Origin of the sequence: Polynucleobacter necessarius, assembly GCF_900095175.1 — a bacterium.
Taxonomy (GTDB): domain Bacteria; phylum Pseudomonadota; class Gammaproteobacteria; order Burkholderiales; family Burkholderiaceae; genus Polynucleobacter; species Polynucleobacter necessarius_I.
On the sequence record NZ_LT606946.1, the window covers coordinates 1433117 to 1548459 of the forward strand.

Below are 115343 nucleotides of genomic sequence, written 5' to 3' on the forward strand. Positions count from 1 at the left end.
CACCGACAGCGAGAAAGTAAGTTGGCCACTAATGGTGCGCGCTGCGGCTCTGCGTTTTTGGATTTCTCGCTTGTGGGATTTTTACTTGCCGCGTAATGCTCAAATGCTGACCCCACATGACCCTCGTCATTTTGAAAATATTCTCTTAAGTCGCAAAGCAATATGAAACTAAATTCCGTCTCCCCAAAAGAAGGCTATACCTGGATCCGGCAAGGTATTTGGCTTTTTAAACAAAATCCATTGGGATTTTTAACTTTGATTTTTCTGTATGTCTTTGTGGCACAACTAGCAGTTCTCGTGCCGGTGATTGGTGTATTTGCCGTTTTATTACTCACACCGACTTTATCGGCTGGCTTTATGACCGCCTGTCGCCTAGCCATTCAAAAAGAACGTATTCGTCCAACAGTCTATGTGATTGCCCTGCAATCTACCCCCCTGATTCGCAAACGTATTCTTCAGTTAGGTTTGGTGTATGCAGCGCTCATTCTGATGTTGAGCTTTATCTTGGGGATGCTGGTAGATTTTGACGTGCTGATCTCGCTCATAACAAATGAAAAACCCATTACATCTGAAGTGCTCAGCCAGATTTATCTAATCCTCTTTTTGGGCAGTCTGCTCTATATACCAGTTGCGATGCTAATGTGGTTTTCTCCTGTACTTGTTGCTTGGGCTGACATGCCAGTAGCACAGGCGCTCTTTTCTAGTGCGATTGCATGCTGGACAAATCGCGGTGCATTCTTTTTATATATCGCAATTTGGGGCGCGATCCTGGTTGCCATCCCATTAACCATTGGCTCCATTCTGGATGCACTAGATTTCGGTCAAGCCGCATCATTCATCATCGCCCCCATTTCCATGGCGGGACTTACTGTGATGCATTGCTCTTTCTTTGCAACCTGGAAAGCATGCTTTGCTGAAAAAGAATCTGCAACCTTGATTGCGTAATAGCTGGCTTAGTTACTGATTTAGTCTATTGCAGCAAGCTTAGCAATACTGAGCTGTAGCCATTTCACGCCATGGCGCTTGAAGTTCACTTGAGCGTGTGCATCAGCATCATTACCCTCCAAGCCCGTCACCCTTCCCTCGCCAAACTTGGTATGGAAAACATTTTGACCAATCGTAAATGGGTAATTGCCACGAGGTGGTGAGGCCATTCTAGTCACTGAGGTTGAGGCGGAGCCTACGCGTCCAATTTGTCTTGCAGGTCTCTCACGCTCATTACCACTGTCAAAGAAATCATTCGATCCAAACTCGCGTTGACGCGTGTAGCCATCTTGCCAAGTTGATCCTGCACGACCACCATTTCCACTAGTAGTTCCACCCCAGCGAGCATCTTTTACTTTTGGAGTGAGCCACTTCAGCGAATCCGATGGCAGCTCCTCCAAGAAACGAGACGGCATGTTGTAACGCACCTGGCCATGCAGCATACGTGACTGCGTATGGGAGAGATAGAGACGTTCTTTAGCGCGGGTAATCGCGACATACATCAAGCGACGCTCTTCTTCCAAACCATTCTGCTCATTGATACTGTTCTCGTGCGGGAACAGTCCCTCTTCTAAACCTGTAATAAACACGGAGGTGAACTCAAGACCTTTTGCTGAATGCACTGTCATCAACTGAACAGCATCTTGACCTGCCTGAGCCTGATTGTCACCAGCCTCGAGAGAGGCGTGAGAGAGGAAAGCCGCCAAAGGAGATACCTCTACCGTGCCAGGCGCATTCTCACCCGGTAGCGTAGCAGCAGTAGCATCCTGACCATAACCCTCTTCGGCAATAAATGCAGTTACAGCGTTGATGAGTTCTTGTAAGTTTTCTACGCGGTCTTGGCCTTCACGCTCTGAGAGGTAATGCTGAATCAAGCCGCTATGCTGAATCACAAACTCTACGGTCTCCGGCAAGGTGTTATGACGAGTTGCTTCACGCATGTGGTCTACCAAACGCACAAAGCCACCTAAAGCTGCACCTGCCTTGCCATCTAATGTCGATGCTGCTAAGCACAAAGAACAATTTTGCGCACGAGCGGCATCTTGCACAGCTTCAATCGATCTTGCGCCAATACCACGCGTTGGGAAATTCACTACACGCGAGAAAGAGGTGTCATCGTTTGGATTTTCTAAAAGACGGAGATAAGCCAAAGCATGTTTAATTTCAGCGCGCTCGAAGAAGCGCAGTCCACCATACACACGATACGGAATTGCTGCGGAGAATAGAGCATGTTCGATGATGCGTGACTGAGCATTGCTGCGATAAAGCAAGGCAATTTCAGTACGCTTGATACCGCTATTTACTAAAGCCTTAATTTCATCTACGAGCCAAGCCGCTTCGGCATGATCGCTTGGTGCGTCGTAGATACGGGCCGGCTCACCATGACCAGCATCAGTGCGCAGGTTTTTGCCTAGACGATCCGTGTTGTTGGAAATAAGATAGTTGGCTGTATCTAAGATGTGGCCATGCGAGCGGTAGTTTTGCTCGAGCTTGACCATCATTGGGTGATACTGCTTTTCATACAGACGCATATTCTCTACATCTGCACCACGGAAGGCATAAATACTTTGATCATCATCGCCCACTGCAAAAACCGCACTACTTCCCATACCGCTCACATTTACACGGCTAGCGTCGTGACCAGAAAGTAATTTAAGCCAAGCGTATTGCAGTGCATTGGTATCTTGAAACTCATCAATCAAGATATGACGGAAGCGCTCTTGGTAATGCGTCTGAATCGCTTCGTTATGTTTAAGCAATTCATAACTGCGTAATAAGAGTTCAGCGAAGTCGACTACGCCCTCACGTTGACACTGCTCATCGTAGGCTGCGTATAACTGAGCCATCTTGGCCTGAAAGTCATCCCCTACGGATAACTCTTTGGCACGCTGACCACGCTCTTTGGCGTGTGCAATGAAATACTGCAACTGCTTAGGGGGGTATTTCTCATCATCGACCTTTAAGCCCTTCAAAAGACGCTTAATGGCGGAAAGCTGATCTTGGGCGTCCAAAATCTGAAAAGTGGACGGCAAACCCGCCTCTTTGTGATGGGCACGCAGTAAACGGTTGCAAAGACCGTGGAAAGTGCCAATCCACATACCCCGAGTATTAATTGGCAACATGGCGCTTAAGCGCAACATCATCTCCTTAGCGGCCTTATTGGTGAAGGTCACTGCGAGCACACCTATAGGTGATACCTGCCCTGTTTGGATCAACCAAGCTATACGGGTCGTGAGGACGCGGGTCTTTCCACTGCCGGCACCAGCCAAAATCAGGGCTGACTGGGCCTGGCCATTTGGATTGACAGGCGGGAGGGTCACTGCCTCGCGTTGTTCTGGATTAAGGTTTGCGAGCAAGTCTGAGTACATCGCCCCAATTATAATTTGCCTCTTATGCCAAATGCTTCGAATACCCCTAATTCTCCGGCCAGCTCCTTAGACGAGCTAGCCAAATCCTACGAACCCGCCCCAATTGAAGCTTATTGGGGCCCGGAATGGGAATGCCGAGGCATTGCCGACGCCACCTTGGATGAGGGCAAGGAAGATTTCTCGATTCAATTGCCGCCACCGAATGTGACGGGCACCCTACACATGGGTCATGCCTTCAATCAAACCATCATGGATGGCTTGGTACGTCATGCCCGCATGTCTGGCAAAAATACTTTATGGGTTCCAGGCACAGACCACGCTGGTATTGCTACACAAATCGTGGTTGAGCGCCAACTCGATGCGCAGAAAGTTTCTCGCCACGATTTAGGTCGTGAGAAATTCTTAGAAAAAGTGTGGGAGTGGAAAGAAACTTCTGGTAACACCATCATTCGCCAAACTCGTCGCCTAGGCGCCTCGATCGATTGGGGTAAAGAATATTTCACAATGGACAGCAAGATGTCCAAAGTGGTTGTTGAAGTGTTTGTTCGCTTGCATGAGCAAGGCTTAATTTATCGTGGCAAACGTTTAGTGAACTGGGATCCGGTTTTAGGAACAGCAGTTTCAGATTTAGAAGTAGTGAGCGAAGAAGAAGATGGCTCGATGTGGCACATCCGCTATCCATTAGCGGATGGATCCGGACGCCTGACCGTTGCCACCACTCGCCCAGAGACCTTATTAGGCGACGTGGCTGTGATGGTTAATCCAGAAGACGAACGCTACAAACACCTCATTGGCAAGTCAGTACAACTGCCACTATGCAATCGCGAGATCCCGATCATTGCGGATGACTATGTAGATTTAGCTTTTGGTACTGGCGTAGTAAAAGTAACCCCCGCTCACGACTTCAATGACTATGCGGTTGGACAACATCATCAATTACCACTCATTAATATTTTGACACTTGATGCAAAGATTAATGAGAATGCACCAGCGGTGTATCAAGGCCTTGAGCGTTTCGTCGCACGTAAACAAATTGTTGCTGATTTGGATGCGGCCGGTTTATTAGAAAAAGTACAGCCGCATAAATTGATGGTGCCACGTGGCGATCGCACTCAAACCATCATTGAGCCTATGCTCACTGACCAGTGGTTTGTGGCAATGTCTAAGCCAAGTCCAGACAATAAATATCAACAAGGTTCATCCATTGCTGGCGCAGCATTAGATGCAGTAACAAAGGGTGACATTAAGCTCGTCCCTGAAAACTGGATTAATACCTATACCCAGTGGCTAGAGAACATTCAAGACTGGTGCATCTCACGTCAACTCTGGTGGGGCCATCAAATCCCAGCCTGGTATGGCGATGATGGCCAGATCTTTGTCGCTCGCTCTGAAGAAGAAGCCAAAGCCAAAGCTGTTGCTGCAGGCTATACCGGCCAACTCAACCGCGACCCCGATGTCCTAGATACCTGGTTTAGCTCTGCACTTGTACCCTTTAGCTCATTAGGCTGGCCAGAAGAAACACCTGCTCTCAAACATTTCTTACCTTCATCTGTTTTGGTCACTGGTTTTGACATCATCTTCTTCTGGGTAGCCAGAATGGTCATGATGACTTGTCATTTCACCGGCAAGGTCCCATTTAATACCGTCTATGTTCATGGCTTGGTACGTGATGCCGAAGGTCAGAAGATGAGTAAGTCCAAAGGAAACACTTTGGACCCAATCGACCTCATTGACGGCATCAAGATTGAAGATTTGGTTGCTAAGCGCACCACTGGCTTAATGAATCCTAAGCAAGCGGAAAGTATTGGCAAGAAAACAAAGAAAGAATTTCCGGAAGGTATTCCCGCGTTTGGAACGGATGCTTTACGCTTTACATTCGCTTCACTCGCCTCACTTGGTCGCAACATTAACTTTGACCAAAAGCGCTGTGAAGGCTATCGCAACTTCTGCAACAAGCTTTGGAATGCGACTCGCTTTGTGCTCATGAATTGCCCCGGCAATGAACAAGAAAACGGTTTTGCTCCTTGTGATAACCAATGCGGTCCAGAAGGACAATTAGACTTCTCTCCAGCAGATCGCTGGATTGTTTCTTTACTACAAAGAACAGAAGTTGATATTGCTAAGGGCTTCCAGAACTATCGCTTTGACAATATTGCTAGCAGCATTTACCAGTTTGTTTGGGATGAGTATTGCGATTGGTACCTAGAGTTAGCAAAAGTTCAGCTGCAAACTGGTACGCCTGCGCAACAACGCGCGACTCGCCGTACCCTGCTGCGCGTTTTAGAAACTATCTTGCGCATGGCGCATCCACTCATTCCATTTATTACCGAAACCTTATGGCAAACCGTTGGGCCTAAAGTCGGCAAAGAGTTGGCGAAACAAGATAAGCAAACGATTGCGCTACAGCCCTACCCTGTTGCTCAGCTCGATAAGATTGATGAGCAAAGCGAAGCTTGGATAGCCCAGATTAAATCGATTGTGGATGCTTGCCGCAATTTACGTGGTGAGATGCAAGTCTCTCCTGCACTCAAGGTGCCTCTCTGGATTAGTGGGCCGCAAGACTTCCTGAAGAAGGCTAGCCCATACTTAACCGCGCTGGCTAAGTTATCCGAAGTCAAAATCTACGATGACGAGTCTGCTTTGGAGAAAGATGCTCCAGGCGCCCCAATGGCCTTAGTTGGCAATCTCAAGCTATTACTCAAAATTGAAGTAGATGTTGTGGCTGAGAGAATTCGCCTGAGTAAAGAAATTGAGCGCCTAGCAAATGAGATTACTAAAGCACGCAGCAAGCTTGGTAACGAAAGTTTCGTAGCTCGAGCCCCAGAAGAGGTGGTTGCCCAAGAAAAGCAACGTCTTGCCGGATTTGAGCAAAACCATGAGAAGCTTGTTGCACAATTAGATCGACTGAAATAAAGCAGCAATAAAACTGATCGGAATTTCTATGCCATTAAGCACTAAAGCTGTTACTAAAGCCGTCTTCCCTGTTGCGGGCCTTGGCACACGCTTCTTGCCAGCCACCAAAGCCAGCCCGAAAGAGATGCTGAATGTCGTGGATAAACCCCTGATTCAGTATGCGGTTGAAGAAGCGATTGCTGCTGGCATTACTGAAATGATTTTCGTTACTGGCCGCAGTAAGCGCGCCATAGAAGATCACTTTGATAAGGCTTATGAATTAGAAGCCGAACTCGAAGCCAAAAATAAGCAGGCACTCTTAGAGATTGTTCGTAGCGTTAAACCAAGTCATGTGGACTGCGTGTATGTTCGTCAACCTGAAGCACTAGGTTTGGGTCATGCCGTTCTGTGTGCAGAAAAGTTAGTTCGCGATGAACCCTTTGCCATCATTCTTGCGGATGACTTACTGGATGGCCAGCCGCCAGTTCTAAAGCAGATGCTCAAAGTGTTTGATGAGCAAAACGGCTCAGTCTTGGCGGTAGAAAAAATCGATCCCTCCAAAAGTAGCTCCTACGGCATTATTTCGGGAGTAGAAGTATGCAAGGGGATCTATCGTTTAAATGGGATTGTGGAGAAGCCGCAACCTCAGGATGCGCCATCCAACTTGGCGGTGGTGGGTCGCTATGTTCTGTCTTCAGACATCTTTAATCACATTCGTAATCTCACACCCGGTGCTGGTGGTGAAATCCAACTCACCGATGCGATTGCCTCCCTACTTAAAGAAGAGCCAGTCTTCGCTTATGAATACGATGGCGTGCGTTATGACTGCGGTAGCAAGCTAGGCTACCTTAAGGCTTCTGTGGAATTTGCATTACGCCACCCAGAAGTAAGCACTGAGTTTGCGGCGTATTTAAAAGGCCGTTCTTTAACTTAGACTCAAGTTCAATCTTCGACAGATTTAAATTCTGTGGGATCAAAGCAAAAAAGGCAGAAATCACTTTCTGCCTTTTTTATTGGTGCTGAGAGTATCAGCCGTTTAGAGTGCCCTATCTTCTTTTAAGAAAGAAAACCAATACATCGCCCTCGGTAGTGCTGGAAAGTAGTTCATTGCCAGTCTGTTTTGCAAAGGCAGGAAAATCAGTCGCTGCACCCGAGTCGGTAGCCTTGACCTTTAGGATTTGGCCAGATTGCATTGTGGCTAAAGCCTTCTTAGTACGTAAGATCGGCAAAGGGCAATTCATGCCGATGGCATCGACTTCGAGATCAAATTCAATGGAATTGCTCACTTAGAGGCCACCCAATCTTTCACACCAGCTAATGCCGCGCCCAACTTGCTTGGGTCAGTACCGCCAGCCATCGCCATCTCTGGTTTGCCGCCACCCTTGCCACCAACCTGTTGAGCCACAAAGTTCACCAAGTCACCAGCTTTAACTTTGGCAATCGAATCTGCAGTCACGCCAGCAATGAGGCTGACCTTATCACCCTGCACAGAAGCCAAGACAATTGCGGCTGTCTTCAATTTCGCCTTTAAGGCGTCCATGGTTTCGCGAAGTACTTGAGCATCTGCACCATCTAAGCGTGCTGCCAAGACCTTGATGCCGTTGACATCAATTGCTTGTGTGGCCAATTCGTCACCTTGGCTTGCAGCAAGTTTGGAATTTACTTTATCTAACTCACGCTCGGCTTGACGCAGGCTTTCTTGGAGCTGCGTAACACGATTTACTAGATCACCCGGGTGGATTTTCAGAATCGTTGCAGCTGCATTAATTTTGCCTTCCAAGCCTTGCAAGAAGTTCAAGGCGTTTCTGCCAGTGACCGCCTCAACACGGCGAATACCAGCAGCAACACCGCCCTCAGAAATAATCTTCAAACTACCGATGTCCCCAGTACGGCCTACGTGGGTGCCACCGCAGAGCTCTTTAGAACTTCCGATTTCTAGAACGCGAACTTCGTCGCCATACTTCTCGCCAAAGAACATCATCGCGCCAGTCTTTTGAGCGTCATCCAAAGACATTACTTTTCCAGAAGTCGCAGTATTAGCCAAGATCTCCGCATTCACAATATCTTCTATGCGACGAATTTCTTGTGTAGTAATTGGTGCGTTATGAGTAAAGTCAAAACGGGTTTTACTGGCATCCACCAAAGAACCCTTTTGCTGCACATGATCACCCAAGACTTCACGCAATGCTTTATGCAGGATATGCGTTGCACTGTGGTTGCGCATCGTTTCAGTTCTTTTCTCAACATCCACTAAGGCATTGATGACATCACCCACCTTAAGTTCGCCCTCTTGCACTTCACCTTGATGACCAAACACATCAGCCTGAATCTTGAAGGTATCTTCAACTGCGAAACGCACTGCCTCATTACGCAACTCACCCTTATCGCCAACCTGTCCACCAGATTCAGCATAGAAAGGGGTGTTATCTAGAACGATCACCGCGGCATCGCCAGCTTTGACAGACTGTACAGCCGAGCCGTCAACGTAGAGTGCTGTTACTTTAGCGCCCTCATGTTTCAGAGTGTCGTAGCCATGAAACTGCGTTGGTTTGCCGGAGTATTCCAGGCCTTGAGCCACTTTGAACTTGCCAGCTGCTCTTGCTTGATCGCGCTGCTTTTGCATGGCTAACTCAAAGCCTTCCGCATCAACCGTCACATCACGCTCACGGCAAACATCGGCAGTCAAATCCAATGGGAAGCCGAATGTATCGTGCAAACGGAAAGCAGTTTCACCATCAACTGTTTTAGCACCGCCTGCAAGCGCGCCTTCCAAAATCTCCATGCCGTTAGCAATTGTCTGAAAGAAGCGCTCTTCTTCCTGCTTAATCACATCACTGACTTTATCTTTTGCAGCTTGCAGCTCTGGATAAGAAAGGCCCATCTCCTTGACGAGGGCGGGGACAAGTTGATAGAAAAACGGTTTGCGTGCACCCAACTTGTAGCCATGACGAATTGCACGGCGCGTAATACGGCGCAGGACATAGCCGCGCCCAGCATTACCCGGAATCACACCATCCACCACAATAAAACTACATGCACGAATATGGTCGGCAATTACTTTAAGTGAAGGGCTGTCAATATCGCAGTCTCCGCCGCCAGCCGCATCAACCGCTTCTTTAGCAGCCTTGAGCAAATTCACAAAGAGATCAATCTCATAGTTGGAATGCACATGCTGCAATACTGCTGCGATACGTTCCAAGCCCATACCAGTATCGATGCTAGGCTTAGGTAAGGGATGCATGTTGCCCGCTTCGTCGCGGTTGAACTGCATGAACACGTTATTCCAGATCTCAATATAGCGGTCGCCATCCTCATCAGGGCTTCCAGGAGGGCCACCAGCAATATGCGGGCCATGGTCATAGAAGATCTCGGTACAAGGGCCACAGGGACCGGTGTCCCCCATCATCCAGAAATTATCTGAAGCGTAACGCGCTCCCTTGTTATCGCCGATGCGAATAATACGATCAACTGGCACACCAATTTGCTTGTTCCAAATCTCATAAGCTTCATCATCTTCCGCGTAAACGGTCACGAGCAGCTTTTCTTCTGGAAGCTTAAAAACCTCGGTAAGTAATTCCCAGGCAAATTGGATTGCATCCTTCTTAAAATAATCCCCAAAAGAGAAGTTGCCCAGCATTTCAAAGAAGGTGTGGTGACGCGCTGTATACCCAACGTTATCCAGGTCATTATGTTTGCCGCCCGCACGGATACATTTTTGAGCAGTGGTCGCACGGTTATAGGGGCGCTTATCAAAGCCCAAAAAGACGCCCTTAAACTGGTTCATCCCCGCATTCGTAAATAGCAAGGTTGGGTCATCCCCTGGCACTACCGGGCTGGAGGGGACAATTTGATGGCCTTTTTGGGCGAAGTAGTCCAGGTATGCCTGGCGAATTTGGGAGACTTTCATGGGAATAATTATCGCATTGGCACTAGTCGGGGGCAAACCCTAAGCAAAGCCCCCCAATCCTGCCTTACAATCCCCCTACATTAATAAATAAATCGACATTTAAGTCGATATAAGGAGCTCAACTTGAAAATTCGCAATCAACGGAATTTTGGCGCAGGAATCATGTACATGGTGATCGGCCTTTTCTTTGCAGGCATCGCTACCACCTATTCTTTGGGCACTGCAGCCAAGATGGGGCCTGGATACTTCCCACTCGCCCTCGGAATACTCATGTTTTTACTGGGTTTACTTGTACTCGTTATCTCATTGAGAGCTAGTGCACCCTTAGATCAAATCCCTCGATTCAACTGGCGAGTGATCGGCATTATTATTGGATCAATTTGTCTTTTTGGCATTTTGTTGCCAACTATGGGAGTTTTGGTGGCGATTTTCGCCCTGGTTTTTACATCCTCCACAGCCAGCAAGGAATTTAGCTGGAAAGCGGCAACCCTGAATTCCATTGTGTTGATGGTGTTTACTTATCTGGTGTTTATCGTTGGCCTCAAGCTCACGTTCCCAGTTTTACCGTTCTTTTTCGAATAATTACCGGGAACCAGAAAAATGGAATTATTTAATAATCTCGCTCTCGGCTTTGATACCGCGTTCACCCTTCAAAATTTGATGTATTGCTTTATTGGCTGCCTATTGGGCACGCTAATTGGCGTACTCCCTGGCCTAGGCCCTGTAGCTACTATTGCCATGTTGCTCCCAGCAACATACGCACTGCCCCCAATTGCAGCCTTGATCATGTTGGCTGGTATCTATTACGGCTCGCAGTACGGCGGGTCTACTACTGCGATTTTGCTCAATATCCCAGGGGAAACGTCCTCGGTGGTCACGGCAATTGATGGCTACCAAATGGCCAAAAATGGGCGTGGTGGTGTTGCTTTATTTACTGCCGGCATGGGTTCATTCTTTGCTGGTTGCGTAGCTACTTTAGTTTTGGCCGCTTTTGCCGCCCCTCTCTCCGAATTAGCCTTTAAGTTTGGTCCGGCTGAATACTTCTCTCTAATGGTTTTGGGATTAATTGGTGCAGTTGTGTTGGCTTCAGGATCCTTGATCAAAGCGATTGGCATGATCATCCTTGGCCTCTTGATGGGCTTAATCGGCACGGATGTGAACTCTGGAGTTGCTCGTTACTCCTTTGACATTCCACAATTAAGCGATGGCATTGGATTTGTCAGTGTGGCTATGGGCGTATTTGGCTTCGCTGAAATCATGGGGAACCTTGAAAAGACTGATGATGATGAAGGCTTTTTGAATAAAGTGACCTCCATGATCCCATCCAAGCAAGACTTGAAGCGCATGATCCCATCCATCCTACGCGGAACCACTATTGGATCCCTTTTAGGAATTTTGCCAGGCGGTGGTGCAGCTCTAGCTGCCTTTGGTGCGTACTCGGTTGAGAAGAAATCCTCAAAATACACCCACGAATTCGGTAAGGGTGCTATTGAGGGTGTAGCTGGTCCAGAAGCAGCCAATAATGCTGCAGCTCAAACCTCTTTCATTCCATTGCTCACTTTGGGTATTCCACCAAATGCAGTGATGGCTCTGATGGTTGGAGCGATGACTATTCATAACATTCAACCTGGTCCACAAGTGATGACTAGCAACCCAGCCCTGTTCTGGGGTCTGATTGCTTCCATGTGGATTGGTAACGTCATGTTGATTCTCTTGAACTTGCCTCTCATTGGTATCTGGGTAAAGCTCTTGAAGATCCCTTACCGCTTAATGTATCCAGCCATTCTGGTCTTCTGCTGTATCGGCGTTTACACCGTCAACAACTCCGTATTTGACGTTTATGTGACGGCTGGTTTCGGCATAATTGGTTACCTCTTCTTCAAACTCGGCTGCGAATCCGCTCCGTTGCTCCTCGGTTTCGTACTCGGACCAATGATGGAAGAGAACTTCCGTCGCGCCTTGTTGTTGTCACGTGGCGATTTCTCAACCTTCTTTACACGCCCACTATCTCTAGGCTTGCTCATCGCAGCAGCTCTCTTGGTGGTGATCGTAGCCCTCCCATCGGTTAAGAAAACCCGTGAAGAGGCTTTTGTAGAGGAATAATTCTCGAAAGCTTCCCAGAAACGAGCCCGCAGTAGTTTGCGGGCTTTTTTCTTTATTGGCAGGTCTTTTCTCTACAATGGGCGCATGTCCCAAGATAGCAAACCCCCTAAATCGACTACCAGCACTGTTGCTGAGCCTTCTAACTTTTTGCGCCAGATCATTGACCATGACTTGGCGAGTGGTGTCTACCAGAACCGAAGCGATCGCAATGGTCAAACTATCCCCTCCATCATCACGCGTTTTCCGCCAGAACCCAATGGCTACCTTCATATTGGTCACGCCAAAAGTATTTGCCTAAACTTTGGTTTAGCCGCTGATTACAACAATCAAGCAGGTGGCGCCCGTTGCAATATGCGCCTGGACGACACCAATCCAGTCAAAGAAGATGTTGAATACGCCGATAGTATTTTGGATGCAGTCAAATGGCTTGGTTTTGATTGGGGCACACACCTCTATTACGCAAGCGATTACTTTGACCAGCTCTATGAGTTTGCGGAAATTCTGATTCAGAATGGCAAAGCATATGTCGATAGTCAAAGCGCGGATGATATTCATACCAATCGCGGCAACTTTGGCCAAGCTGGAAAAAATAGCCCATACCGCGATCGCACGCCCGATGAGAACCTGGCTTTATTCCGCGAGATGCGTGATGGCAAACATAAAGACGGCGAACATGTTCTACGTCTAAAAATTGATATGGCGCATCCTAATATTGTGATGCGTGATCCTGTGGTCTATCGTATTCGTCATACCGATCACCACCGGACTGGCAGTAAGTGGTGTATCTACCCTTTATATGACTTCACCCACTGCATTTCGGATGCATTGGAAAATGTCTCACACTCCATCTGCACTTTGGAGTTTGAAAATAATCGCCCGCTCTACGATTGGATTGTGGCCTCACTAGCAGAGTTGGGGATCTTCAAAAATCCAGTGCCGCATCAGTATGAATTCGCCCGCCTCAACTTAACTTACACCATCACCAGCAAACGTAAGCTACTGCAATTGGTCGAAGAAAAACATGTTGATGGCTGGGATGATCCACGGATGCCAACTATCGTTGGTATTCGTCGCAGAGGCTATACACCGGAGAGTATTCGCTTGTTCTGCGAGCGCATCGGGGTTTCTAAGGCGGATAGCTGGATCGACATGAGCACGCTGGATCAAGCCTTGCGTGACGATCTTGAAGCCAAGGCGCCACGTGCCACAGCAGTTCTGAAGCCACTCAAACTCGTCATTGAAAATTTTGATGCCTCTGCAAGTGAACCTTGCTCAGCACCGCGCCATCCTCAGCACCCTGAATGGGGCAATCGTAAGTTTCATTTCACAAAAGAATTGTGGATTGAAGAGGACGACTTCATGAAAGAACCCATCAAGGGATTCTTCAGACTCTACCCACCAATCGGTGATCAGCCCGGTGGACGTGTCCGCTTGCGTCATGGCTTTGTCATTGAATGCACTGGCTTTGAAGTAGACGCTAATGGCAACGTGATACAAGTCAATGCAACCCACTTTCCAGATAGCAAGAGCGGCACTCCCGGCTCAAACAATTACAAGGTCAAAGGCAACATTCATTGGGTCAGCGCAGCTGAAGCTGTGCCTGCGCAAGTACGTCTTTATGACCACCTGTTTAATGACCCACATCCCGATAGTGGCGATAAAAACTTCCTGGATGCGATTAACCCAAGCTCAAAGCAAACGATTACTGCCTACTTAGAGCCCTGCATGAAAGAGGCTAAAGCAGACGATCGCTTCCAGTTTGAACGCCACGGCTACTTTGTTGCAGACCAAAGCGATTCCAAGCCGGGTCACCCTGTATTTAACCGTACGGTCGGACTTAAGGATTCTTGGAAATAGTTTTCAGAAACTCTGCGACGCTGGGATAGCGTAGCGGGGTTTTTAATTCTGCCAGTCGTGTATTCGTTACGCGCCGAGACTCCCGCATAAAAGACCACAGCATGGGAGATACGATCTTCTCCAACTGTTCAGCAGGCATTCTTGGTGGCCGATCCAAGCCAAAGGCATCAGCTACCTCATCAAAGTAATCGCCCATCTTAGTTTCACCGCCGTCACAGGCATTAATGACACGCTGTGGTTTACCGTGATAAACGGCAGCACAAACGAGTCTTGCTAAGTCATCACTCTGAATATGGTTTGAGTAGGCATCTTCATTTGCGATCAAGGCAGGTGTCCCCACTTGAATGCGCTCAACCGGCAATCGGTCAGCAGCATAAATTCCCGGCACACGCAAAATCGTCAGGGTTACACCGTGAGCTGGAGCCCAAAGGCGGAGGCAATTTTCTGCGTCCACTCTTCGCTTAGCCCTCTCACTTTGAGGGTTGACGGGGTCACCTCACTCACTTTGCTACCTGCGTGATCTCCATAAACACCGGTAGTGCTCACATAAATCAAGCGCCCAACAGTATCAGAGCCTTGGGATAAAATTCGGAGAAGGTTGCGAGTTCGGCAATCACGATGACCTGTATTTTGGGGTGGTGCCAGGTGGATCACGGTTTGCGCTAATCCACTTAAACGCCACAAGCTATCGGGCTTATCCAGATCCCCCAAAATCGGAATCGCGCCAACCGCTCTCAACTCCTGAAAACGGGTTTTCTGGGAAGTTAAGCCATATACCCGATGACTTCGGGCAAGCTGTTTGGCAACACGAAGGCCAATGTCGCCGCAGCCGACGATCAGGATTCGAGGTTTACCAAAAGATTACATAGGTCACATCGTAACGATTTATTGAAAGGAATGAGAGTGTCTTACCAAGTCACGCTCAAGGCGAGCGGCAAACAATTTACCGTCCAGAAGGATGAAACCCTACTTGAGGCAGCGCTACAACAGGGCATCCCCTTCCCTATGGCTGTAAAAACGGTGCTTGCGGGTCCTGTAAGGGCAAGGTTTTAGAAGATCAGGTAGAGCACGGTCAACATAGTGCTGCTGCTTTAAGCCCCACTGATGAAGCCGCTGGGGGAACCTTGTTTTGCTGCGCCCATCCCAAGTCAGATCTACTCATTGAAGCGCGCGAAGTTCAGGGTGCCGGCGATATCGCCATCAGAAAGGTACCTTGTCGTGTGAATGCGATTACCAAACCAAGTGCTGATGTGGCGATTCTGAAACTGCAATTGCCAGCTGCCGAGCGCTTCCAATTTCTGGCGGGTCAGTATTTAGAATTCCTCCTCAAAGATGGACAGCGCCGCGCCTACTCCATTGCCAATGCGCCCGATCAAGATGATCCTCTCGAGTTACATATTCGCCACTTGCCAGGCGGGCTCTTTACCGACTTCGTTTTTGGTGCAAAAGATCCCGCATTAAAAGAAAAGGATATCCTGCGCTTTGAGGGCCCATTGGGTAGCTTCTTCCTCAGAGAGGACTCCAAGAAGCCCATCATTTTTGTTGCGGCAGGCACTGGCTTTGCACCCATCAAATCCATTGTTGAGCAAATGCAGCTCAAAAAGATCCAGCGCCCGATTCATTTGTACTGGGGTGGACGGCGCCCCAGCGACCTCTATTTGAATGAGCTCTGTCAGTCATGGACAAGAGACATTCCTAATTTCAAGTACATCCCCGTCGTTTCCGATGCACTTCCAGAAGATCGATGGACTGGGCGCGCAGGCTTTGTGCATCAAGCTGTGATCGCTGACCATTCTGACCTCAGCCCTTACCAGGTCTATGCCTGCGGCGCCCCCGTCATGGTCAACGCAGCCCGCCAGGACTTTTCTTCTCAGTGCAGACTACCTGTGAGGAGGAATTCTTTGCAGACTCCTTTACCAGTGCAGCTGATCTTGCAACAAGCTAACCTGCTAAGCGTGATAATAGAAACCTCATTTGATCTCACTTCGCACACGATATGAATAAGCCAGCCCAATCCGTAGATGCCCACTCAGTGATGTTTATTACTCCACGACCAGAAGTGATGATGGTTGAGGGCAAAGGTTCATGGCTCACCGATAACAATGGCAAGCGCTACTTAGACTTCTTGCAAGGCTGGGCTGTGAACTGCCTAGGCCATAGCAACCCAGGAATGATTGAAGCGCTCAATGCTCAGGCAAAGAAACTGATTAACCCGAGTCCAGCGTTCTATAACGAACCAATGATTCGCTTATCCAATCTTCTGACAGAGAACAGCTGCTTCAACAAAGTATTTTTTGCCAATAGTGGCGCTGAAGCAAACGAAGGTGCTATCAAACTGGCTCGTAAATGGGGTCGGTTGAATAAATCAGGCGCCTTTGAAATCATTACCTTTGATCACAGCTTTCATGGTCGAACCTTAGCGACCATGAGTGCATCTGGTAAGCCGGGTTGGGACACCATGTTTGCCCCACAAGTTCCCGGCTTTCCAAAAGCAGACTTGAATGACTTGGACTCTGTCAAAAAACTAGTCACCGACAAAACGGTTGCAGTCATGCTCGAGCCAGTTCAAGGCGAAGGTGGCGTAATCCCAACTACCAAAGAATTTATGCAAAGCCTGCGTAAATTCACTAAAGAAAACAATATTCTGTTGATCGTGGATGAAGTACAAGCCGGCTGTGGGCGCACTGGAAAACTCTTCGCCTATCAACATTACGGCATCGAACCAGACATCATGACCTTAGGTAAAGGTATTGGTGGTGGCGTTCCCCTAGCCGCGCTGATGGCAACTGATGCAGTTGCTTGCTTCGTTCCAGGCGATCAAGGCGGCACCTATAACGGCAACCCACTCATGACCGCAGTAGGCATTAGTGTGATCGAGCAGCTATTAGCTCCAGGATTCTTGGATGCGGTCCGCGCGAAGGGTGAATTACTTAGCAAAGAGCTGCTCTCTATCTCTGCAGAATTTAATCTGAATGGTGAACGTGGTGAAGGCTTATTACGCGCCCTGATGCTGAGCAGTGATATTGGCGGTAAGTTGGTTGAACTTGCTCGCGATAGAGGTCCAGAAGGCTTGTTGATCAACTCACCAAGGCCCAATCTCCTTCGCTTTATGCCTGCACTCAATGTATCCGATGATGAAATCCGTCAGATGTGCAATATCTTGAGAGAGCTACTAAAGCAAGTTGCCTAAAAGCATCTAGACAGAATGCAATAAAGGAGCCTTAGGCTCCTTTATTGTTTATGGCTAGCCAACTAAATTTTTTGGTAGCGAGAAAGCAATGTCTTCTACTACGCCCTCGAGATTACGAATACTGCGTGGGCCAAATTCTTGAATCTTTTCCACAATTGAGAGTGCTAGACTCTCTGGCGCTGACGCACCTGCAGTAAGACCAACACGTTTCTTGCCTGCAAACCATTCAGCTTGAAGTTGTTCTGGTGCATCAACCATGTAAGCCGGTACGCCGAGTTTTTCAGCTAATTCACGCAAGCGATTCGAGTTCGAGCTTACCTTGCTTCCCACCACAATAACTACCTCAACCTGAGGCGCCATAAATTTCACAGCATCTTGGCGGTTCTGAGTGGCATAACAAATATCTTGTTTACGCGGCTGAACAATATTCGGAAATTTTTGAGTCAAGGCGTCAACGATTTCTTTCGTCTCATCTACGGAGAGTGTGGTTTGCGTTACAAAAGCAATTTTTTCATTCTCAGTAAAAGGCAGATTCGCGACATCCGCCACTTTTTCAATCAGATGAATGCCCTTGTCTACCTGCCCCATCGTGCCTTCAACTTCGGGGTGTCCTGTGTGACCAATCATCAGGACTGTAAAACCATCCTTACACATCTTGATAACCTCAAGATGCACCTTGGTAACCAATGGGCAGGTAGCGTCATATACCTGCAGTCCGCGCGCCTCGGCATCTTGGCGCACCTCTTGAGAAACACCATGGGCACTAAACACCACGATGCCGCCTTTAGGAACTTCATGCAATTCATCGACAAACACAGCACCTTTTTCACGCAGTCCGTTAACGACATAGGCGTTGTGAACAATTTCATGACGTACATATATTGGTGCGCCAAAACGAGTCAACGCTTCATTAACAATATTGATGGCACGATCCACGCCCGCGCAAAAGCCGCGAGGTTGCGCCATCAAAATTTCTGCTTGGACTTGATTACTCATCAGTTACAGAATCGCAACGATTTCAGCCTCGAAGGTAACAGGCCTTCCAGCAAGTGGATGATTGAAATCAAACCACGCACCCTCTTCATTGATGGATTGCAGTACACCAGCATATTGAGCGCCGCCAGGCGCATTAAATTCAATCACGTCGCCAGGATTAAATTCCACATCATCATCGCGGCCTTCTTTGAGCGCCCCCAAAGAAACCCACTGAATTAATTCTTCCTTACGCTCGCTAAAGCTTTCTTCAGGCGGCAGCAAGGCACTTCTCTTTTCACCTACAGCCAACCCGATCAACACCTTTTCAAAACAAGGCGCAAATTGTCCAGAACCCATCAACACCGTCGCAGAGCGATCAATAAAAGTATTGATGTAATCATCCCCGCTGGGCAAAGTCAGCCGATAGTTGAGGGTCAAGAAGGAATTGGGCAAAACCGTAAGCTTAGTCATAAGGTAATTGTATCTAGGCCCGACGCGAGCGTGCACTCGCCGATTACAGATTGGCCAAAAATGGAGCAGCCACGTGAAAAGCTGCGCACCTTTGGTGCAGCAGCCCTAAGTGATGCTGAATTACTTGCGATCTTTCTGCGTGTTGGCGTCAAAGGCAAAACCGCTGTGGCCCTGGCTGAAGATCTTCTCCACCATTTTGGCAATTTGCCACGCCTCCTATCCTGCGCTCCCAGATTCATGGCATGGGTATTTCCAAATGGTCTCAAATTCAGGCAGCGTACGAGCTCGTCAAGCGCAGCCTTGAGGAATCCCTTTCTCAGGAGTCAGTCTTCTCATCACCAAGCTATGTGAAAGAGTTCTTGCAAGCCCGATTTGGGCGTCTACCGCATGAAGTCTTCCTTTGTCTATACTTTTGACTCCCGCCTGCACCTCATTGAGTGTCAGGAGCTCTTTAGGGGCTCCTTGACCCACACGGCTGTATACCCCCGAGAAAAATCCTCAAGGAAGCCCTTGCCAGGAACGCTAGCGCCCTTATCGTGGCCCATAACCACCCTAGCGGCAACCCACTACCCAGCCTTGCCGACCAGGAAATTAACCAAGACGCTGTCTAAAGCCTTGCAGTTGGTGGATATTTCGCTCCTAGATCACTGCATAGTTAGTGATAGCGGATTTTTCTCATTTTCGGATTCAGGCCTTATGAAAAATGACTTTAATCATAAGTAATCACTAACTTTTTGGCTATTTTTGACCCATATTAGCGGCTAAACTGCTAAATCCTTAAAACTAAAGCGAATTAGGGCTAGATCAAAGTACTCGGAGACTGATACAATCTTCTTTTTTCGCAATTAATGGAGTTATGTCATGGCAAAAGTTTGCCAAGTCACTGGGAAGAAGCCGATGGTTGGCAACAATGTATCCCATGCAAACAATAAAACGAAGCGTCGCTTTTTGCCGAATTTGCAAAACCGTCGTTTCTGGGTTGAATCTGAAAACCGTTGGATTAGCTTGCGCTTAACCAATGCTGGTTTGCGCGTTATCGACAAGAACGGCATTGATGCTGTGTTGCCTGATCTCCGTGCACGTGGCGAAATTTAAGGAGCGCACAAATGGCTAAAGGCGGCAGAGAAAAAATCAAATTAGAGTCATCAGCTGGTACTGGTCACTTCTACACTACTTCAAAAAACAAGCGTACAAAGCCTGAGAAAATGGAGATCATGAAATTCGATCCAACCATTCGCAAGCACGTTGCTTACAAAGAAACAAAGCTCAAGTAATTTATCGATTCGATATTGATTTGCAGCAATAAAAAACCCGCTAGATCAGCGGGTTTTTTATTGTCTTGATTTTCACCAAGGTCAAAGTCATGCCATCACTTAAGCGTAACGACGTAATCTCAAAGAGAAGTCACGCAGACTAGATAAACCACTCTCCTCGGCACGCTGACACCATGCATGCAACTGAGAAACCAGCTGATCGCCTGTGGCGTTAGAGCGACTCCAGATGGCTTGTAAATCACGACGCATCTCAATCATCTTGCGAAGCTGCGCATTACTTGCCATCAACTCTTCTAGTTTGATTTTTTCTTCTGCAGTCAAACGGGATTCATCTTTACCTAACCAGGTACGCGCATCCTTCAAATGGGCAGCCAACACTTGCATGTGCTGAACTTCATTGCTGAAGAAAGTGCTCAGAGTCTTACTGTAACGGGCCATGATTTCATAACGATTTGCAATGATGGCTTCGAGCGTCCCTTGATCAGCGGGGCGTAAGTCACTGAGTACCGGCTTAGGAGATGTCTTCTTCACTTTGGCCAAGCCCACTGCACTCATCATCTGAATGTACATCCAACCGATATCAAACTCATACCACTTGCTAGAGAGCTTAGCGCTCGTGGCAAATGTGTGATGGTTGTTATGCAACTCTTCGCCGCCAATCAAAATACCCCAAGGGAAAATATTTCTGGAGGCATCTTCACAGTCGTAGTTGCGATAGCCCCAGTAGTGACCAATACCATTAATAATTCCGGCAGCAGTAATTGGAATCCACAGCATCTGCACTGCCCACACAGTTAAGCCAATAGCACCAAACAAGAACACATCGATGATCAACATCAAGGCAACACCTTGCCAAGAAAACTTGGAATAGACATTGTGCTCGAACCAATCATCTGGCGTGCCATGACCAAACTTATCTAGGGTCTCTTGATTGTGAGATTCTTTTTTATATAACTCCGCACCGCGAGAAAGCACAGTGTTGATACCGAGAACTTGTGGGCTATGTGGATCATCAACAGTCTCGCACTTGGCATGGTGTTTGCGATGAATAGCTGCCCATTCTTTAGTCACCATCCCGGTAGTTAGCCACAGCCAAAACCGGAAGAAGTGGGACATGATTGGATGCAGATCCAAAGCACGATGCGCTTGGCAACGATGCAAGAAAATCGTTACAGCGGCAATCGTAATGTGTGTTGCCACCAAGGTGAAAACCAGGATCTGCCACCATGACCAATCCAAATAGCCATTAGCAAGCCAACTGAGAAATACATCAAAACCTGAAACTGAATTCAAAAGGGTTTCCTTAATAGGAGGTGTAAACCCTTATTTTAGTTCTTTAGCGACTTTCTTGGTTTTGATCTTGATCTCTTTTTCTTCGCCTTTTACGTCACCCTGATCAATCTTCTCAATAGGAGCGGAAGCCTTCTTTTGGAAAACAGCCCCAAAGAAGCCATCGGTGCCGTGAATATGGGGCCAAAGCTGCCACCAAGGGTTGTCGGGGCTGCATCCCATAGGAATTTTATCCTTTGGAAACAATGGCTTAAGAACCTCGGCTGCTGGAACAACCTCAAAATTGGGGTGCTTTGCCAAGAAATCTTCAGCAATTTGCTGGTTTTCTTGAGGTAATAAGCTGCATGTGGCGTAAACCAAGCGGCCTCCTGGCTTGAGTAAGCGACTTGCAGAAGCCAATATATTCATTTGCTTTTGATTGAGCTCCAGAACCCCTTCTGGGGTCTGACGCCATTTCAGATCCGGATTGCGGCGCAAAGTACCCATACCACTGCAGGGTGCATCAACTAAAACGCGGTCAATCTTGCCGGCCAAGCGCTTGATCTTGGTGTCATTCTCGCTATCAATCCAAACGGGATGGACATTAGAAAGTCCACTACGAGCCTGACGTGGCTTCAAATTAGCCAAGCGACGCTCTGATGTGTCCAGTGCATACAAACGGCCTGTGGAGCGCATGATGGCTCCAATCGCCAAAGTCTTGCCGCCAGCACCCGCGCAAAAGTCCACCACCATCTCACCACGCTTAGGAGCAAGTAAATAAGCCAAGAGCTGACTGCCTTCATCTTGAACCTCAAACATCCCTGCTTTAAAGCCAACAGTATTTTGCAAAGCGGGCTTACCCATAATGCGCACACCATCAGGAGCATACGGAGTTGGGATTGCTTGATAGCGACCGCCAAGGGCATTCATCTCAGCAAGCAATTGCTCACGAGTTGTCTTCATGGTGTTTGCACGCAAATCCAAAAGAGCGGGATGCATGAGTGATTTAGCTAACTCTTCGCGAGATTCTTCACCAGGATATTTTCCAAAAGCATCCCATAACCATTCCGGCAAATTATTGCGAACCAAGGCATTCAGTGCTGATGGATCGACTGTCGCAAAACGCTGCAACCACTCGTACTCGCCCGTCTTGAGTACGTGAGCTAAGTCGGCAATCGCACTCTCAGCACGATTAGCGGAACCTAGGCCACCCTCAGACAGAGCGGACAGCAAACCCAATAGGGCTAAACGTCTAGCCTGGGAACCTTCACCGCTAGAGGCAAACTGAGAGAACTCATTTTTACGACGTAAGATGGCAAAAGCACTTTCAGCAATCAAAGCGCGATCGCGATTACCTAGCTGTGGTTCAGAGCGGAAATACCGACTCACTACACGATCAGCTGGTTGCTCAAAATTAAGTAGTTCTGGCAGGAAGCGTTCTAAATGAATCGCATGTTGTGGCAATGCTTTTGCATTGGAAAAGTTTTTTTGACCTTCGGGCGCAATGATATTTCCGCTCGCATTACGACGCTCTGGGCGACGCAATGGATCCTTAGATTTAGCGGCATAACTCTTTTGTGGGCCTAAGCGTGATCCAGATCTGGATCCAGACTTTGAGCCAGTACCGGCTCCGCGGGATGAACGTTCTTTACTCATAATTTTATTAATTGCGACTCCGGTGGTTGAACCTGAACTTGATTACCTTCTATTCGCAATCGTCCATCTAGGAACCATTTTACGGCCCGCGGGTAAATCTGATGCTCAGCAGCTAAAACCCGTGCCGCCAAACTATCTGCATCATCGTTTGGGAGCACGGGGACTGAGGCCTGGCAGATGATAGGGCCTTCATCGACACCCTCGGTAACAAAGTGCACGCTGGCACCATGTTCGGCTACGCCAGCCTCCAAAGCCCGCTCGTGGGTATGCAAACCCGGGAAGGCTGGTAGTAAGGCTGGGTGAATATTGATGAGTCGACCCTCAAAATGGCGGATAAAGTCCGGGGTCAGAATGCGCATAAAACCCGCAAGAACCACTAAATCCGCCCCCAATTCATCGATTTTCGCAATCAGGGCGGCATCAAAGGACTCGCGCGTAGCATGCCCTTTGTGCTCAATAGCAAAGGCAGGAATGCCCTGAGAGCGAGCAAAATCAAGGCCCTTAGCCGCAGAGTGATTAGCGATCACCCCTGCAAACGTGACGGGCCACTGCTCTTTTTGAGCTGTTTTGACGATAGCCTCGAAATTGGATCCGCGGCCTGAGATTAAGATAACGATAGATGGCATGCCCACAATATAATTGATGGTTACCCCGAAAGCGACCCTGAAAGCGATTTAGTGAACGTATTCCGTGGCCCCACCCAGTTTTCTGCAGGACCGGCTTGTGCCTTAACCATCGGTAATTTCGATGGCGTGCATAGGGGTCATCGCGCCCTGCTCAAACAACTGAAGGATGGCGCCCAAGAGCGTGGCTTGGTTAGCTGTGTGATGACTTTCGAACCACATCCGAAAGAATTCTTTTCCCCAGAGCAAGCGCCCCCTCGCATTTTAAATTTACGCGATAAGCTTGCCGCCTTTGCTGACATCGGCATCGATCGTGTAGTGGTAGAACATTTCAATACAGCTTTTGCTCGACTTACTCCAGAAGAGTTCGTTTCTGAGATCATCATCAAACAACTCAACGCCAAATGGATTTTGATTGGGGATGATTTTTGTTATGGCGCAAAACGCGCAGGGAACTTTGCAAGTCTCAAAGCTGCTGGTGAAAAATATGGTTTTGAAGTTTCTAGCATTCACACCGTCCTTGAGAATGGTGAGCGCATTTCTAGCTCAGCATTACGAAATGCTTTGGCTAATGGAGAGATGGATCAAGCCAGCAAACTATTAGGTCGCCCTTATGGCATTTCTGGTCATGTCATTCATGGACAAAAGCTAGGGCGCACTTTAGGCTTCCCCACACTCAATCTCGCTGTTGCCAACCACCTCCATCACCGTAAACCTGCCTGCTCTGGCATCTTTACTGCACAAGTAGTAGACCTTGGAGACAAGCCACTTCCTGCTGTAGCCAGCCTCGGGGTAAGGCCAACAGTCGAAGACGAAGGTCGCGTTCTCTTAGAGACACACATCTTTGATTACAACGCAGATGTTTACGGAAAAATTATTACCGTTGAACTCTTAGAAAAAATCCGTGACGAGGCCAAGTACTCTGACCTCGACACCCTTACCAAGGCGATTGCATCTGATGCAGCGCATGCCAGAAATTATTTCCAGAAAAAAGCTTATGTCTGAAAAAGAAAACTCTTATCCTGTTAATCTTCTAGAGACCTCATTCCCAATGCGGGGAGACCTACCAAAGCGTGAGCCTCAATGGGTTGCTCAATGGCAGAAAAATAAACTCTACGAAAAGATTCGTGCAGCACATGCCAATCAACCAAAATTTATTTTGCATGATGGTCCCCCATATGCAAACGGCGATATTCATATTGGTCATGCAGTAAATAAGATCCTCAAGGATATGATCGTGAAGTCCCGCTGGTTGATGGGCTTCGACTCTGCATACGTACCAGGCTGGGATTGCCACGGCATGCCGATTGAGATTCAGATTGAAAAAGAATTTGGCAAAAATTTACCTACTGCTGAAGTTCAATCAAAAGCCCGTGCCTACGCTAAGGTGCAGGTAGATAAGCAGAAAGAAGGTTTTGAGCGTTTGGGCGTGTTGGGCGACTGGAATAACCCTTACCTCACTATGAATTACCGCAATGAGGCCGATGAAATTCGTGCGCTCGGGAAAATCTGGGAAAAGGGTTATGTCTTCCGTGGCCTCAAGCCAGTGAACTGGTGCTTTGATTGCGGCTCTGCGCTAGCTGAAGCTGAAGTGGAATACCAAGATAAGACCGATCCAACGGTCGACGTTGGTTTTGCTTTTGATGATGCGCAGCGTCCACAATTAGCAAAAGCATTTGGCCTACCTGAGATTCCAGCCAAGCCCGGAATGATTGTGATTTGGACCACAACACCTTGGACTATTCCATCTAATCAGGCCTTGAATGTTCACCCAGAGCTCACTTACGCCTTAGTTGATACGGGTGACAAATTGCTCATCTTGGCAAAAGACCGAGTAGAGACTTGCCTCGAAGATTTTGGCCTTGAAGGTAAAGTCATTGCTACTTGTTTAGGCAGTCAATTAGCCAACATCTCATTCTGGCATCCGCTCGCTCCATTGCATGAGGGATACAAGCGCCTCTCACCAATCTACCCAGCTGAATACGTCACGCTCGACACTGGTACTGGTGTTGTGCACTCTGCACCAGCCTATGGTGAGGAAGACTTTAAGTCTTGCAAAGCAAATAAGTTAGCCGATAAAGATATCTTGAACCCAGTCATGGGTAATGGCGTCTACGCCTCTTGGTTGCCACTCTTTGCCAACGAATACATTTGGAAAGCCAACCCCAAGATTGTCGAAGCTATGCGTGAGGCAGGTAGCCTCTTGCGCGATAAGACTTATACCCACTCCTACATGCACTGCTGGCGTCACAAGTCGCCGATTATTTATCGTGCAACCTCACAGTGGTTTGCAAGCATGGATAAGAAACCATCTGATGGCAAAGCAAGTCTGCGCGAGGCAGCATTAACTGGCATTGAAAATACTGAGTTCTTCCCAGCCTGGGGTAAGCAGCGCCTAAAGAGCATGATTGCCAACCGTCCAGATTGGGCCTTGTCACGTCAACGTCAATGGGGTGTACCCATGGCCTTCTTTGTTCATAAGGAAAGCGGTGAACCACATCCTCGTACAGTGGAATTGCTCGAAGAGATTGCAAAACGAGTTGAAAAAGAAGGTATTGAAGCTTGGCAAAAACTTGAGGTGGCTGAACTGCTTGGTGAAGAAGCATCTCAATATGAGAAGAATCGCGACACCTTGGATGTGTGGTTTGATTCCGGTACTACGCACTGGCATGTTATTCGCGGCTCACACCGTGATGAGCTCTATCGTCCTGAGGCTGAGAATACAGATGGTCGATTAGCTGACTTGTATCTTGAGGGTTCAGACCAACATCGTGGTTGGCTCCACTCATCTCTGCTTACTGGCGCAATGCTCGATGGCAAGCCGCCATACAAAGCACTCCTAACGCATGGCTTTACCGTCGATGGTCAAGGCCACAAGATGAGCAAGTCTGTGGGTAATGTCATTGCACCTCAGCAGGTTGCCGACAAGCTGGGTGCAGAGATTATTCGTTTGTGGGTAGCGTCTACCGATTATTCCGGTGAGATGACCATTTCCGATGAGATTCTGAAGCGCGTGGCGGAAAGCTATCGTCGTATTCGCAATACTTTGCGTTTCTTGCTAGCCAACCTCTCCGACTTTGATCCATCAAAGCACAGCATGCCTGCAAGCGAATGGCTTGAGATTGATCGCTATGCTGTTGCTCTCGCCAATCAATTACAAAATGAAGTGCAAGCTCACTATAAGGCTTATGAGTTCCAGCCTGCTGTAGCGCGCATGCTCACCTTCTGCTCGGAAGATTTAGGTGGCTTTTACTTAGATATTCTGAAAGACCGCCTCTATACCAGCGCCCCAGACTCTAAAGAGCGTCGTGCCGCACAAAATGCACTGTTTCACATCACTCGCAATCTTTTAAAGTGGTTGGCTCCATTCCTATCCTTTACCGCAGAGGAAGCCTGGACATCACCCCCCCATGCGGCCAATGAAAAACTCAGTGAATCCATCTTCATGGAAGAGTTCGGCACCTTCCCAGAAATTGTCCAAGCCACTGAACTTCTAGCCAAATGGAATCGTGTACGAGAAATTCGTTCCGAGGTAACCAAGGCAATTGAGATTGAGCGTGAAGCTGGCAATGTAGGCTCATCTTTGCAAGCTGAACTCACCATTAAAGTGGGTGATGTCGATTTTGCAATTTTGCATTCTCTTGAAGATGACTTGCGCTTTGTCACCATTACCTCTAGTGCCAACATTGAATTGAGTAATGGCGGTCTAGAAGTCCTTGTGCGAGGCAGTCAATATAAGAAATGTGGTCGTTGCTGGCATCACACCGCCGATGTTGGCGCTAATGCTGAACATCCAGAGTTATGCGACCGCTGCATCAGCAATCTTTTTGGGGATGGTGAAGCACGTTTGTTTGCATAAACAATCAGCATTCATACCACTACATCGTGAGCGCAAACCTATCATTTCTTCGTTATCTAGCGATTGCAATCATTACGCTATTGCTAGACCAACTAAGTAAATGGTCTGCCTTAAGCAATCTTCAATTAGGTGTACCTGAGCCCGTCCTGCCACTTATGAACTGGTTGCTGTTATTTAACCCAGGAGCCGCGTTTTCTTTTTTAGCGCAGAGCTCGGGATGGCAGCGCTGGTTCTTCACACTCCTGGGCTTAGCAGCTTCGGCTTATATCCTTTGGCTGCTACGCAAGAGTCTGGCCGACAAAATGCTCTGCTGGGCTCTCAGTCTCATTCTGGGAGGCGCGCTAGGGAACGTCTTGGATCGAATCATGTATGGCACTGTAGTCGACTTTATAGATTTACATTACGCCAATTGGCATTGGCCTGCCTTCAATATTGCCGATAGCGCCATTTGTATTGGTGCTGGCCTCATTATTTGGAGCGAGCTTCGCAAGTCATTTGGCAAAACGCCTCAATCCCATTAAGCTGGCCCCATGCAATCACTTTTAAATAAGAAAATCGTTCTCGGCATTTCTGGTGGCATTGCGGCCTATAAGTCGGCTGAGCTAGCACGTCAGTTAATACAAGAAGGTGCCAGCGTTCAAGTGGTGATGACCCAAGCTGCTCAACAATTTGTGACACCAGTCACCATGCAAGCGCTCACAGGCAATCCGGTTTACACCAGCCAATGGGATAGCAGCATTGCCAATAATATGGCTCACATTGAACTATCTAGAGCTGCAGATGCAATTTTGATTGCGCCGGCAAGTGCAGATCTGATGGCTAAACTATCTCTTGGCCTGGGTGATGACTTACTCACCACACTTTGCCTGGCGAGAGATTGCCCCTTATTGCTTGCTCCTGCCATGAACAAACAAATGTGGGAGCATGCCGCAACCCAAAGAAGTGCTGAACGACTGATTAAAGACAATGTCAAATTACTTGGCCCTGCAAGTGGCTTTCAGGCGTGCGGCGAAGTTGGCTTTGGTCGCATGCTTGAACCCGCAGAAATTACCGAACAATTAATTGCCTTCTTCCAGAAGAAACCGTTGGTAGACAAGAGAGTTTTAATTACTGCCGGGCCTACCTTTGAAGCAATTGATCCCGTTCGCGGCATTACCAATCGCAGCTCTGGCAAGATGGGGTTTGCAATCGCTCGCGCCGCTGTAGAGGCTGGTGCAGAAGTTCACCTGATAGCCGGCCCTTGCGAGTTAGATACACCACTGGCTGCAACTGGAAAAATTACGCGCACTAATGTAGTTAGCGCCAAAGAAATGCACGCAGCCACCATGCAATCTGCAGACTGCGATATTTTCCTTGCGGTTTCTGCCGTTGCTGATTGGGGTATTGCAAAACCTGCCAAAGAGAAGATAAAGCGCCAAGGTAAGCAGGCTCCAAGCCTTGAATTTATTGCTAATCCAGACATTCTGGCGGATATTGCAAAGACAGTAAAAACGAAAGGTGGTAAGCCTCACCCTTTCTGCGTTGGCTTTGCTGCAGAATCCACAGATCTTCTGAAGCATGCACAAGAAAAACTGCAGCGCAAAGGTATTCCGATGATTGTGGGCAATATTGGCCCAGATACTTTTGGTAGCGATCTCAATGAATTACTCATTGTTGAAAAAAACACTAGCAAGAAAATTGCTAAAGCTGACAAGCTTCAGCTAGCACGTCAACTCATTGCGCTAGTTGCTAAGAAAATTTAATTCTCCAAACCAATACCCTGCTTTAGGAAATTGTATGCAAGAACTTCACGTCAAAATTCTCGATGAACGTATGCGAGACCAGTTGCCAAGCTATGGCACACCAGGTAGCGCCGGCTTGGATCTGCGCGCTTGCATTGATGAAGCCATTGAAATCGCTCCAGGACAAATAGTTCTCATCCCGACAGGTTTAGCGATTTATGTAGAAGATCCACGCTATGCAGCGTTCATCCTCCCGCGCTCCGGTTTGGGCCATAAACATGGCATCGTACTGGGCAATCTCGTGGGACTGATTGATTCAGACTACCAAGGCCAACTGATGGTGAGCACTTGGAATCGCGGATCTACAGCATTCAAACTCGAACCTATGGAGCGCCTAGCTCAGTTGGTAGTGATGCCAGTGCAACAAGTTCAACTCAAAGTAGTTGAAGAGTTCACTGAGAGTAGTCGCGGCGCAGGTGGTTTTGGAAGCACAGGAAGAGCTTAGTTACCTACTCAATATGGGATGTATTCGCGCATCACGAGTGTCAATGATTGTTTTGAATCCAGATATGGGATCAATAGTTTCGGTATAGCTAGCGCCTAAGTTTGAGATTACAGCAAACTGCTGAGGTATATCAAATGCGAGCGCTTCCGCTTTTTTCCGCAATTCATCCTTCTGCTCACGAAGCTTAATGCAGCTGGGTGCAGCTGCAGAATATTTGCTGGTGCATTTAATTGCTAAGGCATCTTCATACATACTAACCTGATCAAATGATCTTGCTGCCTCAAAGGTCATGCACTCTGTTGCCTCCCAGGATGGGCCAGCACTAAAACCAAACAAGACTGCAGAGCCCCCAATAGATGTGGACCCCATACAGGGAGCAGTGGGATGATTTGCCGGAGAAAATGCTGTAGCTACCGGAATCTTAGGGGCTTCATAGGAAGTTGAAATGGTGGTGTTTCCTGAAATATTTCCCTGTGAGCTGGAGGCGCCTGTAGAGCTGTTTCCTACCGATCCACCGAGCGATGTTGAGCTTGATGATCCAGTAGTAAGGTCTCCAACACTTGAACTCGACGGGCCGGCTATGACGTCACCGACAGTGGAAACAGAATTACTGAGAGGGCTACTGGTAATAGCACCACCTGTAGTAGTCGCTGATGTGTCGATATTAATTTGAGCATGGGGCATGCTACATACAAGCGCAATTAAACTTGCCGTTGCAAGTTTTTTAAACATATAAAAATTTTCTGAGAAGAATGAGGCCTACTCTAATTCGCTAGAGAGGACGACTGTTACGTGAGGTTGAGAAGCCCAAGGCTGTAACAGTTATAAGCCTTCGGATACCTTAAAGATACTCTCTAAGCGCAACAATAGATATAACTCATTGGCAAAGCCTATCTCAGCGCTTGAATGAGAGTTTATTTACAGGGTGAAGACTGATATTCAGCGGGGTGCCGCCACATTAAATACAAAAACCACCCGAAGGTGGCTTTTGAGTAACTTAGAGTTAAGGATAAAGTAAGTTAAATTTCTTCAACTGGCGCTACATCCGCCTTAGGTCGCTTACCCGGAATCACGGGGGCATCAAACTGAAGTTGGACTTTGCCATCAGCATCAATGTCAACGTCCACATGACCGCCCTGCGCTAGCTTGCCGAATAACAATTCATCGGCCAGCGCTTTACGAACCGTATCTTGAATGATGCGCTGCATTGGCCTTGCACCCATAAGTGGGTCAAAACCATGCTTAGCCAGATGTGCACGCAATGCTGGACTAAATGTTGCATCCACTTTCTTCTCATGCAATTGCTCTTCTAACTGCATTAAGAACTTATCCACAACACGCATGATGATAGTTTCATCAAGCGCCTTGAAGGAAACAATCGCATCTAGACGGTTACGGAACTCTGGTGTGAAGAACTTCTTGATATCCGCCATCTCATCACCAGACTCACGAGCATTGGTAAAGCCAATGGTGGACTTCTGCATCGCTTCTGCACCAGCATTAGTGGTCATGATGATGATGACATTACGGAAGTCGGTCTTACGGCCGTTGTTATCCGTGAGGGTGCCATGATCCATTACCTGCAAAAGGATATTGAAAATATCTGGGTGAGCTTTTTCAATTTCATCGAGCAAGAGTACGCAATGTGGCTTTTTATTTACGGCTTCAGTCAGCAAGCCGCCTTGATCAAAGCCAACATATCCTGGAGGAGCACCAATCAAGCGGCTGACAGCGTGACGCTCCATATACTCCGACATATCAAAACGCAAAAGCTCAATCCCGAGAATATAGGCAAGCTGTTTAGCAACTTCAGTCTTACCAACACCAGTTGGACCAGAGAACAAGAATGAGCCAATCGGTCTATCAATCTTGCCAAGGCCCGCGCGGGTCATCTTAATAGCGCTGGCCAATGCCTCAATTGCAGGGTCCTGACCAAACACCACACTCTTGATATCGCGATCCAGTGTTTGCAACTTGCTACGATCATCTACCGTCACAGACTGTGGCGGTATGCGAGCAATCTTCGCAACAATCTCTTCAATCTCTGGGCGACCAATCGTTTTCTTCTGCTTAGACTTTGGCAAAATGCGCTGTGCTGCACCTGCTTCATCAATTACATCAATCGCCTTATCAGGCAAATGGCGATCATTGATATAGCGTGAAGACAGTTCGGCCGCAGCCACCAAAGCGGCAGAGGCGTATTTAACACCGTGATGCTCTTCAAAACGAGACTTGAGGCCACGCAAGATTTGCACAGTCTGATCGACGGTTGGCTCCACCACATCTACCTTCTGGAATCGACGTGATAGCGCCGCATCTTTTTCAAAAATGCCACGATATTCAGTAAAGGTAGTTGCGCCGATACACTTCAGTTGGCCGTTTGATAAAGCAGGCTTTAGTAAATTGCTGGCATCTAATGTACCGCCTGAGGCCGCACCAGCACCAATCAGAGTATGAATCTCATCAATAAATAAAACACCATGCGGGCTGTCTTTTAAAGACTTGAGAACACTCTTCAAGCGTTGCTCAAAATCACCGCGGTATTTAGTACCCGCTAAGAGCGCGCCCATGTCCAATGAATAGACTGTGGCATCAGCCAAGATTTCAGGCACATCGCCCTTCACAATTCTCCAGGCAAGGCCTTCAGCAATCGCGGTCTTACCCACGCCAGCCTCACCTACTAAGAGTGGATTATTTTTACGACGACGGCAAAGCACCTGAATCACGCGCTCAACTTCGCTCTCACGACCAATGAGTGGATCAATCTTGCCCTGTTTAGCCATGACATTCAGGTTCTGAGTGTATTGCTCCAATGGACTCTCTTTACCACCAGAGGTCGCGTCTTCTGTCTCCTGAGCTGATTCAGCATGCTTCACTTGCTCAGTTTGATCCTTGCGTACGCCGTGGCTAATAAAGTTCACGACATCCAAGCGAGTCACGCCTTGTTGCTGCAAGAAGTAGACCGCATGCGAATCTTTTTCACCAAAGATTGCAACCAGTACGTTTGCACCAGTCACTTCTTTTTTGCCGCTTGATGTGGATTGCACATGCATGATGGCGCGCTGAATCACCCGCTGAAAACCTAATGTTGGCTGCGTATCAACTTCATCGTTACCAGGGACAACCGGTGTGTTGTCATTAATAAAGTTTTTAAGTTGCGCACACAGCTCAGCAATATTGACAGCGCAGGCTTTTAAAACCTCGACTGCCGTAGCGTTATCTAACAAAGCGGCAAGCAAATGCTCGACCGTAATAAATTCATGTCTTGAAGCTCGCGCATCAACAAATGCCATGTGCAAACTGACTTCTAGTTCCTGGGCAATCATGCTTCCTCCATAGTGCACTGTAGTGGGTGACCCGCTTCGCGGGAGAGCTCGATAACTTGATGCACTTTTGTTGCTGCAACATCGCGCGTGAATACACCGCAAATGCCTTTACCAACTAAATGAACCTGCAACATGATCCGTGTAGCTGTCTCATGATCTTTATTAAAATACTCCTGAATGACCATCACCACAAATTCCATTGGCGTGTAATCGTCATTCAATAGCAAAACTTTATACATCGAAGGCGCCTTTAATTTCTCGGCCTGCTTTTCGAGAAGAATGGTGTCTTCAATGTGAGGGTTGTTTGGATTGCCAACCGTGGGATTTTTCGTTGTACGACTCATGAGAAACATTCTAAACACAGATGTAAAAATTTGGATTTGAGGGCTTTGTTGCAAAAAACCATCAAGAAAGGCCTCCTAACCCCATATTGGGGCATTTTTCGATAAAAAAAGGGGGCTTTATCAGTAACTATCTTTACCCAACCCCTTGACACCCCACCATAAAGGGCAAACAATCAGGGGGTAGGCTTTATTTGAAGTCCTATTTAGGCGTGTTGTAGAGCGAGACTGATTAAAAAGTATTCACCCTCATCACGGTTGTTTTAAGTTTATGTAATGGAGTTCGCATGGCGACCGGAATTGTTAAGTGGTTCAATGATGCAAAAGGTTTTGGCTTTATCAAACCTGATGATGGTGAAGAAGAGTTGTTTGCGCATTTCAGCGCAATCACAATGCCTGGGTTCAAAACCCTCAAGGAAAACCAAAAGGTAACGTTTGACATTACCCAAGGTCCTAAAGGCAAACAAGCTACTAATATCCAAGCAGCTTAATCTGCTTTAGATCATTATTAAAAACCCAGGACTTGTTCCTGGGTTTTTTTTCGCCTGAATTTTCTTACCCCGCTTGTACCCTGACTTAGAATTACCCTCGCAACAACGGATCACTCAGAACACCATACTCCAATCCAAAATCAAAAAAATTCTTACCTTACTAGTCACAGCGTCTAGTATCTTTTCTGCTGCTGCGTTCGCGCAAGTTAATACTGGCCTGCCAAACGTTGAGTTGAAGGTCGGCATCTATCGTATTCAGGCAGAGCTGGCAGATACCTCTAAAGCACGTGAAATCGGACTCATGAATCGTACGAGCATGCCTACCAACTCAGGCATGCTGTTTATCTTTGAGCAAAAAGCAGGGCATTGCTTCTGGATGAGCAACACCAAGATCCCGCTATCCATTGCCTTCATTGCTGATGACGGCAAGATTGTGAATATCGAAGAGATGCAAGCACAGACAACTAATAATCACTGCTCTCAAGCTCTAATTCGCTATGCTTTGGAGATGAATAAGCGGTGGTTCTCTGAAAGAGTGATCGTGCCGGGTACCGTTATTCAAGGGCTACCCAAGAAATAAGGGGCTACTTACAGCTGTAAAACAAAAACGCAGACCTCGGTCTGCGTTTTTGTTTTGGATATAAGAGGAATACTCCCCTTGCTTACTTGTTTACTTATTCAAAGTGGCAAACATAATGCACTGGTGACTCGGCACGGATAATGAAATAACCACCCTTTTCCACTTCCCAGCATTGTCCGGCCTTGAATTCGACTTCAGGAGCGCCGTTGATGCTGACAAATGCAGTTCCATCGACTACCTCCATGACTTCTTTAGTGCTCAGGTCAAAACGTAAAGTGCTTGGTAACACTACGCCGACAGACTTACGAACGCCATTAGGCAAAGTCACAGTATGAGATACACACTTACCACCAAAAAATACATTGGCTTTCTTGCCTACAGAAACTTGATCAAATTGCATCTTTATTCTTTCTAATCTGAATTTACTAGTTAGTTATTTATCGGAATTATTTAGCACGCTTACGTCTTGCCGTTTCAGCAATTCGCATACGCAAAGCATTGAGCTTGATGAATCCACCAGCATCGGCTTGGTTGTATGCACCACCGTCATCATCAAAGGTGGCGATAGTTTGATCAAACAGGGTGTTCGCTGAATCACGTGAGATCACAGAGACAGATCCCTTATACAGCTTCAAACGCACAACGCCATTAACCATCTGCTGCGTATGATCGATCAATGTTTGCAGAGCCAGACGCTCTGGCGCCCACCATAAACCGTTGTAGATCAAACTGGCGTAACGTGGCATCAAATCATCTTTGAGGTGAGCTACTTCACGATCCAAAGTAATGCTCTCAATACCGCGGTGTGCTTTCAGCAAAATAGTGCCACCAGGCGTTTCATAGCAGCCGCGGCTCTTCATACCGACAAAGCGATTCTCAACCAGGTCAAGTCGGCCAATGCCATGCATGCCACCGATGCGATTGAGCTCAGCCAACAACTCATGCGGCTTATATGCCTTGCCATTGATTGCTACTGGATCACCAGCACGGAATTCAATTTCAATAATTTCTGGGGTATCTGGAGCCTTCTCAGGAGAGACCGTCCAGCGCCACATGGATTCTTCTGCTTCAGCATTTGGGTTCTCGAGATGGCGACCTTCATAACTGATATGCAATAAGTTGGCATCCATGGAGTATGGGGAACCGCCTTGCTTGTGCTTCATCTCAACTGGAATGCCATGCTTTTCTGCATAAGCCATCAATTTTTCACGAGAGAGGAGATCCCACTCACGCCACGGAGCAATGACTTTGATTCCTGGCTCAAGTGCGTAGTAACCCAACTCAAAACGAACTTGGTCATTACCTTTTCCAGTAGCACCATGCGATACAGAATCAGCGCCAGTTTGGCGAGCAATTTCAATTTGACGCTTAGCGATTAATGGGCGCGCGATGGAAGTACCTAAAAGATACTCGCCTTCGTAAATCGTATTGGCGCGAAACATTGGGAATACAAAGTCACGAACAAACTCTTCACGCAAGTCATCGATAAAAATATTTTCTGGCTTGATACCAAACTGCAGCGCTTTGGCACGTGCTGGCTCAAGCTCTTCACCTTGACCTAAATCAGCCGTGAAAGTAACAATCTCGCATTGATAAGTATCTTGAAGCCATTTCAAGATCACGCTAGTGTCAAGACCACCGGAATACGCTAAAACTACTTTTTTAATATCAGACATGATTTCTTTTCAATTAAAAATAAACTAATAACCAACCAAAACAAGTTGCTTCAAAAAAGTTAATCCGAACGGCCGCAGAGCAAATACTCCATCAACGCCTTTTGAACATGCAGACGATTTTCAGCTTCTTCCCAAACAATACTTTGAGGACCATCGATCACTTCCGCAGAAACCTCTTCACCACGATGGGCTGGCAGGCAATGCATGAACAAGGCATCTGGCTTAGCCAAAGACATTAATTCTTCATCTACCATCCAGCCCTTAAAGGCGCTCATGCGTGAGGTGTTCTCATCCTCATAACCCATGCTGGTCCATACATCGGTAGTCACTAAGTCAGCATCCTTGCAGGCATCTTTTGGATCAGCGCAAACAGTAAGGTGTTGCTTCGCTTTAGCAGTCAACCTAGACTCATCAAGCTGATAGCCGCCTGGCGCAGAGAAGCGAATTTGGAAATCTAAACACTCGGCTGCCTGTATCCAGGTATAGGTCATATTATTGGCATCACCTACCCAAGCTACAGTTTTGCCTTGGATTGGGCCGCGAGCCTCAACGAAAGTAAAGATATCGGCTAATACTTGGCAAGGGTGGTATTCATTAGTAAGGCCATTGATCACTGGCACGCGAGAATTCGCAGCAAAGCGCTCAATAATTTCCTGGCCGAAAGTGCGGATCATGATGATGTCAGTCATCCTAGAAATGACCTGCGCAGCGTCCTCTACAGGCTCGCCACGACCCAACTGGGTATCTCTAGTGTTCAGGTATACCGCATGCCCGCCAAGCTGGTGTATGCCAGCCTCAAAAGAAAGACGAGTACGAGTCGAATGCTTCTCAAAGATCATCGCTAGAGTGCGATCGTGCAGGGGATGCCAAGTCTCGTAACTTTTAAACTTGGTCTTGAGCCAAGCAGAACGTTTGAGGAGATAGTCATACTCTTCGCGTGTCAGGTCAGCAAACTGCAAGTAATGCTTAACCTGGCCAGGCACTTGAGGCTTTGCCAAAGATGTCATTGTTGAGCTTTCTACTAGAGTTTTAGCTTGCATTTTTTGTTTGGGGTGCCGAGCTGCACGAAAATAGTTCCTAAAGTCATCTTAAGGCCTTCGCAGACTGTTAAGCTAGGGGGCTGAGTAACACTGATTCCTTACAACGATTTCTACGCCAACTTGAACCACAAAAAGCTTTTTATTCAAGGCATTACAACTTCTGGCAAACCTTTTCGTCCCAGCGACTGGGCCGAACGTCTTTGCGGAGTGATGGCCACTTTTCGCCCACTAGGCGATGCTGGTGACCCCCGCTTCACTTACTCACCTTATGTCAGGCCAGTGGTTATTGCAAAAGTGAAATGCGTTGTTATTGATACCAGACTCAGAGACCTTGATCCGAGAGCGCTCGACTTTGTCATGAACTTTGCCAAAGACAACAGCCTACCAATCGAAGAGGCCTGTGAATTCGAACCGAATTCACAATCCAAGTCCTAAAAACAAAAACCCGCTCTGATAAGGAGCGGGCTTAGACCTCAATCACTCTAGAGTCTGCCTAAAACTATAAAAGTCTTACGCTGCCATTGCCTTAATTGCTGCAGACAAACGTGACTTCTGACGTGATGCAGTATTTTTGTGAGCAATCCTTTTATCAGCAATCTTGTCGATTGTTGATTGAGTTGCTGCGAACACTTTAGCTGCAGCAGCCTTGTCGCCAGTTTCAATTGCTTTACGAACTGCCTTGATGGAAGTGCGAAGCTTTGAACGCAAACTGGAGTTGTGCTCATTCTGTTTTACTGCCTGCCGTGCGCGTTTACGCGCTTGTGCGGTATTGGCCATCTTTAAACCTTGCTATATGAAAATTACAAAATACGGTTAACTAAAATTCTGTGTGGGTTCGCCAAATTTGTAAACTGACTCACCAAAACTCAAGATTTTACATTAAAGAAGGACTAAAAAAGCCCAGTCGCTTGATAAATAGGGGAAAATTAGCCCATGAATCTGCTTTCTGCTGCCGCCAAGGTTAGCTCCCTCACCATGCTCTCTAGGATCACTGGACTCCTCCGGGAGACCCTGATTGCCCGTAGTTTTGGGGCTTCAGAGTGGACGGATGCCTTTAATGTGGCTTTTAGACTGCCTAATTTGCTACGCCGACTCTTTGCCGAAGGGGCCTTTTCTCAGGCATTTGTACCCATTTTGGGGGAAATTTCGAGTAAGGGTGACGTAAAACAGTCCCAAATCCTCGTAAATGCCGTTGCCACGCTCTTATTCTGGGCTTTGTTGCTCACGGTACTCCTGGGGGTGATCGGTGCCCCCCTGTTGATTTTGGCGATTGCTACGGGCTTTGAGGGAGGTCCAGCATACGAGGCAAGCGTAGTCATGACCCGAATCATGTTCCCTTACATTGGCCTTATTTCCATGGTTTCCCTATCAGCCGGGATTCTCAATACTTTTGGCCGCTTCGCTATTCCAGCATTTACCCCAGTTTTACTCAATTTAGCCCTGATCGGCAGCGCCATCTTCTTGGCACCCCATCTGGATCAACCGATTTATGCCTTGAGCATTGGCGTCCTTGTGGGTGGCTTCTTGCAGCTTGCGATTCAAGTTCCAGCGCTATCCCGCCTCGGCTTATTGCCTAGAGTGAGTCTCTTGCCCGGAGCCATCAAAGCAGCCATTCAAAATCCAGATGCAAAGCGCGTCATGAAACTCATGGGTCCTGCGGTATTTGCAGTCTCCGTTGCCCAGATTTCCCTGATCATCAATACCAATATTGCCTCTCGCTTACAAACCGGTAGTGTGTCCTGGCTCTCTTATGCGGATCGTCTGATGGAGTTTCCGACGGCCCTCTTAGGCGTAGCGCTAGGAACTGTCTTACTGCCAAGTCTGAGTAAGGCAAATGCAAAAAACGATTTAGTACATGCTGGCGAACTTCTCATTTGGGGATTGCAGCTCACCTTTTTGCTAGCGGCCCCTTGCGCAATTGCTCTCTTTATTTTTGGTGAGCCGCTAGCAGCGGTGCTATATCACTACGGCAAGTTCAATGCCATGGATGTCCTCATGACACAGCGTGCACTGGCAGCTTATGGCGTTGGACTCATTGGTCTCATTTTGGTGAAGATCCTGGCTCCCGGCTTTTATTCACGACAAGACATCCGCACACCAGTGAAAATTGGTTTGTTGGTCTTGGCAGCAACCCAATTGGCTAATTTAGCTTTTGTTCCCTGGCTAGGCCATGCCGGCCTTGCCCTTTCCGTGGGTGCTGGCGCCTGCCTAAATGCAACGCTACTGTGGGTTGGCCTACATCGTCGCGGTGCTCTACCTAGCGCTGCATGGTTAAAGTACTTAGGGCAGCTCTTACTTGCCTTAATACCTTTTGCATTTCTTTTGTATTACGCAGCCACTGCACACGATTGGATCGCACTGCAATCTAGCCCCTGGATCCGCATTGGATTAGTAGCTGCCTGGCTAGCTGCTGCAGCAGTAGTTTATTTTGCAGCCCTCTGGCTTGTTGGCATTCGCTGGCAAAAATTCCTGCGTCATGCAAAATAGCTTTTATGTCAACACAACAACTTGACTATTTCACATCCCTCGTAGCTGAGGACGAGCACCTCCCTTTAACGGAGGCAACGGTAGCAGTTGCGCAACATGCTTATCCTGATCTCGATGTTCAAGGCGTTCTCGATCAGATCGATCAATGGGGAAATAAGCTGAAGCAACGCATTACCTCTGATACACCACCGATTCAGCGCCTGCAATTGCTCAAGCATTTCTTTTACAACGAATTGGGATTTGGCCCAAATCCGAATGATTTTTACGCGCCCGAGAATTCTTATCTTCATCAAATCATTAAGAATCGTCGTGGCATTCCAATCTCCTTAGCAATCTTGATGATGGAGCTTGGTCAGCAAATTGGTTTGAATATTCGTGGGGTATCTTTCCCCAATCACTTCATGATGCGCATCTCCTTACAACAAGGTGAAATCATCATGGATCCATTGAATGGCGAGTCCCTCTCCAAGAATCAATTGCAGGAAATGCTCGACCCTTACCTCGATGCCAAAGGCTATCGTGGTGAACTCAGTCTGCCACTCAATATTTTCTTGCGCGCCTCTAGCTCTCGAGAAATTCTCTCCCGCCTTATGAGAAATCTCAAAATGATTTACTCCGAAGACGAGCGTTGGGAGCGTCTTCTGGGCATTCAAGAGCGCCTTGTCATTTTGTTACCAGAGTCAAGTGAAGAGATTCGAGATCGCGGCTTGATCTTCGCGCAACTAGAGTACGTTCGTCCTGCGATAGCCGACCTTCATCGCTACTTAAGCGAAATGCCTGGCGCAGAAGATGCAGCAGACATTCGTGAGCATATTGCTACCCTAGAGAGCCAAACAAAACTGCATTAAGCAGTAGGCTCGTCAATCTCAATAGAGATTGCAGCGTTTCATTCCTATAATGTCTTATGCAAACTGAACCTCACATTCAGCCTACGCATTCACCTCTTCAGCCACCCATACTCTGTATTGTTGGCCCCACAGGCGCAGGCAAAACCCATCTCGCCATGGCTTTGGCAGAGCATGCCAAGCTCATAGGTAGAACGGTTGAAATCATCAGCATGGACTCTGCCCTGGTTTATCGCGGATTAGATATTGGAAGCGCCAAACCAAGCAAAGCAGAGCAGGCTGCGGTTCAACACCACCTGATTGATATCTTAGAGCCCACTGAATCCTATTCAGCAGCGCGCTTTGCAAATGATGCCAAGCGACTATGCGTAGAAATTCGTGATCGTGGGAATATTCCTATTGTGGTGGGCGGCACGATGCTGTATTGGCGGGCCTGGGCCTATGGCCTCTCTTCTTTACCGCCTGCAGATCCTGAAATCCGCGCCCGCCTCGATGAGCAAGGCAAATTGATTGGCTGGCCTGCGATGCATGCCGAACTCGCCAAAGTAGACCCCATCACTGCGGCGCGTTTGCAACCCAATGATTCTCAACGGGTACAGCGTGCTTTAGAAGTTTTTGAAATCGCCGGCAAACCAATGTCAGAACTACTAGCGGATGCTCCAAGCGAAGATGGCAGAGAAGGTTCAACTATTCCGGAGTGGATTGACCTCATTTCGCTAGAACCCAGCGATCGCTCGCGCTTACATCAGAACCTAGAAAAAAGATTTGATGAAATGCTCATTGGAGGATTGTTAGAAGAGGTTCAGCTACTTAGAAAAAATCCAAACCTGCATGGTGACTTACCTGCGATTCGCTCTGTTGGCTATCGACAAGTCTGGGAGTTCTTATCCGGAGAAGTGGATCTAGCTGAAATGCGCTACAAAGCACTGGCAGCTACTAGGCAACTTGGTAAGCGACAGTTAACGTGGTTGCGTGCAATTGCTGGAAGAAAAACTTTCGACCCCTTCAACTCGCATGAGTTAAATGCAGCACTTGATTGCTGCAAGCAAAGCCTCAGCAAATAGGCTTTAGGAGTATTAAATAACGATAGTTTGTGGCGCGCCAGTTGGACGTTCTACAACTTCACCAACGGTCCAAGCATGCAAACCTTCAGCCTTAAGTGATTGAATTGCAGCATCTGCTTGATCGGCAGGCACAATGACCACCATACCAATACCGCAGTTAAATACGCGCACCATTTCTGCATCAGCCACGCCACCCTTCATCTGCAACCAGCGGAAGAGTTCTGGCATTTGCCAGCTATCGCGATGTAATACAGCTTGCGTATTTTCTGGGAGCACACGCGGCACGTTATCCACTAAACCGCCACCAGTAATATGAGCTATACCCTTTACATCGATCTCATTGATCAACTTCAACAGCTGCTTCACGTAAATTTGTGTAGGGGCCATCACCACATCGCCCAATGAACGGCCACCCAAATCATCAGTTGGTTTTGCGCCAGCACGCTCAATAATTTTACGAACTAATGAATAACCATTGGAATGGGCACCACTCGAAGCAATTGCCAAAACCACATCTCCCGGGGCAATCGTTGCACCAGTAATGATTTTAGATTTTTCAACAGCGCCAACAGCAAAGCCGGCTAAGTCGTATTCACCTGGAGGATACATACCCGGCATCTCAGCAGTTTCACCACCAATCAATGCGCATCCTGACAATTCACAGCCCTTAGCGATGCCACCAACGACAGTAGCCGCAGTGTCGACAGTGAGCTTTCCGCATGCGAAGTAGTCTAGAAAAAAGAGAGGTTCAGCACCCTGAACCAAAATGTCATTCACACTCATTGCCACCAAATCCTGGCCGATCGTGTCATGACGATTCCACTCAAAGGCTAATCTGAGCTTTGTGCCAACGCCGTCAGTACCAGATACCAATACTGGCTCTTTGTAGCGTTTTGGCACCTCAAACAGGGCACCAAAGCCACCAATACCCGCCAATACGCCTTCGCGCATGGTTTTCTTAGCCAAAGGCTTAATGCGGTCTACCAAATCGTCTCCAGCATCGATATCGACACCAGCGTCACGGTAGGAAAGGCCTTTTGAGGAAGAATTGGTAGTTGAGTTCATGGCAGAGATAGAAAATTAGTAAAAAACGCTACTTGGTCGGTAGAATCATTGAATTCTAGAGGATTCGAGCACGATGGCTGAAATTTTTACCCCTTTTCTAACCGCATTTATTCTGGCTTATGCCTTGCGCCCAGTTTGCTTGTGGCTTGAGGGGCATAAGCTACCCCGCGCAGCTGCAGCAGCGATTGCCATGATTCTGGGCCTGGGAGTGGTTTTTTTGATTTTGAGCCTATTTATTACGCTCCTCAAAACCGAAATCCCTCTAATCAAGGCGCAATTTCCAGAATGGATTCAAAACACGCAAGCCTGGCTTGAGCCAAAACTGAGTGAATTTAATGTCCATGTGGATTGGAGCACTCTTAAATCCAGCGCCACCGAGAAAATTACGACGCATCTCAATGACAATTCTGATGCGCTGATGACATCCACACTAGAGACGGTATTGATGTCTGGTAGCTCAGTAATTACCGGATTCGTCAATGCAGTGCTGACATTATTTGTGATGTTTTATCTACTGATCGACTGGGATCATTTTTTTCAGTTACTGAAAAAAATTGTGCCCCTGAGAGCACAAGATACCGTACACCATTTAATCAAGCATGCTGATGGCTTACTCTCCCAGTATCTCAGGGGGATGCTCATGGTGATTTCCATCATGTCTGTTTTTTATAGCACTGGATTAAGCATCATTGGAATTAAAGGCGCTGTGGCCTTAGGCGTATTCACTGCACTCATGATTGTGATTCCTTATATTGGCATTACCGTGGGGTTCACCTTGGCCATCCTCGCAGCCCTTCTGCAATTTGGACCGGAGGGTGCAATCATTGGCGTGCTGGTGCTATACGGGCTGGGTCAATTCATTGAAGGCTTCTTCCTCACGCCACGCCTAGTGGGCGAGCGTATTGGCCTTCATCCAGTTGCCGTGCTATTTGCATTGCTACTGTTTGGAAACTTATTTGGCTTTTTTGGCGTGCTCTTAGCATTACCAATCAGCGCAGTCGGTTTAGTGCTTTTGCAATATGGCTGGTCACGCTATACCCAAAGCCCTTGGTATCAAAAGTAAATTTCTGCAGCAATGAATAAGCCTTCACTACCAAAGCAGTTTGCGCTCGACATTGGTCATACGCCCAAACCCAGTTTAAGTAATTTTTTAGCTGGAGAAAATGGGGCGCTGCACTCTGCTTTAGTAGCCCTAGTCAAATCCTGGGAATCACACACTCCAAGATTAGTCAGCGAGAATCCCCTGAATCAACGCTGGATCTATTGGTGGGGATCAGAAGGCTCTGGTCGCACCCACCTACTCGATGCAATTGGCAACGCAGCCCAACAATTGGATTTAGAACACTTCCCCCTCACTCCCAATGAGCCCATTTCCTGGGTACGCCTCGAGGAAGGCTTGCCCGCCCTCTGCGCAAGCGATAAACCCTCTGTAATCACTGTGGATGACGTGGATAGACTGGATGAGCGCTTGGTGGCCTCTTTATTTCGCATTCTGAATGCGATTCAGGGTAGCAAAGCAGTTCATATTTTCATGGCTGGCAATGCCGCCCCGGGCGCTTTAAAGCTCAGAGAAGACCTTCGCACCCGCCTGGGATGGGGTTTGATCTTTCAAACCCACCTTTTGTGCGATGATGAGAAAATAGAAGCTTTACAACAAGCGGCGCAAGCGCGCGGCTTAGTTTTATCCCCAGATGTATTACCTTGGTTATTAAATCGCTTTTATCGCGATATGCCTAACCTCATGGCCCTAATTGATGCTTTGGATGCCTACTCACTAGAAACAAAACGTGCTGTCACATTGCCCCTCGTACGAGAGCTGTTGCAGCCCAAATAAATTAATTCATATTCAATTCGTGACCCAATTAGCCCTTTTCGACCTAGATCACACATTACTCCCCTGCGATAGCGATTATGAATGGGGCCAGTTCTTGGCACGCATAGGCGTAGTTGATAGCAAATACTATGCACAGCAAAACGAACGCTTCTATCAAGATTACAAGGATGGAAAGCTCAACATCCAAGAATTCCTTCGGTTTACATTAAAACCGCTCTCGGAACATTCTCGTGCGCAACTCAAAGAATGGCATGACGCCTTTATGCATGAAGTAATTACCGGTCAACTTCGGCAAGAGGCGATTGATCTAGTGAAGCGTCACCAAGATGCTGGCGATCTTTGCTGCGTTGTCACTGCAACCAATAGCTTTGTGACTAGACCCATTGTTGAAAGTTTTGGCATAGAACATCTTGTGGCCACTGAACCTGCCACCGTGGATGACAACCCCCTCGCCGATTTCACTGGTGAAGTCAAAGGCGCTCCAAGTTTCCGGGAGGGCAAAATTCAACGGGTACATGATTGGCTTGCCACTCAAAATCACGCATTGGGTCAGTTGCCACAAAGTTATTTTTATTCGGACTCAATGAATGATTTACCTCTCCTGGAAAAAGTCAGCAATTCTGTTGCCACCAATCCAGATACCCGACTGCGTGAAGAAGCTACAAAACGCAACTGGCCCATACTTGAACTGTTTGCATGATTACCAAATTTATTAAACGTATTTTGCGTCGTGACCCTATGGTCAGACACACTGCCGTACATACCTCTGGCGCCCCCAAACGAATTCCTAAAAAATCTCACCGCATTGACCCGGCTTTACTCTCCAAAAATGCAGTGAAAGTAACCCAGACATTGCAACAAGCTGGCTATGAAGCTTTTATTGTCGGTGGCGCAGTGAGAGATTTGGCGCTAGGCATTGGGCCTAAAGATTTTGATGTGGCAACTAATGCTACGCCCGAACAAGTGCAAAAACTGTTTCGTAAAGCACGTCTCATTGGTCGCCGCTTCCAGATTGTGCACGTCACTTTCTTTGGCAAAGGTCAACCTGAAATCATTGAAGCATCTACCTTCAGGGCCTTGCTGGAGAACGCTGGCGAGCACGTAGCCGAAAATGGTCGCATCCTGCGTGATAACGTCTGGGGCAGCCAACATGAAGATGCTGCACGTAGAGATTTCAGTATTAATGCGATGTACTACGATCCCTCTACCGAGACCGTGCTTGACTATCACGGTGGTATGGCTGACATGCAGAAGAAAACATTACGCATGATTGGCGATCCCGCCAAGCGCTATCGCGAAGATCCCATCCGCATGCTGCGTGCGATTCGATTTGCAGCTAAAACAGGCTTTACTTTGGATGCGGCGACAAGTGTGCCTATCGCTAAATTGGGCAAGCTGATTCATGATGTTCCATCAGCCCGCCTCTTCGACGAAATCCTCAAGCTACTGATGTCCGGTTATTCATGGGCTGCGATTCAAGGTTTAAAAGATGTCGGACTACATCACAGACTACTTCCTTTACTCGATCACATCTTAGATAAGAGCGCGGGTTCTAAAGAGGCAAATGATTTTGTTCGCATTGCACTCGCCAATACCGATCAACGCATTCAATCTGGCAAAAGTGTTTCGGCAGGCTTCTTATTTGCCACCTTGCTCTGGCCAGACCTTCTCAGCAATTGGAAAAAGAATATTGCCAAAGGGATTTCCAATATTCCCGCATTGCATGATGCAATGGATGAGGCCATTGCCAGCCAAAGTAGCGGCATGGTGATCCAGCGTCGCTTCGAAAGTGACATGCGAGAAATCTGGTCTATGCAACCCCGCTTTGAAAAGCGTGTTGGACGCTACCCTTATCGCCTCATTGAGTCCCCACGATTTAGAGCGGGTTATGACTTTATGTTGTTGCGCTGCGCCACTGGCGAGAAAAACCCATCCTTAGGCCAATGGTGGACTGACTTCATTGCCGCCGACCCCGCAGGGCAGGAAGCCTTGATGGCCAGCGTCAAAAATGAGGCTGGCAATAGTGCCTCCCCTGCAAAACGACGCCGCCGTAGAAAACCTAAAGCAGCTACCCCAGCAGAAGCTTCAACAGACTAAGCAGACTTGAGAAAAATTCAGTAAAGTAGGTCCGATAGTTTCATGTAGTTTTCTCTTGTTTGGAATGAGCATGGCTCGAGCTTTTATTGGATTTGGCGGCAATATCGGTGACACACGTCAGCTCATTACTGACGCGATTGTGTGCCTCGCGCAGCGTTGTGAACTCCAAATTCTTGCCAAAAGCTGCTTCTACCAAAGCGCGCCCTTTCAAGCTGTTGGGGGCGACTACATCAATGCAGTCATTGAAATCGAAACGCAACTAAGCCCCTACGGCTTATTGCATGTCTGCCAAGCAGTTGAACAAGAATTTGGTCGTGAGCGCCCTTACACCAACGCACCTCGCACAATTGATCTGGATATCCTGGCATTTGAGGGTGTATCCCAAACAGATACAGAACTCACCATTCCCCACCCCAGAACCATTGAGCGCTCTTTTGTTCTCCTGCCTTTACTGGAAATTGCCCCGAATTTCTTTTTGCCCAACTGGGGTGAACTCAAGGCCTATCTACCCAATGTAGCAGATCAGCGCATCGAAAAACTCCCTTGCCGCAACTGTAATTGCGGTGAAAAAGACGTTTATAGCCAATCTGTGCATTAATTCATTAAACTCACGCCATGGGTTACTTACAAGGCGAAAAGCCAATCACAATCTCTAAACTCCTCTCCATGCATGCTGAGGGTGAAAAAATTTCGATGCTGACAGCATACGACTCCACAATGTCGGCCTTATTAAATCGCTGCGGGGTGGAAACTATCCTCATTGGGGATTCCTTGGGTAATGTCATTCAAGGTCACTCAAGTACTACGCCAGTAACTGTTGAACAAGTGGCATATCACACCGAATGTGTAGCCCGCGCCAACTCTCACGCCTTCATCATTGCCGATCTTCCTTTTGCTAGTTATGGTGATCCGGTTCAAGCCTTGGACTCAGCTGCAGAACTCATGCGTGCTGGTGCAGATATGGTCAAGCTTGAAGGTGGTGCTTGGCAAATCGACATCATTCAATATCTAGTAGAGCGCAGCGTCCCTGTTTGCGCTCACCTGGGACTTCTACCTCAATCCGTACATCTTTTGGGTGGCTACAAGGTTCAAGGTAAATCAAAGGATGCTGCAAGCTTAATGTTGGAACAAGCGATTGCTTGTGAGCAAGCTGGTGCCCAGATGATTGTGCTCGAGACTATCCCCTCTTCATTGGGCAAACTTATTACTGAATCGCTTTCTATTCCTACCATTGGAATTGGTGCAGGAGCAGATTGCTCCGGTCAAGTGCTGGTATTGCAAGATATGTTGGGCATCAGCCCTGGAAAACCGCCAAAGTTTGTAAAAAACTTTTTGGATGGTCACACCTCAATTGAAGCTGCAGTCAAAGCCTATGTTCGAGAAGTGAAATCCGAAAAATTCCCCGGACCCGAACACGGCTTTGCTGGATAAGCTTTACTAGCTAGCTAAAAAAACTCTTCACGCCATCAAACCAACCCTTTTGATGCGGGTTATGTTTGTCGCCACCAGATTTGAGGCTGTCATCAAACTTTTGCAGTAATTTTTTCTGCTCATCCGTCAGCTTCACCGGCGTCTCTACAGCAATGTGAACGAAAAGATCGCCCACCATCGTAGAACGTAGTCCTTTAATTCCTTTATTACGCAAACGGAATGTTTTTCCAGTCTGCGTTCCCTCAGGAATCGGAAACTCGACGCGCCCTGAAAGCGTTGGCACCTCAATATCACCACCAATTGTCGCAGTAGCAAAAGAGATTGGCATTTGCACATGCAGATCGCTACCATCGCGCTCAAATACCTTGTGGGTCTTCACCCTCACTTCAACATAGAGATCGCCGGATGGCCCGCCATTTACGCCTGGCTCACCGTTACCAACTGAGCGCACGCGCATACCATCATCAATGCCCGCAGGGATTTTGATTTCAAGTGTTTTTTGTTCTTTGTGTTTACCGCTGCCATGGCAAATCTTGCATGGTTTCGGAATGTACTCACCGGTGCCGCGGCACTTAGGGCAAGTTTGTTGCATTGAGAAGAAGCCTTGCTGGACACGAACTTGGCCATGACCATCGCAAGTAGTGCATCTCTCAGCTTTACTACCAGGCTCCGCGCCAGTGCTGTGACATGGTTTGCAGTCACTCCAACTTGGCACTCGAATTTGCGTGGTGTAACCCTCTGCGGCTTGCTCGAGAGTGATCTCCATGTTGTAACGCAAATCGGCACCCTTATAAACCTGGGGTCCCGACTGACGTCCACCACCCTGGCCAAAGATATCACCGAAGATATCGCCAAAAGCATCAGCAAAACCACCGCCAGCAAAGCCACCGCCGCCAAAACCACTAGACCGGTCAACGCCTGCATGACCGTATTGATCATAAGCAGCACGTTTGTTGGGATCGGTTAAGGTTTCGTACGCCTCTTTAACTTCTTTAAATTGCGCTTCTGCTGTTTTGCTATCGGGGTTGCGATCAGGGTGATGCTTCATCGCCATTTTCCGATAAGCCTTTTTTAGCTCCTCATCGCTGGCACCTTTCGCAACACCAAGCACTTCGTAATAATCGCGTTTACTTTTAGACACAAAATTCCTCTCAACAACCTGAATGACACAAGTCGGCACGAGGCCGACTTGTTATTGAAGTACTTCTAAACTACGTTAAATAGCTCTCAATTAAGGGATTATTTCTTGTCATCCACTTCTTTGAAATCTGCATCTACTACGTCAGCATCTGGAGCGGCCGCTTGTGCACCGCCAGGAGCTGCGCCAGGTGCAGCGCCACCAGCTTTAGCTTGTTCAGCAGCCATGGCTTTTTCGCCCAACTTCTGACTTGCTTTACCCAAGGCTTCGGTCTTGGCTTCAATAGCAGCTTTATCGCTACCCTTGATTGCTTCGTCCAACTCTTTCAAAGCAGCTTCGATAGCTTCTTTCTCGGAGGCCTCTAAAGCAGAACCATGCTCTTCCAAAGCTTTCTTGGTTGAGTGAGCCAAAGCATCAGCAGTGTTGCGCGCTGTTACTAATTCCAATGTTTTTTTATCTTCATCGGCATTCGCTTCAGCATCTTTCACCATGCGTTGAATTTCTTCTTCAGTCAAACCAGAGTTTGACTTAATGGTGATCTTGTTCTCTTTGCCAGTCGTTTTGTCTTTTGCAGTGACATGCAAAATACCGTTGGCATCAATATCAAAAGTCACTTCAATTTGCGGCATACCGCGTTGCGCTGGAGCAATGCCTTCCAAATTAAACTCACCGAGCAATTTGTTGGCAGCAGCCATCTCACGCTCACCCTGGAAGCACTTAATTGTTACCGCAGGTTGGTTGTCTTCCGCTGTGGAGTAAACCTGTGAATGCTTAGTAGGGATAGTGGTGTTCTTCGGAATCATCTTGGTCATCACGCCACCCAAGGTTTCGATACCCAATGACAATGGGGTTACGTCCAAGAGCAATACGTCCTTACGATCACCAGACAATACTGAGCCCTGAATCGCAGCACCAACAGCAACTGCTTCGTCTGGGTTCACATCTTTGCGCGGCTCTTTACCGAAAATCTCTTTTACCTTGTCCTGAACTGCTGGCATACGGGTTTGACCGCCAACCAAAATCACGTCATCGATGTCGGCCACATTTACGCCAGCGTCTTTAATTGCAGTCAAGCAAGGACCAGTCGTACGGTTGATCAACTCTTCTACTAAAGACTCCAACTTAGCGCGAGTGAGCTTCAAGTTCAAATGCTTAGGACCGCCTGCATCAGCAGTCACGTATGGCAAGTTGATTTCAGTTTGCTGTGCAGATGACAATTCGATCTTGGCTTTTTCAGCAGCGTCTTTCAAACGTTGCAATGCCAATACGTCTTTACTCAAATCGACGCCTTGCTCTTTCTTGAACTCGGCAATGATCCAATCAATGATGCGTTGGTCAAAGTCTTCGCCACCCAAGAAGGTATCGCCGTTAGTAGAGAGCACTTCGAACTGCTTCTCGCCATCTACGTTAGCAATTTCAATGATGGACACGTCAAATGTACCGCCACCTAAGTCATACACGGCAATCTTGCGATCTACTTTGTCTTGCTTATCCAAACCGAATGCCAATGCAGCAGCAGTTGGCTCATTGATGATGCGCTTGACATCCAAGCCAGCGATACGGCCAGCATCTTTAGTAGCTTGACGTTGGCTGTCGTTGAAGTAAGCAGGAACAGTAATCACTGCCTCAGTTACTTCTTCGCCGAGATAGTCTTCGGCCGTCTTTTTCATTTTGCGCAGAATTTCTGCTGATACTTGTTGTGGCGCCATTTTTTTATCGCGCGCTTCAACCCAAGCATCACCATTATCTGCTTGAACAATTTTGTAAGGCATCAAACCGATGTCTTTTTGCACTTCGGCATCAGTAAACTTACGACCCATCAAACGCTTCACCGCGTAGATGGTGTTTTTAGGATTAGTAACTGACTGGCGTTTTGCAGGTGCGCCAACCAATACTTCGCCGTCTTCAACGTAAGCAATGATGGATGGGGTTGTGCGGGCGCCTTCGGCGTTCTCGACAACTTTGGGTGCATTGTTTTCTACAACGGAAACACACGAGTTTGTGGTTCCTAAGTCAATTCCGATAATCTTTCCCATAATGACTCCAAAAATTAAGTTATGTGTAATTTCGTAATACTGCGAATAAATCGATATCCAATAAATGGGGTCGAAAAGAGAGAATTCAAGGGCTAAAAATGCAAAAAAGGCAGAAATCTGCCTTTTTATCCTGCTTTTTTGCCAAAAACCCTCTAATTAGAGGCCCAAATTGACTTATTTGGGTGCGCTCACGGTTACTAGAGCTGGGCGCAGAATGCGATCGGCAATCGAATACCCCCTCTGGAGCACTGAAACCACGGTATTGGCCTCTTGATCAGATGGTACCGAAGCTATCGCCTGGTGGTGATGCGGATCGAACTTGTCACCTACAGCGGGATTAATTTCCGTCATACGACCTTTTTCAAAGGCGGAAAGTAGCTGTTTTAGGGTAATTTCCAAGCCCTCTTTAAAAGCTTTGGCATCCACTGCCTCTGCATTCAACGCGGCATACAGACTATCGGTAACCGGCACGAGATGCTCAGCAAAACTTTCAATTGCAAACTTATGGGCCTTAGAGACACCTTCAGCAGCTCGACGACGAATATTCTCGCCTTCAGCCTTGGCGCGAAGATAGTTGTCTTGCATCTCAGTGAGCTTTTGGTTTAATTCGGCAATCTCTTGCTCTGGAGTTTTGACTTCATCAGATACAGGCGCTGCATCAGCGCCACCCTCTGCTTGAGCAAGCGGCTCAATATTTTCTTGCTCGGGGGATGGATTTTGATTTTCTTGGATCATGGGTACAAATTCACTTTTCTATCAGAATGGCTACTTCTCAATGATATGGGGCTGATTCAGGTAATTTCAAGAGTGATGGAGTTTAAGCAATTTTTGCTTTAGCAAGCCCTGCCAAACGATCACGCTCCTGCAACACTGCATCAGACTCAACGCCTAGAGTCCAGCCAGATAAATGCTGCTGGGCAATCTCGTACATCGCATCAATCCATTTTGGATTGCTATTGAGGCACGGAATATAGCGGTAATCTTTACCGCCATGCTCCAGGAAGATCTCGCGTGCTTCCATGGCAATCTCCTCCAATGTTTCCAAGCAATCCGCCGGAAAGCCTGGGCAAAAAATATCGACCCGCTTGCAACCTTGTTTACCCAACTCCTCAATCATTGGAGCTGTGTAAGGCTTGAGCCATTCGGCTTTACCAAAGCGCGATTGGAAAGTCACTAGATATTGCCCAGGCTCTAGACCCAAAGATTCGCCAAGTAAGCGACCAGTTTTTAAACACTCGCAATGATAGGGATCGCCCTTCATTAAATTGCGCTTGGGCAAGCCATGAAAAGACATTACAAGACGATCACCAGCAGCAAAATCTGGGCGACCATCTTTATCCCATGCAGTTAATACTTGGTCGCACAGCGCGTTAATGTAAACAGGATTATCGTGATAGTGCTTTATCAAGCGCAGCTCAGGTTGGTTGCGCCAAGTTCCGAGTACACGAAACACTTCATCAAAACTGGAAGCAGTCGTTGTCGCTGAGTACTGTGGATACAGCGGCAACAACAAGAGGCGCTCCATACCTTGTGCCTGCAAAGCTTCCAAGGCTTGCTGTGTAGAAGGCTCACCATAGCGCATGGCTAAATCTACCAGCACCACTTCCCCGTGATCAGCGAATTTCTCGCCCAACTCTTTGGCCTGTAGGCGAGAGTAATGCATCAATGGGGAGCCTAATTTTGGCAACCAAATGGAGGCGTATTTCTTTGCAGATGCGCCGCTACGAATCGGCAAAATAATGCCATTCAAAATGCACCACCAAATGATGCGAGGAATCTCTACAACACGGGGGTCAGATAAAAATTCTTTGAGATAAGCCCTCACCGCTTTAGCGGTTGGCGCGGAAGGAGTGCCCAAGTTCAGCAATAGCACTGCTGTCTTGGTAGGGCGTAAGTGGGGATTTTGATTCAAGGAAGATCCGTCTTAATTAAAAAGAGCAAAAAATAATTATTAAAGGTTTGTTGGGGAACTCAATGCACCAGACAACAGCCTAAAGGTGATATCAACGATCGGAATCACCCGATCGTATGCCATACGGGTAGGGCCAATCACACCAAGCGTTCCAACAACCTGTCCATCCACACTGTAAGGCGCACTAATGACTGCCAAATCTTCATAAGGTAGCAAATCACTCTCGCCCCCAATAAAGATCTGAATACCATCAGCATAACTGGATACGTCTAGTAACTGCAGGAGTACCGACTTTTGCTCCAGCATATCGAACATCTTGCGCAACTTGTCTAAATTGGTGCTGAGGTCACCGACATTGAGTAAACGACGCTCACCCGATAGCAGCATGTCTCCTTGCCCCATGCCATAGTCACTCACACCACTGTGCAGCGCCAAGGCCATCAAGCCAGAGATATCGCTTCGCAGGTTATCCAGATCGGAAGCCAAATGTGCACGCACCTCAGCAAAACTTTTTCCCGCGAACTGCGTATTAATGTAATTATCCGCCTCTACCAACTGGCTTGGGGTGTAGTCCTGTGTAGTAGGCAGTATGCGGCTTTGAACATCGCCTTCAGGGATCACCATGATGAGTAAGATCTTGCCTTCGCCCAGCCGTAAGAACTCAATGTGCTTGAATACTTGGGCCCGCTTCGGCGTCATCACCACCCCAGCAAAATGGGTCAAATTAGGCAGAATTTGGGCGGCGGAGTTCATTACCCTTTGCGGGGAATCTGGCAAAAGGCCTTTTTCCATCTCACGGGTGGCGATTTCTTCTAGGGGGCGAACGGTCACCATCGTGTCTACAAAGAGGCGATAACCTCTTGGGGTGGGTATGCGACCAGCCGAGGTATGGGGGCTAGTCACTAAGCCCATGTCCTCTAAATTCGCCATCACATTGCGAATCGTGGCCGCAGAAAGATCCAATCCCGAGAATCGAGATAGGGTGCGTGAGCCAATAGGCTGCCCCTCTTCGATATAGCGCTCGATGAGGGTTTTCAGTAAGGCGCGTGAACGATCATCCATAGTGGAAGGGATTTTATGCGTATGGTTTAATCGTTATATGTTAGGCCCATCCCCAAATTCCAGCAAAAAGGCGTTTAGCCGGGTTGCACTCGTCGGCAAATATCAGGCCGACGGTATGCAAGAGCGCCTTAAAGACCTAGCCAGCCTTCTGGCCGAGCAAGGTTGCGAGGTGTTTGTTGAAAGCGCTACCGCAAGCCATTTGGGGCTAACTGCCTACCCAGTCAAAAAAGTCGAGGAGTTTTCAGGCGCCATCGATCTAGCAGTTGTTTTAGGTGGTGATGGCACGATGCTTGGGATTGGCCGTCAGCTGGCAGGCAGCAAAGTCCCTCTGGTTGGCATCAATATGGGTCGCTTGGGTTACATGACCGATATCCCAATTCAAAACGTTCAAACAGTCTTGCCGCAAATTATTGCTGGTGAATATGAAGCTGACACGAGAACCCTGCTCGATGCCGTTGTCATGCGCAATGGCAAGCAGATTAATCAAGCTCTCGCATTAAATGATGTTGTTGTGAATCGTTCCGGCATTTCTGGAATGGTCGAACTTGCAGTCCGGGTCAATGGCTCGTTTATGTACAACCAACGCTCTGATGGCTTGATTGTATCGACCCCGACCGGCTCAACCGCTTATGCACTCTCTGCTGGCGGACCTATTTTGCATCCGCGCGTTGCTGGAATTCTGTTAGCCCCAATTGCCCCGCACTCTTTATCTAATCGCCCTATCGTATTGCCACAAGATATTGTGGTGAGCATTGAGGTGGTTGATGGCAGAGAGGTAATTGTGAACTTTGATATGCAATCGCAAACGGACTTGCAAACAGGCGACACCATTGAAGTTAGTCAGTCTCAAAAAACGATCACCCTACTTCACCCTCGCAGTCATAGTGATTACAAAACCTTGCGAGAAAAATTACATTGGAATGGGTATCCATCGACATTCTGATGTCGAAATTTTCGGTACGCTAAGGCATGCTTCAAACACTATCGCTTCGCGACTTTGTCATTGTTGACCAGCTAGAGCTAGATCTTTCCTCAGGCTTCACTGTCCTCACTGGTGAAACCGGTGCTGGTAAATCAATCCTCTTAGATGCACTCAGCCTGGTATTGGGTGAGCGTGCGGATAGCAGTCAGATACGTGTGGGCTGCAACCGAGCGGAAATCAGCGCCCTCTTTCGAATTGATCTCCAGCAAATTCAGCACTTTAATGAATGGCTTGATGAGCAAGGCTTTCCGATTGATGATGAAGGACAAACCCTACTACTCAAAAGAACTGTAGAGAGCAATGGCCGCAGCCGCGCGTTCGTTAATAGCAGCGTAGCAACCTTGGCACAACTTCGTGAGGCTGGCGATCAGCTGGTGGATATTCATGGGCAACATGCACATCAATTGCTACTTAAAGGCGGTGCGCAACGCGAGCTGCTAGATCGCCACGCAAATCACATGGATCTGATTGCCGAGGTCTCTCAATTATTTAAAACCCTCAATGAATCACGTCGCAAGCTAGAGCAAGCTGAAAATGCTGGGCAAGATATTGAACGTGAGCGTGAGCGTCTGGAATGGCAGCTAGAAGAACTGAGTGAACTCTCTCCGCAAGAAGGGGAATGGGCAGCCATCCAAGGTGAGCATGCTCGCCTAGCAAACGGGGCAAAAATTATCAGTGGCTGCCAAGAAGCAATTGATGTTCTCAGCGATGCTGATAACTCGGTAGAGTCCATCCTCTCTAAAGCTAGCGCCAATATGAGTGCATTAGCAGAACATGATTCTGCATTGAGTGCTATTAGTGAAGCGTTGGAGTCCGCACAAATTCAGATTGATGAAGCAGTACATAGCCTTAATCGCTACTTACAAAAACTGGACTTAGATCCTGCCCGCCTTAGTGAAGTTGAGGAGCGTATGCAAACTCTCCATGGTGCCGCAAGAAAATACCGCACTGAAGCAGATGACTTGCCAAAACTACTTTTGGATACTACCGAGCGTTTAGAGGCATTAACGGCCTTACAAAATATTGAGGCATTACGAGAAAAAGTAAAGCAGGAAGAACTTGCCTACCTGAAACAAGCAAAGCAACTCACACAAAAGCGTAACAAAGCCGCGCTGGATTTAGGCAAGCAGGTTACCGCTGCTATGCAAGACCTATCGATGGCAGGCGGGCAACTGGAAATTGCCTTGCAGCCCTTAAACGAAGGTAGTGCTCATGGTCTTGAGCAAATTGAGTTTTTGGTTGCGGGCCATGCTGGCAGCACCCCACGCTCACTAGCAAAAGTAGCTTCCGGCGGAGAATTGGCTCGCATCAGCCTAGCTATTAGCGTCATCACTAGTAAAGCGTCATTTACCCCAACTCTGATATTTGATGAGGTCGATGCTGGCATTGGCGGCGCTGTTGCAGAGACGGTTGGTAAGTTATTGCGTCAACTAGGCGAATCGCATCAAATTCTCTGCGTGACCCATTTGCCACAAGTAGCTGCACAAGGAAATCACCATCTGAAAGTCAGTAAATCCCAGGAGGGTGATACAACTCTTTCCCAGGTCATGCCACTGGGTAGATCTGAGCGAGCAGAGGAAGTGGCTCGTATGCTGGGCGGAGCAACCATTACCGATACTACACGCCGACATGCGAGAGAACTACTAGAGCAACATTAAGTTTTTAAGCGTTCGATGGCGCAAGAAATATTTCTTGCCATAAAGCTAACACCACTTCTCTTGCTTTAACCAGTTGAGGCTCAAGCTCTAAATCTACCCGTGTCTTTTCAGCGCCATCCAAACGCAAACGATGTTGACGCGCTCGTAGCAGGCGATAAGCATCTCCGACCTCTTGAGCTATGGAAGCTTGAATTAAACCCGTCTCTCCGGCAATTCTGAGCAAGGCGATATTACCTAGGTTACCGATCAGTTGTGGGTGGGTATTTGAAAATGCCAAGACTAAAAATTGCACAATAAACTCAATATCGACCATGCCACCGGCGTCGTGTTTTAAATCAAAATCGGGGGTCGGATTTGGATGTCCAGCATGGACCTTGCGACGCATTTCTAAAATCTCATGGCGGAGCTGATCAACATCACGCTTTTGGCTTAAGACCTCAAAACGCACATCATCAAAGAATGCTCCAACCCCTTTACTTCCCGCAGAGAACCTTGCGCGCGTTAGGGCTTGATGCTCCCAAACCCATGCAGCATTATCACCTTCACGTAGTTGGTATTTTTTAAACGCCTCGGCATTGGTTACTAAAAATCCTGCAGAGCCATTTGGACGAAGACGTGTATCGATTTCAAACAGGCTACCGGCCGATGTGTAAGCCGTTAGCCAATTGATCATACGCTTGGCTAGTAAGGCATAAATTTCTTGAGCAGCAAAATCCGCTTCTTCAGCTTGATATAAAAAAACCAAGTCCAAATCGGAGGCATATCCCAATTCTTTACCGCCCAACTTTCCGTAGGAGATCACCGCAAAGGGTGCGGTCGCATCAAGAGGTAACCCAAACTTCTTAGCAACGCTAGGCCATACACGCTCAAAAGTAGTCTGCAATATTAAGTCGGCTAAAGCAGATAAATGATCGCTAACCTTCTCGACTGAAAGCTCATGATCAACACCAATTCCCAAATCAGCCAACAAGGTGATGAATGTTTCGGTATGGTGGGTAATGCGCAAAATATCCATGGCCTGCTCTGAGCCATCGCCATCAGCCATCACGTCATCCAGACGCATTTCTAATGTGGCTTTTACTTCCCGCCAATACTCCTCAGGATGTTCAATGAGGGCCTTTTCAGTACGTGAGTTCAGCAGATAATCCAGGAGGTGGGGATGCCTAGTTAAATACTCCGCACCCCACTGAGAGGCCTTGAGCAAAGCCAATACATTAGATAGCGCCTGCGGATACTCGGAAAGAATCGACAGATATGCACTGCGCCGAGCAACCGCCTCCAATAAATCAAAAAAGCGAACCAAGGTCTGGTCCGCACTAATTCCTGTAGGCTGATCCGCCTGCAAACTATCTGCAGCCATACGAATCAGATTATTAAAAATAATTCTGCTTTTCTCTGGCAACTGTCTTTGCTTGGAGCTATCAGCCCAAGACAGCCAGCGAGCTGCAGACTCTGGGAATAGCTTGCCGTCCGGCTCCCATCCAGCCGGCAAGGAGGTATTGTCTAGACGCGCAGCATCATCAAGTACAAATGCTTTTTCAAAATAGTGCACTACTGCCGCTTGATGTTTATCGAGCTCTGACATGAAGGCATCTCGCTCTTGAATTTGATTGAGGCCAATCATGCCTGCTGCTAAGCGAGTACGAGCGCTCTCATCCTCAGGTAAATAGTGTGTCTGCTGATCCTCCCATACCTGAATACGGTGCTCTAAGCGGCGCAAGTATTTATAAGCCGCCTTCAGATCTTCCACTTCACTAGCAGGCAGAATTTCTTTTTGCTTCAGCAAGTCCAAAACTTCTAGCGTGGGACGAATGCGAAAACGGGGATCCGTGCCTCCGCGCATTAACTGAAACATTTGCGCCAAGAATTCAATCTCACGAATGCCGCCACGGCCCAACTTGATATCCCTGGATCGACCATGATGATTAGAGGAACGCTTCTCAGCTTCATGCTGTATCTGCGCATGCAATTCACGGATGGATGCAATCACACCATAATCTAAGTGTCGGCGATAGACAAAAGGACGAATGAGTTGATCGAGCTCCCGCTCACAATGGGCAAAAGCGGGTGATTCCGGTAAAGGCGCAATCAACCTTCCCTTAATCCAAGCATAGCGCTCCCACTCCCTGCCTTGCACCAAGAGGTACTCCTCGAGCATATCGAGACTACAGACTAAGGGGCCAGAATCTCCATTGGGTCTCAGGCGCATATCCACCCGAAATACAAAACCATTTGCATCATGCTCTGCTAATAGCTTTATCAAACGCTTGCCCATTCGAGTAAACCACTCGTGATAAGAGAGGCTCTTGGGGCCACCTTGCGTATCCCCTTCATGCTCATACAAAAAGATCAGGTCGATATCAGAAGAAAGATTGAGCTCTAAGCCGCCCAACTTACCCATACCCACCACCATCAAAGGCATCTCTGAATCAGTGACCTTGCTCCACGGTAAACCAAAGCGACGCTGTAGGTCTTCGCGAATATAGGCAATCGAAAGTGCTACCACCTCCTCAGCAAAGTGACTGAGTGCATGCGTCACCTCACCAAGACTGGCCACACCATTGAGATCTCGGAAGGCAATCCAGAGCATGAGGCGTTGCCTCGCCAACCTCAGATCAGCCATAAATTGAGCCTCATCCTGGTTCGGAACCGCTAAAGCATCCTGACAAGGGGTTAATAAATCCCCAATCCCGGCAACATCTACTTTGCAAGAGCCCTGTACACGAAGCCACTCTACCCATTCAGGGCGAGAATGGAGCCAACGTTGAGCGTAGCTGGAGTGCTGCTTTAGAAATTCAATTTGGGCAGGAAAGCTGGTCATTTCTCTATGTTAATCCGACTCTAAGTTGAAACTGCAGAAGCTTGGCGAGCAAGCAAGGGCTGACGGATAATAGAGCCTATGCTTCGAAATATCATCCGGACTCGCCTGCAAAGCGTGCTTCAAAAACGCCCACCAGGTTCTGACGGTCGTTGGCGTAAGCGTGCACTCATTCTTGCTGGTATCACCGTGGCTTTTTTTGTACTTGGCCATCTTGGGGTGCACTTCATTCTCTGGCCTCAGATCGAAAAATCTAAGCCTACCTTAGAGCATTTGATGAGTACGCGCTTAGGCGCCAATATCACGATGGATGACGTACAAGTATCTTGGACCGGAATTCGTCCGAGTTTTGCAATTCAGGGCTTGCGATTTAATAGTACAAAAACATCGACCCCACCCCTATTCATTCGAAACATCAAGGGGCAGCTTAGCTGGCTATCTTTTTATCACTTAGTCCCGTATTTTCATGAGATCACATTTGATCAAGTTGAACTTTACGCACAACGAGATGCAAAAGGTGCGATCTCGATTGCTGGAATTCCCATTCACAGCAAAGAGAATGATTTTTCTGCCGAAAATTGGTTGTTCGCCCAAAACGACATAAAAATTAACAACGCCAAAATTTTTTGGGAAGACCAGCAAAGTCGAAAGTTAAAGACTTCAATAAATGTTCAAAGCATCCATCTAACAAATGGTATTCGCAGACATGAGGGTCAATTAATTGCCCAGACACCTTGGAGTCCAAGCACGATTCGCCTGCAAGCTGACTTTGTACATCATCTTGGCGGACAAGAAGGTGATTGGCGAGATTGGATCGGCAGTTTTTCATGGGAGCTTGATGAGCTCAACCTCAACCAAATTTCCAAAGATCTTAGCCTTCCACTTTCCGACCTCGGTGGCCACATCAACTCCAAGGGGAGTATCAAACTCGATAGTGGGAAAGCCGATGATGGGCAAATCTTTTTGGTGGCCGACAATCTCCGAGTCCAGTTAAATAAAGGCGAAGATCCCCTTGAGTTCGGCAGACTGGAAACCAATCTAGCGCAGGGAACAGACGGCGGCCTAAATTCCATCACAACAAAAACTTTGGCATGGCGCACTATAGATAGCCCTAGCAATGCCCCTCTTGAAAAATTAAGTCCGATTACTTTCCGCTGGCGCACTCCAAAAGATGGTGGCGAGATCACAGAGTTCGGTTTTTCCTCACCCAAAATACAAGTAGAAGATATTGCACTCTTCGCACTCAATCTTCCTCTGCCTAAAAAAATACACCAGTGGATCAAGATTTCTGAGGCAGATGGCGAGCTGCAGAACTTGGATATCAATTGGTCTGAAAAAAAATCTGCTTTTTCCACTTTACCCGTTCCGGGAAATTGGTTTTCTGCCAATAGGCTTGATTACACCATCAACGCAAAACTCAACGAGATTAGCTTTACCGGAGTAAACAAATCGATGCCATCAGCCTCGAATTTGTCCGGCAGCTTAGTCGGTGATCAAAAGCAGGGTAGCTTCACACTAGACTCATCAAATCTTGAACTGGAGATGAATGATTTTTTATCTGATCCAGAGATTCAATTAGACCGTGCAAAAGGCGCTATTAGTTGGTCCAAGCAAAAAGGTGGTTGGCTCATTAATGCCAAGAAAATGCAGTTGAGTAACTCCGAAATCACCACTAATTTTGATCTCAGCTACCTTATTGGGGCGCCTAAGCAACCTGATCAAATGACGTTGGATATGGAATTCGTTAAGGCCAAATTAGCGACAGCGCATCGCTATCTGCCCGTTGGAATGGATAAGGATAGTCGCATCTATCTCAGTAAAGCTTTTGAGGCTGGAGAGATTCAGAATGGTTCTCTCCACATCAAGGGAGATCCTGATCAAGTGCCCTTCCCCACAGGAACGACTGGCGAGCTTACCCTTCATTTACCTTTTTCAAAGGCTATCTTTAAGCCGGCACTCCTGTTACCAAGAAGCCAAGGGGTTTGGCAAGCCTTCAACAATGTCAGTGGCAACATTGACATGAAGCAAGCAATTTTGAATATTGATATCGATAAAGCCAACTACAAAAAAGTGGTGCTTACGAATGTCAAATCAAAAATCCCCAATCTCAGTGCCAAAAATTTGACTTTACTCCTTGGCGGCTCTGTTGAGGGTGATGGCTCTGAAATCTTGGACTATCTATTTGCGTCTCCAGTAGGAGTGCGGCAAGCCAACCTAGCCAAGAACTTCACATTAAAGGGTCCAATTAGTCTGGGTCTTGATTTAAAAATTCCACTCTCTGGAAGTGATGATGTTAATTTCGATGCAAAAATTAACCTCACCGGAAATCAAGCTCAATGGGGGCAGACCCCCCCCCTGCAGAACCTAAAGGGTAAGGTACGCATTACCGAAGTCAATCCTGAGTTTGAAAATGTCACTGCAAACTTTTTAGGCGGAGCCTTGAAAATTGCAAGTGCGCCATCCGCAGCAGGAAATACTAGCTTCACTATTGGGGGTGACATCAATGCAAGCTTCATTAGAGAATACATTTTAGGAAATTTAAAATCTCCAGCGCATCCAGCGCTACTAACTGCAATAAGCGGATCAGCCAAATATGAAGGCTTGATTAACTTTAATAAAGCAGGAAGCCAAACCAATCTGAAATTTGACTTACGCAATTGGGCAAGCACTGCTCCCGCACCTGCCAAGAAATTAGCAGGGACCCCCATGCTGGGTGAACTCAGCTTAAGAACTCACTCAGTTGGTAAAGATAGTTCAGTATGCGCAGATTGGTCTGGAAAATTAGGGGACCAATATTTTGTCCAAGGAAATCTCAATTTCGCGAATGAAATCAAAAACGCTATAGGAGTAGGGTCCCCAGCACCATTGCTACAGGAAGGCACTTCGCTTCAGTTAGTCAGCAATGAACTCGATCTTGATCAATGGGTAGAGTTTTTGGGGAAAGGAAAGTCAGCTAATAAAGCGAGTTGGGCTAAACAGTCTGACGCCCCTGAGGAAGATGTCCAAATATCCGCTCAAGTAAAAAAATTAATTGCTCTAGATCGCGAATGGACGGATGTCGGCATGCAGTCCCAGAAAAGAAACATGGTCTGGCAACTGAGATTAAATGCGCCTCAAATTGCTGGCCAAGTGCAATGGCACCCTAGCAGCAACAATCATCCGAGCGGCTTGATTTCTGGAAAACTCACGCGCCTGAAAGTACCAGATCAGCGCATAGCTCCGGACTTACTCAATAAGGAAGATGGCCCACAAAAACCATCTCCACTGAAGACCCCCGTCAACCCCAATGCGATTCCCAGTTTAGATTTAGCAATTGATGACTTGAGCTGGACCAAGGCAAAACTGGGTACAGTAAAAATTAAATCCAGAACTAGTCAGGACCTCATGAAGGTCGAGTCTATTCAGATTAATAATCCCCAAGGCAACTCCATCATCAAAGGTCAATGGAGCGCCAAAACTCCAAACGTCGCGGAACAGAGTTCTTTCACTGCGAATGTGAACATCGAAGATGCCGGACAAATTATTTCTCATTGGAGCAACTCTAAATCGATAGAAGGTGGTGAAGGAAAGCTCACTGCTTCACTCTCCTGGTCAGGATCACCCTTTTCACCAGCCTACGATTCATTGGCTGGCGATGTCAGCATCAATCTGGCAAATGGTCGCTTGCTCGAAGTCAATTCCGATGGTGCGAAATTACTGGATGTCCTGAGCCTACAAAGCTTGTTTAAGTTTGCCACTTTGGACTTAAAAGGCAGTCTGGGCAACTTGGTCGCCAAGGGTACGCCATTCAACTCAATTAATAGCAATTTTGAGGTCGCACAAGGAATTGCACAAACTAAGCAATTCACGATGATTCTGGATCAGGCGCGTGTTGCAATGACAGGCCAAATTAACGTGCCCAAAGAGACCCAAGATTTACGCATCACCATCTTCCCAACAATTGATGCCACAGCGGGCTCATTGGCGGCATTTGCGATTAATCCCATCATTGGACTGGGGGCGGTCATAGGTCAATACCTCATTACCAATCAAATTAATCGCAATATGCAAACGGATTATTTAATTCAGGGTTCTTGGGATAATCCAGAAGTGATCCCGCTCGATCAGAAGGGTCAACCGCTTGATGCAAAAACACTAGAAACGATTCGCACGAAAAATCTTCTGAAAGAGCAAAGCAAACCTAGTTCGCCAAACTCTGCGCCCGCAAGCCCGCCCGTAAATCAAGGTATCTCCACCCAAACTCCAGGCTAAACAGATGAACTCACTAAGAAATACTTCTGAACTCAGTATGGCCTCGATACAAATGGTATCGACCCCTAACCTCAGTGAGAACCTTGAGGTTGCCGCAAGCTTGATTAAAGCTGCTGCAGATTGCGGCTCTCAGCTGGCTGTACTGCCAGAATATTTTTGCTTAATGGGCTTGAAAGATACGGATAAGGTAAAGGCACGAGAAGCTACCGGATCAGGTCCAATTCAAGAGCGCCTTGCAGCTATGGCCCAGGAAAATAATATTTATCTCGTCGCCGGAACCATTCCTCTTGAGGCGAAAGAATCCAACAAAGTTCTCAACACCTCACTAGTATTTGATCCTCTGGGTCAGCCAATCGCTCGCTACGACAAAATCCATTTGTTTGGCTTTCAAACTGAAACTGAGCGTTACGAAGAATCGGAAACGATTGCGGCAGGCAGCCAACCAGGTCAATTTGCAATCAGGATCAATGAAGTCGACTGGCGCTTTGGCTTAAGCATTTGCTATGACCTACGCTTTCCAGAGTTATACCGCGCCCTTGGGCAAGTCGATTGCCATATCATTCCAGCCGCATTTACCTACACAACCGGCAAGGATCATTGGGAGATCCTCCTGCGTGCACGTGCTATTGAAAACCAATGCTATGTACTAGCTTCTGCTCAAGGTGGTTTACACCTCAATCAACGTCGAACCTGGGGTGAGAGCATGCTCATTGACCCTTGGGGTGAGGTCCTAAGCAATCTCCCTGAAGGGGAGGGTTTTATTCAGGGCAAACTGAGCAAAGATAAATTAAAAAAGGTACGCTCTAAGCTACCGGCACTAAAACACCGCAAGCTTTAATACAGAAAGTTCAGCTAAATCAAGATGAGAGCACCCGAAGCATTATTTCCAAGCGATTGGACCAAGCCCAAGAAGCAGGCCGACCTTCTTAAGTTAGCGAAATCGATTCTGTTGGAACCCACTGGCCTCTCCGAGCAGGATTTGCACCACACCTTTGGCAATATGTTTACGCACCAACTCGACGATGCTGACCTTTACTTCCAGCACACCCGTAGTGAGAGCTGGAGCCTTGAAGAAGGCATTATCAAACTTGGTAGCTTCAGCATTGATCAAGGTGTTGGGGTGCGTGCAATTTATGGAGATAAAACCGCTTTTGCATACTCCGATGAAATTAATCTAGACGCTCTTAATAAAGCAGCCAAATCCACTCGTGTGATTGGGCCCCAAGGTGGCACTCGCGCTGTTGCAAGCAAAATATTTACGCCCGTATCCAATGAACTCTACTCAGACTTAAATCCCCTAGACTCACTCGCGCCGCAAGAAAAAATTGCGCTACTTGAAGGGATTGAGCGTCGCGCAAAAGCGCGAGACCCACGCATCATTCAGGTCATGGCCAGTCTGGCTGGTGAGTTTGATGTGGTGCTCGTGGTTCGGGCAGATGGCTTGTTAGCTGCTGACATACGTCCGCTAGTACGAGTATCAGTGCACGTGATTGCAGAGCAAAATGGTCGCCGCGAGTCTGGATCTTCGGGTGGCGGTGCTCGTCATGATTATCACTACTTCAATACAGAGCTCATTAATCAATATGTTGATGAAGCTGTGGATGGCGCCCTGATTAATTTAGACTCTCGCCCCGCTCCAGCTGGCCCAATGACAGTAGTCATGGGGCCAGGATGGCCTGGAGTCTTATTGCACGAAGCGGCAGGTCACGGCCTAGAAGGCGACTTTAATCGCAAAGGCTCTTCTGCATTTGCTGGCTGCATTGGGCAGCGCGTTGCCGCTAAAGGTGTCACCGTAGTAGACGATGGAACACTTTCTGGTCGTCGCGGCTCACTCAATATTGATGATGAAGGTACGCCCACCCAGTGCACCACTCTGATTGAAGACGGCATTTTGAAGGGTTACATTCAGGACAGCCTGAATGCCCGACTCATGAATATGCCCCTCACCGGCAACGGACGACGGGAGAGCTTTGCCTCTTTACCGATGCCTCGGATGACCAATACCTACATGATGGCTGGCAAAGATGATCCTCAGGAGATCGTAGCCAGCATTAAACGTGGTCTTTACGCAGTGAACTTCGGGGGTGGCCAAGTCGACATTACAAGCGGAAAGTTTGTCTTTTCAGCTTCCGAGGCCTATTGGGTAGAAAACGGCAAAATTCAATACCCCGTTAAAGGCGCCACCATCATCGGTAGCGGCCCCGAATCCCTAAAACAGGTCTCTATGATCGGAAATGACCTGAAATTAGACGGTGGTATCGGGGTTTGTGGCAAAGAAGGTCAGAGCGTCCCTGTAGGGGTTGGACAGCCAACTTTACGTATCGACAGCCTGACTGTCGGAGGAACTGCTTAATACAGCTTAAAATAGCCGTATGAGCCAACAAAACACTAATCCCGCAAACTGGTACGCTGCCGTCGACAAAACGTCAGACACAGATGATCAACGCATTCACAACATTACTGTTCTGCCACCGCCAGAGCATTTGATTCGCTTTTTCCCAATCTCGGGAACGCCGACCGAGGCATTGATTAGCAAAACGCGTAAAAAGATTCGCGACATCATTCATGGAAAAGATGATCGCTTGTTAGTCATTATTGGGCCTTGCTCGATTCACGATCCTCGCGCTGCTGTTGAGTACTGCCAACGACTACTTGCTGAGCGCGATCGTTTTGCAGGCGAACTTGAAATTGTGATGCGCGTCTATTTTGAAAAGCCACGCACAACAGTGGGTTGGAAAGGTTTAATTAATGATCCGTTCTTAGACGAGAGCTATCGCATTGAAGAAGGTTTGCGCATTGCCCGTCAAGTCTTGATGGAAATTAATCGTCTTGGCATGCCTGCAGGTAGCGAATTCTTGGATGTTATTTCTCCACAATATATTGCCGACCTCATTTCTTGGGGCGCCATCGGAGCACGTACAACTGAGAGCCAAGTTCACCGTGAACTAGCATCAGGTCTTTCTGCACCAATCGGATTTAAGAATGGTACTGACGGCAATATCAAAATCGCCACCGATGCGATTCAGGCAGCTAGCCGCCCACACCACTTCTTATCAGTACATAAGAACGGTCAGGTTTCTATTGTGGAAACTAAGGGCAATAAAGACTGCCACGTTATTTTGCGCGGCGGTAAAGAGTCAAACTATGAAGCGCAGTATGTTCAAGCAGCCTGCTCCGAGCTAGCAGCAGCAAAGCTTCCAGCCAGTTTGATGGTTGACTTGTCGCATGCGAACTCCAGTAAAAAACATGAGCGTCAAATTGTAGTGGCAGAAAATATTGCCGAGCAAATTGAATCTGGTTCAAATCAAATTTTTGGAGTGATGATTGAGAGCCACCTGAATGATGGTGCGCAAAAATTCACGCCTGGAAAAGATGATCCAAATAAGTTGGAATATGGCAAGAGTATTACTGATGCCTGCATTAACTGGGAAGATTCAGTCAATGTATTGCAACGCCTAGCATTAACCGTAAAGAATCGCAGAAAAGCGAAGAAATAAGATGTAAGAAAATAAAGCAAAGATGCTTTATTAATTCAAAAAGAGACTATTTATTTAGTCTCTTTTTTTGTGCTTCCAGAGAACATCTTGGCCGCCCGCCGCACGATTGAGAACACGCGCTAATACAAATAACAAATCGGATAAGCGATTGACGTATTGACGAGGAGCATCGTACAGAGGCTCTTCCCAACCCAAACGCACAATCGAACGCTCGGCACGCCTGCAAACTGTTCGACATACATGAGCCTGAGCGGCGGCACGTGTCCCACCTGGGAGAATGAATTCAGTTAAGGGGGGCAAAGTTGCATTGTATTTTTCTAGCCAAACATCCAGCTGGGCCACATGCTCTGGTTTGAGCAAGGTGTAATTAGGAATGCAAAGCTCGCCACCCAGGTCAAATAAATCATGCTGCACTTGCAAAAATAAAGCTTTTAACTCCTCAGCAAGACCCTCAGGGATCGATTCAGTCATCAAAACACCGATTTCGGAGTTCAATTCATCTACATCGCCCATGGCGCAGATGCGCAAATGATCCTTTTCTACTCGGCTACCATCGCCAAGCCCGGTCATGCCAGCATCACCAGTTCTAGTGGCTATTTTTGAAAGTCGATTTCCCATGAACTAATTATAGGTAAATGGCTAAAATGATTCTTATGAATATGGTGACCCCACCCCCCGAGCTCGCGGCCATTGCCGCCCTTCAATCCAAATTGGTATCGGCCTTGCGCCCCATTCTCCCAGAGCATGCTTTGCTTTGGGAGCCTGAGGACACAATTCCCTATGAATGTGATGGTCTAGCGGCCTATCGACGCATGCCCCTAGCAGTAGCATTACCGGAGACAGAGGAGCAGGTTGCCCAGATCCTAAGGACCTGCTTTGAATTGCAGGTGCCTATCGTTCCGCGTGGATCTGGCACTGGCTTATCCGGTGGCGCCATGCCCATTTCCCAAGGCTTAGTGCTCTCGCTAGCCAAACTCAAAAAGATCATTAGCATTGATCCCTTCACCAGAACTGCGGTTGTGCAGCCTGGTGTTCGCAATTTAGCCGTCTCGGAAGCAGTTGCTCATCTTGGTCTCTATTACGCTCCAGACCCCTCCTCACAGATTGCCTGCTCCATTGGTGGCAATGTGAATGAAAACTCTGGTGGTGTTCACTGCCTCAAATACGGACTGACGCTTCACAACGTACTCAAAGTTCGCGGCATTTTGATGAACGGTGAAATCGTAGAATTTGGCAGCCTTGCACCAGACTCTCCAGGACTCGATTTATTGGCAATTGTGATGGGTAGCGAAGGCATGCTTGCAGTAGTGACTGAAGTCACAGTCAAACTCATTGCTAAGCCAAAATTGGCTCGCGTCATCATGGCCAGTTTTGACGATATTGAAAAAGGTGCAGATGCAGTTGCAGCCATCATCGCTGCCGGCATCATTCCTGCCGGCTTAGAAATGATGGATAAAGCCACTACTCGTGCAGTAGAGGAATTTGTTCATGCGGGGTACGACCTTGATGCTGAGACCATTCTCCTGTGTGAGTCCGATGGCACGCCTGAAGAGGTTGCAGAAGAAATTGAACGCATGACCAAGGTGCTTGAACTAGCAGGTGCTAGCGGTATTCAGATTTCTCAAAATGAAGCGGAGCGCTTGAAGTTTTGGAGTGGCCGCAAAAATGCCTTCCCCGCAGCTGGACGCTTAGCGCCTGATTACTACTGCATGGATGGAACAATCCCCCGCAGAAATATTGGCACTCTACTCAGACGCATTCAGGTTATGGAAAAGAAATATGGCCTTGCTTGCTTGAGTGTATTTCATGCGGGCGATGGCAATATGCATCCACTCATTTTATTTAACGGTGCCGATCAAGATGAGTGGCATCGTGCGGAAGAGTTTGGTACTGAAATTTTAGAAGCCTGTGTCGAGCTCGATGGCACGATTACTGGTGAGCATGGCGTTGGAATTGAAAAGATTAATTCCATGTGCGTTCAATTTGGTGAAGGTGAACGTGAATCTTTCTGGGGAGTTAAGGCCGCATTTGACCCTGAACGATTATTAAATCCTGATAAGGCTATCCCCACATTAAATCGCTGCGCTGAATATGGTCGTATGCGTATTAGTGGTGGAAACTTGCCGCATCCTGAGTTGGAGCGCTTCTAATGTCCACATCCAACAATATGGCTATTGATTTATTTCGCGAGCAAATTCTGGCAGCGGCCAAAAACAAAACACCCCTATCAATTGAAGGTGGTGGCACAAAGTCTTGGTATGGCAATACCAATTCCTATGCCAAGTTAGATACTCGCCCCTACTCTGGCATCTTGGAATACCAGTCTGAAGAATTAGTGATTACAGCTTGTGCTGGCACGCCATTAAAGGAAATTGAAGCAGCTCTGGCTGAGAAAAACCAAGTGCTGGCTTTTGAGCCACCCCATTTTGGTGATAGCGCAACTTTTGGTGGCGCCATAGCTGCAGGCTTGGCAGGGCCTGGCCGTATTAGCGCTGGCAATTTACGTGACTTTGTTCTTGGTGCACGCGTCATGGATGGTGAAGGCCAGGACTTATCTTTTGGCGGCAAGGTGATGAAAAACGTGGCGGGATATGACGTCTCACGTTTATTGCCCGGATCCATGGGAACCTTGTCACCATTACTCGAGGCCTCTGTAAAAGTGCTACCAAAGCCAGCAGCAACAGCCACCTTACGCTGCCAGCTCAGCCAAGAAAAAACTTTGCACCTCTTAAATGAATGGGCTGGGCAACCCTTACCACTCTCAGCTAGTTGCTGGATTGGAAGCCCAGCAGGTGGCGATGGTGAACTGACTATTCGTCTCGCTGGTGCTGCTGCCGCTGTTCAGGCTGCGATTCCGCTGATGAATGCAGCTATCGATGCTGTTGAAGTGGATCCGGTAATTGCACAAAATTTTTGGAGTGATCTACGTGAGCAGCGCTTAACTGCTTTTACAAACCTAGATAGTGCCGACACACTCTATCGCTTAGCCCTACCAGCCGCATGTGGTCCACTAGCAATTGAAAACGCCGTTGGCGATATTGCTTTGGAGTGGCATGGACAGCAACGCTGGGTTAAAGCGCCTGGCGATGATGCTACTTTTGCATCCATCAAAGCATTAGCTAATACTAATGGTGGACATGCAACACGCTTTAAGCAAGGAAGTAGTGTTGACCCAAGCAAGCAACGCTCTACCCTTCTGAGTGAGCAAGCGCACTCAACTGCTTTAGAGGCAGTACAAGCACGCCTAAGAGCCGCCTTTGATCCAGCAGGCGTATTTGCTACTTCACGCCTTCCTTAAGTCTTTATATGCAAACTCAACTAGCTCCCCAATTCGCCAATACTCCTGAAGGCATAGAGGCCGCCAGGATTCTTGGAAAGTGCGTGCACTGCGGCTTCTGCACTGCTACTTGCCCTACCTATCAAATTCTGGGCGATGAACTCGATGGCCCACGTGGTCGCATCTACCTCATCAAGCAAATGGCTGAAGGGCAAGCGCCGACTGAAAAAACACGTATGCATTTAGATCGCTGCTTAACTTGCCGCAATTGCGAAAGCACTTGCCCAAGCGGCGTGCAATACGGCAACTTAGTGGATATTGGTCGCAAGTGGGCAGAAGAAAATACTCCTGAGCGTCCTCTTGGCCAGCGCCTAACCCGCTGGGCTTTAAAAGAAGGTTTAACCAGTCCTACATTATTTAATTCAGCGATGGCAATTGGTCGCTTAGTCCGTCCACTGATGCCGGCCGGTATCCAACGCAAGATTCCGGAAGCTAAAAATAAAGCACTCAATACAAATACAGATCCCCATGCAAGGCCACAGGCTAGCCACTCTCGCAAGATGCTATTGCTTGAGGGTTGCGTCCAACCAGGCATGCTTCCCAATATTAATTCGGCTACTGCGCGTGTTTTAGATGCACTCAAGATCCAGCTCATTAGCGCGCCTAACGCCACATGTTGTGGCGCATTGCGTTACCACTTAAACGATCAAGCTGGTGGCCTTGATAACGCCAAACAAAATATTGATGCTTGGTGGCCACAAGTTGAACAAGGTGTTGAAGCCATCGTCATGACTGCATCTGGTTGTGGCGTAATGGTTAAAGACTATGGTCATTTATTTGCAAATGATCCGCAATATGCAAGCAAAGCAAAGAAGATCTCTGATCTCACTAAAGATATTTCAGAAATCTTGCCGGCGCTTGAGAGTGAGTTGATTTCTCTAGTAGGTAGCAATCCTAAGCCTGGCGTAGTGTATCACCCACCCTGCACACTTCAACATGGTCAACAAATTCGCGGGAAGGTAGAAGGTCTGCTAGCTAGCATTGGTATTGGCGTGCGCTTATGTACCGATAGCCACCTCTGCTGTGGTTCTGCAGGCACCTACTCTGTAACCCAGCCAGAACTCTCAGAGCAGTTACGCAATAACAAGCTGACCCACCTCAATGCCGCTTGCGAAGAGTCTGGTGCGAAAGTTATTGTGTCCGGAAATATTGGTTGCATCACCCATCTTCAGCAAGATGACACCCCAGTGCTGCATTGGATCGAGATTGTTGATCAACTGATCAGTCAACAAGGCCAGACTAGATAATGAGTCAAGTAACTACCAGCCTGATGTTGGTAAGGCGAAGGCTAGAGCTGGCAGCGCTAGCAGCAAAACGTGAGCCGGAAGATATTCAACTGCTTGCGGTGAGTAAAACCTTTCCAGCAATAGCCGTTGAAGAGGCCATGCATGCCGGCCAAACTGCCTTTGGTGAGAACTATGTTCAAGAAGGTGTTGAGAAAATTCAACAACTTGCGAAGTTGCGTCCTTGGCTAGAGTGGCATTTCATTGGTCCACTTCAGAGCAATAAAACGCGTGATGTCGCAGAATATTTTGATTGGGTACACAGCATTGACCGCCTCAAAATTGCAGAGCGTCTTTCCGCTCAACGCGGAGAATTTCCTGATCTGGGTGAACTGCAAGTCTGCGTTCAAGTTAATGTAAGCGAAGAAGAGTCCAAAAGTGGGATAGCGCTTGAGGAAGTCGAAACGGTTTGTGATGCCGTTGCCAAACTTCCCAACCTGGTACTTCGTGGACTGATGGCTATCCCCGCGCCCAGCGATGATGTGAGCCAACAGCGCCGAGCCTTTGCTGCCGTTAGAGAGTGTTTTGTCGGACTTAAGGCAAAACACAGCAATGATCTTGGATATGACTTTTTCGATACCCTCTCTATGGGAATGTCGGATGACATGGAGGCTGCAATCGCTGAAGGCAGCACCATGTTACGTATAGGAAGCGCTATTTTTGGGAAGCGCGATAAGATAAAAGCATGAGCACACAACAAACAAACCAAAATGCCCACATCACCTTTATTGGCGGTGGCAATATGGGTCGCGCATTAATTAGCGGATCACTCACCAACGGTTTTGAAGCCAAACAACTTTCTGTAGTGGAGGCCAATGCGAGCACAGGCCTGCAATTGCATCAAGATTTTGGCGTGCAGATCATTGGCACTTTGGATCAAATTGCTTTTGACTTCTCCAAAAACAATGTTGTAGTTATGGCGATTAAGCCTCAGGACTTCAATGTAGTAGCAAAGTCTTTAAGCGCAAAACTAAAACATGCAACAGCGCCAGGTCCGTTGATCCTCAGCATTGCTGCTGGCATCCGCCTCAAAGATATGAGTCGCTGGCTTGATCACGCACGTTGCGTTCGCGCCATGCCAAATACTCCCGCTCTTATTGGTAAAGGTATTACAGGTCTATTTGCAGATGCTGGCGTCAGCGCATCTGATCGCGCCCTAGCAGAAACGATTTGCAATGCAGTTGGCCAGGCAGTCTGGGTCAATGAAGAAAAACTTATGGATGCTGTTACTGCGGTTTCCGGAAGTGGACCTGCCTATGTTTTTGCTTTCTTGGAAGCCATGCAATCTAGCGGTGAAAAGCTTGGGCTTGATGCAGCCACTGCTCGTAAATTAGCTTATGCCACTTTAGAAGGCGCCACACAGCTTGCCCATAACTCCGATGAGCATGCAGGGGTTCTGCGCGAACGGGTCACTTCTAGGGGCGGTACAACTGCTGCAGCACTCGACACACTCAAGCAACTCGATTGGCATGGTGCACTTGAAAAAGCGATTGATGCTGCAAGTCAACGTGGCAAAGCCATGGGCGATGAACTAGGTAAGACCTAAAAGGATTCCAAGAAATAGGACCCCCCCCAGCCAGTTGTTGTGGCGAAATGCCTTGAAGCAATCCTCACGCTTGCGGGCCGATACCAGTTTCAGGTGATAGATGGCGCAAGTTAAAGCCAGACTCCAACCTACCCAAAAGTAATTATTGAGATTTGCCAGCTGGGCAACCCAAACTTGACTCAGAAATAGCACGCCGTAACTCAGCGCAATTGCGAGTACGTCAAAGCGACCAAAAGTAATGGCTGAAGTGCGCAAGCCCAAACGCAAATCATCATCACGATCAACCATGGCGTAAGCAGTGTCATAAGCAATGGCCCAGAAGATATTGCCGACAAACAGAATCCAAGCCTCAAGAGGAATAAAGCCAAGAACTGCGGCATAGGCCATCGGAATGCCAAAACCAAAGGCAATGCCAAGAACGGCTTGAGGAATCGCAAAGAAACGCTTCGTAAAGGGATAGAGAATCGCAATCGCCAAGGCAAAAAAAGAGAGTTCTTTAGTAAGCGCATTCAAAGGTTGAATAAGTAGGAAAGCTATCAACGCCAGAGTCCCTGCCACCATCAACGCTTCTTTTCCAGAAATCTTGCCGCTGGTAATCGGTCGATCCTTAGTTCTCAAGACATAACGATCAAAATCTTGATCCGCATAGTCATTAATGGCACAACCGGCACTACGCATTAAAAATGTACCCAAGCTAAAAATGATGAGCAGATGGAATTCAGGAAATCCGCCACTCGCCAACCAAAGCGCCCACAAAGTTGGCCACAATAGTAGTAGCGTGCCGATCGGCTTATCTAGACGGATTAAATAGGCGTAAGCAACAATGCGATTGCGCATTAGATCAATCATCTTTCTTTTTAACAATCATGCTCATGATCGCATTATCAAGCTTTTAGAAATTCGGTACGAGAGCCAAGCCAACGCTCTAAATGTCTTTCTACCAACTCCCCATGCTCTGCTAGCAAACGCTCTGCGGCCATCTGGGCCAACTCAATTAACCAGGCATCCCGCTGAAGATCGACAAACCGCAGCATCGCATCACCAGATTGCTTGGCGCCCAATAACTCGCCAGGACCGCGTAGCGATAAATCACGCTCTGCAATGACAAAGCCATCCGAAGTCTCTCGTAAGGTTTGTAAGCGCTCTTTTGCGGCTAAAGATAGAGGCTCTGCATACATCAAAATACAAACAGAATCTGCCGAACCCCGTCCTACACGCCCACGTAACTGATGAATTTGCGCATAACCAAAGCGCTCTGCATGCTCTATCACCATGAGAGCTGCATTGGGCACATCCACACCCACTTCAATCACGGTGGTTGCCACTAAAAGCTGGATTTCATTAGCTTTGAAGGCTGCCATCACCGCAGCTTTTTCTTCACTCTTCAAGCGGCCATGCACTAAACCCACTTTGAAATTTGGCAAAGCTTGTGTGAGCTGCTCAAAACTTTCAACCGCAGTTTGCAATTGCAATACCTCTGACTCTTCAATCAAAGGACAAACCCAATAGGTTTGCAGTCCCTTGGCAAGCCAATCATGCAGGCCACTAATCACTTCATCTCTACGTGCCGCCTTCACCACCTTAGTCGCAATCGGTTTTCTGCCAGGAGGTAATTCATCAATCACAGAAACATCTAAGTCAGCGTAATAGGTCATCGCCAAAGTCCGTGGAATCGGAGTGGCCGACATCATTAATTGATGGCAATAGAACAGCTCCGAGCCAACGTGTTGCTGAATCTCTAGACGCTGCCTCACACCAAAACGATGTTGCTCATCAATCACCGCTAAACCCAACTTAGCGAAGCTCACCTTATCTTGAATAAGGGCATGTGTGCCGATAATGAGTTGGGCCTCGCCACTCTCAATCATTTCTTGGGCAAGTCTTTTCTCTTTAACCTTCAAGCTGCTAGAGAGCCAAGCAATCTTGACGCCTAGGGGTTCAAACCACTCCTGCATTTTGAGGTAGTGTTGCTCCGCCAAAATTTCTGTAGGCGCCATGATGGCAGCTTGATAACCATGATCCATCGCACGTGCAGCAGCTAATGCGGCAATCACCGTTTTTCCACTACCCACATCGCCTTGCAATAGGCGATTCATTGGAAAGGTATTGGATAAATCAGCTCCAATCTCTGCCCAGACTCGGGCTTGAGCACCAGTCAACTTAAAGGGCAAAACTTTAAGTAAGCCATCTTCAATGCTGGTAGTTTTTTTGCTTACCTTACTTGCTGACTGACCCTTTCCAAAACTAGGGGCACGCCTTTCTCTACGAATGGCATGCGCCCGCATTAAAGAAATCTGCTGGGCAAGCAATTCCTCGAACTGCACTCTACGCCATGCAGGGTGTGTGCGCTCCAGCAGAGATTGGGTATTAGCATCGGCAGGTGGCTGATGCAAATAGGCAATCGCATCTTGCAGCGGTGGCCAATCATTGCTTGGCAATATTTCTGCCATGAGTTTGGTGGGCAAAAATTCTGCCAGACTTTCTTTCAGGCTAGCATCCCGTAGGGCTTGTAAGACCGCCTTACGAATAATCGTTTGCGAGACACCTGCACTTGCGGGATAGACCGGGGTCAAACTTGCTGGCAATGGCGCATCTGGCGTTACAGCCCGAACTATAGGGTGAACCATTTCAGGACCTTGATAGCCCTCTCGGACCTCACCTCGAACTCGGACATGGGCGCCAACTGCCATTTGCTTTTGCTGGCTTGGATAGAAATTCAGGAAACGGAGCTGTAGCGAAGCGGTGTCATCTTCAATCGTGACCAAAAGCTGCCTTCTAGGGCGGAACATCACCTGATTTCGAATCACGACGCCTTGAGTCTGAATTGAATGAAAACGTCCTAAGCCCAAAGCCTCCTCGATAGCGAAAAGCTCAGTCTCGTCCTCATAACGGGATGGCAGGTGCAAAGCAAGTGCCATAGGGCTGTTTAAACCCATCTTTTCGAGTGCAGTTGGCGGTCGCTTAGTCGTCATCGTTAAAATCCAATACCTGATGGTAATGCTATGCAACTTTCCGACTTTAATTACGACCTCCCGCCCGAACTAATTGCCCAGCATCCCCTGGCCAATAGAGCGGATAGTCGCCTCTTAGAACTGAATATAGAGGGGGGTAATGTCGCCCAATTGATCGATCGGAAATTCCCAGACATTCTTAACCTTATCAAACCTGGGGATTTAGTCGTATTTAATGACACCAAGGTGATTCCTGCGCGCCTACATGGTAAAAAAGAGACTGGTGGCAATGTGGAGCTCCTCATTGAACGCATCAGTGGCGATCAACAAGCCTGGGTACAAATTAGAGCTTCCAAAGTTCCCAAGACCGGGAGCATTGTCCATGTCTACAACAAAGCGGGTGAAACCTTCCCAGTGGAAATGCTTGGCTGTGATGGCCGCTTCTACGAAGTGCGCTTTTCCGATAATGTCTTTGATTTACTTGATCGCTTCGGTGAATTACCGCTGCCACCGTACATAGAGCATCAGCCAAATCAGGAAGATGCCAATCGCTATCAAACTGTGGTTGCCAAAAACCCTGGTGCTGTAGCAGCCCCTACAGCAGGATTGCACTTTGATGAAGCTATTTTGAAGAAGCTAAATGAGCTTGGAGTTAATCAAGCTACCGTCACCCTCCATGTGGGCGCAGGCACCTTCACACCGGTTCGCGAAGAAGACCTGAGCAAACACAAAATGCACTATGAGTGGTTTTCGGTTCCAGTAGAAACTATTGAAGCAATTAAAACCACTCACAAAACAGGTGACCGAGTCATTGCTGTCGGGACGACGAGTCTACGCGCCTTAGAGAGTCAGGCTAAAAACCAACAAGCCAGTGGCGAAACCAATTTATTTATTACCCCCGGCTATATCTTCAAGACTGTAGATTGTTTGCTTACAAACTTTCATCTACCAAAATCGACCTTACTGATGTTGGTGAGCGCATTTGCTGGTGTAGACAATATCCGCCATGCCTATCAACACGCCATCCAAAATGAATATCGCTTTTTTAGCTACGGCGATGCGATGTTCTTAAGCCGTCCCAACCAAACAAGCACATGACAAAACCCGTTCACTTTAATATTCTCGCGCGTGACTCTGCGAGCCCTGCGCGTCTTGGCCAACTTGACCTTCCTCATGGCAGCGTTCAAACGCCGATCTTTATGCCAGTCGGAACATATGGAACGGTGAAGGCCATGACACCTCGGGATTTGAATGAAGCCAAGGCGCAAATTATTTTAGGTAACACCTTTCATCTGTGGCTACGACCTGGTTTGGATGTGATTAAGAAGCATGGTGGCTTACACCGCTTCATGGGCTGGGATAAGCCCATCCTCACTGACTCAGGCGGCTTTCAGGTCTTTAGCTTGGGAGCGCTGAGAAAAATTTCTGAAGAGGGTGTGACCTTCGCCTCCCCGATTAATGGTGATAAGTTATTCATGTCTCCAGAAGTGTCGATGGAAATTCAGGCGGTACTCAATAGTGACATTGCTATGCAATTTGATGAGTGCACGCCTTACGAAGTCAAAGGACAAGCAACCTCAGAAAAAACTGCGCGCGCTTCACTAGAGATGTCCCTGCGTTGGGGTGATCGCTCCTTAAAACGCTTTCGCGAGCTCGAAACAGGCAATGACCTCTTTGGCATTGTTCAAGGTGGCATGTTCGAGAATTTACGAGAATTCTCCTTGGATGCTGTCAGCCAACAAGGTTTTGATGGCATTGCCATTGGAGGCCTGTCCGTTGGAGAACCGAAACCCGAGTTTGAGCGCATTCTGAATTTCACAGCCCCCAAGCTGCCAGAGCATATGCCTCATTACTTGATGGGGGTTGGGACACCAGAAGACCTCATGCTCGGCGTCAGCCTAGGCATCGATATGTTTGACTGCGTGATGCCAACTCGCAATGCTCGAAATGGCTGGCTTTTTACCCGCTTTGGCGACCTAAAGCTCCGTAATTCAGGCTACAAGGACGATGACCGCCCTGTCGACCCTACCTGCGCCTGCTACACCTGTAAAAACTTCACCAGATCCTATCTAAACCATCTACAAAAGGCGAATGAAATCCTTGGGTCACAGCTTAATACGATTCACAATCTCTCCTACTACCTCCAGCTCATGGAAGAGGTGAGGGACTCCCTTGCCAAGGATCGATTTAGTGCCTATCGCGAGGAATTCCATCGAAATCGTCAGCGTGGCGTAGAGCCTGGACAGGATTAATAGCCCTAGAGCATCAATGGGCACCCCCCTATTGACCTGAAATCAGCCCTCTAAGCCCCATACAGTTTAGAATTGCGGGTTTACGGCTTTGCTTTAAAAGCCTAAAACTGAAGCAGTTTCCAATTAGTAACTGATGGAGGTTTTGTATGTGGATTAGTAACGCTTTTGCCCAGGCTCCAGCCGCGGGTGCAGATTCTGGTGGCTTGATGAGCTTCCTTCCCCTGATTTTGATGTTTGTAGTTTTGTACTTCATCATGATTCGCCCACAAATGAAGCGTCAAAAGGAAACTAAAGCAATGCTTGAGTCTCTTTCTGTTGGCGATGAAGTAGTGACTGTTGGCGGCATCATCGGCAAAGTGACCGCATTGAAAGACCAAGTAGTGACTGTTGAAATTTCTGCTGGCACTGAAGTGCAAATGCAAAAAAGCGCCATTACAACAGTATTGCCAAAAGGCTCAATGAAGTCTGCTTAATAAGCTTGTTTAAAAGTATCTCGATATGAATCGCTATCCCCTCTGGAAATACATAGTCATCCTATTCGCCCTGCTGATTGGAGGACTATATTCATTACCCAATTTCTACGGGGAGGCTCCAGCGGTTCAAGTCTCGTCCGCCAAACCAACCACTAAGGTTGATTTGGCGACACAGTCTCGAGTCGAAAAGATTCTGACTGATCACAACATTAGCAATACTGGCATCTTCTTTGAATCCACAGGCAATGTAGGTTCAATCAAAATTCGCTTCAACAATACCGATACTCAATTGCGTGTGCGTGACTTGCTGCAACAGAAATTGAATATTGATCAAAATGATCCTAATTTCACAGTTGCATTAAATCTACTCTCCAATACGCCAAGCTGGCTCAATGCACTCAATGCATTACCGATGCCTCTCGGCCTTGACTTGCGTGGCGGTGTTTACTTCTTGCTGCAAGTAGATATGAAGGGCGCAGTTCAAAAGAAGGTCACTTCTTTAGCAACCGATATTCGTAGTCAGTTGCGTGACAAATCGATTCGTCAACAAGGGATTGAGCGCGGCCAGGACAGTATTACTTTAACTTTTGGCAACACTGAAGATGCTGAAAAAGCACGTTCAGTGTTGATGGCTAGTCAGCCTGATCTGATCTGGCAAATTAAGCCTACTGGGCTATCACCTAAACTCGTAGGCGAATTTAAGCCAACTGCCTTGAAAGAAATCCAAGACAACGCAGTGAAGCAAAATATCGTGACACTCAATAAGCGTGTGAATGAGTTAGCTGTTAAAGAGCCAGTCATTCAACAGCAAGGTGCAGAGCGCATTGTTGTTCAACTGCCAGGCGTACAAGATACTGCTCGCGCCAAAGACATCATTGGTCGCACAGCAACACTGGAGTCCAGATTAGCTGACCCCATCGTCTCAACTATTGCGATTGGTGAAACCCCGCCCCCAGGAATGGATGTTTTCCGCTTTGGTGAAAACCGCCAAGGCGTATTCAAAAAATCTGTGATCTTTAGTGGCGATCGCATTACAGATGCAAGCGCAGGCTTCGACCAAAACCAACGTCCTGCAGTGAACATTTCTTTAGATGCTGCTGGTGGTCGCGTAATGCAAGAAGTGACCCGTGAAAACATTGGCAAGCCAATGGGCATGATCTTGTTTGAAAAAGGCAAAGGTGAGGTTCTCACAATCGCCACCATTCAAAGCGAGTTTGGCTCCAAGTTTCAGATCACCGGTCAACCAACTACTGAGAGTGCGAATGATTTGGCACTCTTGTTGCGTGCGGGTTCCTTAGCAGCCCCAATGGAAATCATTGAAGAGCGGACGATTGGACCAAGTCTCGGCGCTGAAAATATTGAGAAAGGCTTTAAATCTCTCATCATTGGTTTTACAGCAATCGCTATTTTCATGATTGCCTACTACCTCTTGTTTGGCACTTTCTCAGTTGTGGCACTAGCAGTGAACTTACTGCTCTTAATCTCCGTTTTATCCATGCTGCAAGCCACCTTAACCTTGCCAGGTATTGCTGCGATGGCATTGGCACTGGGTATGGCGATTGACTCCAACGTGTTAATTAACGAGCGTATTCGTGAGGAGCTACGTAATGGCGCTGCACCGCAAACAGCTATTGCTATTGGCTTTGATAAAGCTTGGGCAACTATCTTGGATTCAAATATCACTACCTTAATTGCTGGTCTTGCATTGCTAACATTTGGCTCCGGTCCAATTAAAGGCTTCGCGGTAGTGCATTGCCTTGGTATTTTGACTTCCATGTTTTCAGCGGTCTTTTTCTCACGCGGCCTGGTTAATCTCTGGTACGACAGAGGTAAAAAAATTCAAAAACTCGCTATCGGCCAAGTTTGGCGTCCTCAGGAGAAATAAGTCATGGAATTTTTCCGGATCAAAAAAGATATTCCCTTTATGCGCCATGCATTGGCGCTCAATGCGGTCTCTCTCATCACCTTCTTAGCCGCCGTTTTCTTCCTCTGGCATAACGGACTTCATCTATCAATTGAATTCACTGGCGGTACGGTAATGGAAGTTACTTACCCACAAACCGCCCCATTAGATTCAATTAGATCGAATGTGGAAAAGTTAGGTTATTCCGATACCCAGATTCAGAACTTTGGTAGCTCACGTGATGTGATGATTCGCCTACCACTCCAAAAAGATGCTGAAGGAAAAATGATTTCCTCTGCAGATCAAAGTGCGGCTGTGATGCAAGCACTTGAGCCGGCAACAACTGGAGCAAAGCTACAGCGCGTGGAGTTCGTAGGCCCCCAAGTAGGTCGTGAACTAGCAATTGATGGATTAATAGCCTTGTTGTTTGTAGTGATTGGCATCGTGGTTTATCTCTCTTTCCGCTTTGAGTGGAAATTTGCTGTTGCCGGCATCATTGCAAACTTACATGACATCGTCATTATTTTGGGATTCTTTGCTTTCTTCCAATGGGAATTCTCACTCTCCGTTTTGGCCGCAGTTCTGGCTGTGCTGGGTTACTCAGTCAATGAGTCAGTGGTGATCTTTGACCGTATTCGCGAAAACTTCCGCAAGTACCGCAAGATGAATACCCGCGAAATCATTGATAACGCAATTACCAGCACCATTAGCCGCACCGTGATTACTCACGGTAGTACCGAGATGATGGTTGTGGCGATGCTGATTTTTGGTGGCCCTACCCTCTTTTACTTTGCCTTAGCACTAACCATTGGTATTTTGTTTGGTATTTACTCTTCTGTATTCGTCGCAGCGGCTTTAGCAATGTGGCTTGGCGTTACCCGCGAAGATTTGGTGAAGGGCGATCGCAAGCCTGATGATGCAGCCCGCAATGATGATCCAAACTTTGGAGCTCAGGTCTGAGCTCTATCTGTGCGATTAGTTTAGTGTGAAATTCTGATGCTCGAGGGCGGCTAATATTTTCTTAGTCGCACCTTGATGCTCAATCGAGTAAGCAGTCGCAGCGCTCGACATCCTTGCCAGTTCGGCAGTATTCAAAAGCAATTCTTTTAAAGCTTCCATGAGAGCCACTGGCTCACTCAAGATAAGCTCACCCTGAATACGCTTTGCAGCGCCCATCTTGATAGCATCCAAAGCAGCCTGCTGAAAGTTGTAGGTGTGCTCACCGAGTAATACCGGACAACCAGCAGCACATGCTTCAATTAGATTCTGACCGCCAAACGGAAGAAGGCTGCCACCCATCACCACCAAATCAGCAGCACTGTAATACATGGGCATTTCGCCCATGGAGTCACCCAGAATCACATCCACATCAGCACCACCCTTTGGCGCTTCAATCCATTCTGAGCGGGGACGAAATTTCAATTCAGCATCCTGAATTTGATTTGCCACTTCCGAGAAACGCTCGGGGTGACGGGGCACCAAGCAAAGTAATGGGGCCACATCAAAAGCATTGCTGAGGAGCAAATCCCTCCACGCTTGCAAAATAATTGCCTCCTCACCATCACGAGTACTAGCAGCACAAACCATCAGACGCTGATTTGAGTGCAACTCTTGTTTCCAAGATTTGCCCTGTTGGACCAGGCTTGAATCTAGCGGTACATCAAATTTGAGGTTGCCAACAATCTCCACATTTTTTACGCCAAGGCTACGGTAGCGGTCAGCATCGAATTGAGTTTGGGCCAAGATGCCTGCAAACGCTTGAAACAAAGATCTTCCAGCCTTACCAAATCGGTTTACACGACGCGCACTGCGCTCAGATAAGCGTGCGTTCACCAAAAATAATGGCAGGCTGATTTCTGCGCAATAGAAGACTACGGTTGGCCAAGCTTCAGTTTCCATAAACAGCCCGAACTTTGGCTTAAATGTACGAATGAAATTAGCAACTGACCAGCAAAGGTCATAAGGCAAATAGACTTGACGTAGTTGACCAGCAGCAATCGCTTTAGCAAATAAGGCGGCACCAGTGCGACGGCCATTAAGCGTCATATGGGTCAGCAGAACTGTTTCGCCACGCTCTAGATAAGCCTCCACTAAAGGTTGGGCAGCCCTGGTTTCACCAACTGATACCGCATGAATCCATACCGATCCCTGAGTGATATTTTTGTCGTAAGAAAAGCCTAGACGCTCAGAGAAATGATTTAAATAGTCAGATGAGTGGCGCGTGCGCCAGGCAAGGCGAATGAATGCAAAGGGCAATAAGAGATGCCAAAGCAGTTGATAAACAGCAAACCAGATCTTGGGGCGGGCACCGTATTGCAAATCCTGCGGTGCACGCCCAAGGTTTGGGGTCAAACTCACTTTTTCAGATGTTCGGTCAACTCGACCGCCTTGCCCAAATAGGAAGATGGTGTCATCTCGAGCAACAAGGTTTTTGCATCATCAGGAATTTGTAATCCACGAATGAAAGTTTGCAAATCAGCCTGATTAATTCCTTTGCCACGAGTGAGCTCTTTGAGTTGCTCATACGGATTCTCAATGCCATAACGACGCATGACAGTTTGCACTGGCTCTGCTAACACTTCCCAGCACTCATCTAAGTCCGCAGCGATCGCCGCATGGTTTACTTCCAATTTACCAAGGCCACGCAAGGCGCTGTCATAAGCTAAAACGCTGTGGCCAAAAGCTGGGCCGAGGTTGCGCAATACAGTTGAATCAGTAAGGTCACGCTGCCAACGAGAAATTGGTAACTTCTCAGCCAGGTGACGCAATAAAGCATTGGCTACACCCAAGTTGCCTTCGGAGTTTTCAAAGTCAATTGGGTTCACTTTATGCGGCATGGTTGAAGATCCAATCTCACCTGCTTTAGTGCGTTGCTTAAAGTAACCGATCGAAATGTAGGCCCAGAAATCACGGTCCATATCCAACAAGATTGTGTTGGCGCGAGCAATCGCATCAAACAGTTCAGCCATGCCATCGTGCGGCTCAATCTGAATTGTGTACGGATTAAATGTGAGACCTAAACGCTTTTCGACTACGTTTTTGGAAAAATTTTCCCAATCAAAATTTGGATAAGCAGATAAGTGGGCATTGTAATTACCAACCGCGCCATTCATCTTTCCTAAAAGCGGCACTGCGGCAATCGTTGCAATCGCTCGCTCTAGACGTTTCGCAATATTGGCCAACTCTTTACCCAAGGTGCTTGGGGAAGCTGGCTGACCATGCGTACGTGACAACAAAGGAACCTTGGCATTCTCAATTGCCAAATCCGTTAATACGGAAAGAACTTTTCTGAGTTGTGGCAATAACACTTCGTCACGCGCCCCACGCAACATCAAACCATGTGAAGTATTGTTAATGTCTTCGGAAGTGCAAGCGAAGTGAATAAATTCACTGGCTTTTAATAGGTCTGGTCGACCAGCCACTTTTTCTTTTAAGAAATACTCAACCGCTTTTACATCATGGTTGGTCACTGCCTCAATGTCCTTAATGCGCTGCGCATCGGCATCAGAGAAGTTTTCAGGCAAAGACAATAAAAATGCCTCATCTGCTGCACTAATTTTTGGCACATCAGGAAGACCTGCCGAGGCCAATGCCAATAGCCAATGAATCTCAACAAACACGCGCTGGCGCATAAATGCGGCCTCGGATAACCAAGGCCTTAAGGCATCCAGTTTGCCGGCATAGCGACCATCTAAAGGGGAAAGTGCATTAAGGGTAGAAATCGGCTGACTCACGAATATTGCCTTTACATTGAATATGTCAATAAACCCTGATTTTAATCGTTCTTAGGGGCAACCCGATTTGGCTGAGATAGCTATACTTGGCAATATGAAACTCATCGGATCCCTCACTAGCCCCTACGTACGCAAGGTACGCATTGTTCTCATGGAAAAAAGGTTGACGTAGACCTGGAACTGGAAAATGTCTGGGCTGCAGATACCAAAATTGCCATCAATAACCCCCTGGGCAAGATTCCTTGCTTGATTTTGGATGATGGCGAGGCTATTTATGACTCTCGAGTCATTGCGGAGTATGCCGACACCCTGAGCCCAGTAGGAAAGCTGATTCCGGCAGGTAGCCGCGAACGTGCCACAGTCAAAACCTGGGAGGCTTTGGCTGATGGGATTGAGGATGCTGGCATTTTGGCTCGTTTAGAGCATACGTTTCATACGCCTGAGCAGCAAAGTGATGCCTGGCTTGAGCGCCAAATGGGCAAAATCAATGCTGCTTTAGCCCAAATGTCCCGTGAATTAGGCGAAAACGCCTGGTGTCATGGCAACCAGATGACTTTGGCTGATATTGCAGTGGGGTGCGCACTGGGCTATATAGTATTCCGCTTCTCAAATGTCGCTTGGCAAGCTCAATACCCCAATTTAGACGCTCTGTATCAAAAGTTGATGCAAAGACCTTCCTTTGCAGAAACAGCGCCTCCAGAGGCCTAAATTCAGGAATTACTTCTAAAGTATTTGAGGGTACTTAGGCGGAAATAATTCCACCGCCTAAGCAAATGTCGCCGTCATACAAAACAGCAGACTGGCCAGGCGTCACTGCCCACTGAGCCTCTGGAAAAGTTAATTGGAAACTGAGGGGCCCTTCAACTCCTGCGACTAGCGAGCATGCAGAGTCAGCTTGGCGATAGCGGGTTTTTGCAGAATACTGGCCAGGCGTTGGAGCTGCGCCCGCAACCCAACTCGCATCAATTGCAGAAAGCTGATTGGCTAGAAGCCATGGGTGCTCGTGCCCTTGTGCCACATATAGAGTGTTATTCACTACGTCTTTGCGGGCGGCATACCAAGCATCCCCATTGCCATCTTGACTGCCGCCCAAGCCAATACCTTTACGCTGACCTAGAGTGAAAAAGGCAAGCCCCATATGCTCTCCCACCGTTTTGCCTTCAGGGGTTTTAATGGGTCCAGGTGTACGAGGCAAGTAGCGGTTTAAGAACTCACGGAAGGGGCGTTCGCCAATAAAGCAAATCCCAGTGGAATCTTTTTTGCGCGCATTGTGTAAACCAATTTGCTCGGCGATCTTGCGGACCTCTGTCTTTGGAATTTCCCCAAGCGGGAAAAGAACGTTTGCTAATTGAGCTTGGGTTAAGCGGTGCAAGAAATAGCTTTGATCCTTACTGGCATCGAGTGCCTTCAATAGTTGCACTCGACCACCTTCATGTCGAACCCGCGCATAGTGGCCGGTAGCAATCGCATCTGCACCCAAGCTCATTGCATGGTCTAAAAAGGCTTTGAACTTAATTTCTGCATTGCACAATATATCAGGGTTGGGCGTTCGCCCTGCAGCGTATTCACGCAAAAACTCGGCAAATACGCGCTCTCGGTACTCGGCAGCAAAATTGACCGCCTCAACATCAATTCCGATGAGGTCTGCCACTGACACCACATCCAGCCAATCCTGGCGAGCGGAGCAATACTCATCATTGTCATCGTCTTCCCAGTTTTTCATGAAAAGGCCAATCACTTCATGGCCTTGCTGCTTCAGCATCCAGGCCGCAATAGACGAATCTACCCCTCCAGACATGCCTACAACGACTTTGGATGGCTTTGAGGCTGGTATTGCGGAAGAATTGAGCGGGATCATCAAAAAATGCGAGAATTCAATATAAGCTGAAAACCCCATTGTAGAAGCCTTAACTCAAGTTAGCCTGAAGAGCTTAAATGAGCCGGCACAAAACATAAGGGTATGCATATGTATGTGTATTCGCGTATATATACCTAAAATAGATTATTTGAATCATTAGCATTTGGAGACATGCCATGCGCATAGGAGTACCGCTGGAAATCAGACCTGGGGAAACTCGGGTTGCCGCCACACCGGAAACCGTTAAGAAGCTAATTAGCCAAGGTCATACGGTTGTTATTCAAAAGGATGCAGGTGTTACAGCCAGCCAGCCAGATTCTGCCTATGAAGCCGTTGGCGCAACAATTGGTAGCGCTTCTGACGCCTTTGGTGCAGAGATCGTTCTCAAAGTACGTGCGCCCGAAGCCGCCGAGCTTAAACAAATTAAATATGGCAGCGTGCTTCTTGGCATGCTTGACCCATTTGATAACGACAATATTGCAGCCATGGCTGCGCAAGGTGTGACCGCATTCTCATTAGAGGCTGCTCCACGAACCACACGCGCCCAAAGTATGGACGTTCTGTCTTCACAAGCGAACATCGCAGGCTACAAAGCCGTCATGGTCGCAGCCAATGAGTATCAGCGTTTTATGCCAATGCTGATGACTGCAGCGGGTACTGTAAAAGCAGCTCGTGTGCTGATCTTGGGAGCTGGTGTTGCCGGCCTTCAAGCGATTGCAACTGCAAAGCGTTTAGGCGCCGTTATCGAAGCATCCGATGTACGCCCTGCCGCCAAAGAACAAATTGAATCTCTCGGCGCTAAGTTTGTTGACGTTCCTTATGAAACTGATGAGGAACGTGAGATCGCTCAAGGTGTTGGCGGCTATGCTCGCCCAATGCCAGAAGCCTGGATGAAGCGTCAAGCAGCTCTCGTTGCTGAACGCGCTCAACAAGCTGACATTGTGATTACCACTGCTTTGATTCCTGGTCGTAAGCCACCTGTCTTATTGCACAGCGATACCGTTGCCAATATGAAACCAGGCTCTATCGTGATCGACTTAGCAGCTGATCGTGGCGACAACGGCTCAGGCAACTGTCCTTTGACAGAGGCTGACAAGATCGTTGAAAAAAATGGTGTGAAGATTATTGGTTACACCAATCTCGCAAGTATGGTGGCTGCAGATGCTTCTGCTTTATATGCCCGTAACTTACTCGACTTCATGAAACTGATCGTTGATGCTGAGGCGAAGTTAGTAATCCCAACGGATGACGACATTGTTACTGCCTGCCTCATGTGCCGTGATGGCCAAGCCATCCGTAAAAACTAATAAAAATCATTCAAAGGAAACATCATGGATCTCGCTGCTTTTCAAAGCATCCTCACAATCCAAAACATCACCGTGTTTGTGTTGGCCATTTTTGTTGGTTACCACGTAGTTTGGAATGTCACTCCCGCACTACATACGCCACTCATGGCGGTTACTAATGCTATTTCTGGAATCATTATTGTTGGCGCCTTACTTCAAACCGAAGTGATTGGTGGCGATGAGATCACGCTCACCAGCATCATTGGTGCGGTGGCAGTCTTCTTAGCGTCAATCAATATTTTTGGTGGCTTTATGGTCACCCGTCGCATGCTGGAGATGTTCAAGAAAAAAGCCCCTAAGGCTGATGCGGCTGGAACTAAATAAAACTAGAACAAGATCTTATAGAGACCACAATAATGTCAAACATAACCGCGATTTCCTATCTCATTTCATCGGTGCTGTTCATCCTCGCTTTGCGTGGATTGTCTTCACCAACTACTTCACGCCAAGGCAATACCTTCGGCATGGTCGGCATGCTACTGGCCGTCATCACCACCTTCATGATTCCTGACTTTAAGCCAGTCTTCTCATTGATTATTGCCGCAATTGTTGGTGGCGCCATCATTGGAACGATTGCTGCTAAGCGCGTGCAGATGACGAAGATGCCTGAGCTCGTCGCGCTCATGCACTCCTTTGTTGGTTTGTCAGCAGTATTGATTGCTATTGCAGCGGTATACAACCCTGCTCATGATCACACTGGCGCACAAAAGATCGAACTCTTCATTGGCGCATTTATTGGTGCGATTACCTTCACAGCTTCCGTTATTGCTTTCGGCAAATTATCAGGAAAAGTGAGCGGTAAACCAGTGACTTTTGCCGGTCAACATTTACTCAATTTGATTCTTGCTATCGGCATGGTTTCTGGTGGCGTTATGTATTTCATGACAGGCAGCCACGAAGCATTCTTGGTAATGTGTGCCATTGCCTTGGTATTGGGCGTGACATTGATCATCCCAATCGGTGGTGCTGATATGCCGGTGGTGGTATCGATGCTAAACAGCTACTCTGGTTGGGCAGCTGCAGGTATTGGATTCACATTGAACAACCCAGTTTTGATTATTGCCGGCGCTTGCGTGGGATCTTCTGGTGCAATTCTGTCTTACATCATGTGTAAGGCCATGAATCGCTCTATCTTGGCGGTATTACTTGGCGGCTTTGGCGCTGAAGCTTCTGCTGGTGGCGCTGATGATGGCGGTCCAAAGAACTACAAAACTGGCTCCCCAGAAGATGCGGCCTTCCTTATGGAAAATGCCGACACTGTGGTGATTGTTCCTGGTTACGGCTTAGCAGTTGCCCGCGCTCAACATGCTCTCAAAGAATTGACAGAGAAGTTAACTCATCATGGCGTGACCGTGAAATATGCGATTCACCCAGTGGCCGGTCGTATGCCTGGTCATATGAACGTACTCTTAGCCGAAGCTGAAGTTCCATACGATCAAGTATTTGAGATGGAAGACATCAATAGCGACTTTGGTCAAGCTGATGTGGTTTTGGTACTTGGTGCAAACGACGTTGTTAACCCAGCCGCCCGCACACCAGGTAGCCCAATCTTCGGCATGCCAATACTAGAAGCATTCAAAGCTAAAACGATCATCGTGAACAAGCGCTCCATGGCTGCAGGTTATGCAGGTCTTGATAATGAACTCTTCTACATGGACAAAACCATGATGGTCTTCGGTGATGCGAAGAAAGTTGTGGAAGATATGGTGAAGTCTGTCAGCTAAGTATCTAGCTGTATTCATCTAAGTGAAATTTAGATGGGCAGCAAGTTAAACGGTGGATAAGTCAAAAACTTACCCACCGTTTTTTATTCCTACCTATTCATTATTCAAATGAAACTACTTAAATTTATCGCGCTCATTTTCATATCTATAGCATCTCAATATGTTCAGGCCGATACAGAACGAAAACATTACTATACTGATATTCTGGGCGTAGAAGCTAATGTCTTAATCAAAACTACAAAGTCATGGAACGGTGCCGTACTTCCCTCATATGGCGAAGGTCAAGCTGAAATTACTATTATTCGATATAGATTTGCTCCGGGCGCATCCATACCAATGCATATGGCATATGCATCCCGTTATTAATGCTGGAGTTTTGCTCGAGGGTGAACTCAACATCTTTACAAAAACTGGTGAAAAAATAACCCTCAAAGCGGGTGAGCCATTGGTAGAACTTTTTAAAGAATGGCACTACGGCTCAAACCCAAGGACTGAGCCAGTTGACTTAATTGTTGTCTATGCAGGAACGGTCGGAACCCCCTTAACAATTCGGGAGAAGTGAGCTTAGAAATCAATCCTATTCCATAATAAAAAACGCCTGGTCTTTTGAACCAGGCGTTTTAGTTTCTACAGCTTGATAGCTGAGGAAATTACGGCTATTACATCATGCCGCCCATTCCACCCATGCCGCTCATATCAGGCATACCGCCACCAGCGGAATCATCCTTTGGTGCTTCGCAGATTGCGCAATCAGTAGTCAACAATAAGGCTGCAACAGAAGCCGCATTAACCAATGCAGTTTTTGTTACCTTAGTTGGGTCAATCACACCTTGAGCTACGAGGTCGCCGTATTCACCTGTTGCTGCGTTGTAACCGTTGTTGCCTTTGCTAGCCAACACTGCATTAACAACTACGCTAGCTTCGTCGCCTGCGTTAGAAACGATGATACGAATTGGCTCTTCCATTGCGCGCAATACGATATTGATACCAGCATCTTGGTCAGCGTTGTCGCCTTTCAAGCCCTTGATACCTTGCATCGCACGTAACAATGCTACGCCACCGCCAGCAACAATACCTTCTTCAACCGCTGCACGAGTTGCGTGCAATGCATCATCAACGCGGCCTTTCTTTTCTTTCATTTCAACTTCAGTAGCAGCACCAACACGAATCACTGCAACACCGCCTGCCAATTTAGCAACGCGCTCTTGCAATTTCTCTTTGTCGTAGTCACTAGTTGCTTCATCGATCTGAACACGGATATTCTTCACGCGCGCTTCGATTGCTTTAGCATCGCCAGCACCGTCAATGATGATGGTGTTTTCTTTGCCCACTTCGATACGCTTCGCTTGACCCAAGTGCTCAAGAGTTGTTTTCTCGAGTGTGAGGCCGATTTCTTCAGTGATCACTGTACCGCCAGTCAAAATCGCAACGTCTTCCAACATGGCTTTACGACGATCACCAAAGCCAGGAGCCTTAACAGTACAAGTCTTGATGATGCCGCGGATATTGTTCACAACCAAAGTTGCTAAGGCTTCGCCTTCAACATCTTCTGCAATGATCAACAATGGACGACTAGACTTCGCTACTTGCTCGAGTACTGGGAGCAAATCACGGATGTTGCTTACCTTCTTGTCAAACAAGAGAACGTATGGAGTTTCCAATACGGCAACTTGCTTTTCAGGTTGGTTAATGAAGTATGGAGAGAGGTAGCCGCGGTCAAACTGCATACCTTCAACTACTTCCAACTCATCTTCCAATGACTTGCCATCTTCAACAGTGATAACACCTTCTTTACCTACTTTTTCCATTGCTTCAGCAATACGCTGACCAATGCTGTGATCGCTGTTAGCTGAGATTGAGCCAACTTGAGCGATTTCCTTAGTAGTTGTGCAAGGCTTGCTGATCTTCTTGAGTTCTTCGATTGCAGCTGCAACCGCTTTATCAATACCGCGCTTCAAGTCCATTGGGTTGTGACCTGAAACTACGTATTTCATACCTTCGCGAACGATAGACTGAGCCAATACAGTAGCGGTAGTTGTACCGTCACCAGCGATGTCATTGGTTTTGGAAGCAACTTCCTTCACCATCTGAGCACCCATGTTCTGGAGCTTGTCTTTGAGTTCGATTTCTTTTGCTACGGATACACCATCTTTAGTGATGGTTGGGCCGCCAAATGAACGCTCGATAACCACGTTGCGACCTTTTGGTCCCAAAGTTGTTTTTACTGCGTTCGCAAGAACGTTTACGCCTTCTACCATCTTGGTACGGGCGTTATCTCCAAATACGACGTCTTTTGCTGCCATGATTGAGTTCCTTTCTTAGGTACCGATTACTTCTGTACAACAGCCATGATGTCTTCTTCGCGCATTACGAGAAGCTCGTCGCTGCCGACCTTAACTGTTTGACCTGCATATTTGCCAAATAACACGCGATCGCCAACTTTGACGTCTGGTGCATTCAACTTACCGCTGTCATCACGCTTGCCTGGGCCAACTGCCAATACTTCGCCTTGATCCGGCTTTTCAGCAGCAGCATCCGGAATAATGATTCCAGAGGCAGTTTTTGATTCTTGATCTAAACGTTTAATGATTACGCGATCATGTAAAGGACGCAGATTCATTCCTTCTCCTATGTTAGTAAGTGTTAACTAATTAAAAAACCAATATAAATCAATGTGTTGCAGTCTCTTAACACGAAGGCAACAAGCTTTTCAGCTAAATAAGCCTATTTTAGCCCTCGCGTGTAGGGAGTGCTGATTATATAGGTCTGATCCCAGGGATTTCAAGGGCAAATTCACCTTAAATTTCAAAAGGGATTCCTGCGCTTTCTATAATGGAGGCAGGCAAGTAGGTAGATTCCTACATATAAATAAGCCTTAAGCCCTTACCGCTCCAATCTGACCTGCCTAGACTGGCTATTCAATGATTGGAGAATGCTGATGAGCCCGAAATCCCGGCTGTACACGCTTGTAAAGGCCTGGAAGAACAAACCCTTCCAAGAAGTGCGCGACGCCTGTGGCCAGCCCTGGCTAGGTCTTAGTGGCGAAGCGCTCGAAGAACACCAATCCTGGTCCCAACGACAAGCGATTAGCAACGAACCTATCTTTAATAGCCAAGGAAGCAAGCTGACGAGCTCATTATTTAGACCATTACTGGCAGCCACCGACACACAGCTCCTCAAATTATTCATGGAGGGCTTGGATACGATTACCTATTGGTACCGAAGCGGTCGCTTCATTCCAGGCATCTTGCCTCTGCCGGCTCAACACTTAGCTTCAGCCGGGTTCATTGATGCTTTAAGCGACCTCATCCTGAACTCACGACTCCCGGTTGGTCTTATCAGTTTGGGTATTAATAAGCTCAATGATGTTGACTCCATGCATTCCTGTATGGAGGGCCTATTGAGAATGCGCCGCCTCGGCGTTTTGATTCATCTTCTAGATTTTTCTGGAAGTAGCTCTCAAATCCGGTGGATTGAAGAAATGGAACCCGAAGGCATACATATCGATATAGGGCAATTCCGTGCAGAAGGATTGCCAAATGCAATGATTTCTCTTCACCAGAAATTCCACACCCAAATCTATGCCGGCAACATCACCCTGGTAAAGGATTTAGAAAATGTCATGGCAATGGGAGCGCACCACTGCTATGGCGGACTGATGATGCCACCGGTAAGTCGACATCAAATGTTACACACGAGCGATAGCCGTATCGCTAAGGCCATTTTTTCGCTGCACCCTCATAAAAACCTAAACGGAGACAAGTAATGAGAAAACGCGTGATGTTGGTAGATGACCATCCAGCAATGCTGATGGCATTAAAAAGTATGTTGCAGGATCAATTGCTTTTTGAGATAGCAGGACAAGCGCAGCATGGAGAAGAGTGTCTTCGCTCAATCAAAGAAGTCAATCCCAATATGGTGATCTTAGATTTGGATATGCCCAAGACTGATGGCTTTGATGTCATTCGCCGGGTTGGTTTGATGTACCCAGACGTTCGCATTCTGGTTTTATCTAGCTTAGATGAAGCGGTCTACGGGGGTAGAGTGCGCTCTCTAGGAGCCCATGGTTTTGTGAATAAGACTGCTGATGCTGATGTCATTTTGGCGGCATGTGTTGCTATCTCACAGGGGTACACCTTCTTCACGCACGGGAAGAATGGTAACACCTCTTTAAGTGACAACGATAAGTTAGCGCTAATATCCGATCGCGAGCTACAAGTCATGAAGTATCTCGGCAAAGGCAATACCAATCAGCAGATATCAGACTTACTGCACATTAGCAATAAGACCGTGGCAACCTATAAGACTAGAGTCTTTGACAAGCTGGGCATTAACAATATTGCCGATTTGATCTTGTTCTGCCGTATGAACAACATCATCGAAAACTAAAGACGGTATGCATCGATTCATTTTGAAAAAAGTATTCATACTCTGCTCTGTTTATGTGGGCCTGACATATGCTGGCCCATTTAACGCTGCAGAGCAATCATGGATCGATGCCCACCCAGTTGTGAGATTTAGCATTCACGAAAAATATGCCCCCTACCTTAACCAAGCAAATCAGCAAGAAAATGCAGCTCCATTTAAAGCCCTAATATCAAAAATTGAAGAATGCACTCGCCAGCAATATGTAGCGGTATGGAGAAAATCGGATCACGAAGGTTTAAAACAACTTAGCAAAGGCGATGTGGATTTCATCATCGATCCACCCAGCATTAATGATCATGTTCTGCAATTTGGCTCCTTATCTGAAGCCATCTTTTGGGGGCATGACGCTGTTGTTACCAAGAACTCAAGCAAGCTAGATTCTCCGAGTCTAAAAATTGCCTACTTTGATCGAGGCCTTGAGAATACGCCCTCCATCTTTAATGACTATGCCAAAGATAAAGAGACTCAGTCACCCGATGACTTGATGCAATCCCTGATCAAAAGTGATATCGAGGCATTGGTGATGCCAATCCGCTTAGCGCGTCGATTGATACAAGAAACCCATAATTCAGATCTAAAAATTGATGGGCTATACAGTCGAGATCCATTTGCCTATCGCTGGTTAATCTCAGATCAAGATGCTCCCCTGCATGATGTATTGAGCCACTTTTTAAATGACCTAGATCCCATTGCCTCACGCCAGCTCTTTGCCTTAGGTGATGAGCCCAAGCCAAAATCAAACCTACTACCCTGGCTGAGCGCTATCCTGGTATTCATTGTTGGTGGGGTGATGCTCTATCAGCTCCAAAAAAAGTATTTTCATCAGAAAAAACTGCTCTTGAGTTGTTGCACTCCAAGGAATTGGCTGAAAAGGCCAATGCAGCCAAATCCGCTTTTCTCGCAACCATGAGTCACGAAATTCGCACCCCCATGAACGCCATTCTAGGCGTGCAAGAGCTACTACTCAGTAATGCGCAATTTCCTAAAAAAGATAAATCACTATTAAAGAGTGCTCAAGCTTCAGCTGAATCGCTTTTAGGAATGCTCAATCAAGTATTGGATCTTTCAAAGATTGAAGCTGGCAAACTCACCCTCAATCTAGAGCCATGCAACCCACATCAATTGATTATGGATATTCATGCGGCGTTTTCCACTGTGGCTCAGAAACAAAATCTACTACTGCATACCTCGATTGACCCCAGAATCGCCGAAGTACTGATGATAGATTCCTTGCGTCTACGACAAGTTCTGCAAAACTTACTCAGTAATGCCATTAAGTTCACCAATGAGGGCGAGGTGTACTTTTCTACGACCGTGCTCGCAGATGATCATGCTGGCCAATTGCTCGAGTTCAGAGTGATAGACACCGGGGTGGGCATGGGCAGCGAGCAAATTAAACTGGCTCCGCAAGCTTTTGAGCAATTACCGGCTACGCAGGAGTCTTACCAATCAGAACAAGATAGGGGTACAGGACTTGGACTTACCATCACCAACCATCTGGTGGGCTCCATGAATAGTCACCTCTATTTTGAAAGCGCTCCGGGATTTGGAAGCAATGTTCACTTTTCGGTGGCCCTTCCTAGAATGAGTATTGCCGCTCCCCAGCCCACTAGCTTCGATTCATTGGAAACGTCATCCAAAAACTTGATCTCAAAAAGGGTGGGGCGGAAAAACTGCCCCATTCAAGCCTTAGTAGTGGAAGATCATCCTGCCAGTCGACAAATTTTGTCACTGCAATTAGAAGTATTGGGAATACACACTAGTGTTTGTGAGAATGCTGCCGCTGCACTCATGTTGTTGAAAGACCATCATTTTGATCTCATGCTCACAGATCAGTCTATGCCCGGCATGCAAGGCTCTGAATTGGCTAAACAAATCCGATCTCTGGGTAATAGTAACTTAGTCATCATTGGCGTCACGGCTGATATTTACGCTTTAGACTCACGCCATCAATTTTTATCCTCTGGCATGAATGGTGTTCTTATCAAACCATTGAGTTTGAGTGCTCTTGAAAATGAACTCATGCGCTATTTTGAATCTAAACTAGATCCCATCAGCAGTCATGAGCTCTATTCATTTGACGCCTTCTCCAATATCATTAAAGATGATCCTCACCAAATCATCGTGATTCTGGAAGAAATTAAAAAGGTACATCTAGAGGCTTTGGGTCAGCTTAAATTCAATAGCACTCAATCCCCCATTAACGAGGCGCAGTTTCGAAGCCTGGTTCATAAAGTCAAAGGCGGGGCACAACTGCTACAGGCCACTGAATTTATCCACACCTGTGAATCACTTGAAATTGACGGACTGCTTTCAGATCGCATAAAGCGATTCATCGCCCTTCTCGAAGAACAAAACCGAACTATCGAGACTTATAAGAAAAGATATCGGCATTAATTTGCGGCTGTTGTAACTCGCTGAGTATCAAGGTTTATCCTATGGGGAATGCGTACCCAGATTTCTTCAACCTCAGCCCTAGCTCAAGCGGCCTCCTTTTGGCTGGTCTAGCCATTCTGGTCTTGATCCCTCAGGCGCACTCTGCCGACTTAGTCTCGCAAGAGACTGCTCTCAAATACATCCTCAAGGCTGTAGCAGCTAGCCTGGAGAAAAGTCAGATTCCTAAAGATGCGATCAGCATATCCGTAATGGAAATCGATCAAACACGGCCAGGAAAAGTGACAGCAAAAACAGAATTGGACTGGCGCTCTCAAGAGGCAATGAACCCTGCGTCCACCATGAAGCTCATCACCACCCTCGCCGGATTGGATGTATTAGGCCCGCAATACAGTTGGCGCACAAACATCTATACGGATGGACTGATTCGCAAAGGAACTCTTAAAGGTAATCTCTATTTGCAAGGCACAGGCGATCCTAAGCTAATACCTGAAGAATTCGCCAAAATGATGAAGGCCATACAAAATTTAGGTATCCAGAAAATTGATGGCAACTTATTCTTTGATAGAAGTGCCTATGTTCCCAGCGTAATGGAGCACAACACGATCGATGGCGAATCTTTGCGCGCCTATAACGTCCCACCAGATCCCCTACTGTACGCATTTAGAACCCTCTCGTTTCAACTAGGTAAATCACGCACTGCAGACTTTATTGATATTAGCTATACACCGCCACTTTCCCAACTCAAAGTGATTAACCAAATGCAATTGGTTAATCAATCATGCGATGGCTGGAAAAGTAATCTTCGTTTTAACTTAGAACCTGAGGGTGATGGCACAAGCACTAACCAAGCTCTCACTGCGCAGTTTGCAGGTAACTTTCCCGATGCCTGCAAGGGGGTGAATTACAACGTTGTGGCTCTAAATGCTAATACCTTTCTTACCCAGGGCTTTGCTGCATCCTGGGAGCTGGCCGGCGGCACTTGGGCCCAAGCACCCACTGGAAAGTCTGGCGCCGTTCCCTTAGCGGCACGACTGCTGCTACAGTTTGTAGGTATCCCTTTAGCTGATGATGTACAAGATATCAATAAGTTTTCCAACAATGTGATGGCAAGGCAATTGATGTTGACCTTAGCGTTAGAGAAGATGGGTAAACCAGCGACTACTGAAAATGGTGAGCTTGTGATTCAGAGTTGGCTAAAGGGATTGGATCTTCAGTTTCCAGAACTCGTGATTGAAAATGGCTCCGGCCTATCTCGTAATGAGGCAGTATCAGCCGAGCATTTGACTCAACTATTGGTTGCAGCCCGCAACTTGTCGGTAGCAGATACTTTTTATAACAGCCTACCCATTGCAGGGACAGATGGCACTATGCGCCATCGCCTCATGGGGCATTTACGGAAATTTCTGCATTTAAAGAAAAAACCTGAGGCCCGAATTAAAACAGGATCACTGGCTGATGTACGGGCAATATCAGGCTATGTGATGAGTAAGTCTGGGAAGATGTATGCGGTAAGCTCATTCATCAACCATCCCAATGCTGGGAAAGGTTTAGAGGCGCACGATCAACTATTGGCGTGGCTACTGGATGATGGTCCAGAGCCAAAACAAGCGCGCTGAAGTCGGTCTCTGACCCCATCCCACTCCTCGCCTGCTGGTGGCTCCGGAAACAAAATCAGATCCCAGCCCTGCTGATCTAAATCTCGCAGGAACCGATATAAGCGACTCGCAAATGCAGCGCTATCACTAGGCACGAGTACTTCCTCAAAATGTGCTGATGGGTGTCCATCAACGCCTAATGAAGATTCTGAATCCCATACCGCAACCGCTACGCGCGATTTAATATCCGGGAACTCGCTGAGCGCATCCAAGACTCTGCCAGGGGCATACATTCTGAGAGGGGTTGTCGGGGCGTAATGGGCGCGAAGGCTACCAGAGACCCTTGGTACATCTCCACCCTGCTTCACCGAATCATCTTCACCAGGCAAATAGACTTTAATACCCGTCTTGGCAAGAATTTCTCCTGGAGTAATGAGGCCTGGGCGCAATAAGACTGGATGATCGCCAGAAGACAAATCAATAATGGTCGATTCAATACCGACTTCGCAGTCACCGCCATCCAAAATCATGAGTTCCAACATGCCTTCAAACTCGCTACGCACATCAGCTGCACTAGTGGGTGAAACTTTTCCAAAACGATTAGCCGAAGGAGCAACCACCCCGCCCTTAAACTTACGCAGCAATTCTTGTGCAATCGGGTGCGCAGGCGCTCGAATCGCCACGGTATCTTGACCGCCGGTAAGCTCGTTTAAAACGCTTTTATCCTTTTTAAAGACCAAGGTCAGCGGGCCTGGCCAAAATGCATTGATGAGTTTTAATGCATCTTCTGATAAGTCTCTTACCCAGGGCGCTAGAACCGGTACCCAATCAACCTGAACCTGGTCAAACTTATCAGGGGCTGCCAAGTGGACAATGAGCGAGTGATTAGAAGGTCTGCCTTTAGCCGTAAAAATCCGTTTGATGGCATCGGGGTTTTTCGCATCCGCCCCCAAGCCATAAACAGTCTCAGTCGGAAAGGCAACTAAGCCACCATCTCGTAATGTTTGTACTGCTTCATTAATTATTGCAGATGATTGCAGTGAGCTACTATCGCTAGACATTTCTAGGGCTCGATCCCTAATTCAAGCGCAACAGCTGCGCAATTTTGGCGCGCTTGATTCAGCGACTCACCTAAACAATTGATGTGACCCATCTTGCGACCCATACGCGGATCGGATTTTCCATAGAGATGCAACTTGGCATCTGGATGCGAAAGCACCTGATCCCAAGCAGGCTCTCTTGTTTTATCTTCACTACCTTCGCACCAAAGATCTCCCAAGAGATTAAGCATAGAGACTGGTGCTAGCAAACGGGTATCACCCAAAGGGAGACGAGCCATGCTTCTCACTTGCTGCTCAAACTGACTGCTGACACAGGCATCCATAGTGTAGTGGCCTGAATTATGTGGACGAGGTGCAATTTCATTGGCGATGATGTCACCGCTCTTGAGAACAAAGAACTCGACACATAAAACACCTACATAATCAATCTTACGAATGAGTGCTTTTGCAGCTTCAATAATTTTTTTCTCTTGAGCAGGCTTCAGCGATGGTGCTGGCACAGTGGAGGTGTGCAAGATGCCATCACGGTGGATGTTTTGAGAAACTGGATATGCAACCACTGCATCATCATATCCACGCACCACCAAAGCGGATACCTCAAAATCTAAATCCATACGCTTTTCAAGAACATACGGCACCTTACCCAATTCAGCCCAAGCAGCAACTAGATTGGCAGAGTCGTAAACAGTAATTTGACCCTTGCCGTCGTAACCCATGCGCGCGGTTTTCAGAATGCCGGGGAATAAATCCGCAGGCACATACTCAATATCTGCATCATGCTCGACTACGCAATAAGGAGCGGGTCCAATATTGGTTTCCGCTTTCCAGGTTGCTAAGAATTTTTTTTCAGCAACACGGTTTTGAGCCAAAGATACGCAACTACTGCGAGGCGCCACAAAGACGCCTAAAGACTCCAACTCATCTAGAGCTTGGGCGGGAACATTTTCAAATTCGGTACTAACAGATTTACATAGTGCCGCCATCTCTTTTAGGGCTGCAGAGTCAGTGTAATCAGCTTGAATGAATTTTTCTGCAATAGAACCTGCAGGGCTATCCAATCCAGGATCCAGCACGCAGACCTTGTACCCCATAGCTTGAGCAGCCTGGGTAAACATCCGCCCCAATTGACCGCCACCTAAAATTCCTAAATGCGAGCCCGGCAAAATGGGCTCCAAACGATCTGCCATCTTTTAATATCCCGGCAAATTCATGGCGCGCGCAGTATCGGACTGCTTCGCACGGAACTCTTCTAACTGCTTTGCTAAAGCAGGATCATTGACCGCCAAATTGGCAATCACATGCAAAGCGGCATTTGCAGCCCCAGCCTCACCAATCGCAAATGTTGCCACTGGAATGCCCTTAGGCATTTGAACGATAGAGTACAGGGAGTCTTCACCACGTAAATATTTGTTGGCAACCGGAACGCCGTAGATTGGAACGATTGTTTTAGACGCCAACATGCCTGGCAAATGCGCAGCACCACCAGCTCCAGCAATAATTGCCTTTAGTCCATTTTTAGAAGCATTTTCTGCATACGCAAACATATCGTCAGGCATGCGATGAGCAGAAACCACTTTAGCTTCATGAGCAATACCAAATTGTTCCAGCATATGAGCGGCATGCTGCATGGTGTCCCAATCTGAATTGGATCCCATTACTATTCCAACTACTGGCTTTTTGCTCATTGACCTCTCCAAATGCCCTGATCTATACCGTTAATCTATCTAAGGCCTTATTATCCCAGCCTTTTTAGGGCTCCTAGGAAATTAGCCCTTAGTTAAGCGAGCGAGGGCTTCGCGGTATTTTTCTGCTGTTTTATCAATCACATCAGCCGGCAAAGCAGGCGCAGGGGCCGTTTTTGGCCAAGGATTGCCGTCGACCATGGCCGTTTCTAGCCAGTCCCGAACGAATTGCTTGTCATAGGAAGGTGGATTTGCGCCCACATAGTAGGTTTCAGCAGGCCAAAAGCGGGAAGAGTCGGCAGTAAGGATTTCATCCATCAAGACTAGCTGACCAGCATCATCCAAACCAAACTCAAACTTGGTATCAGCAATGATGATTCCACGAGTCGCAGCAAATTCAGAAGCTTCTTTGTATAAACGAATGCTGACCTCACGAATCTGATTGGCCAACTTCTCACCAATCATCTCAATCACCTTGTCAAAGAAGATGTTTTCATCATGCTCACCCACTTCTGCTTTAGCGGCAGGAGTAAAAATAGGCTCTGGCAACTTCTGCGCATTTTCCAAACCTTCTGGCAATGGAATACCGCAGACCTTGCCAGTTTCTTTGTAGTCTTTCCAACCGCTACCAGCTAGGTAGCCACGCACTACCGCTTCAACCAAAATTGGCTTGAGTCGTTTAGCCACTACCGCACGACCTTTAACTTGATCCACTTCATCAGCAGGCACAACGCTCTCAGGATCAATACCTGTGAGGTGGTTCGGAATTACCTTGGCTAACTTGTCAAACCAAAAGTTGGCCATTTGGTTGAGCACAATACCCTTCTCAGGAATCGGCTGACCCATGACTACGTCAAAGGCAGACAAGCGATCGGTAGTGACCATGAGTAGCTTGTCATCACCTAGCGCGTATACATCACGCACTTTTCCTTTGGAGAGCAAAGGTAGAGACTTAATGGAGGTGGCGTACAAAGCTGGCATATTTATCTCACTTCACGATCTGGACTAATTTGCCACTCTTGTAAAGCTCTGCCATTTTTTCCAGGGGAATTGGCTTAATTTTGGATGCTTGACCTGCACTGCCGAAAGCATTGAAGCGTGCAATACAAACCTTCTTGGCGGCTTCACGTGCGGGCTTTAAATAATCACGTGGATCAAACTTGCTTGGGTTCTCGAACATGTAGCGACGAATAGCGCCAGTCATCGCCAAACGAATATCGGTATCAATATTAATTTTGCGAACACCGTTCTTGATACCCTCTTGAATTTCTTCAACAGGCACGCCATAAGTCTCTTTCATATCCCCACCAAACTCACGAATCTCAGCGAGTAATTCCTGTGGAACGCTCGATGAACCATGCATCACTAAATGTGTATTCGGAATACGTGTATGAATTTCTTTAATGCGCTCGATAGCTAAGATGTCGCCAGTAGGCTTCTTCGTAAATTTATAGGCACCATGACTAGTGCCAATCGCAATGGCTAAGGCATCGCACTGCGTAGCCTTTACAAAATCTGCCGCTTGCTCAACGTCCGTCAACAACTGCTCGCGTGTCATCTTGCCATCAGCACCATGACCATCTTCTTTGTCGCCCTGCATTGTCTCCAATGAACCCAGAACGCCCAATTCCGCTTCAACCGTAACTCCAATGGAGTGAGAGAACTTCACCACCTCTCTAGAAACATCGACGTTGTATTCATAGCTGGCAACCGTCTTGCCATCAGCCTCTAGCGAGCCATCCATCATCACGCTAGTAAAGCCACTCTTAATCGCAGCCATACAAACCGCAGGACTTTGGCCATGATCTTGATGCATCACAACTGGAATATGCGGGTAAGCCTCAACCGCAGCAGAAATCAAATGGCGTAAGAATGATTCACCAGCATATTTACGAGCACCAGCAGAAGCTTGCATGATGACTGGAGAATCAGCCTCATTAGCCGCCTCCATAATTGCCGTAACCTGCTCTAAATTATTCACGTTAAATGCTGGTAAGCCATAGCCATTTTCAGCAGCGTGCTCCAAGAGTTGTCGCAAAGAAACTAAAGCCATGTTGATCTCTTAATTAAAAATGTTAGTAATAAATAATTTGAATAAATGTTTTAAACGGTGAATTACTTCACCTGAATAATCTTGAGTGAGTTCGTGCCGCCAGGCTCGCCCATAGGCTCACCTGAAGTCAATACCACTACATCGCCCTTCTTCACTGCCCCTAACTTCTTCAGACAATCTTCTACCTCTTGCAGAGCGGTATCACGTTGCTTGGTGTAATCCAGGCCAATAGGGAATACATTGCGGTAAGTACTCAAGGCGCGCTGAGTTGCAATCTTTGAAGTTAAGGCAAAGATAGGTAAATGAATATTGTGACGACTCATCCAAACCGCAGTGGATCCTGAGTCTGTCAAAGCGGCAATTGCATTGGCATTGAGATGATGCGCCGTAAAGAGCGCGCCCAAAGCAATTGTTTGATCAATGCGTGAGAAGGTTTGGTCCAAGAAATCGGTATCTAGCTTTACACGGTCTGACTTTTCAGCCTCAACGCAAATCTCAGCCATCGCTTTAATCGTTTGCACGGGATACATGCCAGCAGCAGATTCTGCGGACAACATCACTGCATCCGTGCCGTCCAATACCGCATTAGCTACGTCACTCACTTCAGCACGTGTAGGCACTGGAGCATTAATCATGGACTCCATCATTTGTGTAGCGGTAATTGTGAATTTGTCAGCCTCAAGTGCCAGCTTAATCATGCGCTTTTGCAAAGCAGGGACAGCAGCGTTACCCACTTCAATCGCCAAGTCGCCACGCGCAACCATGATCCCGTCACTCTCCGCGATGATGCTATTTAATGCATCAAACTGAATCGCCTCTGCACGCTCTACTTTTGCAATCGTGCGCACCTTGCCAACACCATACTTTGCGCTAGCGGCATCTGCCAACTTGCGGGCATAAGCCATATCTGCGCCATCTTTAGGAAAGCTGATTGCCAGAAAATCTACGCCCATTGCGATCGCCGCATCTAAATCGGCGATATCTTTTTCTGTCAGAGCTGGTGCAGTCAGACCGCCACCAGCACGATTAATGCCTTTGTTATTCGAGAGTGGGCCACCTTGCTTGACGAGGGTAAAGATTTCTCCACCTTTAACACTCTCAACGCGAAGTACAACTAAGCCATCGTTTAACAAGAGGCGATCGCCCGGTTTGACATCTTGCGGCAACTCTTTGTAATCTAAACCAACGCGCTCTTGATTACCTAGCTCACATGCGACATCCAGAATAAATTGCGCGCCTTCTTTTAAAAGAATTTTGGTATCAACAAATTTACCCACGCGAATTTTTGGCCCCTGAAGGTCGGCCACGATGCCAACTTCCTTGCCTACTTCCGCAGAAATGCTTCGTACCAAATCATGACGCGCCTTATGGTCAGCAACAGTGCCATGAGAAAAGTTCATTCTCACGACATCCACACCCGCTCGAATCATCTCACGCAATACTTCTGGCTTTTCTGATGCAGGCCCTAATGTGGCAATGATCTTTGTTGCTCTCAACATAGTTAGTCTTTCGCTCTTTCAGCCAGTACTGCAAAGGCTGGCAAGGTTTTGCCTTCCAAAAATTCCAAGAAGGCGCCGCCGCCAGTAGAGATGTAATCCACTTGATTTTCAATACCGTATTTCGCAATTGCAGCCAATGTGTCACCGCCACCAGCAATTGAAAATGCTGGTGAATGGGCGATTGCTGCAGCCAACATCTTGGTGCCACCGCCAAACTGGTCAATCTCAAAAACACCTAATGGGCCGTTCCAAACGATCGTGCCAGCATGCGCCAACATGATGGATAAACGCGCAGCAGTTTTAGGGCCAATATCCAAAATCATGTCATCTTCTGCAACTTGATCAGCAGGGACACGGTTTGCGCGCGCCAATGGAGAGAGTTCGTTTGCAACCACGACATCCTCAGGGATAGGAACGTGCGCACCGCGCTTTTCCATAATCTCCATAATCTCTCGTGCTTCATCAACCAAATCTGGTTCCGCCAATGACTTGCCAATTGGCAGACCTTTGGCCAACATAAAGGTATTTGCAATGCCGCCACCTACAATCAACTCATCCACCTTGTCAGCCAAAGCTTTCAGAATGGTCAGTTTTGAAGATACTTTAGAACCAGCCACAATCGCCACCAATGGACGTTTCGGGCTTGCCAGGGCACGACTTAAGGCGTCTAGTTCTGCAGCCATTAAGGGGCCAGCACAAGCAACCGGCGCAAACTTAGCTACGCCATGAGTAGTTGCTTCGGCACGATGTGCAGTACCAAATGCGTCATTGACATAGACATCGCACAAAGCGGCAATCTTCTTAGCCAGCTCATCGTTATTCTTTTTCTCGCCTACATTGAGGCGACAGTTCTCAAGCAATACTAATTCACCTGGATTGACTTCAAAACCACCATCAACCCAATCGCTAATTAATGGAACTTTACGATTTAAGAGGGTGGCAATTCGATCGGCTACCGGAGCCAAACTATCCTCGGGCTTGAATTCGCCCTCAGTTGGGCGCCCTAAATGTGAGGTGACCATGACCGCCGCACCAGCATCTAAGCACATTTGCACCGCTGGCATAGAGGCTCTAATCCGGGTGTCTTCTGTGATGTTGCCCACATCATCCTGGGGCACATTGAGATCGGCGCGGATTAGTACCCGCTTCCCCTTCAGCAGACCTGCTGCAGCGAGATCACTGAGACGTTTTACTTTAAAGAGAGTTTCCGGCATGAGAATGGGCAAAATTAGTGATTTTAGGGGAATGCTCCATTCTAAATCGTCTGGGCTTTCTACCCCAAAGGAATTGGGCTGCCCCGCCACGCTCCCTGCTCTACAATAAAGGCTGAGACGTATTCCAGGCCTAGGGGCTCCCTAGCAGCGTGGCACCCAGTTTTACCGAATTGAATCACCCTATTTATTACATATTTAAAAGGTAGAGAAAATGTCGATGTCCGACCGCGATGGCTTTATTTGGTCCGATGGGAAGCTCATTCCCTGGCGTGAGGCCAATATTCATGTGCTAACCCACAGTCTCCACTACGGAATGGGTGTATTTGAAGGCATTCGTGCCTACAAAAACCCCCAGGGCACCGCCATTTTCCGCCTTCCAGAGCACGTTAAGCGCCTATTCAATGGAACCAAGATTTTCCAAATGACTATGCCTTGGACCCCTGAGCAGATCACCAGCGGCATTATTGAGGTCGTTAATAGCAATAAGCTGGAATCTTGCTATATCCGCCCAATTATCTTTATTGGCTCCCAAAAGCTCGGCATCTCTCCAAAAGGCAACAGCATCCATACCGCGATCGCCGCCTGGGAATCGGGTGCTTATTTGGGTGAAGATGGCATTAACAAGGGTATTCGCGTTAAAACCTCCTCATTTACACGTCACTTTGTGAACTCCTCACTAGTACGTGCCAAAGCCTCTGGTTACTACATCAACTCCATTTTGGCCAACCAGGAAGTAACTGCTAATGGCTATGATGAGGCCCTGCTACTGGATACAGAAGGCTATGTATCTGAAGGTTCTGGTGAAAACGTTTTTATGGTGAGTGACGGGATCGTTTACACCCCAGATCTAGCTTCTTGCTTAGACGGTATTACTCGTGACTCCATTATTGAGATCGTCAAAGATCTCGGCCTTAAATTGCGTGAGAAACGCATCACCCGTGATGAGATCTACTCTGCTGATGAGGCCTTCTTTACTGGTACCGCTGCAGAAGTAACTCCAATTCGTGAATTAGATGACCGCACTATTGGTGACGGTAAGCGCGGGCCGATTACCGAGAAAATTCAGAAGACCTACTTTGACGCGGTCTACGGTAAAAGCGATAAGTACAAGTCTTGGTTAACTTACGTCAAGTAATAGGAAATCAGAGAATGAGTGAAGCTCAAGTTGTGATGGTGAATGGCAATACTGATTTGCCTTTACATTGCCCAACCAATAAAACCCCTAGCTGGAATTCACATCCACGTGTATTTCTGGATGTTGCTAAAACGGGTGAGGCAAAGTGTCCTTATTGCGGCACTGAGTACAAACTCATTCCTGGCACCGAACCCCACGGGCACTAAGCCCATCAGCACCCCGCTCCGGGGTACTGTGTCGGGATACCTCATATGAATCGTATTCTGATCATCGCCCCCAACTGGATTGGTGATGCCGTAATGTCCCAGTCTCTGCTGGCGAATCTCAAAGCAATTTACCCGCAGTCGCAGATTGATGTTTTAGCTAGCCCTTGGGTTGCGCCCATCTATAGCGTCTGCGCTGAAGTTCATCAAGTCATTAAAGCGCGCCTAGAGCATAAGCAATTGCAGTGGGGTCTACGCAAGCAGCTGGCAAGACAGCTGGAATTAAATCAATACGATGCCTGCTTTGTTCTTCCCAATAGCCTGAAGTCTGCCTTAATTCCCTGGCTCGCTAATATTCCGCTACGGATTGCTTATCGCGGAGAGATGCGTTTTGGACTCATCAATTTTGCTTTAGATAATCCCAGCAAGACCAATCGCCCTCCGATGGCAAATCATTACCTTGCACTGAGCAATGTAATACAGCCATCACAAGAGATTGATGTCAATCGATCAGCAGACCCCAAACTCAACATCTCACCCGCAGCCAAACAATCTGTCAGCACTAAGTTGCAAACAGCGGGAATGAATGAAAAATCAATCTATGTGTTTTGTCCAGGCGCTGAGTACGGTGTCACTAAACGTTGGCCCACCGATCACTTCGCCACTCTCGCAGAGCAATTAATTGCCCATGAGTCGAATGCGCACGTCATTCTCTTGGGCAGCAAGAGTGATCACGAATTGGGTAAGGAAATTATTTCCCGAGTGACCAATACTTCTCAGATTCAGAACTGGTGTGGCGAGACTTCACTGGATGAGGCAATTGCACTCATTGGTATGAGTAAGGCACTGGTCAGCAACGACTCTGGCTTAATGCATATCGGCGCAGCATTAAAAGTTCCGCAAGTTGCGATCTTTGGCTCAAGCGATCCACACCATACGCCACCGCTATCCGATAAGGCAAAAGTCATTTGGCTTAACTTGCCATGTAGCCCCTGCCATAAGAGAGAGTGCCCACTAGGGCATCTCAAATGCTTAAAAGATATTCTACCCACGACTGTATTGGGCGCTATTCAATCATTCCACTAATTTTGCCGCGATACACATCACCAGAAAGTAAGCCATGACTAAACTTGCCAGACTTTTTCATAATGCCGATGAAATAGTGGATGCCTGGCGTGATGCCCTAAAGCATCGTGACGTCAAAGGTGCCTTGGCAATCTGGCTAGATGACGACTCAATTACTTGCGTGCTCCCAGAAGGACAACGCTTAAGTGGGCATGCAGAAATTCGGGAGAGTTTAGAGCGTCTGTTGGCAAAGCAAGCTCTCTTTTTAGAACCGATTGCCTGTATTAGCCATTCTGTTTTAGGTGCTGCAGTCTACGACACCACTGAAGCCGTGCATCTGCGCGCTGATCAAATTGAAGCTGAGTTCTTCCTCAATATCGCTTTGGTCTTACTACAGGATAGTCAGGGCTGGCGCATTGCTCACCTACATGCAAGCCATTCAACTGAAGATACTTTTGATGCCCCATCTACTCCACACGGGCTGCACTAATTAGTGATGGCTCAAAGATTGCCGCTTCATGGATGAGCAAGTACTCCGGTCTCTCATTAAGTGGCCTAATGTTCCTCACTGCTTTGGATGGCTAGCTTTGGATCGTCGCGGTCAATGGCGTATGCGTGATGAATTCGCCCAAGCCAATCAATTGGCTGGAAGTGTCATTCAGCACGTAGCCCTCAATGAGTTTATCTGCAGAAATTATGCACATGATGAATTAGGTCGATACTTTTTTCAGAATGGGCCACAACGGGTTTTCATCACACTGGATGCTACGCCATGGATTGCCAGAATCATTCCCACTGAAAGTGGTCCTCAGTTAATAACCCAGTGCACTACAGAAATAAAACCGCAGAGTGCTCTGAGTGATGAAAAAGGCAACATCTACATCACTGGATTGATTTCTCAAACAAGCTCAGATCAAATTGATGGCACCGCGTTCGCCAAAATCGGTTGCGCTATTGCATGATCATGATTTGGAGCTCTTTTCAGAACAATCTCGAGTTCAAGAAGATGCTTGTAGCTTCAGAGGCTCTTGGCAGTGGAATAGCAGAAATTTACCGATCGAGCCCATTCATTCGGCAGAACTGAGCGAGCGCTTTCACTTCATTAAAGCGCCTAGTAATTAATTAGCTAGGCATATTTTTGCCCTGCTCCTTCAGCTCTTCTTGGCACTCCTTCTGCATTTCGCGCAGACGTGCATCAATACTAGAAGCCTGATAAAAGTCAGAGCCACCAGAAGATCTAGCAATCTTGAGTTGCTCAATGGCGGATGGCCAAGCACCCTCTAGCGCATACTTTTCCCCAAGAGCGTAATGACGCATCGGCACATTCTTTGCCTGATCATAGGCATTCGATAGCATGGTCCACCACACTACCTCATTGGGCTGCAACCTAGTGCGTGCCTTTAACCAGGCAATGGCATCGTTAGCGCGACCCAATTTCAGGTAAGCATTCATCATCGCTGCGCCAGCAGCATAGGATTGTGGGAAGGCCTTTAAAGTCGCTTGAGCAATTTGTAGGGCCTCATCACCCTTACCCCTAGCTAATGCTAATTCGGAGACGGTAATGTCTAAAGATAGGCTCTGTCGAATTATGGGAGATCCAGGCGCACTTGCGCTATTGGCTAGATTGCGTGCTTGTTGCAAATAGCCCGCAGCCTGCTCAAACTTACCCTGCTTTTGAGCAACAAGCGCTAGCCCATAAAAACCTTCCATCTGCTTTCCTGGAGAAGACTGCTTACTCAAGCTATCAAAGGTATTTTTTAAGTCATACATTTGACTAGAACTTCCAGACTGCTCCATACGAGCACGTGCCTTAATGAAATAAAACTCCACCGCAGTAGGCACATTTCGGCTTGCGACATTACGAGCACGATCTTGCATATCCGCAATACGATCAGTGGTTAATGGGTGAGTGCGTACATAGAATGGAACACCGCTATCCATAATGCCCGTAGCTTTTTGCAATCTTTGGAAGAATCCTGGCGCACCATTCACGTCGTAACCGCTTGCTGTCAGAATCTGAAAGCCAATACGATCAGCCTCGCGCTCAGCATCTCTCGAGTAGGAGAGTTGATTATTCACTGCTACCGCCTGACCACCCTGCATCAAACCAGAAGCAGCGCCTGGATTACGTGAGGCGGCTAAGGCGCCCAACAAAATACCTGCAAGGGCAATCATCGTGTTGGTGGTCTGCTTGTCCATCTGACGCGCTAGATGGCGCTGTAAAACGTGACCAGTCTCGTGCCCCATTACTGAGGCTACTTCTGAATCTGTTTCAGCACTCACCAACAAGCCCGTATGAAAACCAATAAATCCACCAGGCAATGCAAACGCGTTAATACTGCTGTCTTTAACAGCGAATACCTCAAAGTTATAGGCGCCACTGCCCTGCTCATTGGCCCCACCCAATTGCAAACGTTTTGCAGCTTGCAATAAGCGTCGCTCCATTTGATTTAAATAATCATAGATGGGCAAGTCATTGGAATAATCTGGATCCGGACGAATCTGGCGCATGATCATCTCGCCATACTTTTTCTCATCCATACGACTTAAGCTATCGCCACCCGGATCACCCATATCTGGGAGCACAAAGCTTGGTTGAGTTAGGGGTGTATTGCGTGAGAGTAGATTTGAAGAGCGGGCATCGGGCGACTGAACTGCTCTACCTAGGTTCTGCAAAGCTGCAGACTCACCCTGAACCGAGACATCCCCCGTTATCGGGGAGGGCACAGGACCAGCGGCATAAACAAAGCCAGCGCTTGGCCAAGCCAAGCTCAGAATGAGCTGAGCAGCCAAAATTCGCTTAACTAGCGATGATTTTTGCGATGTCCTTATGACTTCCATCCCTATATGGTAAAACTTATCCCATGAACAAACTAACTCATTTTGATGCCTCCGGCCAAGCCCATATGGTTAATGTGGGGAACAAACCCAATACCCACCGAATCGCCCTTGCTGGCGGCAAAATTTCGATGTTACCCAGCACCTTCAAAATGGTAGAGGAAGGAACGCATAAAAAGGGTGACGTTCTCGGTATCGCCAGAATTGCAGGTATTCAGGCATCTAAAAAGACATCCGATCTGATTCCCCTTTGCCACCCCTTGGCTTTGACTCATGTCAGTCTGGAATTTCTCCTAAACCTAGAAACCAGCAGCATTGGCTGCCAAGTGAGAGCTGAAACCACTGGGCCCACAGGCGTTGAAATGGAAGCCCTCACCGCAGTCCAAGTCGCTCTTCTCACCATCTACGATATGTGCAAAGCAGTAGACCGAGGTATGGTGATGGGTGATGTGAAGCTACTCGAGAAGAGTGGTGGTAAGTCTGGCGAATGGAAAATTGCCGAATAATTTTGGAGGATATATGGCTGGAAAACTCAGTAAAAACAGTATTGCAATCCTTGCCAGCTTGGGTGTTGGCATCACCATGACTATTTTGTACTTCAACGAAAACATCAGCTTGTTTTTCGCTATTGTGTTTGCCTTGGTATTCAGCACAATCTCGAATTACGTCATCCTCGGCAGGGAAGCCTTTAAAGACAAATATGGAATGAATAGGAAGAAGAAATAAAAAATGCCCGTCAGGGCATTGATTTAACTCTTCTTTCTACCCCAAGGCTCCATATGGACATGGCGGCGAATAATAAAATCGAAAATAATCTTCATCCATAAGGTTGAGCCAGCAATTGCTGACCAAGTTTCGTAAGGCAAACCTAAAACGACTACGCCAAAAATAGCGTAAGTCATGATTAAGCCCCCAAGCAAATTGAGAGCGCCAACGATAAGGGCAAATTTTTGAGGATTCTTAGGTGACTTGCCACCCTTCAGTGCTACCTCTGAGTAGTCTTTCTTGACCAGCACCCTCCAGGCGCGGCGATACCAGTAAAACGCAATAGGGAACATGGCCAGAAATAAAATCCATGTCAGGGCTGTACTGATATCAAAAACCATTGAATACCTCTTTAATTAAGTCGATTCATTTTAGACTAATAAAAAAGGCCCTCTTGCGGGGGCCTTTTTTATTAGTCGGCACTAGCGAACTAGCACCGACAATGACATGCACTCTAATTAGTGTGCGCCATCTACTGCTTTTGAACCACGTGGAATACGTACAGCTTCAACCATTGCCTGGATGTGTGCTGGTGGCTCTGCAGTGAATTTATCAACTAAGAACGCTACGATAAAGTTCACGCCGGCACCAACTGCACCGAAGGCTTCTGGAGTAATGCCAAAGAAGCTATTCGCACCACCAATGAGACCAAGATACTCGGTACCCTTGATGAAGAAGATACCTTTGTGCGCGAACACATAGAACAAAGTAATGCCAAGACCAGCAAGCATACCGGCAATAGCGCCTTCTTTATTCATCTTCTTAGAGAAGATACCCATCATGATTGCAGGGAACAAGGGGCTAGCAGCAATACCGAACGCTAACGCCACAGTACCCGCCGCGAAGCCTGGTGGATTAAGGCCTAAATAACCTGCCACGACGATGGATACCGCCATTGCAACCTTACCAGTCATCAACTCACCCTTCTCACTAATCTCTGGCATAAATACGTTCTTCACTAAGTCATGAGAAATCGCAGCAGAAATCGCCATCAACAAACCAGCCGCTGTAGAAAGCGCCGCAGCCAAACCACCCGCTGCAACCAGACCGATAACCCAGTTTGGCAACATCGCAATTTCAGGGTTAGCCAACACGATGATGTCAGCATTCACAGTCAACTCGTTGCCTTTCCAACCAGCAGCAGCTTTGTCAGCAGCAGCTTGATTTTTGGTTTTGTCGTTGTAGTACTGAACACGACCGTCACCATTTTTATCTTGCCACTTCAACAAGCCAGTCTTTTCCCAACGAGCCATCCATTCTGGACGAGCGTCAGCTTTGATGCTTGATTCAACAGCATATAAATCACCACCAGTTGCAACAGCTGTATTTACTGTAGCAATCAAGTTGTACTTAGTCATTGCTGCAACAGCAGGGGCAGTAGTGTACAAGGCGACAATAAAGATCAATGCCCAACCAGCAGATGAACGTGCATCAGCAACTGTTTTCACAGTAAAGAAGCGCATGATCACGTGTGGCAAACCAGCAGTAGCAATCATCAATGAGAGTGTGTACACAAACATATTGAGCTTGCTACCGGCAGTTGTGGTTGTGTACTGACCAAATCCAAGCTCAGTTACAACAGTATCAAGGTGTGCCAATAAAGATACGTCTTGGCCAACCAAGTTAGAACCCAAACCAAACTGTGGAATTGCAACACCAGTCAATGCTAAAGAGATGTAAACAGCTGGAATGATGTAAGCAACGATCAATACGCAATACTGAGCTACTTGGGTATAAGTAATACCTTTCATACCACCGAACACAGCGTACGCAAACACGATACCCATACCGATATAAATACCAGTTTCCTTAGAAACTTCAAGGAAGCGGGCAAATGCGATACCCACACCAGTCATCTGACCAATAATGTAAGTTAAAGAAGCTACGAGCAAGCACAAAACCGCCACTGTAGATGCCGTCTTGGAGTAGAAGCGATCGCCAATGAACTGCGGTACTGTGAACTTACCGAACTTACGCAGGTATGGAGCAAGCAATAATGCCAAGAGAACGTAGCCGCCAGTCCAACCCATCAGGAAGAGACCGCCGCCGTAGCCCATATTGGAAATCAAGCCGGCCATCGAAATGAAAGAAGCAGCAGACATCCAGTCAGCAGCTGTCGCCATACCGTTCATAACAGGGTTAACGTCGCCACCGGCAACGTAGAACTCGCTAGCCCAGCACGGGCCCATATCGCAATGCCGATGTAGAGCGAGAAGCTCAGACCAACAGCGATATATATAGTTGTTTGTAAATCCATGAATATCTCCTGTTAATCTTCGTGAACGTCAAACTGACGGTCAATCTTGTCCATACTGCCCTTGTACCACCAAATTAAGGCGATAAAGATCACTAAGGAACCTTGTTGAGCAAACCAGAATCCAAGTGGATATCCACCAAGATAAAACGCATTCATTTGTTCAACAAATAAAATGCCGGCGCCGAAAGAAACTAGGAACCAAACAATCAGGATCTTAGTCAATAAGCTCAGGGTTGCTTTCCAGTAGCCGTGAGCGTCATGAGAATGTTGCATATTCCCTCCAGAGAATCGCTTTAGTTATAACCATAATTCCAGGTTTCCCCAGAGTCCTATCCGATCAATAACCGCAAAACACGCAGCTATTTATCATTAACCGCTAATATCCTGGGTATTGGCAAAAGAAATAACTAGTATTAACCCTAAAAATTGCTAGGTATTAACCCCTGATTTCCTTATAAGAAACAAGCACTTAATTGAGTCAAACCCCAGCCCTTCAGGGATTGCGCGGGGTTTACTAGTGACGAGGCAATTTGCGCAGACGCTTCTCGAGTTGCTCAATGTCTTCAATTGAGCTGGCATGCTGTCGTAATAGTGGCCAAATCTGCATCATGATTTCTGCAGTAGCAAAGGTATCGGCTGCAGCCTGATGACGCACTGCACACTCAATTCCTAAAAACTGCATCCAGTCATCCATATATTTAGCCTTTACTTCAGGATGGCACTTCGCCACCAATGGCTCAATGTCAATCCAGGCATTCTTTAGCTTTCGCCCCAAGAATTGCTTAAAAGTTTTTTGAATCATCGCCTCATCAAATACCGCATGAAATGCAAACAATGGAGAGCTGCCAATCCATTCCTCAAACTTGAGTAGTGCCGTGGCTGGATCGATGCCCGCCTTTTGAGCCTGCACCCCAATGCCATGCAGCAAAATATTTTCTTTATCGGATGTTTTGCTGGCTTGCTGCTTAAGCACAATCTCAAAGCTATCAGCCAGGTCAATTTTTAGAGTTTGGGTTGCTGGATCCAAATGAATGCAGATTGCAGCAATCTCTATCAAGCTGGCTTTACGGGTATTTAAGCCGGTTGTTTCTACGTCCAGCACAACCCAACGGCAAGGATCCATGGGTGCCGCGCCCCACAAACCCTTAATCCAATCAATATTCATCTTTATTGACCAAATGCGCGCTCGAGGCGCTGCTGAAAGTTTCGTGTGACGCTCAGGGATTCTTTCAAAATACGTCGATCAATATTGTTTAAGCTATTGAGCTCAATGGCATTTGGATTGCCATCGATTTCATGACCATCAATCTGAATCGATAAACGCAGCATCTGTAGATATTCAAATGCCGTTACCCAGGACATGTACTCTGCCTCAGGAACTTTTAAAGCCTGGCCTACTGCTATGAGACGCTCTCTGGTATTGGTTTCCGGTATGGCGTTCGCCAAAGCATAAATTCG

General features: G+C 47.4%; 102 protein-coding genes and 4 pseudogenes (2 of these 106 running past the window's edge). 62 read left to right on the forward strand and 44 right to left on the reverse strand.

Going from position 1 to position 115343, the window contains the following annotated elements:
* A protein-coding gene (locus DXE44_RS07510) for a homoserine kinase (protein WP_114653892.1) crosses the window boundary here: on the forward strand, nucleotides 1–166 show its 3' end. It extends 812 nt beyond the left edge of the window; 166 of the gene's 978 nt are visible here — the last part of the coding sequence; its start codon lies beyond the left edge, outside the window; its stop codon occupies nucleotides 164–166.
* Nucleotides 163–945, forward strand: coding sequence for a BPSS1780 family membrane protein (locus DXE44_RS07515; RefSeq protein ID WP_114653893.1), 783 nt, complete (start codon nucleotides 163–165; stop codon nucleotides 943–945). Before DXE44_RS07510 ends, DXE44_RS07515 begins: the two co-directional genes overlap by 4 nt.
* Nucleotides 946–965: 20 nt before the next feature.
* On the opposite strand, the gene DXE44_RS07520 is transcribed toward DXE44_RS07515, so the two are convergent.
* On the reverse strand, nucleotides 966–3353 hold the full coding sequence (locus tag DXE44_RS07520; protein ID WP_114653894.1) for a UvrD-helicase domain-containing protein: 2388 nt from the start codon (nucleotides 3351–3353) through the stop codon (nucleotides 966–968).
* 24 nt (nucleotides 3354–3377) lie between these two features.
* Between DXE44_RS07520 and DXE44_RS07525 the strand changes: the two genes are divergently transcribed.
* Nucleotides 3378–6266, forward strand: a complete 2889-nt coding sequence (locus DXE44_RS07525) for a valine--tRNA ligase (protein ID WP_114653895.1) — start codon at nucleotides 3378–3380, stop codon at nucleotides 6264–6266.
* A 28-nt stretch (nucleotides 6267–6294) separates the two neighbouring features.
* On the forward strand, nucleotides 6295–7179 hold the full coding sequence (gene galU / locus DXE44_RS07530) for a UTP--glucose-1-phosphate uridylyltransferase GalU (RefSeq protein ID WP_114653896.1): 885 nt from the start codon (nucleotides 6295–6297) through the stop codon (nucleotides 7177–7179).
* Between the two features lie 112 nt (nucleotides 7180–7291).
* Here the strand turns inward: galU and DXE44_RS07535 are convergent, their stop codons facing one another.
* On the reverse strand, nucleotides 7292–7519 hold the full coding sequence (locus DXE44_RS07535) for a sulfurtransferase TusA family protein (RefSeq protein WP_114654395.1): 228 nt from the start codon (nucleotides 7517–7519) through the stop codon (nucleotides 7292–7294).
* A gap of 8 nt (nucleotides 7520–7527) precedes the next feature.
* Entirely contained in the window at nucleotides 7528–10152 is a 2625-nt protein-coding gene (gene alaS, locus DXE44_RS07540) for an alanine--tRNA ligase (RefSeq protein ID WP_114653897.1), read from the reverse strand.
* Nucleotides 10153–10275: 123 nt separating this feature from the next.
* Between alaS and DXE44_RS07545 the strand changes: the two genes are divergently transcribed.
* The 3 genes from DXE44_RS07545 (at nucleotide 10276) to DXE44_RS07555 (ending at nucleotide 14112) form a co-directional block, all read left to right on the forward strand.
* Entirely contained in the window at nucleotides 10276–10734 is a 459-nt protein-coding gene (locus DXE44_RS07545) for a tripartite tricarboxylate transporter TctB family protein (RefSeq protein ID WP_114653898.1), read from the forward strand.
* Between the two features lie 18 nt (nucleotides 10735–10752).
* Nucleotides 10753–12255, forward strand: a complete 1503-nt coding sequence (locus DXE44_RS07550) for a tripartite tricarboxylate transporter permease (protein WP_114653899.1) — start codon at nucleotides 10753–10755, stop codon at nucleotides 12253–12255.
* 84 nt (nucleotides 12256–12339) lie between these two features.
* Complete coding sequence (locus DXE44_RS07555; RefSeq protein ID WP_114653900.1) at nucleotides 12340–14112, forward strand: glutamine--tRNA ligase/YqeY domain fusion protein; 1773 nt, start codon at nucleotides 12340–12342, stop codon at nucleotides 14110–14112.
* Here DXE44_RS07555 and DXE44_RS11435 read toward each other — a convergent pair.
* Nucleotides 14093–14955: pseudogene (locus DXE44_RS11435) on the reverse strand (SDR family oxidoreductase). The gene DXE44_RS07555 and the pseudogene DXE44_RS11435 overlap by 20 nt on opposite strands.
* A 60-nt stretch (nucleotides 14956–15015) precedes the next feature.
* Between DXE44_RS11435 and DXE44_RS07565 the strand changes: the two are divergent.
* Together DXE44_RS07565 and DXE44_RS07570 are read left to right on the forward strand one after the other, a co-directional pair.
* Nucleotides 15016–16057, forward strand: a pseudogene (locus DXE44_RS07565) (CDP-6-deoxy-delta-3,4-glucoseen reductase).
* 51 nt (nucleotides 16058–16108) lie between these two features.
* Nucleotides 16109–17302, forward strand: a complete 1194-nt coding sequence (locus tag DXE44_RS07570; protein ID WP_114653901.1) for an acetylornithine transaminase — start codon at nucleotides 16109–16111, stop codon at nucleotides 17300–17302.
* Between the two features lie 54 nt (nucleotides 17303–17356).
* On the opposite strand, the gene ispH is transcribed toward DXE44_RS07570, so the two are convergent.
* A complete protein-coding gene (gene ispH / locus DXE44_RS07575) occupies nucleotides 17357–18298 on the reverse strand; it encodes a 4-hydroxy-3-methylbut-2-enyl diphosphate reductase (protein ID WP_114653902.1) in 942 nt (313 codons plus the stop codon).
* A gap of 3 nt (nucleotides 18299–18301) precedes the next feature.
* Complete coding sequence (locus DXE44_RS07580; RefSeq protein WP_114653903.1) at nucleotides 18302–18748, reverse strand: FKBP-type peptidyl-prolyl cis-trans isomerase; 447 nt, start codon at nucleotides 18746–18748, stop codon at nucleotides 18302–18304.
* 30 nt (nucleotides 18749–18778) lie between these two features.
* On the opposite strand from DXE44_RS07580, the pseudogene radC reads away from it, so the two are divergent.
* The 3 genes and pseudogenes from radC to rpmG all read left to right on the forward strand — a co-directional run bounded on the left by radC (nucleotide 18779) and on the right by rpmG (nucleotide 20022).
* Nucleotides 18779–19471, forward strand: a pseudogene (gene radC, locus DXE44_RS07585) (RadC family protein).
* Nucleotides 19472–19609: 138 nt separating this feature from the next.
* Entirely contained in the window at nucleotides 19610–19843 is a 234-nt protein-coding gene (gene rpmB, locus DXE44_RS07590; protein WP_114653904.1) for a 50S ribosomal protein L28, read from the forward strand.
* Nucleotides 19844–19854: 11 nt separating this feature from the next.
* Entirely contained in the window at nucleotides 19855–20022 is a 168-nt protein-coding gene (gene rpmG / locus DXE44_RS07595; RefSeq protein ID WP_015421876.1) for a 50S ribosomal protein L33, read from the forward strand.
* 99 nt (nucleotides 20023–20121) lie between these two features.
* Here the strand turns inward: rpmG and DXE44_RS07600 are convergent, their stop codons facing one another.
* Genes DXE44_RS07600 through purN form a run of 3 tightly spaced genes read right to left on the reverse strand, consistent with a single transcriptional unit; the run spans nucleotide 20122 to nucleotide 23573 of the window.
* Entirely contained in the window at nucleotides 20122–21315 is a 1194-nt protein-coding gene (locus DXE44_RS07600; RefSeq protein ID WP_114653905.1) for a DesA family fatty acid desaturase, read from the reverse strand.
* Nucleotides 21316–21345: 30 nt separating this feature from the next.
* Nucleotides 21346–22947, reverse strand: coding sequence for an RsmB/NOP family class I SAM-dependent RNA methyltransferase (locus DXE44_RS07605; RefSeq protein ID WP_114653906.1), 1602 nt, complete (start codon nucleotides 22945–22947; stop codon nucleotides 21346–21348).
* Nucleotides 22944–23573, reverse strand: coding sequence for a phosphoribosylglycinamide formyltransferase (purN, locus tag DXE44_RS07610; RefSeq protein WP_114653907.1), 630 nt, complete (start codon nucleotides 23571–23573; stop codon nucleotides 22944–22946). The genes DXE44_RS07605 and purN overlap by 4 nt, the downstream gene beginning before the upstream one ends.
* Nucleotides 23574–23624: 51 nt before the next feature.
* On the opposite strand from purN, the gene DXE44_RS07615 reads away from it, so the two are divergent.
* From DXE44_RS07615 to dut, 5 genes are read left to right on the forward strand one after another with little or no spacing between them, the layout of a single operon-like run.
* Nucleotides 23625–24575 (forward strand): bifunctional riboflavin kinase/FAD synthetase, encoded by a 951-nt coding sequence (locus tag DXE44_RS07615; protein ID WP_114653908.1) that lies wholly within the window; start codon nucleotides 23625–23627, stop codon nucleotides 24573–24575.
* Nucleotides 24550–27429 (forward strand): isoleucine--tRNA ligase, encoded by a 2880-nt coding sequence (ileS, locus tag DXE44_RS07620; protein ID WP_415065540.1) that lies wholly within the window; start codon nucleotides 24550–24552, stop codon nucleotides 27427–27429. Before DXE44_RS07615 ends, ileS begins: the two co-directional genes overlap by 26 nt.
* 26 nt (nucleotides 27430–27455) lie before the next feature.
* Nucleotides 27456–27950: a signal peptidase II gene (gene lspA / locus DXE44_RS07625; protein WP_114653910.1), complete on the forward strand. Its 495-nt coding sequence runs from the start codon at nucleotides 27456–27458 to the stop codon at nucleotides 27948–27950.
* 9 nt (nucleotides 27951–27959) lie between these two features.
* Nucleotides 27960–29171 carry a bifunctional phosphopantothenoylcysteine decarboxylase/phosphopantothenate--cysteine ligase CoaBC gene (coaBC, locus tag DXE44_RS07630; RefSeq protein WP_114653911.1) on the forward strand — a complete coding sequence of 404 codons (1212 nt, stop codon included), beginning with the start codon at nucleotides 27960–27962 and terminating at the stop codon, nucleotides 29169–29171.
* Between the two features lie 34 nt (nucleotides 29172–29205).
* Nucleotides 29206–29655: a dUTP diphosphatase gene (gene dut / locus DXE44_RS07635; protein WP_114653912.1), complete on the forward strand. Its 450-nt coding sequence runs from the start codon at nucleotides 29206–29208 to the stop codon at nucleotides 29653–29655.
* Here the strand turns inward: dut and DXE44_RS07640 are convergent, their stop codons facing one another.
* The 3 genes from DXE44_RS07640 to clpS form a co-directional block, all read right to left on the reverse strand.
* The gene (locus tag DXE44_RS07640; RefSeq protein WP_231970622.1) at nucleotides 29656–30339 is read right to left on the reverse strand and encodes a hypothetical protein; all 684 of its coding nucleotides are present in this window, start codon (nucleotides 30337–30339) and stop codon (nucleotides 29656–29658) included. It lies immediately after the preceding gene.
* Nucleotides 30340–30674: 335 nt separating this feature from the next.
* Nucleotides 30675–32981, reverse strand: coding sequence for an ATP-dependent Clp protease ATP-binding subunit ClpA (gene clpA / locus DXE44_RS07645; RefSeq protein ID WP_114653914.1), 2307 nt, complete (start codon nucleotides 32979–32981; stop codon nucleotides 30675–30677).
* Nucleotides 32978–33334, reverse strand: a complete 357-nt coding sequence (gene clpS, locus DXE44_RS07650; RefSeq protein ID WP_062310600.1) for an ATP-dependent Clp protease adapter ClpS — start codon at nucleotides 33332–33334, stop codon at nucleotides 32978–32980. The genes clpA and clpS overlap by 4 nt, the downstream gene beginning before the upstream one ends.
* Before the next feature lie 275 nt (nucleotides 33335–33609).
* Here clpS and DXE44_RS07655 point away from each other — a divergent pair, with 275 nt between their 5' ends.
* Nucleotides 33610–33813 (forward strand): cold-shock protein, encoded by a 204-nt coding sequence (locus tag DXE44_RS07655; protein WP_011903586.1) that lies wholly within the window; start codon nucleotides 33610–33612, stop codon nucleotides 33811–33813.
* A 73-nt stretch (nucleotides 33814–33886) separates the two neighbouring features.
* On the forward strand, nucleotides 33887–34393 hold the full coding sequence (locus tag DXE44_RS07660; protein WP_415065362.1) for a DUF192 domain-containing protein: 507 nt from the start codon (nucleotides 33887–33889) through the stop codon (nucleotides 34391–34393).
* Between the two features lie 94 nt (nucleotides 34394–34487).
* Here DXE44_RS07660 and ppnP read toward each other — a convergent pair whose 3' ends face one another.
* The 3 genes from ppnP to argF are packed head-to-tail and all read right to left on the reverse strand — an operon-like array spanning nucleotide 34488 to nucleotide 37076.
* Nucleotides 34488–34793, reverse strand: coding sequence for a pyrimidine/purine nucleoside phosphorylase (gene ppnP / locus DXE44_RS07665; RefSeq protein WP_114653915.1), 306 nt, complete (start codon nucleotides 34791–34793; stop codon nucleotides 34488–34490).
* Between the two features lie 46 nt (nucleotides 34794–34839).
* Entirely contained in the window at nucleotides 34840–36069 is a 1230-nt protein-coding gene (locus DXE44_RS07670; protein ID WP_114653916.1) for an argininosuccinate synthase, read from the reverse strand.
* A 59-nt stretch (nucleotides 36070–36128) separates the two neighbouring features.
* Nucleotides 36129–37076, reverse strand: a complete 948-nt coding sequence (gene argF / locus DXE44_RS07675) for an ornithine carbamoyltransferase (protein ID WP_174221127.1) — start codon at nucleotides 37074–37076, stop codon at nucleotides 36129–36131.
* A 153-nt stretch (nucleotides 37077–37229) separates the two neighbouring features.
* Here argF and DXE44_RS07680 point away from each other — a divergent pair, with 153 nt between their 5' ends.
* Nucleotides 37230–37544, forward strand: coding sequence for a DUF3579 domain-containing protein (locus DXE44_RS07680; RefSeq protein ID WP_114653918.1), 315 nt, complete (start codon nucleotides 37230–37232; stop codon nucleotides 37542–37544).
* Nucleotides 37545–37619: 75 nt separating this feature from the next.
* Here the strand turns inward: DXE44_RS07680 and rpsT are convergent, their stop codons facing one another.
* A complete protein-coding gene (gene rpsT, locus DXE44_RS07685) occupies nucleotides 37620–37886 on the reverse strand; it encodes a 30S ribosomal protein S20 (protein WP_114653919.1) in 267 nt (88 codons plus the stop codon).
* Between the two features lie 156 nt (nucleotides 37887–38042).
* Here rpsT and murJ point away from each other — a divergent pair, with 156 nt between their 5' ends.
* The 3 genes from murJ to miaA are packed head-to-tail and all read left to right on the forward strand — an operon-like array spanning nucleotide 38043 to nucleotide 41505.
* Nucleotides 38043–39596, forward strand: a complete 1554-nt coding sequence (murJ, locus tag DXE44_RS07690) for a murein biosynthesis integral membrane protein MurJ (protein ID WP_114653920.1) — start codon at nucleotides 38043–38045, stop codon at nucleotides 39594–39596.
* A 5-nt stretch (nucleotides 39597–39601) separates the two neighbouring features.
* Entirely contained in the window at nucleotides 39602–40444 is an 843-nt protein-coding gene (locus DXE44_RS07695; protein ID WP_114653921.1) for a SirB1 family protein, read from the forward strand.
* A 56-nt stretch (nucleotides 40445–40500) separates the two neighbouring features.
* On the forward strand, nucleotides 40501–41505 hold the full coding sequence (gene miaA / locus DXE44_RS07700; RefSeq protein WP_114653922.1) for a tRNA (adenosine(37)-N6)-dimethylallyltransferase MiaA: 1005 nt from the start codon (nucleotides 40501–40503) through the stop codon (nucleotides 41503–41505).
* A 12-nt stretch (nucleotides 41506–41517) separates the two neighbouring features.
* Here miaA and purM read toward each other — a convergent pair whose 3' ends face one another.
* Nucleotides 41518–42570 (reverse strand): phosphoribosylformylglycinamidine cyclo-ligase, encoded by a 1053-nt coding sequence (purM, locus tag DXE44_RS07705; RefSeq protein ID WP_114653923.1) that lies wholly within the window; start codon nucleotides 42568–42570, stop codon nucleotides 41518–41520.
* Between the two features lie 73 nt (nucleotides 42571–42643).
* On the opposite strand from purM, the gene DXE44_RS07710 reads away from it, so the two are divergent.
* From DXE44_RS07710 to panB, 6 genes are all read left to right on the forward strand, one after another.
* Nucleotides 42644–43633, forward strand: coding sequence for an AI-2E family transporter (locus DXE44_RS07710; RefSeq protein WP_114653924.1), 990 nt, complete (start codon nucleotides 42644–42646; stop codon nucleotides 43631–43633).
* A gap of 12 nt (nucleotides 43634–43645) precedes the next feature.
* Entirely contained in the window at nucleotides 43646–44404 is a 759-nt protein-coding gene (gene hda / locus DXE44_RS07715) for a DnaA regulatory inactivator Hda (protein ID WP_114653925.1), read from the forward strand.
* Nucleotides 44405–44423: 19 nt separating this feature from the next.
* The gene (locus DXE44_RS07720) at nucleotides 44424–45104 is read left to right on the forward strand and encodes a histidinol-phosphatase (protein WP_114653926.1); all 681 of its coding nucleotides are present in this window, start codon (nucleotides 44424–44426) and stop codon (nucleotides 45102–45104) included.
* On the forward strand, nucleotides 45101–46501 hold the full coding sequence (gene pcnB / locus DXE44_RS07725) for a polynucleotide adenylyltransferase PcnB (protein ID WP_114653927.1): 1401 nt from the start codon (nucleotides 45101–45103) through the stop codon (nucleotides 46499–46501). The genes DXE44_RS07720 and pcnB overlap by 4 nt, the downstream gene beginning before the upstream one ends.
* A 70-nt stretch (nucleotides 46502–46571) precedes the next feature.
* The gene (gene folK, locus DXE44_RS07730) at nucleotides 46572–47099 is read left to right on the forward strand and encodes a 2-amino-4-hydroxy-6-hydroxymethyldihydropteridine diphosphokinase (RefSeq protein ID WP_114654397.1); all 528 of its coding nucleotides are present in this window, start codon (nucleotides 46572–46574) and stop codon (nucleotides 47097–47099) included.
* 17 nt (nucleotides 47100–47116) lie between these two features.
* A complete protein-coding gene (gene panB / locus DXE44_RS07735) occupies nucleotides 47117–47932 on the forward strand; it encodes a 3-methyl-2-oxobutanoate hydroxymethyltransferase (RefSeq protein ID WP_114653928.1) in 816 nt (271 codons plus the stop codon).
* 10 nt (nucleotides 47933–47942) lie between these two features.
* On the opposite strand, the gene dnaJ is transcribed toward panB, so the two are convergent.
* The 5 genes from dnaJ to hrcA form a co-directional block, all read right to left on the reverse strand.
* The gene (gene dnaJ / locus DXE44_RS07740; protein ID WP_114653929.1) at nucleotides 47943–49073 is read right to left on the reverse strand and encodes a molecular chaperone DnaJ; all 1131 of its coding nucleotides are present in this window, start codon (nucleotides 49071–49073) and stop codon (nucleotides 47943–47945) included.
* 98 nt (nucleotides 49074–49171) lie between these two features.
* Entirely contained in the window at nucleotides 49172–51106 is a 1935-nt protein-coding gene (gene dnaK, locus DXE44_RS07745; protein ID WP_114653930.1) for a molecular chaperone DnaK, read from the reverse strand.
* Nucleotides 51107–51280: 174 nt separating this feature from the next.
* Nucleotides 51281–51841 (reverse strand): nucleotide exchange factor GrpE, encoded by a 561-nt coding sequence (gene grpE / locus DXE44_RS07750; protein WP_114653931.1) that lies wholly within the window; start codon nucleotides 51839–51841, stop codon nucleotides 51281–51283.
* Nucleotides 51842–51923: 82 nt separating this feature from the next.
* Complete coding sequence (gene hemH / locus DXE44_RS07755; RefSeq protein ID WP_114653932.1) at nucleotides 51924–53018, reverse strand: ferrochelatase; 1095 nt, start codon at nucleotides 53016–53018, stop codon at nucleotides 51924–51926.
* A 39-nt stretch (nucleotides 53019–53057) separates the two neighbouring features.
* Nucleotides 53058–54080, reverse strand: coding sequence for a heat-inducible transcriptional repressor HrcA (gene hrcA / locus DXE44_RS07760; protein ID WP_114653933.1), 1023 nt, complete (start codon nucleotides 54078–54080; stop codon nucleotides 53058–53060).
* Between the two features lie 37 nt (nucleotides 54081–54117).
* Here hrcA and DXE44_RS07765 point away from each other — a divergent pair, with 37 nt between their 5' ends.
* Nucleotides 54118–55023, forward strand: coding sequence for an NAD kinase (locus DXE44_RS07765; protein ID WP_114653934.1), 906 nt, complete (start codon nucleotides 54118–54120; stop codon nucleotides 55021–55023).
* 26 nt (nucleotides 55024–55049) lie between these two features.
* The gene (gene recN / locus DXE44_RS07770; protein WP_114653935.1) at nucleotides 55050–56720 is read left to right on the forward strand and encodes a DNA repair protein RecN; all 1671 of its coding nucleotides are present in this window, start codon (nucleotides 55050–55052) and stop codon (nucleotides 56718–56720) included.
* A gap of 4 nt (nucleotides 56721–56724) precedes the next feature.
* Here the strand turns inward: recN and glnE are convergent, their stop codons facing one another.
* Nucleotides 56725–59541: a bifunctional [glutamate--ammonia ligase]-adenylyl-L-tyrosine phosphorylase/[glutamate--ammonia-ligase] adenylyltransferase gene (gene glnE / locus DXE44_RS07775; protein WP_114653936.1), complete on the reverse strand. Its 2817-nt coding sequence runs from the start codon at nucleotides 59539–59541 to the stop codon at nucleotides 56725–56727.
* A 78-nt stretch (nucleotides 59542–59619) separates the two neighbouring features.
* On the opposite strand from glnE, the gene DXE44_RS07780 reads away from it, so the two are divergent.
* The 4 genes from DXE44_RS07780 to DXE44_RS07795 are packed head-to-tail and all read left to right on the forward strand — an operon-like array spanning nucleotide 59620 to nucleotide 67286.
* The gene (locus DXE44_RS07780; RefSeq protein ID WP_197712866.1) at nucleotides 59620–63789 is read left to right on the forward strand and encodes a YhdP family protein; all 4170 of its coding nucleotides are present in this window, start codon (nucleotides 59620–59622) and stop codon (nucleotides 63787–63789) included.
* Nucleotides 63790–63793: 4 nt separating this feature from the next.
* Nucleotides 63794–64627 (forward strand): carbon-nitrogen hydrolase family protein, encoded by an 834-nt coding sequence (locus tag DXE44_RS07785; RefSeq protein ID WP_114653937.1) that lies wholly within the window; start codon nucleotides 63794–63796, stop codon nucleotides 64625–64627.
* Nucleotides 64628–64651: 24 nt separating this feature from the next.
* Nucleotides 64652–66142: a metalloprotease TldD gene (gene tldD / locus DXE44_RS07790; protein WP_114653938.1), complete on the forward strand. Its 1491-nt coding sequence runs from the start codon at nucleotides 64652–64654 to the stop codon at nucleotides 66140–66142.
* A 19-nt stretch (nucleotides 66143–66161) separates the two neighbouring features.
* Nucleotides 66162–67286 (forward strand): 3-deoxy-7-phosphoheptulonate synthase, encoded by a 1125-nt coding sequence (locus tag DXE44_RS07795; protein ID WP_114653939.1) that lies wholly within the window; start codon nucleotides 66162–66164, stop codon nucleotides 67284–67286.
* Between the two features lie 54 nt (nucleotides 67287–67340).
* On the opposite strand, the gene DXE44_RS07800 is transcribed toward DXE44_RS07795, so the two are convergent.
* On the reverse strand, nucleotides 67341–67904 hold the full coding sequence (locus DXE44_RS07800) for a cob(I)yrinic acid a,c-diamide adenosyltransferase (RefSeq protein ID WP_114653940.1): 564 nt from the start codon (nucleotides 67902–67904) through the stop codon (nucleotides 67341–67343).
* Nucleotides 67905–67930: 26 nt separating this feature from the next.
* Here DXE44_RS07800 and DXE44_RS07805 point away from each other — a divergent pair, with 26 nt between their 5' ends.
* Genes DXE44_RS07805 through proC form a run of 5 tightly spaced genes read left to right on the forward strand, consistent with a single transcriptional unit; the run spans nucleotide 67931 to nucleotide 73452 of the window.
* Nucleotides 67931–69436, forward strand: a complete 1506-nt coding sequence (locus DXE44_RS07805) for an FAD-linked oxidase C-terminal domain-containing protein (RefSeq protein ID WP_174221143.1) — start codon at nucleotides 67931–67933, stop codon at nucleotides 69434–69436.
* Nucleotides 69436–70584, forward strand: a complete 1149-nt coding sequence (gene glcE, locus DXE44_RS07810; RefSeq protein ID WP_114653941.1) for a glycolate oxidase subunit GlcE — start codon at nucleotides 69436–69438, stop codon at nucleotides 70582–70584. The genes DXE44_RS07805 and glcE overlap by 1 nt, the downstream gene beginning before the upstream one ends.
* 8 nt (nucleotides 70585–70592) lie before the next feature.
* A complete protein-coding gene (glcF, locus tag DXE44_RS07815) occupies nucleotides 70593–71870 on the forward strand; it encodes a glycolate oxidase subunit GlcF (RefSeq protein WP_114653942.1) in 1278 nt (425 codons plus the stop codon).
* The gene (locus DXE44_RS07820) at nucleotides 71870–72595 is read left to right on the forward strand and encodes a YggS family pyridoxal phosphate-dependent enzyme (RefSeq protein WP_114653943.1); all 726 of its coding nucleotides are present in this window, start codon (nucleotides 71870–71872) and stop codon (nucleotides 72593–72595) included. The genes glcF and DXE44_RS07820 overlap by 1 nt, the downstream gene beginning before the upstream one ends.
* Nucleotides 72592–73452, forward strand: a complete 861-nt coding sequence (gene proC / locus DXE44_RS07825) for a pyrroline-5-carboxylate reductase (RefSeq protein WP_114653944.1) — start codon at nucleotides 72592–72594, stop codon at nucleotides 73450–73452. The genes DXE44_RS07820 and proC overlap by 4 nt, the downstream gene beginning before the upstream one ends.
* Here proC and ubiA read toward each other — a convergent pair.
* Nucleotides 73438–74289 carry a 4-hydroxybenzoate octaprenyltransferase gene (gene ubiA / locus DXE44_RS07830; RefSeq protein WP_114654400.1) on the reverse strand — a complete coding sequence of 284 codons (852 nt, stop codon included), beginning with the start codon at nucleotides 74287–74289 and terminating at the stop codon, nucleotides 73438–73440. The genes proC and ubiA overlap by 15 nt on opposite strands.
* Before the next feature lie 47 nt (nucleotides 74290–74336).
* Nucleotides 74337–76424 carry an ATP-dependent DNA helicase RecG gene (gene recG, locus DXE44_RS07835; protein WP_114653945.1) on the reverse strand — a complete coding sequence of 696 codons (2088 nt, stop codon included), beginning with the start codon at nucleotides 76422–76424 and terminating at the stop codon, nucleotides 74337–74339.
* A 30-nt stretch (nucleotides 76425–76454) separates the two neighbouring features.
* Here recG and queA point away from each other — a divergent pair, with 30 nt between their 5' ends.
* The 5 genes from queA (at nucleotide 76455) to secF (ending at nucleotide 81991) form a co-directional block, all read left to right on the forward strand.
* Nucleotides 76455–77501, forward strand: coding sequence for a tRNA preQ1(34) S-adenosylmethionine ribosyltransferase-isomerase QueA (gene queA, locus DXE44_RS07840; protein ID WP_114653946.1), 1047 nt, complete (start codon nucleotides 76455–76457; stop codon nucleotides 77499–77501).
* A complete protein-coding gene (gene tgt / locus DXE44_RS07845) occupies nucleotides 77498–78655 on the forward strand; it encodes a tRNA guanosine(34) transglycosylase Tgt (RefSeq protein ID WP_114653947.1) in 1158 nt (385 codons plus the stop codon). The genes queA and tgt overlap by 4 nt, the downstream gene beginning before the upstream one ends.
* A gap of 146 nt (nucleotides 78656–78801) precedes the next feature.
* Nucleotides 78802–79128 carry a preprotein translocase subunit YajC gene (gene yajC / locus DXE44_RS07850; protein ID WP_114653948.1) on the forward strand — a complete coding sequence of 109 codons (327 nt, stop codon included), beginning with the start codon at nucleotides 78802–78804 and terminating at the stop codon, nucleotides 79126–79128.
* Nucleotides 79129–79153: 25 nt separating this feature from the next.
* Nucleotides 79154–81013 (forward strand): protein translocase subunit SecD, encoded by a 1860-nt coding sequence (secD, locus tag DXE44_RS07855; RefSeq protein WP_114653949.1) that lies wholly within the window; start codon nucleotides 79154–79156, stop codon nucleotides 81011–81013.
* A gap of 3 nt (nucleotides 81014–81016) precedes the next feature.
* Nucleotides 81017–81991: a protein translocase subunit SecF gene (gene secF / locus DXE44_RS07860; protein ID WP_114653950.1), complete on the forward strand. Its 975-nt coding sequence runs from the start codon at nucleotides 81017–81019 to the stop codon at nucleotides 81989–81991.
* A gap of 15 nt (nucleotides 81992–82006) precedes the next feature.
* Here the strand turns inward: secF and DXE44_RS07865 are convergent, their stop codons facing one another.
* On the reverse strand, nucleotides 82007–83389 hold the full coding sequence (locus tag DXE44_RS07865; protein ID WP_114653951.1) for a 3-deoxy-D-manno-octulosonic acid transferase: 1383 nt from the start codon (nucleotides 83387–83389) through the stop codon (nucleotides 82007–82009).
* Nucleotides 83386–84765 carry an adenylosuccinate lyase gene (gene purB, locus DXE44_RS07870; protein ID WP_114653952.1) on the reverse strand — a complete coding sequence of 460 codons (1380 nt, stop codon included), beginning with the start codon at nucleotides 84763–84765 and terminating at the stop codon, nucleotides 83386–83388. The genes DXE44_RS07865 and purB overlap by 4 nt, the downstream gene beginning before the upstream one ends.
* A 94-nt stretch (nucleotides 84766–84859) precedes the next feature.
* Between purB and DXE44_RS07875 the strand changes: the two are divergent.
* A pseudogene (locus DXE44_RS07875) lies at nucleotides 84860–85473 on the forward strand (glutathione S-transferase N-terminal domain-containing protein).
* Between the two features lie 34 nt (nucleotides 85474–85507).
* On the opposite strand, the gene mnmA reads toward DXE44_RS07875, so the two are convergent.
* The gene (gene mnmA / locus DXE44_RS07880) at nucleotides 85508–86623 is read right to left on the reverse strand and encodes a tRNA 2-thiouridine(34) synthase MnmA (RefSeq protein ID WP_114654401.1); all 1116 of its coding nucleotides are present in this window, start codon (nucleotides 86621–86623) and stop codon (nucleotides 85508–85510) included.
* 176 nt (nucleotides 86624–86799) lie between these two features.
* Here mnmA and DXE44_RS07885 point away from each other — a divergent pair, with 176 nt between their 5' ends.
* The 4 genes from DXE44_RS07885 (at nucleotide 86800) to DXE44_RS07900 (ending at nucleotide 90255) form a co-directional block, all read left to right on the forward strand.
* A complete protein-coding gene (locus DXE44_RS07885; RefSeq protein WP_114653953.1) occupies nucleotides 86800–87930 on the forward strand; it encodes a Re/Si-specific NAD(P)(+) transhydrogenase subunit alpha in 1131 nt (376 codons plus the stop codon).
* A gap of 24 nt (nucleotides 87931–87954) precedes the next feature.
* Nucleotides 87955–88293 (forward strand): proton-translocating transhydrogenase family protein, encoded by a 339-nt coding sequence (locus tag DXE44_RS07890; RefSeq protein ID WP_114653954.1) that lies wholly within the window; start codon nucleotides 87955–87957, stop codon nucleotides 88291–88293.
* Between the two features lie 32 nt (nucleotides 88294–88325).
* Nucleotides 88326–89693: an NAD(P)(+) transhydrogenase (Re/Si-specific) subunit beta gene (locus DXE44_RS07895; RefSeq protein ID WP_114653955.1), complete on the forward strand. Its 1368-nt coding sequence runs from the start codon at nucleotides 88326–88328 to the stop codon at nucleotides 89691–89693.
* Nucleotides 89694–90042: 349 nt separating this feature from the next.
* Entirely contained in the window at nucleotides 90043–90255 is a 213-nt protein-coding gene (locus tag DXE44_RS07900) for a cupin domain-containing protein (RefSeq protein ID WP_162785906.1), read from the forward strand.
* Nucleotides 90256–90352: 97 nt separating this feature from the next.
* Here DXE44_RS07900 and groL read toward each other — a convergent pair whose 3' ends face one another.
* Complete coding sequence (groL, locus tag DXE44_RS07905) at nucleotides 90353–91996, reverse strand: chaperonin GroEL (protein ID WP_114653957.1); 1644 nt, start codon at nucleotides 91994–91996, stop codon at nucleotides 90353–90355.
* 26 nt (nucleotides 91997–92022) lie between these two features.
* Nucleotides 92023–92313, reverse strand: a complete 291-nt coding sequence (locus DXE44_RS07910; protein ID WP_015421939.1) for a co-chaperone GroES — start codon at nucleotides 92311–92313, stop codon at nucleotides 92023–92025.
* A gap of 318 nt (nucleotides 92314–92631) precedes the next feature.
* Here DXE44_RS07910 and DXE44_RS07915 point away from each other — a divergent pair, with 318 nt between their 5' ends.
* Genes DXE44_RS07915 through dacB form a run of 5 tightly spaced genes read left to right on the forward strand, consistent with a single transcriptional unit; the run spans nucleotide 92632 to nucleotide 98134 of the window.
* A complete protein-coding gene (locus DXE44_RS07915; protein ID WP_114654402.1) occupies nucleotides 92632–93459 on the forward strand; it encodes an EAL domain-containing protein in 828 nt (275 codons plus the stop codon).
* A complete protein-coding gene (locus DXE44_RS07920; protein ID WP_114653958.1) occupies nucleotides 93459–94082 on the forward strand; it encodes a response regulator transcription factor in 624 nt (207 codons plus the stop codon). The genes DXE44_RS07915 and DXE44_RS07920 overlap by 1 nt, the downstream gene beginning before the upstream one ends.
* 7 nt (nucleotides 94083–94089) lie before the next feature.
* On the forward strand, nucleotides 94090–95031 hold the full coding sequence (locus tag DXE44_RS10395; RefSeq protein ID WP_197712868.1) for a type 2 periplasmic-binding domain-containing protein: 942 nt from the start codon (nucleotides 94090–94092) through the stop codon (nucleotides 95029–95031).
* 20 nt (nucleotides 95032–95051) lie between these two features.
* Nucleotides 95052–96518, forward strand: coding sequence for a response regulator (locus DXE44_RS10400; protein ID WP_231970623.1), 1467 nt, complete (start codon nucleotides 95052–95054; stop codon nucleotides 96516–96518).
* Between the two features lie 41 nt (nucleotides 96519–96559).
* A complete protein-coding gene (dacB, locus tag DXE44_RS07930; RefSeq protein WP_114653959.1) occupies nucleotides 96560–98134 on the forward strand; it encodes a D-alanyl-D-alanine carboxypeptidase/D-alanyl-D-alanine endopeptidase in 1575 nt (524 codons plus the stop codon).
* Here dacB and DXE44_RS07935 read toward each other — a convergent pair.
* From DXE44_RS07935 to DXE44_RS07965, 7 genes are all read right to left on the reverse strand, one after another.
* A complete protein-coding gene (locus tag DXE44_RS07935) occupies nucleotides 98080–99174 on the reverse strand; it encodes an L-threonylcarbamoyladenylate synthase (RefSeq protein ID WP_114653960.1) in 1095 nt (364 codons plus the stop codon). The genes dacB and DXE44_RS07935 overlap by 55 nt on opposite strands.
* A 2-nt stretch (nucleotides 99175–99176) precedes the next feature.
* Nucleotides 99177–100361: a 5-(carboxyamino)imidazole ribonucleotide synthase gene (locus DXE44_RS07940; RefSeq protein ID WP_114653961.1), complete on the reverse strand. Its 1185-nt coding sequence runs from the start codon at nucleotides 100359–100361 to the stop codon at nucleotides 99177–99179.
* Between the two features lie 3 nt (nucleotides 100362–100364).
* A complete protein-coding gene (gene purE, locus DXE44_RS07945) occupies nucleotides 100365–100859 on the reverse strand; it encodes a 5-(carboxyamino)imidazole ribonucleotide mutase (RefSeq protein WP_114653962.1) in 495 nt (164 codons plus the stop codon).
* 81 nt (nucleotides 100860–100940) lie between these two features.
* A complete protein-coding gene (locus DXE44_RS07950; RefSeq protein ID WP_114653963.1) occupies nucleotides 100941–101837 on the reverse strand; it encodes a phosphoribosylaminoimidazolesuccinocarboxamide synthase in 897 nt (298 codons plus the stop codon).
* A gap of 7 nt (nucleotides 101838–101844) precedes the next feature.
* Complete coding sequence (gene fba, locus DXE44_RS07955) at nucleotides 101845–102909, reverse strand: class II fructose-bisphosphate aldolase (RefSeq protein ID WP_114653964.1); 1065 nt, start codon at nucleotides 102907–102909, stop codon at nucleotides 101845–101847.
* A 62-nt stretch (nucleotides 102910–102971) separates the two neighbouring features.
* Nucleotides 102972–104408 carry a pyruvate kinase gene (gene pyk, locus DXE44_RS07960; protein ID WP_114653965.1) on the reverse strand — a complete coding sequence of 479 codons (1437 nt, stop codon included), beginning with the start codon at nucleotides 104406–104408 and terminating at the stop codon, nucleotides 102972–102974.
* Nucleotides 104409–104410: 2 nt separating this feature from the next.
* Nucleotides 104411–105622 (reverse strand): phosphoglycerate kinase, encoded by a 1212-nt coding sequence (locus tag DXE44_RS07965; RefSeq protein WP_114654403.1) that lies wholly within the window; start codon nucleotides 105620–105622, stop codon nucleotides 104411–104413.
* A 211-nt stretch (nucleotides 105623–105833) separates the two neighbouring features.
* Between DXE44_RS07965 and DXE44_RS07970 the strand changes: the two genes are divergently transcribed.
* From DXE44_RS07970 to DXE44_RS07990, 5 genes are read left to right on the forward strand one after another with little or no spacing between them, the layout of a single operon-like run.
* Nucleotides 105834–106757 carry a branched-chain amino acid transaminase gene (locus tag DXE44_RS07970; protein WP_114653966.1) on the forward strand — a complete coding sequence of 308 codons (924 nt, stop codon included), beginning with the start codon at nucleotides 105834–105836 and terminating at the stop codon, nucleotides 106755–106757.
* A 14-nt stretch (nucleotides 106758–106771) separates the two neighbouring features.
* Complete coding sequence (locus DXE44_RS07975) at nucleotides 106772–106963, forward strand: zinc-finger domain-containing protein (RefSeq protein WP_015421968.1); 192 nt, start codon at nucleotides 106772–106774, stop codon at nucleotides 106961–106963.
* 45 nt (nucleotides 106964–107008) lie between these two features.
* Nucleotides 107009–108046: a lipopolysaccharide heptosyltransferase II gene (waaF, locus tag DXE44_RS07980; RefSeq protein ID WP_114653967.1), complete on the forward strand. Its 1038-nt coding sequence runs from the start codon at nucleotides 107009–107011 to the stop codon at nucleotides 108044–108046.
* A gap of 34 nt (nucleotides 108047–108080) precedes the next feature.
* The gene (locus tag DXE44_RS07985) at nucleotides 108081–108515 is read left to right on the forward strand and encodes a YybH family protein (RefSeq protein WP_114653968.1); all 435 of its coding nucleotides are present in this window, start codon (nucleotides 108081–108083) and stop codon (nucleotides 108513–108515) included.
* Nucleotides 108516–108543: 28 nt separating this feature from the next.
* Complete coding sequence (locus DXE44_RS07990) at nucleotides 108544–108987, forward strand: DUF2946 family protein (protein WP_231970624.1); 444 nt, start codon at nucleotides 108544–108546, stop codon at nucleotides 108985–108987.
* Between the two features lie 160 nt (nucleotides 108988–109147).
* Here the strand turns inward: DXE44_RS07990 and DXE44_RS07995 are convergent, their stop codons facing one another.
* On the reverse strand, nucleotides 109148–110818 hold the full coding sequence (locus DXE44_RS07995) for a M48 family metalloprotease (protein ID WP_231970625.1): 1671 nt from the start codon (nucleotides 110816–110818) through the stop codon (nucleotides 109148–109150).
* A 71-nt stretch (nucleotides 110819–110889) separates the two neighbouring features.
* Between DXE44_RS07995 and moaC the strand changes: the two genes are divergently transcribed.
* Both moaC and DXE44_RS08005 read left to right on the forward strand, forming a co-directional pair.
* Entirely contained in the window at nucleotides 110890–111369 is a 480-nt protein-coding gene (gene moaC, locus DXE44_RS08000; RefSeq protein WP_114653970.1) for a cyclic pyranopterin monophosphate synthase MoaC, read from the forward strand.
* Nucleotides 111370–111382: 13 nt separating this feature from the next.
* Nucleotides 111383–111589: a hypothetical protein gene (locus tag DXE44_RS08005; RefSeq protein ID WP_114653971.1), complete on the forward strand. Its 207-nt coding sequence runs from the start codon at nucleotides 111383–111385 to the stop codon at nucleotides 111587–111589.
* Nucleotides 111590–111612: 23 nt separating this feature from the next.
* Here the strand turns inward: DXE44_RS08005 and DXE44_RS08010 are convergent, their stop codons facing one another.
* From DXE44_RS08010 to DXE44_RS08030, 5 genes are all read right to left on the reverse strand, one after another.
* Nucleotides 111613–111969, reverse strand: a complete 357-nt coding sequence (locus DXE44_RS08010; protein ID WP_114653972.1) for a hypothetical protein — start codon at nucleotides 111967–111969, stop codon at nucleotides 111613–111615.
* Between the two features lie 117 nt (nucleotides 111970–112086).
* Nucleotides 112087–113817: a sodium:solute symporter family protein gene (locus DXE44_RS08015; protein ID WP_231970626.1), complete on the reverse strand. Its 1731-nt coding sequence runs from the start codon at nucleotides 113815–113817 to the stop codon at nucleotides 112087–112089.
* 80 nt (nucleotides 113818–113897) lie between these two features.
* On the reverse strand, nucleotides 113898–114158 hold the full coding sequence (locus tag DXE44_RS08020) for a DUF4212 domain-containing protein (RefSeq protein WP_114653973.1): 261 nt from the start codon (nucleotides 114156–114158) through the stop codon (nucleotides 113898–113900).
* A gap of 241 nt (nucleotides 114159–114399) precedes the next feature.
* On the reverse strand, nucleotides 114400–115050 hold the full coding sequence (locus DXE44_RS08025; protein ID WP_114653974.1) for a 3'-5' exonuclease: 651 nt from the start codon (nucleotides 115048–115050) through the stop codon (nucleotides 114400–114402).
* A 2-nt stretch (nucleotides 115051–115052) separates the two neighbouring features.
* Nucleotides 115053–115343 carry the end of a DUF294 nucleotidyltransferase-like domain-containing protein gene (locus DXE44_RS08030; RefSeq protein ID WP_114653975.1) on the reverse strand. It continues 876 nt past the right edge of the window, so 291 of the gene's 1167 nt are visible here — the last part of the coding sequence; its start codon lies beyond the right edge, outside the window; the stop codon is at nucleotides 115053–115055.

Excerpts from the sequence above, each read along its gene's own strand:
- queA (WP_114653946.1), top strand. The coding sequence starts at position 76,455 with ATGCAACTTTCCGACTTTAATTACGACCTCCCGCCCGAACTAATTGCC.
- DXE44_RS10395 (WP_197712868.1), top strand. The coding sequence starts at position 94,090 with ATGCATCGATTCATTTTGAAAAAAGTATTCATACTCTGCTCTGTTTAT.
- DXE44_RS07795 (WP_114653939.1), top strand. The coding sequence starts at position 66,162 with ATGAGCCAACAAAACACTAATCCCGCAAACTGGTACGCTGCCGTCGAC.
- tgt (WP_114653947.1), top strand. The coding sequence starts at position 77,498 with ATGACAAAACCCGTTCACTTTAATATTCTCGCGCGTGACTCTGCGAGC.
- moaC (WP_114653970.1), top strand. The coding sequence starts at position 110,890 with ATGAACAAACTAACTCATTTTGATGCCTCCGGCCAAGCCCATATGGTT.
- ubiA (WP_114654400.1), bottom strand. The coding sequence starts at position 74,289 with ATGCGCAATCGCATTGTTGCTTACGCCTATTTAATCCGTCTAGATAAG.
- glcF (WP_114653942.1), top strand. The coding sequence starts at position 70,593 with ATGCAAACTCAACTAGCTCCCCAATTCGCCAATACTCCTGAAGGCATA.
- rpmG (WP_015421876.1), top strand. The coding sequence starts at position 19,855 with ATGGCTAAAGGCGGCAGAGAAAAAATCAAATTAGAGTCATCAGCTGGT.
- proC (WP_114653944.1), top strand. The coding sequence starts at position 72,592 with ATGAGCACACAACAAACAAACCAAAATGCCCACATCACCTTTATTGGC.
- recG (WP_114653945.1), bottom strand. The coding sequence starts at position 76,424 with ATGACGACTAAGCGACCGCCAACTGCACTCGAAAAGATGGGTTTAAAC.
- DXE44_RS07965 (WP_114654403.1), bottom strand. The coding sequence starts at position 105,622 with ATGCCGGAAACTCTCTTTAAAGTAAAACGTCTCAGTGATCTCGCTGCA.
- murJ (WP_114653920.1), top strand. The coding sequence starts at position 38,043 with ATGAATCTGCTTTCTGCTGCCGCCAAGGTTAGCTCCCTCACCATGCTC.
- DXE44_RS07935 (WP_114653960.1), bottom strand. The coding sequence starts at position 99,174 with ATGTCTAGCGATAGTAGCTCACTGCAATCATCTGCAATAATTAATGAA.
- recN (WP_114653935.1), top strand. The coding sequence starts at position 55,050 with ATGCTTCAAACACTATCGCTTCGCGACTTTGTCATTGTTGACCAGCTA.
- DXE44_RS07910 (WP_015421939.1), bottom strand. The coding sequence starts at position 92,313 with ATGAATCTGCGTCCTTTACATGATCGCGTAATCATTAAACGTTTAGAT.
- pcnB (WP_114653927.1), top strand. The coding sequence starts at position 45,101 with ATGATTACCAAATTTATTAAACGTATTTTGCGTCGTGACCCTATGGTC.
- groL (WP_114653957.1), bottom strand. The coding sequence starts at position 91,996 with ATGGCAGCAAAAGACGTCGTATTTGGAGATAACGCCCGTACCAAGATG.
- DXE44_RS07940 (WP_114653961.1), bottom strand. The coding sequence starts at position 100,361 with ATGGCAGATCGTTTGGAGCCCATTTTGCCGGGCTCGCATTTAGGAATT.
- DXE44_RS07555 (WP_114653900.1), top strand. The coding sequence starts at position 12,340 with ATGTCCCAAGATAGCAAACCCCCTAAATCGACTACCAGCACTGTTGCT.
- mnmA (WP_114654401.1), bottom strand. The coding sequence starts at position 86,623 with ATGATCCCGCTCAATTCTTCCGCAATACCAGCCTCAAAGCCATCCAAA.
- clpA (WP_114653914.1), bottom strand. The coding sequence starts at position 32,981 with ATGATTGCCCAGGAACTAGAAGTCAGTTTGCACATGGCATTTGTTGAT.
- DXE44_RS07885 (WP_114653953.1), top strand. The coding sequence starts at position 86,800 with ATGCGCATAGGAGTACCGCTGGAAATCAGACCTGGGGAAACTCGGGTT.
- DXE44_RS07570 (WP_114653901.1), top strand. The coding sequence starts at position 16,109 with ATGAATAAGCCAGCCCAATCCGTAGATGCCCACTCAGTGATGTTTATT.
- coaBC (WP_114653911.1), top strand. The coding sequence starts at position 27,960 with ATGCAATCACTTTTAAATAAGAAAATCGTTCTCGGCATTTCTGGTGGC.
- DXE44_RS07990 (WP_231970624.1), top strand. The coding sequence starts at position 108,544 with ATGGATGAGCAAGTACTCCGGTCTCTCATTAAGTGGCCTAATGTTCCT.
- DXE44_RS07525 (WP_114653895.1), top strand. The coding sequence starts at position 3,378 with ATGCCAAATGCTTCGAATACCCCTAATTCTCCGGCCAGCTCCTTAGAC.
- DXE44_RS07580 (WP_114653903.1), bottom strand. The coding sequence starts at position 18,748 with ATGACTAAGCTTACGGTTTTGCCCAATTCCTTCTTGACCCTCAACTAT.
- DXE44_RS07765 (WP_114653934.1), top strand. The coding sequence starts at position 54,118 with ATGTTAGGCCCATCCCCAAATTCCAGCAAAAAGGCGTTTAGCCGGGTT.
- dut (WP_114653912.1), top strand. The coding sequence starts at position 29,206 with ATGCAAGAACTTCACGTCAAAATTCTCGATGAACGTATGCGAGACCAG.
- ispH (WP_114653902.1), bottom strand. The coding sequence starts at position 18,298 with ATGAGTAATCAAGTCCAAGCAGAAATTTTGATGGCGCAACCTCGCGGC.
- panB (WP_114653928.1), top strand. The coding sequence starts at position 47,117 with ATGGGTTACTTACAAGGCGAAAAGCCAATCACAATCTCTAAACTCCTC.
- DXE44_RS07670 (WP_114653916.1), bottom strand. The coding sequence starts at position 36,069 with ATGTCTGATATTAAAAAAGTAGTTTTAGCGTATTCCGGTGGTCTTGAC.
- DXE44_RS07970 (WP_114653966.1), top strand. The coding sequence starts at position 105,834 with ATGTCGATGTCCGACCGCGATGGCTTTATTTGGTCCGATGGGAAGCTC.
- folK (WP_114654397.1), top strand. The coding sequence starts at position 46,572 with ATGGCTCGAGCTTTTATTGGATTTGGCGGCAATATCGGTGACACACGT.
- DXE44_RS07820 (WP_114653943.1), top strand. The coding sequence starts at position 71,870 with ATGAGTCAAGTAACTACCAGCCTGATGTTGGTAAGGCGAAGGCTAGAG.
- DXE44_RS07710 (WP_114653924.1), top strand. The coding sequence starts at position 42,644 with ATGGCTGAAATTTTTACCCCTTTTCTAACCGCATTTATTCTGGCTTAT.
- argF (WP_174221127.1), bottom strand. The coding sequence starts at position 37,076 with ATGACATCTTTGGCAAAGCCTCAAGTGCCTGGCCAGGTTAAGCATTAC.
- secF (WP_114653950.1), top strand. The coding sequence starts at position 81,017 with ATGGAATTTTTCCGGATCAAAAAAGATATTCCCTTTATGCGCCATGCA.
- DXE44_RS07895 (WP_114653955.1), top strand. The coding sequence starts at position 88,326 with ATGTCAAACATAACCGCGATTTCCTATCTCATTTCATCGGTGCTGTTC.
- miaA (WP_114653922.1), top strand. The coding sequence starts at position 40,501 with ATGCAAACTGAACCTCACATTCAGCCTACGCATTCACCTCTTCAGCCA.
- glnE (WP_114653936.1), bottom strand. The coding sequence starts at position 59,541 with ATGACCAGCTTTCCTGCCCAAATTGAATTTCTAAAGCAGCACTCCAGC.
- DXE44_RS08010 (WP_114653972.1), bottom strand. The coding sequence starts at position 111,969 with ATGGTTTTTGATATCAGTACAGCCCTGACATGGATTTTATTTCTGGCC.
- DXE44_RS07920 (WP_114653958.1), top strand. The coding sequence starts at position 93,459 with ATGAGAAAACGCGTGATGTTGGTAGATGACCATCCAGCAATGCTGATG.
- purM (WP_114653923.1), bottom strand. The coding sequence starts at position 42,570 with ATGAACTCAACTACCAATTCTTCCTCAAAAGGCCTTTCCTACCGTGAC.
- DXE44_RS07950 (WP_114653963.1), bottom strand. The coding sequence starts at position 101,837 with ATGCCAGCTTTGTACGCCACCTCCATTAAGTCTCTACCTTTGCTCTCC.
- rpmB (WP_114653904.1), top strand. The coding sequence starts at position 19,610 with ATGGCAAAAGTTTGCCAAGTCACTGGGAAGAAGCCGATGGTTGGCAAC.
- ppnP (WP_114653915.1), bottom strand. The coding sequence starts at position 34,793 with ATGCAATTTGATCAAGTTTCTGTAGGCAAGAAAGCCAATGTATTTTTT.
- glcE (WP_114653941.1), top strand. The coding sequence starts at position 69,436 with ATGTCCACATCCAACAATATGGCTATTGATTTATTTCGCGAGCAAATT.
- tldD (WP_114653938.1), top strand. The coding sequence starts at position 64,652 with ATGAGAGCACCCGAAGCATTATTTCCAAGCGATTGGACCAAGCCCAAG.
- DXE44_RS07640 (WP_231970622.1), bottom strand. The coding sequence starts at position 30,339 with ATGCCCCATGCTCAAATTAATATCGACACATCAGCGACTACTACAGGT.
- dacB (WP_114653959.1), top strand. The coding sequence starts at position 96,560 with ATGGGGAATGCGTACCCAGATTTCTTCAACCTCAGCCCTAGCTCAAGC.
- DXE44_RS07915 (WP_114654402.1), top strand. The coding sequence starts at position 92,632 with ATGAGCCCGAAATCCCGGCTGTACACGCTTGTAAAGGCCTGGAAGAAC.
- DXE44_RS08020 (WP_114653973.1), bottom strand. The coding sequence starts at position 114,158 with ATGCAACATTCTCATGACGCTCACGGCTACTGGAAAGCAACCCTGAGC.
- DXE44_RS08025 (WP_114653974.1), bottom strand. The coding sequence starts at position 115,050 with ATGAATATTGATTGGATTAAGGGTTTGTGGGGCGCGGCACCCATGGAT.
- DXE44_RS07550 (WP_114653899.1), top strand. The coding sequence starts at position 10,753 with ATGGAATTATTTAATAATCTCGCTCTCGGCTTTGATACCGCGTTCACC.
- fba (WP_114653964.1), bottom strand. The coding sequence starts at position 102,909 with ATGGCTTTAGTTTCTTTGCGACAACTCTTGGAGCACGCTGCTGAAAAT.
- DXE44_RS07780 (WP_197712866.1), top strand. The coding sequence starts at position 59,620 with ATGCTTCGAAATATCATCCGGACTCGCCTGCAAAGCGTGCTTCAAAAA.
- DXE44_RS07520 (WP_114653894.1), bottom strand. The coding sequence starts at position 3,353 with ATGTACTCAGACTTGCTCGCAAACCTTAATCCAGAACAACGCGAGGCA.
- DXE44_RS07605 (WP_114653906.1), bottom strand. The coding sequence starts at position 22,947 with ATGAGTAAAGAACGTTCATCCCGCGGAGCCGGTACTGGCTCAAAGTCT.
- DXE44_RS07655 (WP_011903586.1), top strand. The coding sequence starts at position 33,610 with ATGGCGACCGGAATTGTTAAGTGGTTCAATGATGCAAAAGGTTTTGGC.
- purN (WP_114653907.1), bottom strand. The coding sequence starts at position 23,573 with ATGCCATCTATCGTTATCTTAATCTCAGGCCGCGGATCCAATTTCGAG.
- DXE44_RS07890 (WP_114653954.1), top strand. The coding sequence starts at position 87,955 with ATGGATCTCGCTGCTTTTCAAAGCATCCTCACAATCCAAAACATCACC.
- DXE44_RS07695 (WP_114653921.1), top strand. The coding sequence starts at position 39,602 with ATGTCAACACAACAACTTGACTATTTCACATCCCTCGTAGCTGAGGAC.
- DXE44_RS07975 (WP_015421968.1), top strand. The coding sequence starts at position 106,772 with ATGAGTGAAGCTCAAGTTGTGATGGTGAATGGCAATACTGATTTGCCT.
- DXE44_RS08015 (WP_231970626.1), bottom strand. The coding sequence starts at position 113,817 with ATGGGCCCGTGCTGGGCTAGCGAGTTCTACGTTGCCGGTGGCGACGTT.
- hda (WP_114653925.1), top strand. The coding sequence starts at position 43,646 with ATGAATAAGCCTTCACTACCAAAGCAGTTTGCGCTCGACATTGGTCAT.
- grpE (WP_114653931.1), bottom strand. The coding sequence starts at position 51,841 with ATGATCCAAGAAAATCAAAATCCATCCCCCGAGCAAGAAAATATTGAG.
- secD (WP_114653949.1), top strand. The coding sequence starts at position 79,154 with ATGAATCGCTATCCCCTCTGGAAATACATAGTCATCCTATTCGCCCTG.
- DXE44_RS08005 (WP_114653971.1), top strand. The coding sequence starts at position 111,383 with ATGGCTGGAAAACTCAGTAAAAACAGTATTGCAATCCTTGCCAGCTTG.
- alaS (WP_114653897.1), bottom strand. The coding sequence starts at position 10,152 with ATGAAAGTCTCCCAAATTCGCCAGGCATACCTGGACTACTTCGCCCAA.
- dnaK (WP_114653930.1), bottom strand. The coding sequence starts at position 51,106 with ATGGGAAAGATTATCGGAATTGACTTAGGAACCACAAACTCGTGTGTT.
- DXE44_RS07805 (WP_174221143.1), top strand. The coding sequence starts at position 67,931 with ATGATTCTTATGAATATGGTGACCCCACCCCCCGAGCTCGCGGCCATT.
- hrcA (WP_114653933.1), bottom strand. The coding sequence starts at position 54,080 with ATGGATGATCGTTCACGCGCCTTACTGAAAACCCTCATCGAGCGCTAT.
- DXE44_RS10400 (WP_231970623.1), top strand. The coding sequence starts at position 95,052 with ATGAACGCCATTCTAGGCGTGCAAGAGCTACTACTCAGTAATGCGCAA.
- DXE44_RS07515 (WP_114653893.1), top strand. The coding sequence starts at position 163 with ATGAAACTAAATTCCGTCTCCCCAAAAGAAGGCTATACCTGGATCCGG.
- DXE44_RS07800 (WP_114653940.1), bottom strand. The coding sequence starts at position 67,904 with ATGGGAAATCGACTTTCAAAAATAGCCACTAGAACTGGTGATGCTGGC.
- pyk (WP_114653965.1), bottom strand. The coding sequence starts at position 104,408 with ATGTTGAGAGCAACAAAGATCATTGCCACATTAGGGCCTGCATCAGAA.
- purE (WP_114653962.1), bottom strand. The coding sequence starts at position 100,859 with ATGAGCAAAAAGCCAGTAGTTGGAATAGTAATGGGATCCAATTCAGAT.
- DXE44_RS07900 (WP_162785906.1), top strand. The coding sequence starts at position 90,043 with ATGCATCCCGTTATTAATGCTGGAGTTTTGCTCGAGGGTGAACTCAAC.
- DXE44_RS07985 (WP_114653968.1), top strand. The coding sequence starts at position 108,081 with ATGACTAAACTTGCCAGACTTTTTCATAATGCCGATGAAATAGTGGAT.
- waaF (WP_114653967.1), top strand. The coding sequence starts at position 107,009 with ATGAATCGTATTCTGATCATCGCCCCCAACTGGATTGGTGATGCCGTA.
- clpS (WP_062310600.1), bottom strand. The coding sequence starts at position 33,334 with ATGTTTCTCATGAGTCGTACAACGAAAAATCCCACGGTTGGCAATCCA.
- galU (WP_114653896.1), top strand. The coding sequence starts at position 6,295 with ATGCCATTAAGCACTAAAGCTGTTACTAAAGCCGTCTTCCCTGTTGCG.
- rpsT (WP_114653919.1), bottom strand. The coding sequence starts at position 37,886 with ATGGCCAATACCGCACAAGCGCGTAAACGCGCACGGCAGGCAGTAAAA.
- yajC (WP_114653948.1), top strand. The coding sequence starts at position 78,802 with ATGTGGATTAGTAACGCTTTTGCCCAGGCTCCAGCCGCGGGTGCAGAT.
- DXE44_RS07785 (WP_114653937.1), top strand. The coding sequence starts at position 63,794 with ATGAACTCACTAAGAAATACTTCTGAACTCAGTATGGCCTCGATACAA.